This window comes from Streptomyces sp. NPDC015125 (assembly GCF_043080045.1).
Taxonomy (GTDB): domain Bacteria; phylum Actinomycetota; class Actinomycetes; order Streptomycetales; family Streptomycetaceae; genus Streptomyces.
In genome coordinates this window covers 57672-168753 of the sequence record NZ_JBIBVF010000022.1, presented here as the reverse complement: position 1 = coordinate 168753, position 111082 = coordinate 57672, and the positions used below count along the sequence as shown (strand labels likewise).

The following is a 111082-nucleotide window of genomic DNA, read 5'->3' as shown; positions in this document are numbered from 1 at the left end:
TTTCCACCACCCCCAACGGGAGGGGACGGGCCGGAGCGGGTGGGTGTCCGGACGTAAAGCGAAGCAGTCCGGACACCCACCCGCGCAGGCCCGTCACCGCACCCCAACAGCCCCGCGCAGCGGACCCGCCCCGCGCAGCGGCAACACCCGCCGCCAGGCGCAGGCGCGAAAGCCAAGAACGGGCCGAGGCCAAGCGCAGCGGACCGCCCGCCGCCAGGCGAAACGGCGACAAACCCCCACGGCGGGCCAGCCGAAAGCGTGGGCCAGAGGCAAAGCGCAGCGGAACGTTAGACTCGTCTGCCGTGGATACCACCCTTCAGGACCCGCTCGTGGGCCAGCTGCTCGACGGCCGTTATCGCGTCCAGGCGCGCATCGCCGCAGGCGGTATGGCCACGGTCTACCAGGCCATGGACACCCGGCTCGACCGCGTGCTCGCGCTGAAGGTGATGCACCCGGGCCTCGCCACGGACGAGGCGTTCGTCGACCGCTTCATCCGTGAGGCGAAGTCGGTGGCGCGGCTGTCGCATCCGAATGTGGTGGGCGTCTTCGACCAGGGCACGGACGGTACGTACGTGTATCTGGCCATGGAGTATGTGGCCGGCTGCACGCTGCGCGATGTGCTGCGGGAGCGGGGTGCCCTGCAGCCGCGGGCCGCGCTGGACATCCTGGAGCCGATCCTGGCCGCCCTGGGGGCCGCGCACCGCGCCGGGCTGGTGCACCGCGACATGAAGCCGGAGAACGTCCTGATCGGCGACGACGGCCGGGTCAAGGTCGCCGACTTCGGTCTGGTGCGCGCGGTGGACACCAACACCACCGCCTCGACCGGCTCCGTCCTGGGCACCGTCTCCTACCTCGCCCCCGAGCAGCTGGAGCACGGCACCGCGGACGCCCGGGTCGATGTCTACGCCTGCGGTGTGGTGCTCTACGAGATGCTGACCGGCGGCAAGCCGCACACCGGCGGCACCGTGGCGCAGATCCTCTACCAGCATCTGCACGAGGACGTGCTGCCGCCGTCCGGGCTGGTGCCCGCTCTCGCACCGCAGCTGGACGAGCTGGTCGCGCTGGCCTGTGCCCGCGAACCGCAGCTGCGTCCGCAGGACGCGGTGGCGCTGCTGTCCCGGGCGCAGGAGGCCCGGGCACAGCTGACCGACGCCCAGCTGGATGTCGTGCCGCCGGAGGCCAGGGAGGGGACCGCGGGCGCGCCGGGCAGCGCCGTGGGCGACGGCTTCGAGCGTACGGACGTGATACCCCGCACCGATGGCGCAGCGCCGCCGGGGGCCGGCGAGGCGGAGCTGAACCGCACCAGCCGGCTGGAGGTGCCGACGGCCTCGGAGCAGACCACCCGGCTGCGGCCGGTGCCTGCCGAGGAGGCACCCCGTCGGGGGCTGCTCCAGCGGCGGCGGCTCGCCACCGTCATCGCGGCCGTCCTGCTGGTCCTCGGGGTCGGCACGGGCGTCTGGTACATCAGCTCCGGCCAGTTCACCACCGTCCCGCCGGTGCTGGACATGACGCAGGCCAAGGCCGAGAAGACCCTGCGGGACGACGGCCTGGGCGTGAAGGTGGTGCGCGACTTCAGCTCGAACGTGGAGCGCGGCCACGTCATGAAGATCGATCCGGCGAACGGCAAGCGGATCCGCGGCACCGACACGGTCACCCTCACCATCTCCCGCGGACCGGAGATCGTCGACGTCCCGGACCTGTCCGGCACCCCGGTCGCCGACGCCAAGCGCAAGCTGCGCGACCGCGGGCTGGTGCCGGGCGCCGTGACCCGCCAGTTCAGCGACGAGGTGGCCAAGGGCTCGGTGATCCGTACGGACCCGGAAGCCGGGACCAAGCGGCGGCCCGACACGGGGGTGGGGCTGACGGTCAGCCGTGGCACCGCGGTCGAGGTGCCCGGCGTGCTCGGCAGCGACCGTGCGGATGCGGCGAACACGCTGCGCGAGGCCGGTTTCCAGGTGCGTTTCGCCGACGAGCCGGTGTTCTCCACCCAGGACAAGGGCACCGTCGCCCGGCAGACCCCGGCCGAGGGCAAGCAGCTCGGCAAGGGCGACACGGTCACCCTCACGCTCTCCAAGGGGCCGGAGATGATCGCCGTCCCCAACGTCACCGGCAAGAACGTCGATGACGCCAAGAAGCAGCTGACGGATCTGGGCTTCCAGGTCGAGGTGAAGAAGCCGTTGCTGTTCCCGCAGGACACGGTCGACAGCCAGTCCGTCGACCCCGGCAAGAAGGCGCCGAAGGGCGGCACGATCACCATCGAGCTCAAGGGCGCCCTGTAGGGTCCGCCGGCCGTGCCCCGCGGCTGCCGTTCGGCGGGCGTGGGGCACCTGGCACCCTGGGAGGGTGAGTACCTCCCCCGAGGGCGCCGTGCAGCGCGCCCGTGCACGTAACCCGGTCGGCGGCCATGTGCCGGTGGCCGGCGGCCTGGCCAAGACCGGCATCCCCTACGCCCGGGAGATGGGCGACGAGGTCGTCCAGGTCTTCGTGGCCAATCCGCGCGGCTGGGCGACACTGCCCGGCAGCCCCGAACAGGACGAGGCGTTCCGGGCGGCCTGCGCCCAGGAGGGGATTCCGGCGTATGTCCATGCGCCGTATCTGATCAACTTCGGTTCGCACACCGAGGCGACCGTCGACAAGTCCGTGGCCTCGCTGCGCCACTCGCTGCGCCGCGGCCGGGAGATCGGCGCGCTGGGCGTGGTCGTCCACACCGGCTCGGCGACCGGCGGGCGGCCGCGTGCCACGGCGATGGCGCAGGTCAGGGAGCGGATGCGGCCGTTGCTCGACGAGCTGACGCACCCGGACGACCCCTGGCTGCTGCTGGAGCCGACGGCCGGGCAGGGGGCGTCACTGTGCGCACTGGCGGAGGATCTCGGTCCGTACTTCGATGCGCTGGACCGGCACCCCAAGCTGGGGATCTGCCTCGACACCTGTCATGCGTTCGCGGCCGGGCACGACATGGCGGCGCCGGGTGGCACGAAGGCGCTGCTGGACGAGCTGGTGGAGGTCGCGGGCGAGGGCCGGCTGAAGCTGATCCACGCCAATGACTCCAAGGACGTGGCCGGCGCCCACAAGGACAGGCACGAGAACATCGGCGCGGGTCACATCGGTGCGGAGCCGTTCGGCGAGCTGTTCCGCCACCCGGCGACGGCCGGCGTACCGCTGGTCGTCGAGACCCCGGGCGGCAAGGAAGGGCATGCGGCGGACGTGGCCCGGCTCAAGGAGCTGCGCGGTCCCTGAGCCCCGTCCGGGGCGCCGGGATCAGAGCTCGGGGCCGTCCCCGGGCTCCTCCTGGTACGAGTAGCGCTGCTCCTGCCACGGGTCGCCGAGGTTGTGGTAGCCGCGCTCCTCCCAGAAGCCGCGGCGGTCGGCCCGCATGTATTCGATGCCGCGGACCCACTTGGGGCCTTTCCAGGCGTACAGATGCGGGACGATCAGGCGGACCGGGAAGCCGTGCTCCGCGGTGAGGAGCTCACCCGAGCGGTGCGTGGCGAAGAGGCATTTCTCCGCGGCGAAATCCTCGATCGGCACATTCGAACTGAAGCCGTACTCGGCCCACACCATGACATGGGTGACATCGGGGGCCGGGGGTGCGAGTTCGAGGATCGTTCGGGTACGCACTCCGCCCCATTCGGCTCCCAGCATGCTGAATTTCGTTACGCAGTGCATATCGGCAACGACCGTGGTGTACGGCAGCGCCGTGAATTCCTCGTGCGACCAGCAGTGTTTCGCGCCGTCGGCGGTGGCGCCGAAAGCCCGGAACTCCCAGCGTTCGGCGCGGAACTTCGGCACCGGCCCGTAATGCGTCACCGGCCAGCCCCGCTGCAACCGCTGCCCCGGAGGCAGCTGAGGTTGCTCCGCTTCGCGGCTTTCCGGCTGACCCATGCCCTCCATGTTGTCAGACCGGAAGGGGTGCCGATGACCAGGGAGAGAGGGATTCGGGCAACTCGCACTAAGCGTGCACTTACTGGACGCCCCACTCCGGGCGGTGCGAGGATGCGGCACCTGCCCAGTTCTCGCGTGGAAGGAGCCCGCAGCCATGCAGGGAGACCCCGAGGTCATCGAATTCCTCAATGAGCAGCTGACCGCCGAGCTCACCGCGATCAACCAGTACTTCCTGCACGCCAAGATGCAGGAGAACTTCGGCTGGACGAAGCTCGCGAAGTACACCCGCTCAGAGTCCTTCGACGAGATGAAGCATGCAGAGATCCTGACGGACCGGATTCTCTTCCTCGAAGCTCTGCCGAATTACCAGCGGCTGTTCCACGTACGGGTGGGCCAGACCGTCACGGAGATGTTCCAGGCCGACCGGCAGGTCGAGGTCGAGGCCATCGACCGCCTCAAGCGCGGTATCGAGCTCATGCGCAACAAGGGCGACATCACCTCGGCGAATATCTTCGAGGACATCCTCGCGGACGAGGAGCACCATATCGACTATCTCGACACCCAGCTGGAGCTGGTGGAGAAGCTCGGAGAGGCGCTCTACATCGCCCAGGTCATCGAGCAGCCGAGCTGAGCGAGCAGACGTGCTCACCCTGCGCCCGGTCCGGAACGACTGCGGGAGACCCCCGTCGCCCCTGAGGGCTACGCGGCCTCCGAAAGCGCCGCGGGCTCCACTGCGTCCGCCTCCGCGCCCAGCGGTTCGGGCGCACCGCTTTCGATGAGCTCCCGGCGGGGGCAGGCGCCCCGGCCGAGCAGTGACTGGATGCGGCGGACACAGCCGCCGCAGTCGGTGCCGGCCTTGCAGGCGGAGGCGATCTGACGAGGCGTGCAGGCGCCCGTGTCCGCGTGCTCACGGACCTGCTGCTCGGTGATCCCGAAGCAGGAGCAGACGTACACGCGGCTTCACCTTCCGTGGAGTCACCTCATCCATCCGGCTGATCTTGGGTGAGGTAACCCTTACCTTACCTGCCCCGGCGGGGGCTGCACAACGCAGTGGGGCGCGGATCACAGGATCCGCGCCCCACTCTCGTTGTGCCCCTGCCCGTCAGCGCAGGTCAGCGGCCGACCGGCTCACTGGTCGCGGTACATCTCCGCCACCAGGAAAGCCAGGTCGAGCGACTGGCTGCGGTTGAGCCGCGGGTCGCAGGCGGTCTCGTAGCGCTGGTGGAGGTCGTCGACGAAGATCTCGTCGCCGCCGCCCACGCACTCGGTGACATCGTCACCGGTCAGCTCGACGTGGATACCGCCGGGGTGTGTGCCCAGGCTCTTGTGGACCTCGAAGAAGCCCTTGACCTCGTCCAGCACGTCGTCGAAGCGCCGGGTCTTGTGACCGGAGGCCGCCTCGAAGGTGTTGCCGTGCATCGGGTCGCAGATCCAGGCGACCTGCGCACCGGAGGCGGTGACCTTCTCGACCAGCTCGGGGAGCTTGTCGCGGACCTTGTCCGCTCCCATGCGGGTGATGAAGGTCAGCCGGCCCGGCTCCCGCTCCGGGTCGAGCCGCTCGATGAGCGTCAGCGCGTCCTCGGGGGTGGTCGTCGGGCCGAGCTTGACGCCGAGGGGGTTGCGGATGCGCGAGGCGAACTCGATGTGCGCCCCGTCCAGCTGACGGGTGCGCTCGCCGATCCAGACCATGTGGCCGGAGACGTCGTAGAGGTTGCCGGTGCGCGAGTCGACCCGGGTCAGCGACGACTCGTAGTCCAGGACCAGCGCCTCGTGGGAGGCGTAGAACTCGACGGTGCGGAACTCCTCCGGGTCCACCCCGCAGGCGTTCATGAAGTTCATCGCACGGTCGATCTCGCGGGCCAGCGCCTCGTAGCGCTGTCCGGAGGGCGAGGACTTCACGAAGTCCTGGTTCCAGGCGTGCACCTGCCGCAGGTCGGCGTAGCCGCCCGTGGTGAAGGCGCGCACGAGGTTCAGGGTCGCCGCGGAGGCGTGGTACATCCGCTTGAGCCGCTCGGGGTCCGGGATCCGGGCCGCCTCGGTGAACTCGAAGCCGTTGACGGAGTCGCCGCGGTAGGTCGGCAGTGTCACCCCGTCACGGGTCTCGGTGGGCTTGGAGCGCGGCTTGCTGTACTGGCCGGCGATCCGGCCGACCTTGACCACCGGGACGGACCCGGCGTAGGTCAGGACGGCGCCCATCTGGAGGAGCGTCTTGAGCTTGTTGCGGATGTGCTCGGCGGATACGGCGTCGAAGGCCTCCGCGCAGTCGCCGCCCTGAAGCAGGAACGCCTCACCACGGGCGACCGCTCCCAGGCGCTCGCGCAGCTGGTCGCACTCGCCCGCGAAGACGAGCGGCGGATAGGACTCGAGCTCCGCGATCACATCGCGCAGAGCCTTTTGGTCCGGCCAGTCAGGCTGCTGCGCCGCGGGCAGGTCTCGCCAGGTGTGGCCACCGGCGTGGGTTTCAGCGTTCACGGTCACACTGCCCACATTACGGGGTCCCGCGAGGCTGTCCGTCCCGGCATCCGGACTGTGAGACGCACTGCACTCGGACGGTCCGGTAGGGTGCCCCTCATGTGCACGCGACCGGCGATCAACAGCAACTGGTGGTGGACCGCTCATCCGGCGGCCCACTGATTCGCGCGCACACCACACACTTCGCGAAGGCCGCCCGAGGGGCGGCCTTCAGCCTTTTGCGGCGGCCGTTCCTCCTCTTCCTGGAAGGAACCCCGTCATGCACCGCGAGCCCCCCGCCCGCACCGACGCCGCCGCACTCGTCCGGCGGCTGCTCGACCCCGCCTGCCCGCCGTTCGCCCTGCTGCACCGCCGCTCCCCCGGACGGGAGGCGGCCTCCCCCACTCTCGGCTTCGCTCGGGCGGGAGGTGCCCCCCTCGTCGAGGTGCTGATCGGTGAGGTCGACGAGGTCGGGCGGCTGGCCGACATCCCGCTGGGCGAGGGGGTACCGGACGCGCCGGTGACCGATGCGCTCGCGCTGATCCCGTTCCGCCAGATCCGCGAGCGCGGCTTCCGGGCCCACGACGACGGCACGCCGCTGGCCGTGCTGCGCCCCCGCGAGAGCGCGGAACTGCCGCTCGACGAGGTGCTGGCGGCGCTGCCCGCGCAGGAGGTACGGGTGACGGACGGGGCGTTCGATGTGGACGACGACGCCTACGCCGAGATCGTCGGGCGGGTGGTACGGGACGAGATCGGCACCGGCGAGGGCGCGAACTTCGTCGTCCGCAGGACGTTCGAGGGCACGATCGAGGACTTCTCGGCGGCCGGCGCACTGGCGCTGTTCCGGCGGCTGCTGGCCGGTGAGCGCGGCGCGTACTGGACCTATGTGGTGCACCGCCCCGGGGTGCACACCCTGGTCGGCGCCAGCCCCGAGGTGCATGTCCGGATGACCGGCGGGAGGAGCGGGCACGGAGCGTCCGGGCCCGGGGACGGCGGGCGGGCGGCCGGGACGGTCGTGATGAACCCGATCAGCGGCACCTACCGCTACCCGGAGGGCGGCCCCACCGCCGAGAGCCTGCTGGCGTTCCTCGAAGACCGCAAGGAGGTCGAGGAGCTGTCCATGGTGGTGGACGAGGAACTGAAGATGATGTGCACCGTCGGCGACAAGGGCGGGGTGGTGATCGGGCCCCGGCTCAAGGAGATGGCGCACCTCGCGCACACCGAGTACGAACTGCGCGGCCGGTCCACCCTCGATGTGCGCGAGGTGCTCAAGGAGACGATGTTCGCGGCGACGGTCACCGGGTCGCCGGTGCAGAACGCCTGCCGGGTGATCGAACGGTACGAGCCGGCGGGCGCCGACGGGCGGGGCCGCGGCTACTACGCGGGGGCGCTGGCGCTGATCGGCCGGGACGCGGGCGGCGCGCAGACGCTGGACTCGCCGATCCTGATCCGTACCGCCGACATCTCCGCCGACGGCCGGCTGCGGGTGCCGGTCGGCGCCACCCTCGTCCGCGCCTCCGACCCGCGCAGCGAGGTCGCCGAGACGCATGCGAAGGCCGCGGGGGTGCTGAGCGCGCTGGGGGTACGACCGGCGCCCGTGCGGGCGGCGTCCGGGGGGCACGGGCAGCGGCTGGCCGACGACCCCCGGGTGCAGGCCGCGCTGGACGCCCGCCGCACCGGCCTCGCGCCCTTCTGGCTGCGGATGCAGACCACCGCACCGATCGCCGAGCTGAGCGGGCACGCGCTGGTCATCGACGCCGAGGACACCTTCACCGCGATGCTGGCGCATCTGCTGCGCACCTCGGGACTGACCGTCACCGTGCGCCGCTTCGACGAGCCGGGGCTGCGCGAGGCCGCCCGCGCGCACCGGGGCCCGATCGTGCTGGGTCCGGGGCCGGGCAACCCGTCGGACGCCGCCGACCCCAAGATGCGCTTTCTGCGGTCGCTCACCGCCGAGCTGGTCGCCGGGCACCGCGACGGTCTTCTGGGGGTCTGCCTGGGGCACGAACTGCTCGCCGCCGAGCTGGGGTTGGAGATCGTCCGCAAGGAGGTGCCCTACCAGGGCGCACAGGAGCGGATCGACTTCTTCGGCCGTCCGGAGACCGTCGGCTTCTACAACACCTTCACGGCCCGCTGCGACGACACCACGGCGGCCGAACTCGCCATGCACCGGGTGGAGTTGAGCCGGGATGCGGACACCGGTGAGGTGCATGCCCTGCGCGGCCCGGGCTTTGCCGGTGTGCAGTTCCACCCGGAGTCGGTGCTGACCTTGGACGGCGCCTCGGTCACCGCGCAGCTTTTGGCAGCTGTCCTCGTGTGACCAGCATGTTCTCGTTGGTGCGGTGGGCCAGATGGTCCTCGACGTTGGCCACGGTGGCCTCGACGATCTGGCCGACCGCGTCCTCGGTGAAGTACGCCTGGTGCGAGGTGACCAGCACATTTTCGAAGGTCATCAGGCGGGCGAGGGTGTCGTCGTCGACGATGTCCAGGGACTTGTCGAAGAAGAAGAACTTGGCCTCCTCCTCATAGACGTCCAGGCCGACGCCGGTGAGTCGGCCGGCCTGGAGCGTCTCGACGAGGGCCTCGGTGTCGACGAGCCCGCCGCGGCTGGAGTTGACCAGGATCGCGTCGTCCTTCATCGCGGCCAGCGCGGCGGCGTCGACGATCCGCCGGGTCTCGGCCACCAGCGGGAGATGGAGGGTGATCAGATCCGCCTCGGCGAACAGCCGCTCCCGGGGGACGTATTTCATGCCCAGCTCCACGCAGCGCGGGTTCTCGGCGAGGTCCCAGCCCAGCAGGTTCATCCCGAAGCCATGGGCGATCCGGGTGAACGCTTCGCCGATCCTGCCGGTGCCGAGCACCCCCGCCGTCCGCCCGCGCAGATCGCGGCCCATCAGGCCGTCCAGCCGGAAGTCGAAGTTACGGGTGCGGTGGGCGGCCCGGACGATCCGCCGGTTGACGGCCAGCGCCAGTGCCCAGGCGAATTCGGCGACCGCGTAGGGGGAGTAGCAGGAGACCCGGCCGATGCTCATTCCGAGGTCGGCCGCGGCCTCCAGATCGATGTTGTGGAAGCCCGTGGAGCGCTGGGCGATCAGTTTCGTCCCGCCGGCCGCGAGGGTCTGCAGGACGTCCGCGCCCAGGTCGCCGTTGACGCTGGAGCTGACGATCTCGTAGCCGCGGGCGATGGGCGCGGTGTCGCGGTTGAGGAAGACATCCAGGCTGCGGACCTGGTGGCGGCCGGCGAAGGCCTTCTCCAGGTACGGCCGCTCATCGGCCTGGACCCCGAAGGCGACGATCTCCACGAGCTCTCCCGGTTCTCCCGCCGGTGGTGCGCCCCCGCCCAGGGGCGAGGGGCCGGACATAACGCGTATGTCGAATATGGCGGACATGGCGAATATACGACCCCTCGACCGGGGGTGCCGCCCGGAGCCCGGGACGGCAGCGGGAGGCTGGGGGCACGGGTCAGGTCACCGGCCGCGGACCACGGGCTACGGGCTACGGGCTACGGACCACGGACCACGGGCTACGGGTCGCGGGAAGCCCCGACCGCCGCCTCAGCCGAAGAACACACCGACCTCGGCGTAGCGCGCCGGATCGACGGTCTTCAGCTGTGCGGTCGCCTCCGCGATCGGCACCCGGACGATGTCCGTGCCGCGCAGCGCGACCATCTTCCCGAAGTCGCCGTCGCGGACCGCGTCGATGGCGTGCAGCCCGAAGCGGGTGGCCAGCCAGCGGTCGAAGGCGCTGGGTGTCCCGCCGCGCTGGGTGTGCCCGAGGACCGTCGTGCGCGCCTCCTTGCCCGTCCGTGCCTCGATCTCCTTGGCCAGCCACTCCCCCACCCCGGACAGCCGGACATGGCCGAAGGAATCGGTGGAGTCGTCCTTGAGCACCATCTGTCCGTCCTTGGGCATCGCGCCCTCGGCGACGACCACGATCGGGGCGTAGCGGACCTTGAAGCGGGAGTCGATCCACCGGCAGACCTGCTCGATGTCGAAGCGCTGTTCCGGGATGAGGATGACATTCGCCCCGCCGGCGAGACCGGAGTGCAGCGCGATCCAGCCGGCATGCCGGCCCATCACCTCGACGACCAGCACCCGCATATGGGATTCGGCGGTGGTGTGCAGCCGGTCGATGGCTTCGGTGGCGACGCCGACGGCGGTGTCGAAGCCGAAGGTGTAGTCCGTGGCGGACAGATCGTTGTCGATGGTCTTGGGGACGCCGACGCAGGGGATGGCGTGTTCGCCGGAGAGCCGGGCGGCGACGCCGAGGGTGTCCTCGCCGCCGATCGCGATCAGCGCTTCGACCTCCTGCTTGGCGAGCGTCTCCTTGATCCGGCGGACACCGTCCTTCTCCTTGAAGGGGTTGGTCCGCGAGGAGCCGAGGATGGTGCCGCCGCGGGGCAGGATGCCGCGCACCGCCGGGATGTCCAGCGGGACCGTGTCGCCTTCCAACGGCCCGCGCCAGCCGTCCCGGAACCCGACGAACTCGTATCCGTACTCCTGGGTGCCCTTGCGGACGACACCCCTGATCACTGCGTTCAGACCCGGGCAGTCGCCGCCGCCGGTCAGTACTCCGACCCGCATCGCTGCTTCACCTACATCCCGTCAGTGGCCGCGCACGGCCGTGTATGAGCCGACGCCGGTCACGCTAATGGTGATCTGGGTCACTCCGGGATGGGACAAACGGTGATGTCCGTGATTTACCGGGGAGTTGGAACGGGGCGTTCACCCGTACGAGCGGTCCCTCCGGGTGGCGGCCGGGGCGGATGGTGAGCGCGCCGGTCACGCCTCGTCGAGACCGCGCTCTATCGCATAACGCACCAGCTCCACGCGGTTGTGCAACTGGAGCTTGCCGAGGGTGTTCTGGACGTGGTTCTGCACCGTGCGGTGCGAGATCACCAGCCGCTCGGCGATCTGCTTGTACGAGAGTCCCTTGGCGACCAGGCGCAGCACCTCGGTCTCCCGGTCCGTCAACTGCGGTGCGCCCGGCTCGTCCGGCGTCGCCGGGACCGGTTCGGTTGCCAGCCTGCGGTACTCGCCGAGTACCAGACCGGCCAGGCCCGGGGTGAACACCGCATCGCCGGCGGCCGTGCGCCGCACCGCGTCCAGCAGCTCGTCCGTGCTCGCCGACTTCAGCAGATAGCCGGTCGCCCCGGACTTGACCGCCTCCAGGACATCGGCGTGCTCACCGCTCGCGGACAGCACCAGCACCCGCAGCGCCGGATTGGCACCGACCAGTTCCTGGCACACCCGCACGCCGGGCAGCCCCGGCAGATTGAGGTCCAGGACCAGCACATCGGGCCCCGCGGCCTGCGCCCTGCGCACCGCCTGGAGGCCGTCACCGGCCGTCGCGACCACCTCGCACCCGGCCTCCGCCAGATCCCGTGCGACCGCGTCCCGCCACATCGGGTGGTCGTCGACCACCATGACCTTCAACCCCTGCTCGCTCACGCTCCGCCCTTCCCCCGTTTTCCGCCCTCGGGCGCACCGCCCTTGGGGACCGTCAACTCCACTTCCGTGCCCTGGCCGGGGACCGAGATCCACGCCGCGCTGCCGCCCAGGTCCCGCAACCGGCCGCGGATCGACAGGGCCACCCCCAGACGGCCCTCGCGTTCGGCGTCCGCGAGCCGGCCCTCGGGGATGCCGGGGCCGTCGTCGCGGACCGTCACGATCACCGCGTGCGGTTCGTCCTCCACCAGGATCCAGGCGTGGGCCTGCGCCCCCGCATGCACCCGTACATTGTCCAACGCGGCACTGACAGCGGCCGCGAGCTCGGCCGCCGCGGCGGGCGGCAGCGCAACCGGGGCACCGGGTTCGGAGAAGGTGACACCGGCGCCCGCGTACGGCGCGAGCAGTGCCCGGACGTCGCACGGTCCGTCGCCGGGCGCCGCCGATACGGCCACGGCGGACGCCGCGGCCGGCTCCCCCGCACCCTCACCGGCCTGGTGCGGCACCGTCGGCCGGAGCGCGGGCGGCGACACCAGCCCGCCGGCGACCAGGGTCCGCAGCGCCACTTCCTGCTCACCGGCCATCCGCCCGAGGTCGCTCGCCTCTCCGCCGATCTCGGCACCGCGCCGCTGCACCATCGCCAGCACCTGCAGCACGCTGTCGTGGATGTCGCGGGCCAGCCGCTCCCGCTCCCGGGTGGCGGCCTCGATCTGCAGGGCGCGGGCGAGGGTGCGCTCACTGGAGCGGGCCACCTCGACGACATAGCCGAGGCCGACGCTGGCCACCCACACCAGCACCACGTTGTGAATGGTGTCGCGGGCCAGCTCCTGGCGCTCGACGAGATTGGCCACCGCCACGACGGTGGAGGCCACCGCGGCCCAGCGCCAGCCGCCCTTGATCGCGAAGCCCAGGACCGCACCCGCCGTCCAGATGGACGGCAGCGTCGGCCCGCCGTCCATGATGCGGGCGTGGGTGTCGACCACCAGCGTGAGCAGGATGCCGCCGACCGCGAAGCCGAGGTCGGCGACGAGGAAGTGGCGGGTGCAGCGCTCCGCCGAGGTGGTGCGCTGCCAGGTCAGCGCCGTCCAGACGGTCAGCGCGCCCATATAGGCGGCGGCGCCCAGTGGATGGGCGTACTGCCGGTAGGAGAGCGCGACCAGGCACAGGGTGTAGACGAGGGTGAGGATCCGGTAGCCGGTGAGCGCGCGCCACAGCGGGAGCTCGACGGACATCCGCAGCACCTTCGGAGGGCGTTTGCCGTGGCGCCTGGCAGCCATGGCGGCACTCGTCGTGCCGGTGCCCGTATACGCGCCCGTATCCGTCATTGCCGTCCCCCTCGCCGGGCGTGGTCACGCCCGGACTCGGCCCTGCCCGTCTATTCGGCGGCCGCCTTCTTGGCCCGCTCCGCCTCGGCCTTCTTCTGTGCCTCGACCTGTGCCGCCTCGGCCTTCGCCGCATCGGCGATCTGCCGCTTGGCCGCGGTCGCGTAGATGTCGACGTACTCCTGGCCGGACAGCTTCATGATCTCGTACATGACCTCGTCGGTGACCGACCGCAGGATGAAGCGGTCGCCCTCCATCCCCTGATAGCGGGTGAAGTCCAGCGGCTTGCCGATGCGGATGCCCGGCCGGATCATCTTCGGCACGATCTTGCCGGGTGGCTGCACCTTCTCGGTGTCGATCATCGCTACGGGGATGACCGGTGCCCCGGTGGCCAGCGCGACCCGCGCCAGGCCGCCCGGCTTCCCGCGGTAGAGCCGGCCGTCCGGGGAGCGGGTGCCCTCCGGGTAGATGCCGAACAGCTCACCGCGCTCCAGCACCTCGATACCGCTCTTGATCGCCGCCTCGCCCGCGCCCCGGCCGCCCGAGCGGTCCACCGGCAGCTGGCCCACGCCCTTGAAGAACGCGGCGGTCAGCTTGCCCTTGACCCCCGGGGAGGTGAAGTACTCGGACTTCGCGATGAAGGTGACCTTGCGGTCGAGTACCGCGGGCAGGAAGAACGAGTCCGAGAAGGACAGGTGGTTGCTCGCGAGGATCGCCGGGCCCTCGGCGGGGATGTTCTCGATGCCTTCCACCCAGGGCCTGAAGGCAAGCTTCAGCGACCCGCCGATGGAAAACTTCATTGCGCCGTAGATCAACCGACTGCCTCCTGTGTGTGACGCAAAGACCTTAACCTGCCCCGGTGCCCCCCTCGCGCCGCGGCTGCCGCCGGACCTATCCGCCCGCCGCCACTTTGCGTACCCTGAGGTAACTCGCCAGGCCCCCTCATCGATCGGAGTCCCCCGGTGCCGCTCCTTCCCGGAGCCGAGCCGTTCCGCCGTGACGGCGGAGAGGTCGGCGTCCTTGTGTGCCACGGCTTCACCGGCTCCCCCCAGTCCGTACACCCCTGGGCGCAATATCTGGCCGACCAGGGGTTCACGGTCAGTCTGCCGCTGCTGCCCGGTCACGGCACCCGCTGGCAGGACCTGCAGATCACGACCTGGCAGGACTGGTACGCCGAGGTCGACCGCGAGCTGCGGGCGCTGACCGAGCGCTGCACCACGGTCTTCGTCTGCGGCCTGTCGATGGGCGGCGCGCTGGCGCTGCGGCTGGCCGCCAAACACGGCGACGCCATCAGCGGGGTGGCCGTGGTCAACCCCGCCAACAAGGTGCACGACGCGGCCGGGCCGCTGCTGCCGGTGCTGCGCCATCTCGTCCGGACGACCAAGGGGCTGACGAGCGATATCGCCAAGCCCGGCGCCGAGGAGGTCGGCTACGACCGGGTGCCGCTGCACGCCGCGCACTCGGTGCGCCGCTTCTTCCAGCAGGTCGACTCCGAACTCCCCGGCGTCACCCAGCCGTTGCTGGTGATGACCAGCCCGCAGGACCATGTCGTCCCGCCGGGGGACTCCGAGCGCATCCTGAGCCGGGTGTCCTCGACGGACGTCCGGCAGACGCTCCTGGAGCGCAGCTACCACGTCGCCACCCTCGACCACGACGCGGAGCAGATCTTCCGGAACACCGTCGACTTCATCACCCGGCTCGCGCCGCATGCGCGGGCGGACGCGGCTTCGGAGGGGACGGCGGCCAGTGGCGGAGCGTAGCCCCCGCGACCCCCGGGACCCGCTGGACGAAGAGGCCGCCTGGGCCGAGATCGTGGCGGGCTACGGCGCCCAGCCGTCGTTCCCCCCGGGAGACGGCGACGACGGCACGGACGAACCGGCGGGGAACGGCGGCTCGAAGAGCACCGAGGCAGACGCCGGGAAGAGCGCCGCGGTGGACGCCGGGAACGTCGACACGGAGGACGCCGGGAAGGACGGCACGGAGGACAGCGACGAGGGCGCCGGGAAGCACGCGGAGCAGGGCAAGGCCGGGGACGGCATGGCCGACGCCCCCCGTCCGGGCAGCTTCGTCGTCTTTGCGCCGGGCGCCGGTCCGCGCAGCTGGACCCCCGCGGAAGCGTCCGACGACGACTTCGACGAGACCGACGAGGGCCACTTCACCCCGCCCGAGCCGCCCCCGCTGCCGCAGGCCGATGTCACCGCCAAGTTCGCCTGGCTCGCGGTGATCGGCGGTCCGATGCTGCTGGTGGCCATGGTGCTGCTGCAGCAGCCGGTGACGTGGTGGATCACGGTCCTGGGCATCGGCGGCTTCCTCGGCGGGTTCGCCACCCTGGTCGCCCGGATGAAGAACGACGACGAGGACGACAACGATCTGCCGGGCAGCGGCGCGGTGGTGTGAGTCAGCGGTGGTGTGAGTCAGCCCCGGCCGGCACCCGCAGTGCGGCCAGCACCGGCAGATGGTCCGTCGCGGCGGTGAGGTCGCTCTCCCGTACCCCCGGCAGACCGTGCGGCACACCGCAGCCGAGAACCTCCACGCCCGGCGTGGTGAAGATCGCGTCGATCCGCTGATGCGGGTCACGGGGCGTGGAGGTGAGCTCCCCGCCCCACGGCCGTGCCGCCCAGGCATCGGTGAGCGCCCCCGCCAGCCGCCGGAAGCTCCCGCCGTCCGGCCGCTCGTTGAGGTCTCCCCCGGCAACGGCGTACGGCACGCCGAGGGCCGCCAGCCGCTCCAGCAGCAGCCCGGCCTGCTCGTCGCGCTCCCGGGCGGCGAGGCTGAGGTGGCAGCTGAGCACACCGAGGCGGGCACCGCCGATCCGCACCACGGCGGTGGCGAAACCGCGCTGGTGCAGTCCGGGGGTGCGGGGCAGCAGGACGTCCTCCGTGCGCTCCACCTGGGCGCGCAGGGTGGAAAGGATCATCGGGCCCGCGGCGGTGCCGCCACCGGTGACGTACACCAGACCGGCCGCGCGGGCCAGCCGCTCGGCGGCCTTGCGCCAGCGGAAGAACCGCGGCGCCTCCTGGACCAGCACGAGATCGGGAGCACAGGCCCGGATCACCCTGGCCAGTGCCGCCCGGTCGTCGCGCATCGAGCGGATGTTGTAGCTGAGCACCCGGATCACGGCCGTACCGTCGGGCTCGGTACGGGAGTCGGGAAGCGGGAGCACGGCTGCGGGTCCTCTCACCGGGATCGTCACGCGGGCCAAGATAGAGCACCGCCCGCCGCACCCCTGGGGGACGCGACGGGCGGTGCCGTACGGATGAGCAGGCCGACGGCCCGCGGGCCCTCAGCCCTGGCGCGCCAGGTCGGCCGCGCCGACCAGACCGGCCTTGCCGCCGAGCTGGGCGGCGAGCACCTGGGCGTGCGGCCGCCACTGGTTGCCGACCAGCCAGCGGCGGAAGGACTTGCGGATCGGCTCCAGGACCAGTTCGCCCTCGTCCGAGACGCCGCCGCCGACGATGAAGGCGGCCGGGTCGAAGAGCGAGGCGAGGTCGGCGAGGCCGGCGCCGGCCCAGCGGGCCAGCTCACGGAACGAGTCGATGGCGACCGGGTCGCCCTGGCGGGCGGCCTCGCTGACGTGCCGCCCCTGGATGCCCTCGGAGGTGCCGTCGCCGAGCGACAGCAGGATCTCGGCGTTCTCGGGGGTGGCGAAGGCGCGCTGGCGGGCATAGCGCAGCAGGGCGCGGCCGGAGGCGTACTGCTCCCAGCATCCCTGGTTGCCGCAGCCGCAGAGCAGACCGTCGGGCACGACCCGGATGTGCCCGAATTCGGCGGCGACGCCGAAGCGGCCGCGGCGCAGCTTGTTGCCGATGATGATGCCGCCGCCCAGGCCGGTGCCGAGCGTGATGCAGATGACGTCGCTGTGGCCTTGGCCGGCGCCGAACTTGTACTCGCCCCAGGCCGCGGCGTTGGCGTCGTTCTCGACCACCACGGGGAGGCCGACGCGCTGTTCGACCTTGTCCTTGAGCGGTTCGTGACGCCAGTCGATGTTCGGTGCGAACAGGACCGTGGCGCGCTTCTCGTCGACATAGCCGGCGGCACCGATGCCGACGGCCTCGACCTGATGGCCGGCCCCGACGGTCCGCACCGCGTCCGCGATGGCCTCGGTCAGCGCGTCGGTGGCATGCGGAGTCGGAACCTTGCACGTCTCAAGGATCGAGCCCTCTTCGTCGACCACGCCGGCCGCGATCTTCGTGCCGCCGATGTCGACGCCGATGGTGAGTCCCATGTGTCCCTCAGTTTTTCGCTCGAACCCCGCCGGGACCCACCGTACCGGAGGCGGGGGCGCCGACCGTGCCCCTCAAGCGGTGGGCCCGGGCGGCCGCCGGGTGGTGCGAGGCCACAGGGACTCAGTCGAGGTCGATCCGCTCGGTGCCGGTGGGGCCGTCGTCGTCGCGCGGGTCGTCGCCGCGGCGGCCGGCGGGCCCCTCGTCGAGGTCGTCGCGGGTCCAGCGGCGTTCGCCGCTCTCGACGGCGGAACGGTAGGCGGCGAGCAGTTCGGAGCCGGCCGCGGCGAGGTGGTCGAAGAGGTCGGGGTTGCGCTCGATGACCGGCTCGACGGCTGCCTTGGCCTGCTTGAACAGCTGGCTGACGGCACCCTGCGCGGCGATGCCGCCGAGCGCGCCGGGCAGCTGGATGCCGGCAAGCTTGTCGGTCACCGCGTCGGCGAGCTTGCGCAGCTCCTCCGCCGCGCTGCCCGGCTGCGGGCCGTGGGCGGCGCGGTGCCGGACCTTCTCGGCCGCGAGGTCCTCGGCACAGGCCGTCTCCCAGGCGTCGGCATCGGGCTCGGCCCTGCGGTCGGCGGGGCGCTCGGTGGCATCACTCATGAGGAACTCCGTGACTCCTGCGGCGAGGCGGTACGGCGAAGGGGAGCGGGACGGGCACCCCGGGACGGGCACCCCGGGAAGGGGCCCACCCTCGACGGTACCCGAACGGTGGTACCGCGTTCAGTCGCTCTTGGGCCACAGGTCCGGATCGGGGGTGAAGCGGATCTCCAGGGAGCCGTCGCGCAGTCCGGCGCCGGAGACGGTGCAGCGGCGCAGCGCGGAGGGGAGCGTACGGATCCGCCGGAAGCGGCCGACGCTGACCACGATCTCGTCGCCGCGGCGCACCAGGCCGAGGCCCTTGCGTTCGGCGCCGGGCAGCGGCACCCGCCAGACGAGGATGCCGTCGGCGGCCAGCCGGTCCTCGACGGTCCAGGGGTCCGGGCGGGGCCCGTCGTCGGGTCCCGCCGCGCCGATCTCACCGGCCGGCCCGTCGATCAACCCGTCCAGTTCGTCGACGCCCTGCGGGTCGCGGCCCAGGTGCGGCACCTCGTGGACCGGGACGTCGGGGAACTCCTCGCGCAGCGCCTTGAGGGTCGTCTGCTGGCTGCCGGAGAGCGCGGCGAGGAACGGGTCCGCCGAGCCGGTGGGCAGCAGCCGGTTGACGACCAGACCGTCGGTGCGCCGGCCGTGCAGTGCCAGGCCGGCGCGGATGGTGCGCAGGTTGGCGGCGGCGACCGGTCCGGCGTCGGTGACCAGGCGTACGGAGGTGCCGGGGTCGTCGATCGCCCGCTGGACGGCGGCGAGTTCGCTCTCCCAGCGCTGGGCGGCGTCATAGAGCTTCTGGGCCGGCATCGGGACACCGGCGAGCTGGGCGAGCACCGGACGCAGTGCGCGGGCCGCCTGGCGCTCGGGCGGCAGCAGACGGCGCAGATAGCGGCGTACCTGGGCCGGCAGGGCGAGCAGCCGGATCGTTTCGGCGGCCGCGGGCATGTCGACGACGACCGTGTCCCAGTCGCCGGAGGAGTGTTCGGCGCGCAGCGCGTGCAGCAGCGCGAAGTCCTCGGAGCCGGGGAGTTCGGTGAGTTCGTCCTCGTCGAGAGGGCTGGCGCCGAGCAGGTCGAGGGCCGCGCCGGCCCGCTCCTGGAAGGCGAGGAACTCCTGGCGGAAGCGGTCGCCGGGGTCGATGCGCAGGGCGTGCAGGCCCGGCGCTATCGGGGTGGGGGCGTCGGCGCCGAGAGGGGTGCCCAACACCGTCTCCGGGGCGCTGCTCTCGGTGGTGAGCAGGAGAGCCCGCGCGCCCCGGCGGGCGTCGGCCAGGGCGGTCGCGGCGGCGAGCGTGGTGCGGCCCGCGCCGCCGGGGCCCGTGACGAGAACGATGCGCACGCTCAGAGCTTCTTGGCCTCGTCGGCGGACCCGGCCGCATCGGCGGACCCGGCTGTGTCGGCAGGGCCGGCGGCGTGGTCGGCGGGGCCGCTCTCGACGCGCTTCTTCAGCCCGGCCAGCGCACGGTCGATGATGACCTTCTCCGCCTTGCGCTTGATCATCCCGAGCATCGGGATCTTGACGTCGACGGTGAGCTGGTAGGTCACCTCGGTGCGCGCGCCGTTGCCGAGCGCGGCGAGGTGGTAGGAGCCGTCGAGGGCGCGCAGCATCTGCGACTTGACCAGGGACCAGCTGACCTCGTTCTCGCCGGTCCAGGTGTAGGCGAGGGTGTGGTCGTCCTTGATCGCCCCGGCGTCCAGCAGCAGGCGCACCTGCGCGGCGCGGCCGTGGTCGTCCTTGTCGAGGACCTCTGCCTCTTTGACCTCGCCGGTCCATTCCGGATAGCGGTCAAAGTCGGCGATCACTCCCATCACTTCGGCGGGTGCCGCCTCGATCGTGATGCTCGAGCTGGTGTGTTCGGCCATCGCCGTGACTCCTCCATGCCGATTCATGCCGGTCCGCCGACCCTTCCCCGAGCTCTCGGCTCCTCCCCCGCTCTCGCCTTCGCTGGAGCGGGGGCACCCCCATGAGCCGGGGAGACCTCATTGCGCGGTGTCTGTGTGACGTGGTGTCTGTGCTGCTACAGGCTCTGAGGCTACCGCGCGGGAACCTGCGGGCGGACACCAGCAGGCCCGGTACGACGGGGCAGAGCGCCGCCCGGCCGCCCACCCCCGGGTCCGCGCCCCGGGGCCGCCGGTCTCACCACTCCATGACATAGGGCTTCCCGGTCGCATTGAAATGGCCGACATTGACGCATTCCGTGCGCCCGACCCGGACCCGGCGGGCCAGCGGCTGGTGCACATGCCCGAAGAGCGCGTAGCGCGGCCGGGTGGTGCGGAGGGCGTGCAGCAGGGCGGTGCTGCCGCGCTCGAAGCGGCGGGCGACGGTGTCGTAGCAGAGCTCGGGGACGTCCGGCGGGATATGACTGCACAGCACGTCCACCTCGCCGACCGCCTCGACCTTGGCGGCGAACTCCTCGTCGCTGATCTCATATGGGGTGCTCATCGGTGTCGTCAGGCCGCCGCCGACGAAGCCGAAGACCCGGCCGCCGATCTCCACCCGCTGGCCGTCCAGGACGGTGACGCCTTCTCCTGCGTACTCGGGCCACAGGCGCGGGATGTCGACGTTGCCGTAGGTGGCGTACGTGGGGGTGGGGAAGGCCGCGAAGAGTTCGGCGTACTGCTTGCGGACCGCGCCCTCGATGACCGTCTCCCGGCTCGCGCCCGTGGCGTCGAGCTCGCCCCACAGCCGGCGGCCCAGTTCGCGGGCCTCCTCGAAGCGGCGGGCGGTGCGCAGTTCGACCAGCGCGTCGGCGTTTTCGACGCCGAAGAGGTCGGGGAAGATGCCGCGCGAATGGTCGGCGTAATCGAGGAAGAGAACCAGGTCGCCGAGGCAGAGCAGGGCGTCGGCGCCGGTTCCGGCCGCCGCGAGGTCCCGGCTGTTGCCGTGTACGTCACTGACCACATGCACACGCATGGCGTCACCCTAGATCGCGCGGGCGGGCGCGGGGAGGGGGGCCGGCACCTCGGGTTACTTTCGGGTCACCGACCCGCTGGTCTAGTCTGCGCGGGAAAAGTACCCCATGGCGTGTGCTGCAGCGTGTGACGCATCGAACATCTGGCCATCCCCCCTATCCCCAATGCAATACCCATGGGTAACGTCCGGGCAGTCCAATCCCCCTTGCATGATCATGGACCGCCGTCGGTGTACACACAGCGTCGTGGCGCCGGCGCTTTTGAGGAGCAGCAGTCTTGCGCGAGTTCAGCCTTCCGGCCCTGTACGAGGTCCCCGCGGACGGCAATCTGACGGATCTTATCCGCCGAAATGCCGCGCAGCACCCGGATGTTGCCGTCATGGGACGCAAGGTGAACGGCGGGTGGCAGGACGTCACCGCCGCCACCTTCCTCGCCGAGGTCCGCGCCGCCGCCAAAGGTCTGATCGCTTCGGGCGTCCGACCCGGCGACCGGGTCGGCCTGATGTCGCGCACCCGCTACGAGTGGACGCTGCTGGACTTTGCCATCTGGAGCGCGGGCGCCGTCACCGTCCCCGTGTACGAGACCAGTTCGGCCGAACAGATCCAGTGGATCCTCGGTGACTCCGGCGCGGTGGCCTGCCTGGTGGAGTCCCCCACCCACGAGGCGACCGTCGAATCGGTCCGCGACCGGCTGCCGGAGCTGGAGAACATCTGGCAGATCGAGCGGGACGCCATCGCGCGGCTGCGGGCCGCGGGCGCCGGTGTCTCCGATGAAGAGGTGGATGCGCGCAGCGCGCTCGCCGACGCGGACTCGCCGGCCACCATCGTCTACACCTCCGGCACCACCGGCCGCCCCAAGGGCTGTGTGCTCAGCCACCGCAGCTTCTTCGCCGAGTGCGGCAACATCGTCGAACGGCTGCGTCCGCTGTTCCGTACCGGCGACTCCTCGGTGCTGCTCTTCCTCCCCATCGCGCACGTCTTCGGCCGGCTGGTGCAGGTCGCCGCGGTGATGGCACCCATCAAGCTCGGCCACGCCCCCGACATCAAGAACCTCACCGACGACCTCGCCTCCTTCCGTCCGACGCTGGTCCTGGGCGTGCCCCGGGTCTTCGAGAAGGTCTACAACTCGGCGCGGGCCAAGGCGCAGGCCGACGGCAAGGGCAAGGTCTTCGACAAGGCGGCGGACGTCGCGATCGCCTACAGCCGCGCGCTGGACACCCCCGAGGGCCCGGCGCTCGGCCTGAAGCTGAAGTACAAGGTCTTCGACCGGCTGGTCTTCAGCAAGCTGCGCGCCGTCCTCGGCGGCCGCGCCACCCACGCCATCTCCGGCGGCGCCCCGCTCGGTGAGCGCCTCGGCCACTTCTACCGCGGCATCGGCTTCACCGCCCTGGAGGGCTACGGCCTGACGGAGTCCTGTGCGGCCACCGCCTTCAACCCCTGGGACCGGCAGAAGATCGGCACCGTGGGCCAGCCGCTGCCCGGTTCGGTCGTGCGGATCGCCGACGACGGCGAGGTGCTGCTGCACGGCGAGCACCTGTTCACCGAGTACTGGAACAACCCGTCGGCCACCAAGGAGGCGCTGTCCGACGGCTGGTTCCACACCGGCGACATCGGCACCCTCGACGAGGACGGCTACCTCGCCATCACCGGCCGCAAGAAGGAAATACTGGTCACCGCGGGCGGCAAGAACGTCGCCCCCGCCGTGATCGAGGACCGTATCCGGGCGCACGCCCTGATCGCCGAGTGCATGGTCGTCGGCGACGGCCGGCCGTTCATCGGCGCGCTTATCACCCTCGACGAGGAGTTCCTGCCCCGCTGGGCCGAGGAGCACGGCCACCCCGCCGATGTGACACCGGCTCGGATCGCCGAGGACCCGGAGCTGCTGGCCGCCGTCCAGCGCGCCGTCGACGACGGCAACGCGGCCGTCTCCAAGGCCGAGTCGGTGCGCAAGTTCCGTATCCTGCCGACCCAGTTCACCGAGGAGTCGGGCCATGTCACGCCGTCGCTGAAGCTCAAGCGGAACGTGGTGGCCAAGGATTTCGCGGAGGAGATCGAGGCGATTTACCGCGCGTAGGGGGTGTCCCCCGAGCTGTCCGGGCCCGGTCCGGTACCGCGGTGATCCGCCGTCGTGGCTGCGCGCCACGGCGGCGGATTTTCGTTGCCCGGGACGCCGTCCGCCCGCGCCGCACCGGCGGCCGGTCCGGGCGGATGCCTTCGGGTGGCGCCTAGAGCAGTTCCTTCAGCCGTTCCGCCAGCAGGTCCCAGCGCCACTTCTCCTCCACCCAGGCGCGGCCGCGTGCGCCCATGGTGCGGCGCAGGTCCGGGTCCTGGAGCAGGGTGACGATGCGGTCCGCGGTGGGGGCCGGGGAACCGCCGGGGACGACCCAGCCCGTCTCGCCGTCCAGGACCGCGTCGGGGGCGCCGCCCGAATCGCCCGCCACCACGGGGAGTCCGGTGGCGGAGGCCTCCAGGTAGACGATGCCGAGGCCCTCGACGTCCAGCCCGCCGCGGCGGGTGCGGCAGGGCATCGCGAAGACGTCGCCGGCGCCGAAGTGGGCCGGCAGCTCCTCCCAGGGGACCGCGCCGGTGAAGCGCACCGCGTCCCCGACCCCCTTCTCCTGGGCCAGCGCGTGCAGCTCCTTCTCGTACGGGCCGCCGCCGACGATCAGCAGGACGGCATCGGGCACCGCGGAGACGATGGCCGGCATCGCCTCGATCAGGGTGTCCTGGCCCTTGCGCGGGACGAGCCGCGAGACACAGACCACCACCGGCCGGCCGGTGAGCCCGAGCGCGGCCCGCACGGCGTCGCCCCCCGAGCCGGGGTGGAAGGTCTTCTCGTCCACACCGGGCGGGAGTTGGACCATCCGCCGCGCGGCTTGCGGGGTGAGCGCACCGGCGATCCGCGAGCGGGTGTACTCGCCCAGGTAGGTGAGCGTGTCGGTGCCTTCCCCGATCCGGCGCAGCAACTGCCGGGCGGCCGGCAGCTGCGCCCAGCCCGCCTCGTGGCCGTGCGTGGTCGCCACGATGCGGCGGGCACCGGCCGAGCGGAGCGCCGGCGCCATCAGCCCGAGCGGCGCCGCCGCGCCGAACCACACCGAGGAGCAGCCGTGTTCGCGCAGCAGCCCGGTGGCCCGCCGGGTCACCCCCGGGGTCGGCAACAGCATCGTCGTACGGTCGCGTACCACCGGGAACGGCTGCTCGGCGTCGAAGGCGGCGGTGGCCGCGAGACCCTCCGCGCCGCGCTTCCAGGTCGAGGCGTAGACGACGACCTGGGAGGGGTCCAGCCGCAGCGCCATACTGTGCAGGAAGGCCTGGATGCCGCCGGGCCGGGGCGGGAAGTCGTTCGTGACGATCAAGGTCTTGTGCACGATGGTCTCTCGGCGGTCGGTCTCAGCAGTCGGTCTCGGCGGTTCCGGCCCGACAGTACCGGTCGGCGACCGGCCGGGGGCGGCCCGCCCCGCCACGCCCGTCCTCCTCTACGGTGGCGACCGGCCGCGACCGGCCGCTACCGGCATCATGCAGGCAGCGGGCACGAGCGGGCCTCGGTGCGCAGGGCACCGGCCCACGGGGCCGCAGGCGGCGCCGGAGGCGACGGCCGACGGAGCGATGAGGTGACGATGAGCAGCATCGGCGGAGCGCGCGGGGTGTGGCTCCCGGTCGCGGCCTGGGCCGTGACCCGGGCCGTGATCCTGCTGTGCGTACTGAGGGTGCTGGTGCTGCCCGGGCCGGATGTCACCACCGATGTCTCGGTGATCTATCAGAACTGGTCCGAGGTCCTGAAGACCGGCACCTTCCCGCTGGCCGATGTGACCTGGCAGTACCCGCCGGCCGCCGCGCTGGCGATCCTCTCCCCCGGTCTGCTGCCGTTCCTGGACTACGCCCCCGCGTTCTTCACCCTGATCCTGCTCACGGACGCGGCGGCGCTGGCGCTCTTCCTGCGGGCCGGCCGGCGGCCGGGCCATCGCCCGGCGGGGGCCTGGGTGTGGATCGCGGGCGTGGCGCTGCTGGGTCCGACCGCGTACGCCCGCTACGACCTGATGGTCGCCGCCGTGGCCGCCGCCGCGCTGTTCGCGGCCGCCCGCCGGCCCCGGGTGGCGGGCGCGCTGGTCGCCTTCGGTGCGCTGCTGAAGGTCTGGCCCGTCCTGCTGCTGACGGGGGCGGCGGTGCGCGGGCGCCGGGCACGTGCGCTGTGGTGGAGCGCGGCCGGCACCGCGGCTGCGCTGACCCTGTTCTTCGTGGCCGCCGCACCGGGCGCGCTGGCGTTCCTCACCTTCCAGCGCGACCGCGGGACGGAGGTCGAATCGCTCGGCGCGCTGGTCTTCCATATCGCCCGGCACTACGGGTGGGACGGCCAGGTACTGCTGCACTACGGCTCACTGGAGTTCCTCGGACCGGGCGTCCCGCTCGTCAGCACCCTGGCGCTCACCCTGAGCCTCGCCGCCGTGGGCTGGCTGTTCCTGTGGCGGCTGCACGCCCGGGAGCCGGGCCCCACGACGCCGAGCGACGCCGCCTTCACCGCCACTTTGCTGTTCACGACCACCAGCCGCGTCATCAGCCCGCAGTACATGCTCTGGCTGGTGGGGCTCGCCGCGGTGTGTGTGACGGTCCGGGCCGGCCGGCAGACGCTGCCGGCCGTGCTGGTCCTGCCGGCCACCGGGCTCACCCAGCTGGAGTTCCCCGTCTGGTTCGCACACATCGTGGCGAGCGACCTTCCGGCCGTCGTGCTGCTGGCCGTGCGCAACGGCCTGCTGGTCGCCGCGTCGCTGCTCGCCTGCCACCGGCTGTGGGTCTCCACGCGGGGCAGCGGGCCCGGGCGTACGGGGCCGCTCGGCGTGGTACGCGCACGCCGGCCGGTCGGCGAGACCACCGCCGCTCCCCCACGGCTCACCGGCTCCGCCCCGCAGACGCCGGCGGACGGGTCGCCGTCACCGGGACGCTGAGCCCCGGCCCTCACCGCCGCAGCTGTGCCTTCACATAAGCCCGCCACTGCCGGGTGAACTCCGCGAGGCCGAGGCCCAGTTGGGAGCGCAGGGCGCGGTCCGTCCGGTCGGCGTGAGCCGGCGGCCGGTGTCCGGGGCCGGCGGCCGGTGAGGCCGGACGGGAGCCCGCGGCGACCGCCGTGGCCGCCTCCATCGGCGCCCCTGCACTCCCCGACGAGACCCGTAGCGCGCTCTTGCCCGCCGCCCGGTAGAAGGCGATCAGTTTGCCCTCGCCCCACTTGGCGGCGATCATCCGGCACGCCAGCCAGCTGCCCTCGTAGGCCTTGGCCAGCCGGTCGGCGCCGGCCTTGAACCCGAAGTCCGCGTCGGTCGGCAGGTGGCCGGGGACCTTGCCCCGGGCGACCGCGCGGGTGAGTTCGGGGGCGGTGGCGGCGGGCTTGCGGTGGCTGCCCCGGTAGGCGACCCAGTCGGCGAAGCCCTCCGAGAGCCACAGCGGGGTCGCCGCCGTGGTGGCCGTGCGGGTGGCGACATGGGTGGTCTCGTGGGTGAGGACCACTGTGCGGCCCAGGTCGTTGAGCTCCTCGTAGGCTTCGGGGTTGATGATCACGCGGTCCGCGGGCGCGGGCGCGGAGACGCCCGCCTCCCCCGTGGTGACCGCCGCGATCCCCGCGTAGCCGGACGCATCGTCGCTGCCCATCAGCTGCGCCATCCGCTCGACCGAATCCGGCGCCTCCACCACGACCTTCTGCGACCACTTCCCCTTCCAGGCGGCCGACACCGCGGGCACCGCCCGGTCCACCCGGTGCGCCAGATCCTGCAGCCGCGCCAGATGCGCGGCGTCGCCCAGGACCAGGCCGTACCGGCCGCGGACCAGCCGCACCGGTCCCTGGTCCCACAGCTGACGGGTGCCGCTCTTGCCCGCCGCCGCGCCATCGGTGTCGGAGGAGATCAGCCAGCGGCCGTCCCGCCGGGTCAGGGTGAGGTACTGGACGGCGTGCACCGGCGAGGTGTCATAGCCCTTGAAGCGGTAGCGCAGCTGCACCTTCGCGGCCAGGTGCGCGTCGGATTCGCCGGCCGCGAGCGGGAAGGCGCCGGTCGCGTCGAGCTCGTAGTGCCAGTCGGCCAGCGGCACGCCTGCCAGGTGGGCGAACATCGTGCGCTGACGGTCCCGGTAGCCGGTGGCCCGCGGGTCGACGGTGGCCAGGAAGCCCGCCGCGTCCCGCCGCTGGACGGCCCGCGCACGGGTGTCGAGCATCCGCTGGACGTCCGGGTAGCGCGCCGGGGTGGAGTTCGTGGGCGCACAGCCGGTCAGCGGGACGAGCAGCGCGAGGAGCAGGGCGGCACAGCCCGCCGCCCCGGCCCGCGACAGCCGTCGCCCCGCCCACTGGTATGACATGCGGACGATCGTAGATCCGGCCCGGCCGGGGCAAAAACGCTGCGTTCCGCCTCAGGGCCTGGTGATGGACGAGATCGGCATCATCCCGACGGGGTCGTAGCGGACCCGTGCCCCGGGATAGGGCGCATGGACCACTTGGCCGTTGCCGACGTACATCCCGACGTGGCTGCCGTCCGAGCGGTAGATGACCAGGTCACCGGGCTGCGCCTGGCTGAGCGGCACCTGCCGGCCGGCGCCGCGCTGCGCCTGCGAGGTACGCGGGAGGGAGACGCCGGCCCGCCCGTAGGCCCATTGGGTGAGTCCGGAGCAGTCGAAGGACGCGGGGCCGTTGCCTCCCCATGCGTAGGGCCGGCCGACCGCGGCGCGCACCGCGGCGACGGCCGCGGCGGCCCGCCCGGAGGCCGGTACGGCCCCCCGCAGGTCCGGGACCGCCTCATGGCGCCCGTCGCTCCGGGCGGCCCGGGCGTAGGCCTCCCTGGCGTCCCTGGGGAGCGCGTTCAGCAGCCGCCGCGCAGTGGCCAGCTTGCGCTGGACGTCCTTCTTGTGGCGCGCGACGTCCTTGCGGCCGGCCTCCAGCTCCGCCAGCTTCCGTACGGTCTCCCTGCGCTGCTGCTCCAGGGAGCGCTGTGCGGCCCTCAGCCCGCGCAGCTCGCGCGCCTGGCCGGCGCCCAGCCGGTCGAGGGCGGAGGCCTTCTCCAGGTAGGTGTCGGGCCGTTCGGAGAGCATCAGCCGGACCGTGGGGTCCATCCCGCCGGCCCGGTACTGCGCGGCCGCCAGCGCGCCCAGCCTGCCGCGCATCCGGTTGACCCGCTCCTGAGCGCGGGCGGTGCGGTCCTGGAGGGCCGCCACCTGGCCGCGCAGCTTCTTGGTCCGTGCGTCCGCGCCGTTGAACTTCTCGGTGGCCCGCTCCGCCTGTTCGTAGAGGTGGTCGACCCGCGAGGCCGCCGCATCGCGGCCGGCGGCGCGGCCGGCCGGGTCGGCGAAGGCCTGCGGTGCCGACAGCGCGGCGGCCGCGGCCGTCAGGGCGGCCGACACCGCGGTGACCCCGGCGAGGGTGGTCCGGCCTTGCTGCGAGGTACGGCGGTGGGACGCCACGAGAGCCGAACTCCTTCCGATGGGGGTACCCCCTGCTTGAGCGCAGCCGAGAACTCGGGGGAAGCCCCTACCGCCCCGGGAGGACGGTCGGTGAACCGGAAGCTGCGAGGGCAGACAGTACGGCGCCGGTGCGATCCGGCCAAAGCCGTCTTTTCGCCCGCAAAAAGCCGCCCCGCCGGTGACTGTGCAGGTCACCGGCGGGGCGGTAAGTCAGCGGCCGAGGCCGCAATTCGCCCGTTCGGGCGGCAGGTTGAGAGGGTTGTGAGGCTTGTCAGACTCGCACGCCGAACGCGAACGGCATGTTGCCGATCGGCTCGTAGCGCACGGCGGCACCGGGCTTCGGCGCATGCAGCACCTGACCGTTGCCCGCATAGAGACCGATGTGGTGCAGGTCGCTGTAGAAGAGCACCAGATCGCCGGGCTTGAGAGCGCTCTGCGAGCCGATCCGGGTACCGGCGTTGGCCTGTGCCTGCGAGGTACGCGGGATCGACTGGCCGGCCTGCTGGTAGGCCCAGGAGGTCAGCCCCGAGCAGTCGAAGGAGGACGGGCCGGTGGCGCCCCAGACGTACGGCGAACCTATCTTGGACTGGGCGGCGGACAGGGCGGCCGCGCCGCGCTGCGAAGCCGGCACGTCATCGCCGAGGTTGACCCGCGAGTTGCTGCGGTTGGCGCGGTTCTCCTCGGCCTGCATGGCCGCCCGCTCCTTGGCCGTCATCTTGTTGAGCAGCTGCTGCGCCTCGGCCAGCTTGCCCTTGATCTCGTCCTTCTTGTCACCGAGCGCCTTACGGGTCTCGGAAAGGTCCTTGATCTTGGCCGAGGCCTCCGCGCGCTCCTGGGCGAGCCGGCGCTGCTTGTCCGCGACGGTCTTGAGCTGGTCGGCCTGCTTGCCGCTCAACTGGTCGAGGGTGGCGGCCTTTTCGAGGTAGGTGTCCGGGTCGCCGGAGAGGAACAGCTGGACCGAGGGGTCGATGCTGCCGCTGCGGTACTGGCCGGAGGCGACGGCGCCGAGGCCCTTGCGCATCTGGTTGAGGTCACCCTGGCCGCGGGCGACCTTGTCCTGGAGGTCGTCGACCTCCTTCTGGAGCTTGTCCTGCTGCTCCTTGACCCCGTCGTACTTCTCGGTGGCCTGCTCGGCCTCGTTGTACAGCTTGTCGACCTCGGACTTGACGTCCTTCTTCGACTGATGGGGGTCGGCCTGGGCGGCCTGGGACGAAAGGGCGACGGCCGCCGCGGCGGTGGCGGTGAGCACGGTCACGCGAGTACGGCTCGGCTGCTTGGGTCGACGGTGGGACGCCACGGGGGCGAGCTCCTTCTTCCTCCAGCCGCCTACCGGGAAGTGGGGGGGGTGAGACCCCGGCTCCGCGTGAACGCCGCGGACTCGGCGGTACCTCCACGGTTCATCCCGGTTGGATGATCAGATTCATGGAGGTTCGGGCCTGACCTTAGTAACCGAGCTGTGATCGCTTCAAATCCTCAGGCAAAAATTCTGCGCCACCAGCCCCATCCTTTACCAACATCACACAGCCTGTGAGCGTCAATTGACGCTCAGAGACGGTTCGTCGGCGATTTCGGGGTTTCCGGTGGGGCGGCCGCGGGCAGGGCGTCAGGTCCGGGCAAGTCTCTTGAGGAGCAGGGCCGATGCCACCGGCCGCGCCCCGGCCTTCGCCACCCCGTCGGCCACTTCCCGGTCCGTGGAGACCACGACGACCGGTCGGCCGGGCGGTTCGGCCCGAACCAGTTGACGAATCAGTTCATCGGCCGTTACGCCCGGTTTGCTGAACAGGACCCGGACTCCGCGCGGCGGTGCGAGCAGCACCGGCGCCGCCAGCTCCGCGCCGTCGAAGACACAGGTCATCTCCGCACCGGTCTGCGCCGCCAGCACCGCGAGGCCGCCCAGCAGGCGCAGCCGCTGCTTGTCGAGCGGCATGGTCGGATAGCCGGTTTTGGTGACGTTGTAGCCATCCACCACCAAATGCGCCTGCGGCAGCGCCAGAAGCTGGTCGAGCAGCGCCGGGTCCATCTCCGACAGCGCCCGCGTCGCGATGTCCTTGGGCGTCATCCGTCCCGGCGCGACCGCCTCGACGGTGTCCGCCGGATGGACGCTGGCCGGCGGCAGCGCCAGTTCGCGGCGCAGCCCCTGCGCCGCGTCCAGGACCGTGTCGAGCAGCAGCCGCAGCCGCATGTCCTCGACGCTGCGGCCCTCGCGGGCGGAGCGCCGGCTGGTCTCCAACGCCGTCTCCGCCTCGGCGATCCGGGCCTTGAGCCGGCGCACCTCACTGTCCGCGGCGGTCTTCTCCGTGGCCGCCCGGTCCCGAACGTCCGTCATGGCGGCCTCGGCCTTGCGCACCGCGGCCTCACCCCGCTTGACGTCGCTCAGCGCGCTGCGCAGCTTGCGCCGCAGCGACTCGTTCTCCTTGCGGACGGCGTCCAGGTCCACCCGGATCCGGTCGGCTTCCGTGCGGGCCTCGCCGCGCGCCTGCGCCAGCTCCTCGCGCAGCCTGGTCAGTTCGCGTTCGGCCTCCTCGCCGGCCCGCTCGGCGCGCGCCCGCTGCGCCTCCTCACCGGCCGCCGCGACGAGCTTGACCCAGCCTTCGGGGCGCAGCACATAGGCGGCCGCCGCGACATCGAGCGGATCCGCGGCCGCGGGCGGGGTGCCGTGCTCCAGCGCCGCGGCGAGCTCCGACTGCGCCTCGCGCAGCTTGCCCGCGATCCGCTGCCGGAAGACCGCGTCGCTCTCCAGCGCCGCGGCCATCGCATTTCCGGCGAATTTGGCCCGACGAGTCGGGGTGAACCGGGCGTACTGCCGCAGCGGGGGCGGGAGTTCGGCGAGGGTCAGCGCGCCGAACGACTCCGCGGTGAGCGCCACGACCCGGCGCCGCACGCCCTCGGGCAGCGGACGGTCGAGCACATCGTCGGCCGCACTCTCCGGTGCGTCGTCACGCTGGGCCCCCGGCTCCCCCTCTGGACGGTCCACCACGGCTGCATCGCTCCGATCTCAGGCGTTCGCGCCCGGACGGTCGACCAGCTCGATCTGGTCGACCGCGTTGCACCAGCGGCAGCGCACGGACTCGATGCTCTCACTGAGGACCTCGCGCTCCTCCACCGTCGGCGCCCCGGCCAGGTCAAGGTGGACGTACTCCACGACCTTGGACCGGCGGGTCACGTCGAACCGCGTGAGGTTGCCGCACAGCGTGCAGCGCCACCGGGTCCCGTCCGTCGGCAGGGGAACAGCCATCGTGTCGTCCTCTTTCGTGCTCATCGGTGTCGTGCTGCTGCGCGGTTCACGCGGTGCGCCGTCGGATCGCGGAAGTACGCAAAGTACTGCCTGTAACCCTACGGCCTGATGGGGTGGCGGTGCGGGCCCGCCCAGGTGCCGGGACGCGGCGAGGCACTCTGTCCCGATTGCCCGCATTGGGTCATGATCACCTCATGACGGCGCCGGCCCCCTCACCCCGCTCTCCCCGCTCGTCCGGTCTCCTCCCCCGCCCTCCGCACCCCACGCGGTCGCTGGCCGCGGTGTGCTCGCGGATGACGAATGTGCTGATCGGCCTGTGCTGCGCGGTCTTCGTGCTCGGCCCCGCCTCGGGCCTGAACCGGATATACGGCACCGGCGAGGCCCTGCTCAAGGCCCAGACCGCGTATTTCGAGCGGTGGGGCGTGATCCCACTGGAGCTGTGGAGCGGTTCGCTACGGGCGCTGATCACCCCGCTCACCGCCTTGTTCGTGCACGGCAGCTGGCTGCACCTGCTCGGCAATGCGCTGTTCCTCTACGTCTTCGGCGCCATGACCGAAGCACGTATGGGCAGGCTGCCGTTCACCGCCTTCTACCTCATCATCGGCTACCTGGCGCTGCTCGGCTACGCGGCCGCCCACGCCACCTCGGGGCAGACCCTGGTGGGCGCCTCCGGCTCGATCTCCGGCATCCTCGGCGCCTTCCTCTTCCTGTTCCCCACGGCCCGGGTCACCAGCGTCTTCCCGTTCCTCTTCTTCCTGCCGCTGCGCTTTCCCGCCTGGATCGTGCTGCTGTTCTGGTTCGTCCTGCAGTGGCAGGCCGCGCAGGACGACCCCCGCGGTCCCGGCGTCGCCTACCTCGCCCATGTCATCGGCTTCGCACTCGGCTTCCTGTACGCCTGGGCCCGCTACCGGAGGGATAGTGTGGGGGCCACCAGGGGAGATGACCGGGCGACCAAGGGAGAGAGCCAGCCGTGATCACGTCGATCGTGCTCATCAAGACCAACGTGGACCAGATCCCGGAGATCGCCGAGAAGATCGCCGCGCTGGAAGGGGTCAGCGAGGTCTACTCGGTCACCGGGGCCCACGACCTGATCGCCATGGTGCGGGTCGCCGCCCACGACGACCTCGCGGACGTCATCCCCGGCCGCATCAGCAAGGTCCCCGGCGTCGCCTCCACGGAGACGCATATTGCGTTCCGCACGTATTCGCAGCATGACCTTGAGGCTGCGTTTGCGATTGGGCTCGACGCGTAGCGTTTTCTTTTCTTCCCACGTTTTCGGCTTCCCACCGTGGGGGGTCTCGCCGTTTTGCGCCCGCTTCGCGGTGCGCCGGCCGTTGCGCCTGCGGCGGGCGGGTCCGCTGCGCGGGGCCCGTCCGCTGCGCTTTACCTCGGCCCATTTTTGGCTTTCCCTCCGTGGAGGCTGCTCGCCGCTGCGCCTGGCGGCGGGCCGGGTCCGCTGCGCGGGGCCGTTCCGCTGCGCTTTGCCTCGGCCCGTTTTTGGCCTGCTCGCCGTTGCTCCCCCACTGCCTAAGGGGCGTGGGAGGTACCCCCAGCGGCGGGCGGGGTCCGCTGCGCGGGGCGGTGGGTGCGGTGACGGGCCTCCGGGGCAGGGGTGTGGGACTGCTTCGCTTTACGTCCCACACCCCTGCCCCTCCGACCCGTCCCCTCCCGTGGGTGAGTAAGTGAACGTGGGTGGGGGCGGGCGTCGATCACAGCCCACTCCCTCCCCCCATGCCATGGCTCTTTCCCTGTGCCATGGCGATTCCCTGTGCCCACGGCCATTTCCCCACGTCCACGACGCGCATCGGACCAGCCACACTCACCCCCACCGGCCTCCTTCCCACCCCCCCAACGGGAGGGGACGGGCCGGAGCGGGTGGGTGTCCGGACGTAAAGCGAAGCAGTCCGGACACCCACCCGCGCAGGCCCGTCACCGCACCCCAACAGCCCCGCGCAGCGGACCCGCCCCGCGCAGCGGCAACACCCGCCGCCAGGCGCAGGCGCGAAAGCCGAAAACGAGCCGAGGCCAAGCGCAGCGAACCCCGCCCGCCGCCAGGCGAAACGGCGGGAAAGCCAAAAACGTGGGCCAGAGGCAAAGCGCAGCGGACCGGCGAGCAACCCCCACGGCGCCGCAGACAAAAAACGTGGGATTCAAACCGCGCTTCGCGCGGGCACGCAACGGCCGTCCTCCGTGTGGTAGTTCCAACGGGCGCCGTTCGTGACCAGTTCCCTGACCGCGCGGAGGAAGCGGTCGACATGCTCATCAGGCGTTCCCACGCCAAGGCTGACGCGGATGGCGTTCAGGGAGCGCTCGCCGGGGGCCGCCTCCGGGGCGCCGCACTCTCCCGGGTCCTGCGGTTCGCTGCCCAGGAGGGTGCGGACGAGGGGGTGTGCGCAGAACAGGCCGTCGCGGACGCCGATGCCGTACTCCGCCGAGAGCGCCGCGGCGAAGTGCGAGCTGTTCCAGCCCTCGACGACGAAGGAGAAGACGCCCACCCGCGCCGCGTCCTCGCCGAAGAGCGAGAGCACGTTCACCTCGGGCACCTCGGCCAGGCCCTCCCGGACCCGGGTGATCAGCGCCTGCTCGCGGGCGGCCAGGTCCTCGAAACCGGCCTCGGTCAGGGCCTGGCAGGCCGAGGCGATGGCGTAGGCGCCGATGACGTTGGGCGAACCGGCCTCGTGACGGGCGGCGGTGGTGTGCCACTCGACGTCCACCCCGCCGTCCGTGCGCCGGGAGACCTTGCGGCTGGCGCCGCCGCCGGCCAGATACGGGGCGGCGTCCTGCAGCCAGTCCGCGCGGCCGGCCAGCACACCGGCGCCGAACGGGGCGTAGAGCTTGTGGCCGGAGAAGGCGACCCAGTCGACGTCCAGCTCCGTGATGTTCACCGGGTGGTGCGGGACGAGCTGCGCCGCGTCCAGCACGATCCGCGCGCCGTGCGCATGCGCGGCGGCCGCCAGCTCGCGCACCGGCCACAGCTCACCGGTCACGTTCGACGCACCGGTCACACAGACCAGCGCCGGGCCGTACGGGTCGCGCTCGGCCAGCGCCTTCTCCAGGGTGTCCACCGCCTGCTGCGGGGTGCGCGGCGCGTTGAGGTAGGTGACGGTGACGTCCGCGCGCTGCTCCCACGGCAGCAGCGAGGCGTGGTGCTCGGTCTCGAAGACGAACACCCGGGTGTCCTGCGGGAGGACGGAGGCGAGCAGGTTCAGGGAGTCCGTGGTCGAGCGGGTGAAGACCACCTGATCCTCGTCTCCGCACCCCAGGAACTCCGCGATGGTCCGGCGGCTGTTCTCGAAGAGGTCGGTGGAGAGCTGCGAGAGGTACCCGGCGCCGCGGTGCACGCTGCCGTAGTACGGGGCGTAGGCCGCCACGTCGTCCCAGACCCGCTGCAGCGCGGGGGCGCTGGCGGCGTAGTCCAGCGCGGCGTAGTCGACTTCGCCGCCGGTCACCAGCGGGACGCGGACGTCCCGGCCGAGGACGGGCAGCGGGGCACAGACGGAGCGGTCGGCGGCAACGGCGGAAACGGACATGGCGAACTCCCGTAAGAAGTAAGTGAATTCGCTGCGGGGCAGAGCGCGTCAGGTGCGCGCAGGGCGCACGGCGCGGCGCCGCAGCGGAAAGAAAAAGGGGATGCGGGAAAGGGGCCGTCGAGCCCTATCGCATTCGCTGATTCACGGAAGTTCTCCCTCGGGGACCAGGATCCCTGGCGAGGGATCCGCGCTTGCCGCAGACCTCGCTGCCTACGGCCTGGTCATCACCCGGGGCACCCCGCCACGGAAGGAGGGTTGCCGGACAGCGGGCCGGGGCCTGCATCGCTGTCACTCGTGACCTGCGCAGAATCATGCCATACGGGCAACATCACGCAAGCCCCGGTCCGGATGGCGGAACGGGGCTTGCGTCACACTCTGCGTCACCGGGCGCTCAGGTGTTGCTGGCGGTCACCCAGCGCTCCAGCGCCTGCCGGGCCGCCCCGGAGTCGATCGCGGCGGCGGCCCTGTCGATCCCGGCCCGGATCTGCTGCGCCAGTGGGGCGTCGGAGGGCTCCAGCGCGACCAGCGCCGCCGCGGAGTTCAGCAGTACCGCATCGCGCACCGGACCGGTCTCCCCGTCCAGCACCCGACGGGCCACCTCCGCGTTGTACGACGCGTCGGCGCCGCGCAGCGCCTCCACCGGCACCAGGTCGATGCCCACGTCGCGCGGGTCGAAGGCCTCCTCGCGCACCGTGCCGTCCCGGACGATCCAGACCCGGGAGGTCGCGGTGGTGGTCAGCTCGTCCAGGCCGTCGTCGCCCCGGAAGACCAGCGCCGAGGAGCCGCGCTCGGCGAGCACCCCGGCCAGGATCGGCGCCATCCGGGCGTCCGCGACTCCGGTCGCCTGGGCGCGGACCTTCGCGGGGTTGGTCAGCGGGCCCAGCACGTTGAACGTCGTACGGATGCCGAGCTGGCCCCGGGCGTTGGCGACGTGCCGCAGCGCGGGGTGGAACTTCACCGCGAAGCAGAAGGTGATGCCCGCTTCCCGGGCGACCTCGGTGACCCGCTGCGGGGTGAGGTCGAGATTGACGCCGAGCTTCTCCAGCACGTCGGAGGCGCCGCTGGCCGAGGACGCCGCGCGGTTGCCGTGCTTGACGACCCTGGCTCCGGTGCCGGCCACCACGATCGAGGACATCGTGGAGATGTTGACGGTCTTGGCGCCGTCGCCGCCGGTGCCGACGATGTCCACGCTCGGTCCCGGCACCTCGATCAGCCGGGCGTGCTCGTACATGGTCCGGACCAGCCCGGAGATCTCGGCGACGGTCTCGCCCTTGGCCCGCAGCGCCACCGCGAAGCCGGCGATCTGGGCGTCGCCCGCCTCTCCCCGCATGATCTTGTCCATCGCCCAGGCGGTGTCCTCCGCGGCGAGGTCACGGCCGTCGAGCAGGGCGTTGAGGATGCCCGGCCAGGTGTGGGCCGCCACGCTGTCGCCGCCGAGGGGGGTCGCAACGTTCATGGTCCACACTCCTGATTTGTCTCCTGCTTGTGCGTTCACCCTATCGAGCCGCCGGGCACGCCGGAGGGCCCCGTCCGGTGCTGAGACGGGGCCCTCTGGGTGGCGTACTCCTACGGTGCGCTACGAGGCGCCGAGGTGATCAGTGGTGGCCGTGGCCGCTCGTGATCTCCTTGTACTCCTCGACCGTGGGCTTGGCGATGACGTTGTCCTCGCCGTAGTAGCTCTTGGAGAGCTTGGCGCGCAGCTTCTGCGAGCGCGAGAGCTTGCGCTCCACGCCGTTCTCGTCGACCTCCGGGCCCAGTTCGAGCGGCGCGGGCTGCTCGTGCTGGGTGAGCACGTGCAGCTGCTCCTGGTCGAGCGGCTCGTGGACCTCGATGAACTCACCGTGCGGCAGGCGCTTGATGATGCCGGACTCGCGTCCGTGCAGCACCTTGTCCTTGTCACGGCGCTGCAGACCCAGGCAGATCCGCTTGGTGGCGATGAAGCCCAGCACCGGCCCGACGAAGAACGCGATCCGGACGAACCAGGTGATCGAGTTGATCGAGAGGTGGAAGTGGGTGGCCCACAGGTCGTTGCCGCCACCGATCAGCATCACGAAGTACGCGATCAGCCAGGCGACGCCGAAGCCGGTACGGGTCGGGACGTTGCGCGGGCGGTCCAGGATGTGGTGCTCGCGCTTGTCGCCCTTGACCCAGGACTCGACGAACGGGTAAACGGCGATCGCGACCAGGACCAGCGGGAAGATCAGGATCGGGATCAGCACACCGAAGTTGACGGTGTGGCCCCAGAAGTTCCACTCCCAGCCCGGCATGACACGCACCAGACCCTCGGCGAAGCCCATGTACCAGTCGGGCTGGGCGCCGGTGGAGACCTGGTCGGGCCGGTAGGGGCCGATCGCCCACACCGGGTTGATGCTGGCGACCGCGGCGATCGCGGCGATCACACCGAAGACCAGGAAGAAGAAGCCTCCGGCCTTGGCCATGTAGACCGGCAGCAGCGGCATGCCCACGACGTTGTTGTTGGTCTTGCCGGCACCCGGGAACTGGGTGTGCTTGTGGTAGAAGACCAGGATCAGGTGCGCCACCAGCAGGCCGAGCATGATGCCCGGCAGCAGCAGGACGTGCACCGTGAAGAACCGCGGGATGATGTCGTGCCCCGGGAACTCCCCGCCGAAGATGAAGAACTGCAGGTACGAACCGACCAGCGGCATCGCCAGGATGACGCCCTCGATGAACCGCACACCGGTGCCGGAGAGCAGGTCGTCGGGGAGCGAGTAGCCGGTGAAGCCGGTGAACATGCCCAGCACGAACAGCAGGAAGCCGAACAGCCAGTTGACCTCGCGCGGCTTGCGGAAGGCGCCGGTGAAGAACACCCGCATCATGTGGACCATCATCGCGGCCAGGAAGACCAGCGCGGCCCAGTGGTGGATCTGGCGGATGAGCAGGCCGCCGCGCACGTCGAAGCTGATGTCCAGCGTCGACTCGAAGGCCTGGGTCATCCGGATTCCCTGCATGGGCACATAGGAACCGTGATAGGTCACCTCGGCCATGCTCGGGTGGAAGAACAGCGTCAGATAGACACCGGTCAGGATGATGATGATGAAGCTGTAGAGCGCGACCTCACCCAGCATGAAGGACCAGTGGTCCGGGAAGATCTTGCGCATGTTGGACTTGGCCAGGCTGTAGATGCCCAGTCGGCCGTCCGCCCAGTCCGCGATCCGCTCGCCCCGTGGCGCCGGGCCACGGCGTGTGCTGGTCGCGGTTGTCTCGTTACTCATCCGCGCTCCCAGAAACTCGGGCCGACGGGCTCCTCGAAGCCGCTTGCGGCCTCCAGGAAGCCGTCCTTCTCCGTGATGTGCAGCTGCGGCAGGGCGTGTCCGGCCGGACCGAAGATCACCCGACCGCCGTCAGAGAGGTCGAACGTCGACTGGTGGCACGGGCAGAGCACGTGGTGCGTCTGCTGCTCGTACAGGCTGATCGGGCAACCCACGTGGGTGCAGATCTTCGAGTACGCCACGATGCCCTCGTGCGACCAGGACAGCTCGTGCTTGTCCTTGATGTCCTGCGGCTGGATCCGCACGAGCATCAGGGCGTCCTTGGCGATCTTCTCGGCGAACTCCTCGTCGTTCTCCTCCAGGCCCTCGGGCTTGGCGAACGTCAGGGAGCCGACCGCGATGTCCTCGGGACGCAGCGGGAGGTTGGTGGACTGGTTGACGAGCCGGACGCCCCTCTTCCAGTTCGTGGTGCGCAGCTTGTTCCCGGGCAGCGGGCCGAGGTCACGCAGCAGGACGACACCGGAGAGCGGCACCAGCGCCAGCGCACCGAACATCGTGTTGCGGACCAGCTTGCGGCGGCCGATCTGCGACTCCTTCGCACCCTGTGCGAAGTCCGCCATGACCTTGGCCTTGACCTCCGGGGCCGCCTCGATCGGGTGGCGCTCGTCGGCGACCTCCTCGTCGGACATCAGCGTGCGGGCCCAGTGGACCGCGCCGGCGCCGATGCAGAAGAGGGCCGCACCGAGGGTCAGACCCAGCGCGAAGTTCAGCGCGCTGATGTGACCGATCGGCCAGATGTAGACGATCTTGTCGATCGGGATCGCCACGTACGAGGCGATGAAGCCGACCGTGGCGATCATCGACACCACGAAGAGCAGCGCCACGGTGCGCTCGGAGCGCCTGGCGGCCCCCTCGTCGATGTCCTGGGCGCGGTGCTCGTGGGGCGGCAGGCCCGGGTCGGCGAACGGGTTCTCCGCCGTGGCCACCGCTCCTTCGTGAGCCGTCTCCCGCTCACTGGGAAGGGTTTCTTCTGGCACGTCTTCGTGTCGTCCAGTCTCGCTCATGACTTCTTGGCCTTCGTAGTCCGGGCTGCGACCCAGATGGCGACCGCGATCAGCGCGCCCAGGCCGAAGATGTAGCCGAAGAGACCCTCACTGACCGGACCGAGACCGCCGAGGTCGAGGCCGCCGGGGCTCTCGGAATCATCGCCGTTGACGGCGCCGAGGTACGCGATGATGTCCTTCTTGTTCTCCTTCGACAGCGAGCCGTCACCGAAGGAGGGCATGTTCTGCGGGCCGGTCTCCATGGCCTCGTAGATGTGCTTCGGGTCCACGCCTTCGAGCGTCGGTGCGAACTTGCCGTCGGTCAGGGCGCCGCCCTTACCGGTGAAGTTGTGGCACTGCGCGCAGTTGGTGCGGAACAGCTCGCCGCCCTTGCCGATGTCGGCACCGTTGGCGCTGTACTGCTCCTTGGACGGCACGCTCGGGCCGGGGCCCAGCGACGCGACATAGGCCGCGAGCTGGTCGATCTGGGCGTTGGTGTAGATGTTCTTCTTCCGCGGCACCTGGGCGCCGGGCTGCTGGGCCGGCATCCGGCCGGTGCCCACCTGGAAGTCCACGGCTGCGGCGCCGACGCCGACCAGGCTCGGACCGTCGGAGGTGCCCTGACCGCCGGTGCCGTGGCAGCTGGCGCAGCCCACGGCGAAGAGCTTCTTGCCCTCCTTGACGGCAAGAGACTGGGCGGTGTCATCGGCCTGAGCCTTGTCCGCCGGCGCGAACGCGGCGTACAGCCCCCCAGTGACCGCCAGCGCGAAGAGTAGGACGACGAGCGCCGCCAGCGGATGGCGCCGTCGTGCGGAGAGCTTTTTCACGGATTACCCCGGTGTCAGGATCTTCTGCGTCGATGCTTTGGCTATGTCTGTCTGATATGCGGTACCGGTCGGACCGGTTACCGGATCAGGTAGATCGTGGCGAAGAGGCCGATCCAGACGACATCGACGAAGTGCCAGTAGTAGGACACGACGATGGCCGCGGTGGCCTGCGTGTGGGTGAACCTCTTGGCCGCGTACGTCCTGCCCAGGACCAGCAGGAAGGCGATCAGACCGCCCGTCACATGCAGTCCGTGGAAGCCGGTGGTCAGGTAGAACACCGAGCCGTACGGGCCGGACGAGAGCGACAGGCCCTCGTGCTTGACCAGCTCCGTGTACTCGAAGACCTGACCGCCGATGAAGATCGCACCCATGATGAAGGTGACCACGAACCAGGCCCGGAGCTTCTTGACATCGCCACGCTCGGCCGCGAAAACGCCGAGCTGGCAGGTCAGAGAGCTGAGCACCAGGATCGTGGTGTTGGTCGCGGAGAACGGAAGATTCAGCGCACTGGCGGATTCCTTCCAATACTCGGATCCGGTCACCGAACGAAGGGTGAAGTACATCGCGAAGAGGGCCGCGAAGAACATCAGCTCGGAACTCAGCCAGATGATGGTTCCGACGCTGGTGAGGTTCGGCCGATTGACCGACGGGTGCGCGTGCCCGGTTTCTACTGTCGTTGCTGTCGCCACGACCGACATTATGTCGGTCGCTTATCCCGCCCTCACTCCGGGGGGTGCCGTTCGGTGTGTCAAGGACGTATGCCCTGCTCGTACGGCCCAATTTCGAAGGTCGCCCGAAGGGGGGACGTACCGGGTGGCCGACGACCGCCGGCCCCGCCGGAGCCGGTCCTGACGGCCCGTCGGGCAGATCTTGGATCCGCTCAACCCCTCCTGCGGACACCCGCCGCGGGAGTAGCATCCGCCCCACCCGATGCTGTGCCGCTACGAAGCGTGGAGGAACGATGCAGGCGACTGCCACGGTGCTGGTCTACAGCGACAACGCAGGCACCCGCGAGCAGGTCCGGCTGGCGGCCGGCCGACGCCCCGCCGCCGATGTCCCGGAGATCGAGATCCTGGAGTGCGCCACCGCGCCCGCCGTCCTCACGGCCCTGGAGCAGGGCGGCATCGACGTCTGCGTGCTGGACGGCGAGACCGCACCCGCGGGCGGGATGGGCGTCTGCCGGCAGATCAAGGACGAGATCTTCCGGTGCCCGCCGGTGCTGCTGCTGATCGGCCGCCCCCAGGACGCCTGGCTGGCGACCTGGAGCCGGGCGGATGCCGCGGTGACGCATCCGCTGGACCCGGTGGCCTTCGCGGACGCCCTGGCCGGCCTGCTGCGCCGCAGGAACCTCGTACAGGCCTGAGCGGCCGCTGGGCGGCGTCAGAACTTCGGGCGCAGCCGGGCGTCGTCGGCGGGGTTCTGGACGCGCCCGGCGGCTCCTGTGGTCGTGTCGGCCTTGCTCTTGAGCGCGCTGCCCTCGCGCCATTCCTGCCAGGGCATGTTCCAGTCGCCGAAGCCGTTGTCGAAGGGCGTCATGGTGTCGCCGCCGCTGTTGACGACCTTGACGATGTCACCGACCCGCACGGTGTTGAAGAACCACTGGGCGTTGCTGGTGGACATGCCCGTACAGCCGTGGCTGACGTTCGCCGCGCCCTGTGATCCGACGGACCAGGGTGCGGCGTGGACGTACTCACCGCTCCAGGTCACCCGGGTGGCCCAGTGGACCGGCAGGTCGTAGGAGTCCCCGCTCCCGGCGGCGATGCCGACCGTCGAGCTGCGCATCCGTACGAAGCTCTCCTTGCCGAGGACGACCTTGACGCCGTTGCGGGTGGAGAAGCCGGGCTTGCCGGTGGTGACCGGGATGGTGTTGATCGACTCACCGTTGCGCAGCACCGTCATCTGGTGCGTCGCCGCGTCGGTGATGGCCTCCACGCGGTCACCGGTGGTGAGCTTCACCGGCTTGGACGGGCCTCCGTAGAGCCCCTTGGCGACCTTCAGGCCCGCCAGATTGCTGTGCACCGAGATGGTGGCGTGCGCGGGCCAGTACTCCTTGGGGCGGAAGTGCAGCTTCTTGTCGTCCACCCAGTGCCAGGCGCCCTGGACCCGCGGCATGGAGTCGACCTTCAGGGCGCTCTCCACGATGGCCCGGGCCTTCTGGTCCTTGACCGGCTGGCTCAGTTCCGCGGTGACCGGCTGACCGACGCCGTACTCACCCTCCTTCGGGCCGAACGTGGCGGTCAACTGGCCGTCGGCGTCCCGGGTGTTGACCACGAGCGTCTTACGGCCGGGCGAACCGTCCTCCTCCTCGGTGCTCACCCGCACCGTGTAGCGGCTGCCGGCGGCCAGTGGCGCCGTGGTGCGCCAGTGCCTGCCGTCGGCGCTCAGCTCGCCGCGCACGAAGCGTCCGGTGGTATCGGTGGCGGTCACGTCGGTGATCCGCGCGTCGTCCCCCTTGACGGACACCTCCAGCGGCTTGTCGGGGTCCGCTTTCTTGGTGCCGTCCGGGGTGTTGGCCGTGATCTGGCCGGCCGCGTCGTAGGGAGTGCCGGAGAGCGTTTCCGAATCCGAGCCCCCGCACGCGGTGGCGCTCACCGCAAGGGGCACGAGCAGGAGGCCGCAGCTCAGCACCGTCCGGGTTCGAGGTCTGTGACTCATGCCCCAAAAATATGAAGAATCACCTGTCCCAGCGCGCTGGAGGACTGCAAACGGGTCTGCTCCCGGCCTCCAAACGAGGCGGGCCCGGACACCTGTTGAGGTGTCCGGGCCCGCCAGAGCGCCATGCGCCGTGGTTACTGCGTGCGGTTCTCGCCGCGGTAGTACTCGAAGACCCAGCCGAAGAGGCCGACGAGGATCACCGGGAAGGAGAAGTACAGCAGCCACCAGCCGAAGACCACGCCCAGGAAGGCGAGCGCGCCACCGACGGCCAGGGACAGCGGCTGCCAGCTGTGCGGGCTGAAGAAGCCCAGCTCACCGGCGTCGTCCGAGACCTCGGCGTTCTCGTTGTCCTGCGCACCCGCGTCGACCCGCCGGGCCGTGAAGGCCAGGTAGTAGCCGACCATGATGCACAGGCCGAAGGCGAGGAACAGTGCGGTGGTACCCGCGGGCTCCTTCGACCAGACGCCATAGACGATCGCCATGGCGAGGACGAAGACGGAGAGCCAGATGAACATCTTGCCCTGGATCTTCACTTGCCCGCCTCCTTGCCGCCGGCGAGGGCCTTGTCATCCTCGGAGGCGCGGCCGTTGTGCAGCGCGTCGAGGGCTGCGATCTCCGGGTGGTGCAGGTCGAACGCCGGGGATTCGGAGCGAATACGCGGCAGGGTGAGGAAGTTGTGCCGCGGCGGCGGGCAGGACGTCGCCCACTCCAGCGAGCGGCCGTAACCCCACGGGTCGTCGACCTCGACCTTCTCGCCGTACTTCGCCGTCTTCCAGACGTTGTACATGAACGGCAGGATCGACAGGCCCAGCAGGAACGAGCTGATCGTCGAGATGGTGTTCAGCGTCGTGAATCCGTCGGCCGCGAGGTAGTCCGCGTAACGCCGCGGCATGCCCTCGGCGCCCAGCCAGTGCTGGACGAGGAAGGTGCCGTGGAAGCCCACGAACAGCGTCCAGAAGGTGATCTTCCCGAGCCGCTCGTCCAGCATCTTGCCGGTGAACTTCGGCCACCAGAAATGGAAGCCGGCGAACATCGCGAAGACGACCGTGCCGAAGACCACGTAGTGGAAGTGCGCCACCACGAAGTACGAGTCCGAGACATGGAAGTCCATCGGCGGCGAGGCCAGGATGACACCGGTCAGACCACCGAAGGTGAAGGTGATCAGGAAGCCGATCGTCCACAGCATCGGCGTCTCGAAGGACAGCGAGCCCTTCCACATCGTGCCGATCCAGTTGAAGAACTTCACACCGGTGGGCACCGCGATCAGGAACGTCATGAACGAGAAGAACGGCAACAGCACGCCGCCCGTCACATACATGTGGTGCGCCCACACCGTGACCGACAGACCGGCAATCGAAACCGTCGCCGCAATCAGGCCCATGTAACCGAACATCGGCTTCCGGGAGAACACCGGAATGACCTCGGAAATGATGCCGAAGAACGGCAGCGCGATGATGTACACCTCTGGATGGCCGAAGAACCAGAAGAGATGCTGCCAGAGCAATGCCCCGCCATTTGCCGCATCGAAGACATGCGCCCCGAATTTACGGTCCGCCTCCAGCGCGAACAGCGCCGCCGCCAGCACCGGGAAGGCCAGCAGGACCAGCACACCGGTCAGCAGCACGTTCCAGGTGAAGATCGGCATCCGGAACATCGTCATGCCGGGTGCCCGCATGCAGATGATCGTCGTGATGAAGTTGACCGAACCGAGGATCGTGCCGAAGCCCGAGAAGGCCAGACCCATGATCCACATATCCGCGCCGACGCCCGGTGAACGCACCGCGTCCGAGAGCGGCGAGTACGCGAACCAGCCGAAGTCCGCCGCACCCTGCGGGGTGAGGAAGCCGGCCACCGCGATCAGCGAGCCGAAGAGGTACAGCCAGTAGGCGAACATGTTCAGCCGCGGGAACGCCACGTCGGGCGCGCCGATCTGCAGCGGCATGATCCAGTTCGCGAATCCGGCGAACAGCGGCGTCGCGAACATCAGCAGCATGATCGTGCCGTGCATCGTGAACGCCTGGTTGAACTGCTCGTTCGACATGATCTGCGTGCCGGGACGGGCCAGCTCGGCGCGCATCAGCAGCGCCATCAGTCCGCCGACGCAGAAGAACGCGAACGACGTGACCAGGTACATCGTGCCGATGGTCTTGTGGTCAGTGGTCGTCAGCCACTTCACCGCAGCGATGCCGGGTTGCTTCTTGCGTACGGGCGGTGCTGCCGGAGCCGTATCGGCGGCGGCACCCTGAGGTTCGTTGAGGATGCTCACTGGTTCTTGGTCTCCGCATTCCTGGCGTGATCCGTCTGCTTGATGCCCGACGGCAGGTATCCGGTCTGGCCCTTCTTCGCCAGGTCCTTCAGGTGCTCCCGGTACCGCTCGGGGGAGACGACCTTGACGTTGAAGAGCATCCGGGAGTGGTCGACACCGCACAGCTCGGCGCACTTGCCCATGAAGGTGCCCTCCTTGTTGGGAGTCACCTCGAAGACATTGGTGTGGCCCGGGATGACGTCCTGCTTCATCAGGAAGGGCACCACCCAGAACGAGTGGATGACGTCACGCGAGGTCAGTACGAACTGGACGGTCTCGCCCTTCGGCAGCCACAGGGTCGGGCCCGGGTTGCCGGTCTGCGGGTTGCGCTCGCCCGGGGTGCCCACGTCGTAGACGCCGTCGGCACCCGCCGGAGCGCCCTTCTTCCACTTGTCCGGGATCGCGGACAGTGCGCTGGAGTTGATGTTCGAGGTCGACTTCTTGCCGTCCACGTTCTCCAGGTAGTTGAACGCCCAGCTCCACTGGAAGCCGACCACGTTGACGATGTGGTCGGGCTTCTTGGAAGTCTTGAGGATTGCGCTCTCATCGCGCGCGGTGAAGTAGAACAGCACCGCGATGATGATGAACGGGACGATCGTGTACAACGCCTCGATCGGCATGTTGTACCGCGTCTGCGCGGGGACCTCCACCTTGGACCTGCTGCGGCGGTGGAAGATCACGCTCCAGATGATCAGGCCCCAGACCAGCACGCCCGTTGCGAGGGCGGCGGCCCAGGAGCCCTGCCAAAGAGAGAGGATCCGCGGCGCCTCGTCGGTGACGGGCGTTGGCATGCCGAGGCGGGGGAAGTCCTTATATGTGCAACCAGTAGCGGTCGCCAGGACCAGGCCCGCAGCAAGCACCTGCGGCAGCTTCCGCCGCATCGGGCGCCGCGACGAGCGGTCGGAGCCGTTGGGACTCACGTAGCGCCTTCCCGAGAGTCTCGCCCGCGCGGTCGGCTGCGGCCTTACTCGCTGGTCGGTCGCCGCCCTGCGTCGGGCAGGGGTTTGGATGTTTATGCGGGCCAAACCTTACTGGACGCTATTTGGGGTCGCGCGGGGAGGGTGCCCAACGCGCCGCGACGCACCCCTAAGGGGTGGCCAAGGCTTCCGGGAGGCGCCCGCCGAACCCCCGAATACCCGCCGAATACCCGCCGAATACCCGCTTCCACCAGGCATCTGACGCCGTGCCCGGCCGGGCTCCCGCGCCGCTCTTTCGGGGCCCTCCCCGGGGCGCTCCCACCCGCCGACCGCGCCCGGGAACCGCGCGCCACCGCCCGGCGGGGCCGGAGCCGCCCCCGGCCGCGCGCCGGCGGACTAACGTCTCGTACGTGCCCTATTTCGACGCGGCGTCGGCCGCCCCCTTGCATCCGGTCGCCCGCGAGGCCCTGCTCGCCTCGCTCGACGAAGGCTGGGCCGACCCGGCCCGCCTCTACCGGGAGGGGCGGCGCGCCCGGCTGCTGCTGGACGCGGCGCGGGAGGCCGCGGCCGAGGCCGTGGGCTGCCGCCCGGACGAGTTGATTTTCACCCCTTCGGGGACGCAGGCGGTGCATACGGGAGTTTCCGGCGCGCTGGCGGCCCGTCGGCGGGCCGGCCGCCGGCTGCTGTACTCCGCCGTGGAACACTCCTCCGTCCTGCACGCCGCCGAGGTCCACGAGGCGGCCGGCGGCAGCCGCACGGAGCTGGCCGTGGACCGTACGGGCCGGGTGGCGGCCGACGAGGTCGCCGCCGCGCTCGGCCCGGACACCGCGCTGGTCTGTCTCCAGTCCGCCAACCACGAGGTGGGAACCGAACAGCCGGTCGAGGAGGTGGCCGGGCTCTGCCGGGAGGCGGCGGTCCCCCTCCTGGTGGACGCCGCGCAGTCGCTGCCCTGGGGGCCGGTGCCCGGCGCCTGGTCGCTGCTGACGGCGAGCGCCCACAAATGGGGCGGCCCGCCCGGCGTGGGACTGCTCGCCGTCCGCAAGGGGACCCGGTTCGCGCCCCAGGGGCCGCAGGACGAGCGGGAGTCGGGACGCAGCCCGGGGTTCGAGAACATCCCGGCGGTCGTGGCCGCCGCGGCGTCCTTGCGCGCGCTGCGGGCGGGCCCGGAGACCGGGGACGAGGCGGCGCGGCTGCGGCGGCTGGTGGACCGGATCCGGGCGCGGGTGCCGGAGCTGGTGCCGGACGTGGAGGTGGTCGGCGATCCGGTGTGCCGCCTCCCTCATCTCGTCACCTTCTCCTGTCTCTATGTCGACGGAGAGGCCCTGCTGCACGAGCTCGACCGGGCGGGCTTCTCGGTGTCGTCCGGATCGTCGTGCACCTCCAGCACCCTGACGCCGAGCCATGTGCTGCGCGCGATGGGCGTGCTGTCCGAGGGGAATGTGCGGGTGTCGCTGCCGTACGGCACGGCCGAGGCGGACGTGGAGCGCTTCTTGGAGGAGCTGCCGCGGGTCGTACGCGCGGTGCGGAAGCGGCTGGGCGTCCCGGCGGCGGAGGCCGGGGCCGGGGCCGGGGCCGGAGCCGGGGCCGGAGCCGGAGCCGGGGGCGCACCGGCCACGGGCGGCGAGGTGCCGCGGGCCGGACGGGCAGCGGCGGCGGAGGCCGGGGAGCCCGCCGGGCCGGCCGAGCCCGCCGGGCCCGCTGACGCCGCCGAGCCCGCTGAAGCCGCCGGACTGATCGTCGACTCGCTGGGCAAGCGCTGCCCGGTCCCGGTCATCGAGCTGGCGAAGGTGATCGGCGAGGTGCCGGTCGGCGGGACGGTGACGGTGCTCTCCGACGACGAGGCCGCCCGGCAGGACATCCCCGCCTGGTGCACCATGCGGGACCAGGAGTACGTCGGCGAACGGGCGGCCGAGCGCGGCGCCGCGTACGTCGTGCGGCGCCGCGCCTGAGGGGCCGCTCAGGCCAGGTGCTGCTGGACCTCGGCCGCGGCCTCGTGACCGTAGGCCTTGGTGAAGCGGTCCATGAAGTGGCTGCGGTGCAGCTCGTACTCCTGGGTGCCGACGGTCTCGATGACCAGCGTCGCCAGCATGCAGCCGATCTGGGCGGCGCGCTCCAGGCCGGCGCCCCAGGACAGACCGGACAGGAAGCCGGCGCGGAAGGCGTCGCCGACGCCGGTGGGGTCGGCCTTGGCGTTCTCCTCCGGGACGCCGACCTCGATGGCCGGCTCGCCGACCCGCTCGATGCGGACGCCGTTGGCGCCGAGGGTGGTGACGCGGGTGCCGACCTTGGCCAGGATCTCCTCGTCGGTCCAGCCGGTCTTGGACTCGATCAGGCCCTTCTCGTACTCGTTGGAGAAGAGGTAGGCCGCGTCCTCCAGCAGGGTGCGGATGGCGTCGCCGTCCATCCGGGCGATCTGCTGGGAGAAGTCGGCACCGAAGGGGATACCGCGGCTGCGGCACTCCTCGGTGTGCCGGATCATCGCCTCGGGGTCGTCCGCGCCGATCAGGACGAGGTCCAGGCCGCCGACCCGCTCGGCCACGTGCTGCAGCTCGATCAGCCGGGCCTCGCTCATCGCGCCGGTGTAGAAGGAGCCGATCTGGTTGTGGTCGGCGTCGGTGGTGCACACGAAGCGCGCGGTGTGCAGCACCTCGGAGATGCGTACGGAGCGGGTGTCGACGCCGTGGCGGTCGAGCCAGGCGCGGTACTCCTCGAAGTCGTTGCCGGCGGCACCGACCAGGATCGGCTCGGTGCCGAGCTGGCCCATGCCGAAGCAGATGTTGGCGGCGACGCCGCCGCGGCGGACATCGAGCTGGTCGACCAGGAAAGAGAGGGAGACCGTATGCAGTTGGTCGGCGACCAACTGATCGGCGAAACGGCCGGGGAAGGTCATCAGGTGGTCGGTGGCGATGGAGCCGGTGACTGCGATACGCACGACGGGTCTGCTCCTGCGGAAGGCGTAGGGGCGGGCTGACGTGTAGCAACGCTACCCGCCGGGGTCGCGCGCCACCGGGTCATCCCGGACACTTGGAATGGCTGAAACTACCCAATAGTAGGTCTTTCTCCTCGGGATATGGCTGCGTACGGTGCCCCTATGACCAAACCTGTGAAAGCCGTCACACTGCGTGAGGGCGTCTCGCCCGTCACGCAGGACCCCGAATCGCTCGACGAGCTGCGCGGCGACTGTGCACGGATGGCGGGCCGGTGGAAGTCCGGGCGGCGATCCGCGCCCGCGCCGGGGCGCGCCGCCGATCTGCACGGCGTCGAGGTCCCCTCCAGTTCGGCCGCACTCGTGGACGGAATGTCCGAGTACGGCGACTGACCGGCCGCCCGGCCGGAACCGTATCGGCCCCCGCTCCGTCCCATCGGCGTCACCTCACGGAGGATGGCACGTCAGATGTTCAGCGGAGCCGAAGGAGCGATGCGGTGAACACCGAGGACACCACCGACACCCCGAACCCCAAGGAGCGCAGGCGGCGCACCCCCGTGGTGGTCGCCTCGATGGCCGCGGCGGTACTTCTCGCCGGGGGCGGCGCGGCGTACTGGGTCTCGTCCGCGTCCAGCAACGAGGGCGCAGGTTCAGCGGCCAAGGGCGACCCGCCGCCGCTGGCCCTCGACGGCTACACCGGCGGCGGTTCGATCGCGGCCGGCGAGCCCAACCCCCAGGGCGCGAAGTACCGGGCGGTGAAGAAGCTGCCCGGCGGTCCGGCGTCCGCGCCGGTGTACCGCCCCCAGGGCGAGATCAGCCGCGCGTCGGTGGAACGGCTGGCGAAGGCACTGGATGTGTCCGGAAAGGTCCGCTCGGAGGGCCCCTCCTGGAAGGTCGGCGGGCTGACGCGGGACGCCCGCAGCCCCGTCCTGGAGGTGAAGAAGTCCGGTTCGGGCGCCTGGACGTACTCGCAGTACGGCACGCCGGGCGGCACGAACTGTGCGCTGCCCGCCTCGCCGAAGGGCGGCAAGGACCAGGCCGACGGCGCGGCGCCGTCGGGCCGGCCCGGCTGCCCCTCGTACCGCGGTGGCGGGGACATCACGACCGAGGACGACAGCAGCGGCAAGGGCGCGGTGTCGCCGGCGAAGGCCGAGCAGGCCGTGCGGCCGGTACTGAAGGCGCTCGGCCAGGAGAACGCCAGGCTCGATGCGGGCGGGCTGTCCGGCGCGGTGCGGATCGTCAGCGCGAATCCGGTGCTCGGCGGGCTGCCGACGTACGGCTGGCAGAGCGATCTCCAGGTCGGCTCGGACGGTCAGGTGGTCGGCGGCAGCGGCCAGTTGGCGAATCCGGCCAAGGGCGCGGACTATCCGGTGCTGGACGCCGGCAAGACGCTGGACCGGCTGAATTCGGGCGAGGGCCGCAAGCCGGCCGACTGCCCCTCGACGCCCGGTGACAAGGGCGGCAAGGACGGCACGGCCGACAAGGGGGGCAAGGGCGGCGGGATAGCGCCGTGCGAGCCGGCGCCGACGAAGGCGCAGCAGCCGTCGGAGGTGACCGGCGCCGTCTTCGGGCTCTCGGTGCAGTACGTGGACGGCGGGCAGGCACTGGTGCCGTCGTGGCTGTACAAGGTGCGCGAGCCGGGCGCCGGCAGCGGCCCGGACGACACCTCGACGATTGCGCACCCGGCGGTGAACCCGAAGTATCTGGCCCACCGGGGCGGCGGCGCGTCGCCGAGCGCGAAGAAGCCGTCCGGCAAGCCCGGGGCGATGGCGCTGGAGTCGTACGACGTGGGTGACGGCGGCAAGAAGCTGACGGTGCACTTCTGGGGCGGGGTGTGCAGCGTCTACTCGGTGAGCGCCGAGGAATCCGGTTCGACCGTGAAGACCAAGGTCGTCGGCAAGGACAAGAAGCCGGGCCAGGTCTGCGTGAAGATCGCCAAGGAGTTCACCAAGACCGTGACGCTGCAGAAGCCGCTGGACGGCCGGAAGGTGGTCGATGTGTCGACCGGTGAGTCCGTGCCCAAGCGGTGACCGGACGCGGTGCGGGCACCCCGGCGGCACAGCGGCACGGACCGCCGCGGCGAGGCCCCACGGACGCGGGAAAACGAAAGGCGGCGCTCCCCCACGCGGGGGGGCGCCGCCTTTCGTGCGAGCTGCCGTGCTCCCCGGCTGAAGCCGGTGCTCCTCGGCCGGAACCCGTGCTCCTCAGCCGGAGCCCGTGCGCTTTAGCTGAAGGAGTCGCCGCAGGCGCAGGAGCCGGTGGCGTTCGGGTTGTCGATCGTGAAGCCCTGCTTCTCGATGGTGTCGACGAAGTCGATGGAGGCACCGCCCAGGTAGGGGGCGCTCATCCGGTCGGTGACGACCTTGACGCCGTCGAAGTCCTTGACGACATCGCCGTCGAGCGAACGCTCGTCGAAGAAGAGCTGGTAGCGCAGACCGGAGCAGCCGCCGGGCTGAACGGCCACCCGCAGCGCGAGGTCCTCCCGGCCTTCCTGCTCCAGCAGGCTCTTGACCTTCGACGCGGCCGCGTCGGACAGGATGATGCCGTCGCTGACGGTGGTCTCGTCCTGAACGCTCATCTACATCTCTCCCGGGTTGTACGGACCGCTTGTCATCGGATGCAACCAGCTGCAACCGGCGACGTCCCGGATTAATTCCGGCTGGGCGCGAATTGCCGAGAAGCTGCCTTCCGGACACCGTCCGGGCGAGCCTCTCGCCTTGTTCTCTCCTCATGCTCGCACACCGGCCGCCGGGAACACGTGGCCGACCGCACACGGCGGATGCAGCGGATGCTGATGCGTCACATCGACACGATGGCCATCGTCAAAGTGACGTGAAGCAGCTATGATAGATAGCGTCATATAGACGAAAAGGGTCCCGGTGCACGCGCCGGCGCCCACGGATGCGGCTGCGCCGCGCTCATCGAAGAAAAGAGAGGGTGCGTGTTGTGACCACCGCCCAGCCCCTGGACGTCCAGCCGACCCCGCTGGCCCTGCTCCTCCTCGGCCGTGAGGCCGACCCGAAGAGCGAGCGCGGTGTGGAGTGCCCCGGCGATCTGCCGGCCCCGTCGGACCCCGACCTCGTCGAGCGCGCCCGCGCGGCCAAGGCGAAGCTCGGGGACAAGGTCTTCGTCCTCGGGCACCACTACCAGCGCGACGAGGTCATCGAGTTCGCCGATGTGACCGGCGACTCCTTCAAGCTCGCGCGGGACGCCGCCGCCCGGCCGGACGCCGAGTACATCGTCTTCTGCGGTGTGCACTTCATGGCGGAGTCCGCGGACATCCTCACCGGCGACGACCAGCAGGTCATCCTCCCCGACCTCGCCGCCGGGTGCTCGATGGCCGATATGGCCACCGCCGAGCAGGTCGCCGAGTGCTGGGACGTGCTCACCGAGGCCGGTGTCGCCGAGCAGGTCGTCCCCGTCTCGTACATGAACTCCTCGGCCGACATCAAAGCCTTCACCGGCAAGCACGGTGGCACGATCTGTACGTCCTCCAATGCCAAGCGGGCGCTGGACTGGGCGTTCGGACAGGGGGAGCCCGGTTCGACAAAGGTGCTGTTCCTGCCCGACCAGCACCTGGGCCGCAACACCGCCGTCCGCGACATGGGCCTGTCCCTGGACGACTGCGTGGTCTACAACCCGCACAAGCCGAACGGCGGCCTGACCGCCGAGGAGCTGCGGGCCGCAAAGATGATCCTCTGGCGCGGCCACTGCTCGGTACACGGCCGCTTCTCGTTGGAGTCCGTGAACGACGTGCGCGCGCGTATCCCGGGCGTCAATGTCCTCGTCCACCCCGAGTGCAAGCACGAGGTCGTGGCGGCGGCGGACTACGTCGGCTCGACGGAGTACATCATCAAGGCGCTGGAGGCCGCCCCGCGCGGCTCGAAGTGGGCCATCGGCACCGAACTGAACCTGGTCCGCCGGCTGGCCAACCGCTTCGCCGCGGAGGACAAGGAGATCGTCTTCCTCGACAAGACGGTCTGCTTCTGCTCGACGATGAACCGCATCGACCTCCCCCACCTCGTGTGGGCACTGGAGTCCCTCGCCGCCGGCAAGGTCGTCAACCGCATCCAGGTCGACCGCGAGACCGAGAGCTTCGCGAAGCTGGCGCTGGAGCGGATGTTGGCGTTGCCGTAGCGCACGTTTTCGGCTTTCCCGCCGCGGGGGTTTCGCCCCGTTGCTCCCCCACTGCCTAAGGGGCGTGGGAGGTACCCCCAGCGGCGGGCGGGTCCGCTGCGCGGGGCCCGTCCGCTGCGCTTTGCCTCGGCCCGTTTTCGGCTTTCCCGCCGTGGAGGCTGCTCGCCGTTGCTCCCCCACTACCTAAGGGGCGTGGGAGGTACCCCCAGCAGCGGGCGGGTCCGCTGCGCGGGGCCCGTCCGCTGCGCTTTGCCTCGGCCCGTTTTCGGCTTTCCCGCCGTGGAGGCTGCTCGCCGTTGCTCCCCCACTACCTAAGGGGCGTGGGAGGTACCCCCAGCAGCGGGCGGGTCCGCTGCGCGGGGCTTGTGGGTGCGTGACGGGCCTGCGGGGCCTGGTGTGTGGACTGCTTCGCTTTACGCTCCGCTGCGCTCCGCTTTTGCTCTTTCCTGGAGCCTTCGGAAGCAAAGCCCACACACCAGGCCCCTCCGGCCCGTCCCCTCCCGTGGGTGAGTAAGTGAACGAGAGTGGGGACGGGCCATCGGCTCGGCTCGGTGGCCCGGGCGGCTACTCCAGGGTCCAGCGGACCTTGTCGCCGTCCTTGATCGCGGTGTGGCAGGGGCCTTTCTTGATCTTCTCCTCGTTCACGTACGCGTTCCACTTCTTCTTGCCCTCGGCGGCGTCGCCGTGGATCTCGGTGACGACGAAATCCTGGGCCTTGGTGTCCCAGCGCGCCTTTACGCCGCCGAGGCCGTACTGCTCATCGGCGTCGACCAGGGCCGTGACGGGCGTGGGCGCGAGGCCGTCGGCGGCGCAGTAGAAACCGCCCAAGAGGGTGCGCGGTCCCGTGAAGACGAGTCCCACGCTGGCGGTGTAGGGGCCGCCGGTGACGCCGACGCGGACCCGGACGCCTCCCGGGGAGGCGAGGGCGGGCGGCGGCACCGCGAGAGCCAGGCCGAGGCCCAGCCCGAGCGCGATGACGGGGGTGGCCCTGCGGGCCAGCGCGGACGGCACGGTTGCTCACCTTTCGTCGGTCCAGCTCCACCCGCCACGAAACCACCGGCTCCCGCGATCGGCGAGAGATGCACGGCCAAATGCGTGCGCCGCCACCTGCGTGCGCCGCCAAGTGCGTGTGCCGCCCGGTCCGCAGACGGATCGTCACGGACTCCTCTACGGCTCTGCAGCCCTGCGCTCTGCCGCTTTGCCGCTTTGCCGCTTTGCCGCGCTACAGATAGATCTGCTGACGGCAGGCCCGGCAGCAGGTCCGCCCCTCGCACAATCTGGTCTCCCCGTGGTCGCACGGCTCCGGCAGCCGGTCACCCCGGCTGACCGCGATCCGCAACACGTCCCGCAGCGCCCGGTGGAGTGCGGCGGCCGTCGGGCACAGCTCCCGGGGGCCCGTGCCCCGTACGGCGGGCAGGACCCCGGTCTCGTCCAGCAAGGTCTCGGCGGCTTCGATCAGCTCGTCCTCGGCATGGTCGGCCAGCTGGGAAAGGGGGCTGTCCGGGTTGTCCGTGCTCAGATAGCACGGGGCGCCGTCCGACCTGGTCCACGGCAGCAACCGCGGAGGCGAACACCGCGGCGGCGAACTCTCGAACATATGGCTCGCTTCCTTCGAATCGACCCTTCTCATTACCGTGTGTATCGCCATCGCGACCCTGTGGGACATGGCCTCAACGCGGGTGCCCCGTCCGCCTGTTGAGCTGGGACGACCGAGAGCTGACGGCTATGAAGTTCACGCCGAGGGAACTGACCCCGTACCTGTCCGCGCGCCACTTCTTCGGCGCCGAACAGCGCCGCCACCGCGAGCGCGCGAAGCTCTCGCTGGTGCAGCTGGCGGAGATCGTCAACTTCGGCAAGAGCACGCTGGCGCGCGTCGAGGCGGCGGAGCTGATGCCACCCCCGGAACTACCCGCCGCACTCGACGCGGCATTCGGCACGGAGGAGCACTTCCACGGCCTGTACCAACTGGCGAAGAGGGAGGCGCATCCGGATCAGTACCGGCGATTCATGGACTTCGAGGCCCGTGCGGAGGTGATCGAGGTCTTTGAACCGCAGGCGGTGCCCGGACTGCTGCAGACCAAGGAGTACGCCCGCGCCTCTCTGGGCTGCCAGGAGGACTTGACCAAGGAACAGGTCGAAGAGCGTGTCAACGCCCGGATGTCCCGTCAGGAACGTCTGCAATCGGCCGCCCGGCCATACCGATGGGTGATCATCGACGAGGCTGTGCTCCGGCGGCACGCGGGCGGTAGGGAGTGCATGCACAAACAACTGGCTCGACTGCTCGAACAGGTGGATACTCCCGACAGTAAGGTGCAGGTCATGCCCTTCAGCGCGGGCCCGTACCCGCTGATGGGCGGCGCCCTGAATCTGCTGACGCTTCCCGACGGCTCCACCATGGCCTACGAAGAGGGCATCGAGACCGCGCATCTCCACGAGGGTCCGGAAGCCGTGAAGAAGTGGCGGCGCCGGTACGAGGTGCTGCGTGCGAATGCCCTCTCACTGGCGGAGTCAGCGGACCTGATCCGAAAGGCAATGGAGGACTACAAGCCATGCGACACACAACCGAGTTGAGCGCGGCTCGCTGGCGCAAGAGCAGCTACAGCAACACCAACGGCGGAAGCTGCGTCGAGGTCGCCGACGACTTCCCCGGCCTCGTCCCCGTCCGCGACAGCAAGAACCCCCACGGCCCTGCCCTCGTCATCCCGGCCACTGCCTGGACCGCCTTCGTGAACTCCCTCAAGGACCAGGGCTAGGCACACCGCTCAGTCCGTCCCGGCACACCACCGGGACGGTCCGCAGTACGGCAATGCGGACACCCCTCGTGGAATCAGAAATTCCGATTCAGAACGCAAGGAGGACCACACGCCATGCGACACGCCCCCGAGCTGAGCTCAGCCCGCTGGCGCAAGAGCAGCTACAGCAACACCAATGGCGGGAGCTGCGTCGAGGTCGCCGACGACTTCCCCGGCCTCGTCCCCGTACGCGACAGCAAGAACCCCCACGGCCCCGCTCTCCTCGTCCCGGCCGTGGCCTGGACCGAGTTCGTGGACTCCCTCAAGCAGCAAGGCTAGGCGTGCCGTTCGGCCCGTCCCGGTACGCCGTCGGGACGGGCCCGGTCACAACGACACGCGCTGCCCGTCAGCGGTGACGGTGATGCGGTAGCGGTCCCGGGACGGGCTGCCCTGTGCCTGCCAGGCGCGGTAGGCGCACTCGACCTCGTCCCACAGGCGGCGCGGGCCGTGCTGTTCCGTGTCGTACACCGCACGGCCGGGGACGTATTCGACGGTGGCCCAGGAGCTGCGGGCGTCGTCGAAGAGCCAGTACGTGGCCTCGTCGCTGCCGTCGTCGGCGTGGCACAGCAGCGGCCAGGCGTCCCGCACCCGCAGTCCGACGGCGAAGCGGGCGTGCAGATCGTCCTCCAGCACCCGGGGGTCGAGCGTGGTCGTGGAGTGTGCGCCCTCCTCGCCGTGATACCAGTCCCTGATGCGGCCGTAGGAGCGGCGCTGCTGACGGGCCCACATGAAGGCCGGGCGGCCGGAGAAGCCGCCGGTGGCCCGCCCGTCGCGGACCGTCAGGGTGGCGAACGAGTAGGAGTGGAACGACGAGCCCCACGGGGTGAGGATCGTGCCGTCCGGTGCGGTCTGCTCCACCCAGGCGTAGGGGATGTCGCGGACCGTGCAGGTCGCGATGATCCGGTCGAAGCGGGCCCGCCCGGGGACGCCCGCGAGGCCGTCGCCGCACTCCATGTGCGGGTGCAGGCCCGCCCGGGCCAGGTTGTCCCGGGCGATGTCGTGCAGGGCCTTGTCGGTCTCGATCGTGGTCGTACGGTCCCCGCCGAGCCGGTGGGCGAGCCAGGCGGCGTGGTAGCCGGTGCCGGTGCCGATCTCCAGTACCGCGTCGCCGTCCCGGACGGCCGCGGCCATCGCCAGCATGAGGGAGGGCATGGACGTCGAGCAGGTGGGAAAGGCCACCTCGCCCGCCACGCGCCGGCCGTCGTTGTGCTGGGTGATGAGGGGAAGGTCGGCGTAGACCATCCGGCGCCACTCCGCCTCGTCCGCGGAGCGGGAGACCGTGCGGTCGGCCACCTCGAAGGTGTCCGGTACGAAGTGCGCGCGGTCGACGGCGGCGACCGTCGGGGCCCATTCCGGGGCCAACTCGCCCTTGTTGCGCAGGATTTCCACCAGTCGGCCCGGCGAGGACATCGCGCCGCCCCCTACTTCTTCGGCGGATCGGTCACCGGCTTGGTCCACCGGCCGTCGGATTCCTTCGGGCTCTGCTGCTTGTCGCCCTCCTCGCCGCCCTTGCCGTCCCCGTGCTTGCCCATCGTGCTCCCCCTTCGTCGGTGCGGGGGCGTGTCGACCCCCGGGACGGAGATGCCCAGCACGATGCCCCCGCAAGCACCGGCTTGCGGGGGCATCGTTTCTGCGTCACCTCATCGGTGGCGTCACCGTCGGCGTCGCCTCGTCGTCGGCGTCAGACCCTCAACGCCGGCGTCACACGCTCGCCGGCGTCAGACGCTCGCCGGCTCCGGTGTGCGGTCGGTCTCCTCGGGCTGCGAACCGTCCTTGGCGGACCGCTTCGCGGCCTTCTTCTTCGCCCGGCGCTCCTTGCGGAGCTCGATCATCGCGTAGAGCGTCGGGACGAGGAGGAGGGTGAGCAGGGTGGAGGTGATCAGACCGCCGATCACGACCACGGCGAGCGGCTGGGAGATGAAGCCGCCGTCACCGGTGATGGAGAGCGCCATCGGGAGCAGCGCCATGATCGTGGCCAGCGCCGTCATCAGGATCGGGCGCAGCCGGTGGCGGCCGCCCTCGATGACCGCTTCGACGACGCCGTAACCCTGCGACCGGTACTGGTTGATCAGGTCGATCAGCACGATGGCGTTGGTGACCACGATGCCGATCAGCATCAGCATGCCGATCATTGCCGGGACACCCAGCGGGGTGCCGGTGGCGACCAGCAGGCCGATCGCGCCGGTCGCCGCGAAGGGGATCGAGACCAGCAGGATCAGCGGCTGGATCAGCGAGCGGAAGGTGCCGACCAGGAGCATGAAGACGATGGCGATGGCCGCCAGCATCGCCAGGCCCAGCGAGGAGAACGCATCGGTCTGGTCCTGGGAGACACCGCCGATCTCGGCGGTGGCGCCGTCGGGCAGCTTCAGGGCGTTGATCTTGCTCTGCAGTGTGGTGCTGACCGCGCCGGTGTTGTCGCCGGTCGGCTTGGCGGTGATGGTCGCCGAACGGGCCCCGTCGATCCGGGTCATCTGGACCGGGCCGGGGACGGTCTGCACGGTGGCGAGCGTGCCGAGCTTGGCCGGGCCCGCCGGGGTCGGCACGGCCAGGTTCTTCAACTCGGCCACGGTGGTGGCCGGGTGGGCCGACTTGATCACGATGTCGCGCTCGGTGTCGTCCAGGACGGCCTTGCCGCTGGTGGTGCCGCGCACCGCCTGGGCGACCGCACCGCCGAGGGTGGTCTGGTTGTAGCCGGCCGCGGCCGCCTTGTCGTTGGGCTTCACGGAGATCCGCGGCACGCTCTGGGCGAGATCGCTCTGGACGTCGGTGACGCCGTCGAGGCCGGCGACGGTCTTGCGGACCTGCTCACTGGCCTTCTTCAGGACCTCGCCGTCCGCGGCCTTGACGACCACGCTCAGGTCCTGGCTGCCGAAGCCGCCGCCGCCCGCGGTGACGGTGGTGTCGCCGATGGACGGACCGAGCTTGTCGAGACCGGCCCGCAGGTCGTCGGTGACCTTGCCGGAGTCCGCGGCGTCCTTCAGCTTGAGCTGGTAGGAGGCCTGATTGGCGCCGGTGCCGCCGCCGAAGGCCGCCATCAAGCCGGAGGAGCCGACGGTGACCTGGTAGTCGGCGAGGTCGTCGTTGGCCGCGAGCAGCTTCTCGACCTTCTTGGCCTGCTTGTCGGCCGCTTCCAGGCTGGTGCCGGGCTTGAGCTCCTGCTTGACGGTGAGGGTGTCCTGGTCGCCCTGGTCGAAGAGGTTGGTCTTCAGCAGCGGGCCCATGGCGAAGGTGGCGAGGAGGACGACGACGGCGATGACCAGGCTGGTGACCCGGCGGCGGGTCGCGAACCGCAGGACGGGGACGTAGAGGCGCTGCAGCGGGCTCTTGGTCTCCTTCTCCTCGGCCTGGCGGCGCAGGTCGTCCGGGGTGGTGCCCTCGGGGATCTGCGGGGCGCGCAGGAACCAGAACGAGAGGACCGGTACGACCGTCAGGGAGACGATCAAGGAGGACAGCAGGGCGACGGTGACGGTCAGGGAGAAGGAGCCGAAGAGGGCGCCCACCATGCCGCCGACCACACCGATCGGCAGGAACACCGCGACCGTGGTGAGGGTGGAGGAGGTGATCGCTCCGGAGACCTCCTTGACGGCGGAGAGGATGGCCTCGCGGCGCTCCTCGCCGTAGCCCAGGTGCCGCTTGATGTTCTCCAGGACGACGATGGAGTCGTCGACGACGCGGCCGATCGCAATGGTCAGCGCGCCGAGGGTGAGCATGTTCAGGGAGAGGTCCCCGGTCCACAGCACGATCAGGGTGATGACGACCGAGAGCGGGATGGAGACCGCGGTGACCAGCGTCGAGCGCAGGCTGAGCAGGAAGACGAGGATGACGATGACCGCCATGGCGAGGCCGAGCAGGCCCTCGGTGGTCAGCGACTCTATCGACTTGGAGACCGCCGGGCCCTGGTCGGAGGCGACCGTGACCTCGGTGCCCTTGCCCAGGTCCTGACGGATCTTCGGGAGCTTGTCCTTGACCGCGTCGGAGATCGCGACCGCGCTGCCGTCCTGGTCCATCGTCACCCTGAGGGCGAGGCTGGGCCTGCCGTCGGTGCGGGTGATCGAGGTGGGGGTGGCGGCCTGCTCCTTGACGGTGGCGACATCGCCGAGGCGGACCGGACCGGCCGGGCGGCCGGTGCTCGCGCCCGCACTCGCGCCCGCACCGGAGTCACCGGCTGCCGGGGACGGCGCGATCGAGAGGTCCCGGATCTGCTTGACGGTGGTGAACCCCGCCCCGACCTGCACGGTCTTGCTCTGCCCGGCTTCGGCGAACGAACCGGCGGGCACCGACGTACCGCCGGCCTCCAGCGCCTGGCCCAGCGCCTGGGAGTTCAGCCCGGCGGCGGCGAGCTTCTTGTCGTCGGGGGTGACCGCGACGATCCGGTCCTGGACGCCGTCCAGGCTGACCTGGCTGACGCCGTCGATGTTCTTCAGGTCCGGCACGACGCTGCGGTTGAGCTGGTCGGCCAGCGTCTGCTGGTCCTTGGAGCCGGAGGAGACGGCCAGGACCACGGTGGGGATGTCGTCGGTCGAGCCGGACACCACCTGCGGGTCGACGTCGTCGGGCAGCTTGGCGCGGGCGCGGTTCACGGCCTGCTGGACATCGGCGACCAGGCGCTTGGAGTCATTGCCGTAGTCGAACTGCGCCATGATGACGCCCGAGCCCTCGCTGGAGGTCGAGGTGACGCTCTTGATGCCGTCGACCGCCTGGACACCGTCCTCGATCGGCTCGATCACCTGCTTCTCGATGACCTCGGGGGAGGCGCCCTGGTAGGGGGCCATCACGGACACCATCGGGAGTTCGATGGACGGCAGGAGCTGCTGCTTGAGCTGCGGGATCGCGATGGCGCCGAAGGCGATCGCCACGATCGACATCAGCGCTATCAGGCCCCGTTGTACGAGGCTGAGTCGGGACAGCCAGGACATGGGTGGGGTCTCTCTTCTGTTCTGAAACGGTCGGCGGGGCCTTTCCCGGGCCCACATACACCTTCCGCCATGCCCTGGCCGGTTTTCCTCGCTCGCAGGTCGGTTTCCGGCCGGTGCCCGTACCGCGTTGGGAGTACGGGCCGCTCCACCTTCACTGCACCCGTGGGCGTACGAGTCCGGACTCGTACGCGATGACCACCAGCTGGGAACGGTCGCGGGCGCCCAGTTTGGCCATCGCGCGGTTCACATGCGTCTTGACGGTGAGCGGGCTGACCGCGAGCTGCTCGGCGATCTCGTCGTTGGACAGCCCGCCGGCCACCAGGGTCAGCACCTCCCGTTCGCGGCCGGTCAGCGTCGCCAGCCGCTCGGCGCCCCGGCTGCCGGGGCCGCCGTCCCCCGTGCTGCCGCCCTGCGCAAGGAACTTGGCGATCAGGCCCTTGGTCGCGACGGGCGACAGCAGCGCCTCGCCGGCCGCCGCGATCCGGATCGCGCCCAGCATCTCGTCCGGCTCGGCGCCCTTGCCCAGGAAGCCGCTGGCACCGGCCCGCAGCGACTGCACCACGTAGTCGTCGACCTCGAAGGTCGTCAGGATGACCACCCGGACGTTGGTGAGCTCCGGGTCCTCGCTGATCATGCGAGTGGCCGCCAGGCCGTCCACACCGGGCATCCGGATGTCCATCAGGACGACATCGGGACGCTTCGCCCGGGTCAGCTCGTACGCCTGGGCGCCGTCGGAGGCCTCCGCCACCACCTCCATGTCCGGTTCGGAGTCGACCAGCACCCTGAAGGCGCTGCGCAGCAGCGTCTGGTCGTCGGCGAGCAGCACCTTGATCGTCATTTTGACTCCCCCGTACGGACGGTGTGCAGCGGAAGGGTGACCCGCACCTGGAAACCGCCGGCCGCGCGCGGGCCGGTCACGACCGTGCCGCGCAGCGCGAAGACCCGCTCGCGCATCCCGATCAGGCCATGGCCGCCGCCGCTGTCCTCCGGCTCGCCGGGTCCGCCGGGCTCCACGGCCGGCCGGTCGCCGCCCTTCTGCCGCGGGATGCCGGCCCGGCCCGCCCCGTCGTCCAGGACGGTCACGGTCAGCGCGGTCTCGGAGTGGAGGATTCGCACCGTGGCGCGGGCCCCCTCGCCGGCGTGCTTGTGGACGTTGGTGAGCGCTTCCTGGACCACGCGGTAGGCGGTGAGGTCGACGGAGGCGGGCAGCGGGCAGGGCGCGTGCGGGACCTCCAGATCGACGGGGATCCCGGCGCGGACGAACCCGTCGACGAGCTGGTCGAGGACGCCGAGGCCGGGCGCGGGCTCGGTCGGCGCCTTGGGGTCGTCGGACTGCCGCAACAGACCGACCGTGGCGCGGAGTTCCTCCAGCGCCGAGCGGGACGCCTCGCGGACGTGCGCCAGCGCCTGTTTGGCCTGGTCGGGGCGGTTGTCCATGACGTGCGAGGCGACCCCGGCCTGCACATTGACCAGGGCGATGTGGTGGGCGACGACATCGTGCAGCTCACGGGCGATCCGCAGGCGCTCCTCGGCGACCCGGCGCCGGGCCTCCTCCTCGCGGGTGCGCTCGGCGCGTTCGGCGCGCTCACGGATGGCGTCGACGAAGGCGCGGCGGCTGCGGACCGCATCGCCGGCGGCCGCGGCCATGCCCGTCCAGGCGAAGATCGCGATGTTCTCCTGCGCGTACCAGGGACGGGGGCCGTAGAGCATCGCGGCGGCGGTCAGCACGACGACGGTCAGCGCGCCGATCCGCCAGGTGGTGGGCCGGTCGGTGCGCGAGGCCAGGCTGTAGAGGGCGATCACCGCGGAGGCGGCCACGGGGGCGCGCGGGTCACTGGAGCGGGCGAGCAGCTCGGCGATGGTGCAGGCGCCGGTGACGGCCAGGACGGTACGGGGCAGCCGGCGGCGCAGGAGCAGGGCGGCGCAGGCCAGCGCGGCCGCCACCACGGTCGTGGCGGACAGGTGGTGAGCGCCGAACCGCGGGCCGTGCGGACCGTGCGGGTCGGCCACCGCACCGCACAGGACGCACGCGAAGACGGACACCGCCAGGAATGTGTCGAAGGCGAGCGGATGTGCCCGGTGCCACTGGAAGCGGCCGGCGCGGGGCGCGTCCGGGCGGGGGTCGAGGAGGCTCACAAGAGCAAACGGTAGCGCCCCGGCCCACCGAGGGGCCGGGGCGCTGTGCGCTGGAGTGGAGTGACCGGACCGGAACCGGACCGCGGCTCAGCCCGGGACCGGGACCGGACCGCGGCTCAGCCCGGGATGAGGCCGTCGTCGCTGAGCATCTCCCGGACCTCTTCGAGGGAGGCGTCCGCGGACGGCAGGATGAGTTCGGACGGTTCGAGGGCATCGTCGGGAAGCGGTGTGCCGAGTCGGCGCACCGCGTCCAGCAGGGCATCGAGAGTGCGCTGGAAACCTGCTTCGTCGTTGCTCTCCATCTCGGCGAGCAGCTCATCGTCCAGTTTGTTGAGCTCGGCGAAGTGGGCATCGTCCAGCTTCACCTGGCCCTCCCCCATGATCCGTACGATCACGACGGTCTCCCTTGGTCCGGTCCGACGCTCTCCGGCGAGGCTATCCGCCGCCGGCCGTCACTGCTTGTCGAAACGCGGCCGGTCCTGCTGCGGGGCGGACTGTGCCCCGCCGTTCTGACCGCCCTCGATGGCCTGCTGGCCGGACGAGCCTCCCGCGAGCTCGGCCTTCATCCGCTGCAGCTCCAGCTCGACATCGCTGCCGCCGGAGAGCCGGTCCAGCTCGGCCGTGATGTCGTCCTTGGCCATGCCGGTCGGGTCGTCCAGCGCGCCGGACGCCATCAGCTCGTCGAGGGCACCGGCCCTGGCCTGCAGCTGCGCGGTCTTGTCCTCCGCACGCTGGATGGCCATGCCGACGTCGCCCATCTCCTCGGAGATGCCGGAGAAGGCCTCGCCGATCCGGGTCTGGGCCTGGGCGGCCGTATAGGTGGCCTTGATCGTCTCCTTCTTCGTACGGAAGGCGTCGACCTTGGCCTGCAGCCGCTGCGCGGCCAGCGTGAGCTTCTCCTCCTCGCCCTGCAGCGTCTGGTGCTGCGTCTCCAGGTCGGTGACCTGCTGCTGCAGCGCGCTGCGCCGGCTCAGCGCCTCGCGGGCCAGGTCCTCGCGGCCGAGGGCCAGCGCCTTGCGGCCCTGGTCCTCCAGCTTGGACGACTGGCCCTGGAGCTGGTTGAGCTGCAGCTCCAGGCGCTTGCGGGAGGTCGCCACGTCGGCGACGCCGCGGCGTACCTTCTGCAGCAGCTCCAGCTGCTTCTGGTACGAGTAGTCGAGGGTTTCGCGCGGGTCTTCGGCCCGGTCCAGGGCCTTGTTGGCCTTCGCGCGGAAGATCATCCCCATCCGCTTCATGACACCATCGCTCATGGGCCTCGCGCGCCCCCTTCTGACCGAGTCACCTCGGGCTTAGGCTCCAGCACATCTACAGACCCCACAGTACGGGCCCTGGTTCCATTACCGCACTGTTCGCGCCCTGATGCGCTCCTCCTCCAGGACGATCGGGACCCGTTCTTCTCCCGCGCAAGGAGTAGGGAGAGTCCGGACAAGCCGCGCGATGTCCGCTCTGTCCCGGTAGGGCAGGGGTTCCGGCCCGGTGGGACCCGGGCTCCGGACCGGTCGGGCGCGGGTGCCGCGGGCGCCGTTGCCGGATCGTGCCCCGTCGGACCACGGCTCAGCCGCGGCGACCACGTACCCTTGGGCCTTGTGTTCCGAAGCCGTTCGAAGGATGAGCAGGCCGCGACCGCCAAGGTGACCGCGGACCAGCCCCAGCAGCCCCGCGATCCGCAGGCCCCCAAGGGCCGCCCGACGCCCAAACGCAGCGAGTCCCAGTCGCAGCGCCGCTCCCGTGCGCATACGCCCACGAACCGCAAGGACGCGGCGAAGGCCCAGCGCGAGGCCCGCCGAGTCGACATGGCCCGCCAGCGCGAGGCGATGGCCAGCGGCGACGAGCGGTATCTGCCGGTGCGTGACAAGGGACCGGTGCGCCGGTTCGCGCGGGACTACGTCGACTCCCGCTGGGCCGTCGCCGAGTTCTTCCTGCCGATGGCCGTGGTGATCCTGGTGCTCACCATGATCAGGGTGCCCTCGATCCAGAGCATCGCGCTGCTGCTGTGGCTCGTGATCATCGTGCTGATCGTGCTCGACTCGGTCCTGATCTGGTTCCGTCTGGGCAAGCGGCTGGAGGAGCGCTTCCCGAACGAGAACCTCAAGGGCGTGAAGCCGTACGCGGTGATGCGGACGCTGCAGATGCGGCGGCTGCGGCTGCCGAAGCCGCAGGTGAAGCGCGGCCAGCGGCCGTAGTGCGCCGTACCCGGTGGCCGGGCCCGTCCCCTGTTCCGCCGGTCCCTCGCCGTCGTGGCTGCGCACCGTCGCGGCGGGATGGTTTTTGACGCTTGGCCGGGCCCGTTCGGGCCCGGCCAAGCGTCGTTTCGGCGCCGGCCGGCGCGTGCGGGGGCGCCCGGCCCGGCAGTCGTACGCCCGGCCGTCGTACGGGGCCGGCCCCGCCGCGTCGTCGGGTCTCAGCCCTCGGCGGCCGCGTGCAGACTCATCGGGGCGGCGTAGATCTCGGTGCCGTCCTCGAAGAGCCTGACCTGGTCGACACCGCCTTCGAGGAGGGCCTTCCACTCCTCGCCGATCCAGGACTCCGCGTCGCCCTGGGTGGTGAACTCCTCCGGTTGCACGGCCGGCGCCGTCTCCGAACCATCGGCCTTCTCGAACCGCCACGTCCACGCCATGTGCGCCTCCTGGATCCCACCGAGTACGAAGAGTACGAATCTGTGCCACCGGGGCGCTTCCTGACGCACCCCCGGTGCCGTGCTTGCGTGCTGATCGGCAGCCTAACGGCCGTGTCGAGTCCGCCCCCGCCGCGCCCGCCCGGCGCGGACGCGAGAAACTCGGCGGTGTGGATGTGACTCTCCTCGGCACCGGGGCCCCGCAGGGGCTGCCGCGCCCCGGCTGCCCGTGTGCCGCCTGTGCGACCGCCGTCGGCGACGAGGCGCGGGCGGCGACCGCGCTGCTCGTCGACGGCGCGCTGATGATCGACCTGACGCCGGGCCCGGCCTTTGCGGCCGCCCGTGCCGGGCAGTCCCTGGCGGGCGTACGGCAGGTGCTGCTCTCCCATCCGCACGACGGCCCGGTGATGGAGGTGCCGGCCGGGCTGCCGCAGCCGGGCCGGGTCGCGGACGGGCGGGAGCTGGCGCTGCTCGACGGGCACCGGGTGCGCGCCGTCGCGGTGGACATCCCCGGTACCGGCTATGAGATCTCCGGCGCGAGCGGCGAGCGGCTGCTGTATCTGCCGCCGGGCGCGGCGCCGGCCGGACTGGGCAACGGGAACGGCCGGGCGGCGGGCGGCAGTGCCGAGGGCGCCGGCGGCACCGGTCCCTACGACCTGGTGCTGCTCGACGTACTGGAGCGGCCCGATGCGCTGGCCAGGCTACGGGCGAGCGGCGCGGTCGACGCGGCGACGGATGTGGTCGCGGTACACCTCGACCACGGCGTGCCGCCGGGGCCCGAACTGCACCGCAGACTGGCGGCGGTGGGGGCCCGCGCGGTGGCGGACGGCAGCACGCTGGTGGTCGGCGAGTTTCACGCGGTGCCGGATCTGCCGCGGCGGACCCTGGTGCTGGGCGGGGCGCGCAGCGGCAAGTCGGTGGAGGCGGAGCGGCGGCTCGCGGCCTTCCCCGATGTGGTGTACGTGGCCACCGGGGGGACCCGGGACGGCGACCAGGACTGGGCGCAGCGGGTCTCGCTGCACCGCGAGCGGCGCCCCAGCAGCTGGCGCACCGTCGAGACCTGCGATCTGCTGCCGCTGCTGGGGGCCGCGGGGCCGGGCACGGAAGCCGCGGGGCCCGGCCGGGAAGCCGCGGGGCCGGGCACGGAAGGTGCAGGGCCGGGCCAGGAAGCCGGCGAGCCCGGTGCGGGCCCGGCCACCGGCCGCCCGGCCGAGACGTCGCCGCTGCTGATCGACTGTCTGGCGCTGTGGCTGACGCACGTCATGGACGACGTCGGGGCGTGGGACGACGCGGCCTGGGAGGCCGGCGGCCGGCAGGCGCTGCGGAAGCGGACCGATGCGCTGGTGGCGGCGGTGCGCGAGACGCGCAGGACGGTGGTGGCGGTGAGCAACGAGGTCGGTTCCGGGGTCGTCCCGGCGACCCCGGCGGGCCGTCGGTTCCGTGACGAACTGGGGCGGCTGAACGCGGCGTTCGGTGCGGAGTGCGAGCAGGTGCTGCTGGTCGTCGCGGGCCAGGCGCTTGCGCTGCGTGGATGACACCGGCCCGGCGGGGCCCGTGTCCGCTTGCCCGCGGGCGCGGCGCCGGGTGCTCTTGAACCGTGACCGAATCCGAGCGGACCGAATCCGAAGCGCCGGCCGGGCGGAAAGCGGGGCCCGCCCGGGGGCCCCGAGGGCGCGGGCGGCTGTTCGACGCGGCCGTGCGCGCCTATCTGGAACGGCATCCGGAGGCGACGGTGGTCGCGCTCGGCGAGGGGCTCGGCACCGGTTTCTGGCGGCTGGACAACGGGCGGCTGACCTGGCTGACGGTGGTGCCCCCGAACACCGCGGCGGCCCGCCGGATGCTGCTTCCGGACGGCGCCCGGCGGCGGACCGTCGCCCGTACGGTGACCGATCACGCCTGGCTGGACGCGGTGCGGGAGCCGTGGCGCGGGGTCGTCGTCACGGCTCCCGGGGTACTGATGCGGCTGCCGCCGCCCGCGGTGCGCGCGCTGCTGGCGGCGTGCGCCGAGCGGTTTCCCGGCGGTGTGCTGGTCTTTGACGCGCTGCCTCGTCGGGCGACCGCGCTGGCCCGGCGGGCCGCCGCGGCCGGCGGCCGGTGGCCGGCCCCGCGCTGGGGGCTGGACCGTACCCAACTGCCGCGGGTGGCCTGCCTGCACCCGGGCATCGTCGCGGTGCGCGAAATCGGCCCGGAGCCGGCTGCGCCGGGCGGCGCGGCGGCGGGCGGCCTGCTGTCCCGGCTGCTCTGGCGCGGGCGGCGCGTCCCGGTGCTGCGCGAGCTGACGCCGCTGGTGTGCGAGGTCCGGTTCGCCCCGGCCGGTTCGCATCGGCCCGTTCCCCCCGGCGCGCTTCGTCAGCGGTGAGTTGACGGTAATCTGCGCCCAATGAGCGCCTTGAACCTCGACGACTTCGCCCACCTGATCGAGCGCCCCGATGGCGGTGCGCGCCGTGACGCCGAGGAGCGGCGGGCACGGCTGGCCGTGCCGCCGGGCGCGCTCGGCCGCCTCGACGAGCTGGGTGAGTGGCTGGCCGCCGCGCGGCAGCAGGTACCGGTGCGGCCCGTCGAGCGGCCGCGGGTGCTGCTGTTCGCGGGCGATCACGGGGTGGCGGAGCTGGGGGTGTCGGCCCGGCCGGCCGGCGGCACCAGGGATCTCGTACGGGCCGTGCTGGACGGGGCGAGCCCGGCCGCGGTGCTGGCCCGGGGTGCCGGGGCGCAGCTGCGGGTGGTGGATCTGGCGGTGGACTGCGACCCACAGGAGCTGCCCGGGGACGTCACCCGGCACCGGGTGCGGCGCGGTTCGGGACGGATCGACATCGAGGACGCGCTGACGGCCGAGGAGGCCGAGGCGGCGTTCCGGGCCGGGATGGCCGTCGCGGACGAGGAGGCGGACGCGGGCACCGATCTGGTGGTGCTGGGCGATCTGAGCGTCGGCGGGACGACCGCCGCGAGCACGCTGATCGCCGCGCTGTGCGGCACGGACGCCTCGGTGGTCACCGGGCGGGGCGGCGCCCCCATCGACGATCTGGCCTGGATGCGCAAGTGCGCGGCGATCCGCGACGCGCTGCGGCGGGCCCGTCCGGTGCTCGGCGACCAGCTGGAGCTGCTGGCCACGGTCGGCGGCGCGGATCTGACCGCGATGACCGGCTTCCTGCTGCAGAGCGCGGTGCGCCGGACTCCGGTGATCCTGGACGGGGTGGTCTCGGCGGCCTGTGCGCTGGTGGCGCAGCGGGTGGCGTTCCGGGCGCCGGACTGGTGGGTGGCCGGACAGGCGAGCGGGGAACCGGCGCAGGCCAAGGCGCTGGACCGGATCGCACTCAACCCTTTGCTGGACCACGGCGTCACTGCTGGCGAGGGAACCGGGGCGCTGCTGGCCCTGCCATTGGTGCAGGCGGCCGCGGCCCTGGCGGCAGAACTGCCCGTACGCGACTGACCCGGCGCCGGACCACCCCGGCCGGCCGCCGTAGGAAGCGAGCGGACGAGCGCCCGGCCCGGGCGCTCACCACGTCATGCCCGTACCGGACCGCCGGCGGCTCCCCATAAGATCGCGCTTTACACGTTTTATGGGAGACATCGCTTGAGTCCGGACGAAGACCGCCCTCGCGGCACGTGGTCACAGCGCGGTGCCGCATTCGGCATCTGGTATCTGCGCACGGTCACCTTCATCAATCTGCTGAGCGCGGTATGGGTGTCGTTCGGCAATGACATCCGCCGGCACAACATTGCGGAATTCTTCACTCCGTATCTGCTGACGGCGGGGTTCGCCTCCGGCGCCTTCTCGCTCTTCTTGTCGGTGACCCTGCGGCGGCGCAAGCGGGCGGCCTGGATTTTGAATCTGGTGCTTTCCGGGCTGCTGGCACTGCTCTTCGGATTCGGGATGGTGGTGGCCCCGGAGTTCCGCGGGCATGCGCAGAACTGGGTGTCGCTGGTGGTGACCGTGGTGTTCGCCGCGGCGCTGGTGGTGGGGCGCCGTGAGTTCTCCGCGAAGGGCGACCGCGCGAACCCGAAGCTGGCGGCGACGGTCGCGGCGGGCGGTCTGCTGGCCGCCTCGCTGCTGGCGGCGCTGCTGGTGACCGTCACCAACACCGCAGGGGACGGTGCCTCGACGTTTGTGCAGCGCTGGCGCTACGGCCTGATGCGGCTGGTGTCGCTGGCCGCCGACGACCGTGCGTTCCCGGAGATCGCCACCCCGAACTGGGTCAATGTCACGATCAATGTGCTCAGCACGCTGCTGCTGGTCGCGATCCTGTGGGCGGCGTTCCGGTCCGTACGCAGCACCGAGGCGATCACCGAGGACGACGAGGAGCGGCTGCGCGCCCTCCTCGCGCGGCACGGCGACCGTGACTCGCTGGGCTACTTCGCGCTGCGCCGCGACAAGAGCGTGCTGTTCTCCCCCAGCGGCAAGGCGGCGGTCACCTACCGCGTCGTGGGCGGGGTCTCGTTGGCCTCCGGCGATCCGCTGGGGGACCCCGAGGCCTGGCCCGGAGCGATCGAGGTGTGGCTGGCCGAGGCACGGGAGCACGGCTGGGCGCCTGCGGTGATGGGCGCGAGCGAGGAGGGCGGCACGATCTACGCCCGGCACGGTCTGGACGCGCTGGAGCTGGGCGACGAAGCGATCGTGGACACCGCGGAGTTCACCCTCGGCGGCCGCGCGATGCGCACCGTACGGCAGGCCTACCACCGCGTCGAGCGGGCCGGCTACACCGTCCGTATCCGGCGCCACGAGGACATCCCGGCACCGGAGATGGCGCAGTTGCTGCGGCTGGCCGACGACTGGCGCGACGGGGAGACCGAGCGCGGTTTCTCGATGGCGCTGGGCCGGCTCGGCGACCCGGGCGACGGGCGCTGCGTGATGCTCGAATGCCGCGACGGCGGCGCGGGGGAGGAAGCGGGCGAGCTGCGGGCGCTGCTCAGCTTTGTGCCCTGGGGCGAAAAGGGCCTCTCGCTGGATCTGATGCGGCGGGACCGGAACTCCGAGAACGGTCTGATGGAGTTCATGGTGCTGGAGTTGATCCAGCGGGCGAAAGAGGTGGAGGTCACTCAGCTCTCACTGAACTTCGCGATGTTCCGTTCCGTCTTCGAACGTGGATCGCGGCTCGGCGCGGGCCCGGTGCTGCGCCTGTGGCGCTCACTGCTCAGCTTCTTCTCCCGGTGGTGGCAGATCGAATCGCTCTATCGCGCCAATGCGAAGTACCGGCCGATCTGGGAACCGCGGTACATGCTCTTCGAAAAGAGCACCGATTTGCTGCGGATCGGAATCGCCGCCGGCCGTGCGGAAGGCTTTCTGGAAGCACCCGGTCTGCCCAAGTGGCTGAACCGCAAGCACCTGGAGAATGCGGGATGAGCTCTGCTGGGGCGGGGCGGCGGGAGGGGCCGGTGCCGGGGCGGCGGAAGGGGCCGGTGCCCGCGCGGCGGGACGAACCCGCGCCGGGCGTGCGGGAGATGTCCGCCCTGCGCCGCAGCGCGCGCGGCGAGTGGGGCCCGCTCCTGCGGACGGTCCGGTCCTCGCTGGTCACCGCCAAGCTGCGGGCGATTCCGCTGACGCTCACCGCGGTGTGTCTGACCCTGGCCCTCCACTTCGTGCAGAACCAGGCCTGGGGCTATCGGGCGGTCCAGAACATCGGCTCCGTACAGGCCTGGGAACATCTGTGGTTGGCGCTGCTGCGCACCCCCCTGTCGCTGTTCGTCCCCGCGCTGGACCTTCCGGTGTGGGGGGCGCTGGCACAGATCCTGGTGGTCTTCGGGGTCGCGGAGATCTGTGTGGGCCGGCGGCAGACACTGCTGGTCGCCTATGTCGCCACGCTGGCCGGGACGATGTACGCGCGGATCGGCATCTGGATCGGCCCGCTGAGCCCCATAGGGCTGCCCGACTCGGACAAGTACGTCATCGACACCGGGCCCTCGGCGGCCGTGGTGGGGCTGGCGGTGTTCGTGTGCTGGCGCTATCGCGCGTGGTTCACCTGTGCCGCGGTCGTCGTGGCGATGGTCGTCGAGGTGGTGTCCATCAAGAACAACCTGGCGGGCAAGGAGCATGTCGCGGCGGTGCTGGCAGTGCTGATGGTGTGCGCGCTGGGGGAGCTGGGGCGGTCGCGCAAGCGGGGGGACGCCTCGCGGGTCAGCGGCTGGGAGCACCCCCGATGACATGCTCGACCTTGCGGCGCAGCGCCGACCAGCGGCGGTCGTGGCGGTAGGCGCGGACCCGGGCACGGGCCCGCGCCTTCGGGCGGGTGCGGTAGAAGCGCCTGGCCCAGGGCGAGTTGGGGCGGGCCAGCCGGACCGCGCCGAAGAGCGCGACGAACGGCACGAAGACCCCGATGACCGCGATCCGGCCCTTGCCCTTGGTGAGCGCGATGAGCGCGAAGAGGAAGTTGACGGCCACGGTCCGCACGACGGTGAAGCGGTCGGTGCTCTCCTCCGAGCCGATTTCATTGACGCCGAACGGCAGGAAGCCGCTGAGGATCAGGGCCACCAGGGCCACCGTGAGGATGACGATCTCGACGCTCTTCGTCCCCTCCTGGGTCCAGTACACATCGTCGAGGTGGAGGATCAGCGCGAACTCGTCGAGGACGAGGCCCACGCCGATACCGAAGAGCACCGCAGCGACACCGGAACCGAATCCGCGCCGGCCGCCCGCGAGGGCGATGAAACCGCCGAGGACCATCAGGATCACCCCGGGCACGACGTGGTGGATGTGGACGCCGCCCGGGGTGATGTTGCGGAACGGCCCCTTGCCCGCGCGGATGAGCCGGGTGACGGCCCGGGTGACGAGGAAGGTCAGCACGAACGAGGCGAGCGCGAGCAGCAGCGGCAGCTTCCCCGGCTCGACGATATTGCGGTACCACCAGTGGCCCATCCCACACGCTCCCCATTTGTCGGGTAGGGACACTTCACCACCATGCGCCCCGGTTTGACGGGTGACGGTCCGGACCGGCGGTCGAACGTGGCGTACGCCCGGATAGCCTGCCGCGGTGACCGACACCCCCGCTCCCCCGGCCCCCCTCGACGCCCTGCGCTTCGCCTTCGGGACGCTGACCGTGCTGCCGGTGCGCGTCACCCGCTGGGACCGGGAGGCGGCGCGCGGCGGCATGCTCTGTGCGCCGCTGGCCGGCCTGGTGGTCGGGCTGTGCGCGGCCGCGCTCGGCGCGGCGCTGCTGCTGCTCGGCGGCGGTCCGCTGCTCGCCGCGGTCGCCACCGCGGTGGTGCCCGCCGTGCTCACCCGCGGGCTGCATCTGGACGGGCTCGCCGACACCGCCGACGGGCTGGGCAGCGGTAAGCCCGCCGAGGGGGCGCTGCGCATCATGAAGCAGTCCGATATCGGCCCGTTCGGGGTGATCACACTGCTGTTCGCCCTACTGGCCCAGGTGGCCGCGCTGGAGGCGCTGTATGCGGACGGCTGGGCACGCGGCGCCGTCGCGGCGGCCGTTGCGGCGGTCACCGCGCGTGGCGCACTGACCCTCGCCTCCCGTACGGGGGTGGAGGCCGCCCGTCCGGAGGGACTCGGTGCGGCGGTCGCGGGCGCCGTCCCGGTGCGGGCGGCGCTGCTGTGCGCGGGGGCGGTGGTTGCCGGATGCGCGTTCGCCGGCGCCGCGTTCGGTGCGTACGGCGCACTGCACGCCGGGCTCGCGGCGCTGCTCGGCCTCGGGCTGGGCGAGCTGCTGCTGCGGCACTGCCGGCGGCGGTTCGGCGGGGTGACCGGCGATGTGTTCGGGGCGCTCGCGGAGAGCGCGGGGCTCACGGCAGTGGTGGCGCTGACCCTCGGGTAGCTCCCGGCCGACGCCCGGGCGCGCCTCGCGATTCCTTCAACTCGCCTACGGTGAGGGGCAGTTCGGCCCGCATACCGGTAATTCCCGGAGCCCCGTTATGTGCCGGTGTGGTATTGGACGGGCCTTGCGGCGCCGCCGAGCGTAGGCTCGGCCGGAGCAGCGCGCTGCGCGCAGACGGATTCCCCGGACGGAACAGGACCTTCATCACCGTGACTGCACTGACCCTCAGTACTTCTTCCGCCGCAACGGTGCGTGCGGATGCCGTCGTCGTCGGCGTGGCCAAGGGCGCCAAGGGCGTCGTCGTCACCCCCGGCGCGGAGGCCGTGGACAAGGCCTTCGGCGGCAAGCTCGCCGCTGTGCTGGAGACCCTCGGCGCAAGTGGTGCCGAGGGCGAGGTGACCAAGCTGCCCGCCGCCGACGGCCTCAAGGCGCCGGTCGTGCTGGCGGTCGGCCTCGGCGAGGCGCCGGGCAAGGGCGACGGCTACGACACCGAGGCGCTGCGGCGCGCCGCGGGCAGCGCCGCCCGCGCCCTGACCGGCACCAAGAAGGCCGCCTTCGCGCTGCCCGTCGAGGACGCCGAGGCGGCCGCCGCGGTGAGCGAGGGCGCGCTGCTCGGCGCGTACTCCTTCACCGCCTACCGCAGCAACGGCACCGGGCAGAACGCCAAGGGCGGCAAGAAGAACGACGCCAAGTCGGCGCCGCTCGCGGAGGTCGCGCTCCTGGGCGGCAAGCCGCGTGACAAGGAGTTCAAGGCCGCCGCCGAGCGCGCCCAGGCGCTGGCCGCGGAGATCAACCGCGCCCGCGACCTGATCAACATGCCCCCCAACGACCTCGACCCGAAGTCCTTCGCGGCCGAGGCGCAGGCCGCGGCCAAGGAGTTCGGCCTCAAGGTCGAGGTGCTGGACGAGAAGGCCCTCAAGAAGGGCGGCTACGGCGGCCTGCTGGGCGTCGGCCAGGGCGCGGAGGCCCCGCCGCGGCTGGTACGGATCGCGCACACGCACCCCAAGGCGAACAAGACCCTGGCCCTGGTCGGCAAGGGCATCACCTACGACTCGGGCGGTATCTCGCTCAAGCCGGCCGGCCACAACGAGACCATGAAGTGCGACATGAGCGGCGCGGCCGCGGTGTTCGCCGCGGTCGTGGCCGCCGCCAAGCTGGGCCTGGAGGTGAATGTCACCGGCTGGCTGGCGCTCGCCGAGAACATGCCGTCCGGCTCCGCCACCCGTCCCGGTGACGTGCTGACCATGTACAGCGGCAAGACCGTCGAGGTGCTCAACACCGACGCCGAGGGCCGTCTGGTGCTGGCCGACGCCCTGACCCGCGCCTCGGAGGAGACCCCGGACGCGATCGTGGACGTCGCCACCCTGACCGGTGCGATGGTGCTGGCGCTGGGCAGCCGCACCTTCGGGATCATGGCCAACGACGACGCATTCCGTACCTCGATCCACGAGATCGCGGAGGAGGTCGGCGAGCAGTCCTGGCCCATGCCGATGCCGTCCGAACTGCGCAAGGGCATGGACTCCCCGGTTGCCGACATCGCCAACATGGGTGAGCGGATGGGCAGCGGTCTGGTCGCCGGGCTCTTCCTCAAGGAGTTCATCGGCGAGGGCATCACCTGGGCCCACCTGGACATCGCGGGCCCGGCTTTCCACGAAGGCGCGCCGTGGGGCTACACCCCCAAGGGCGGCACGGGATCCGCGGTACGCACCCTGGTGCGCCTGGCGGAGCGTACTGCCGCGGGCGATCTGGGCTGACGGTCACCCCGGGGAGCTTCCTCCCCCTTGCCCGTTATATCCGTACGGCCCCGGGCATACCGCCCGGGGCCGTCGGTGCGTCTGCGTCCCGTGTTCGCCCTCAACGAAATCCGTACGCCAGTACGCGCCAGTAACCCTTACGGGGCGGCCGATCCTCCGCCCTGAGCCCGGCCCGCCGTCCCGGCTTCGTTGAACAAGTGCGAAGATGGGTTCTCGGCAGGACAGGGCCCCCCTTACCCAGGGCCGAAGTAAATGCGGCCGAACCACAGCCGCCGCCCGGTCATCGGAGACCGGCTCCGGCGTACCCATGCATGGAGGACGTGACGTGGCGAACGACGCCAGCACCGTTTTCGACCTAGTGATCCTCGGAGGCGGTAGCGGTGGTTACGCCGCTGCCCTGCGCGGGGCGCAGCTGGGCCTGGACGTCGCCCTGATCGAGAAGGGCAAGGTCGGCGGTACCTGCCTGCACAACGGCTGCATCCCCACCAAGGCTCTGCTGCACGCCGGTGAGATCGCCGACCAGGCTCGCGAGAGCGAGCAGTTCGGTGTCAAGGCCACCTTCGAGGGCATCGACATCGAGGCGGTCCACAAGTACAAGGACGAGGTCATCTCGGGCCTGTACAAGGGCCTGCAGGGCCTGATCGCCTCCCGCAAGGTGACGTACATCGAGGGCGAGGGCCGGCTGTCCTCCCCGACCTCCGTCGATGTGAACGGCCAGCGTGTCCAGGGCCGCCACGTCCTGCTGGCGACCGGCTCCGTGCCGAAGTCGCTGCCGGGCCTGGAGATCGACGGCAACCGCATCATCTCCTCGGACCACGCGCTGACGCTGGACCGCGTGCCGAAGTCCGCGATCGTGCTGGGCGGCGGCGTCATCGGCGTCGAGTTCGCCTCCGCGTGGAAGTCCTTCGGCACCGACGTGACGATCATCGAGGGCCTCAAGCACCTCGTCCCGGTCGAGGACGAGAACAGCTCCAAGCTGCTGGAGCGGGCCTTCCGCAAGCGCGGCATCAAGTTCAACCTCGGCACCTTCTTCGACAAGGCCGAGTACACCGCCGACGGTGTGCAGGTCACCCTCGCCGACGGCAAGACCTTCGAGGCCGAGGTGCTGCTGGTCGCGATCGGCCGCGGGCCGGTCTCGGCGGGCCTGGGCTACGAGGAGCAGGGCGTCGCGACGGACCGCGGCTATGTCCTGGTCGACGAGTACATGCAGACCAACGTGCCGACCATCTCGGCCGTCGGTGACCTCGTTCCCACCCTCCAGCTCGCCCACGTCGGCTTCGCCGAGGGCATGCTGGTGGCGGAGCGGCTGGCCGGTCAGAAGACCGTGCCGATCGACTACGACGGCGTGCCGCGCGTCACGTACTGCCACCCCGAGGTCGCTTCGGTGGGTATCACCGAGGCCAAGGCCAAGGAGCTGTACGGCGCCGACAAGGTCGTCGCTCTCAAGTACAACCTCGCGGGCAACGGCAAGAGCAAGATCCTGAAGACCACGGGCGAGATCAAGCTCGTCCAGGTCAAGGACGGTGCCGTGGTCGGCGTCCACATGGTCGGTGACCGTATGGGCGAGCAGGTCGGTGAGGCCCAGCTGGTCTACAACTGGGAGGCCCTGCCGGCCGAGGTTGCGCAGCTCGTGCACGCGCACCCGACGCAGAACGAGGCCCTCGGCGAGGCCCACCTGGCACTGGCCGGAAAGCCTCTCCACTCCCACGACTGACCCCAGTCCCGGGCGCGACCACATCCGCACTTCCCCAGGCTCTCGACCCCGCTCGAGCTGGGAGACCCACCGTAAGGAGCAACTGAAACCATGGCGGTTTCCGTAACCCTGCCGGCGCTCGGCGAGAGCGTCACCGAGGGCACCGTCACTCGCTGGCTCAAGGCCGAGGGTGAGCGCGTCGAGGCCGACGAGCCGCTGCTCGAGGTGTCGACCGACAAGGTCGACACCGAGATCCCGGCCCCGGCCGCGGGCATCCTCTCCGCCATCAAGGTGGCCGAGGACGAGACCGTGGAGGTCGGCGCCGAGCTGGCCCTCATCGACGACGGCAGCGGTGCGCCCGCGGCCGAGGCGGCTCCGGCCGCCGCCGAGGCGCCCGCGGCCGAGCCGCAGCCCGAGCCCACCCCGGCTCCGGCTGCCGAGGCCCCCGCCCCCGCCGCCGCCCCCGCGGGCGGCGCCGAGGGCACGGACGTCGTCCTCCCCGCGCTCGGCGAGAGCGTCACCGAGGGCACCGTCACCCGCTGGCTGAAGGAGGTCGGCGAGGAGGTCTCGGCCGACGAGCCGCTGCTGGAGGTCTCCACCGACAAGGTCGACACCGAGATCCCGGCGCCGGCTTCCGGCACCCTGCTGGAGATCGTCGTCGGTGAGGACGAGACCGCCGAGGTCGGCGCCAAGCTCGCCGTCATCGGTGCAGCCGGTGCTGCTCCGGCCGCCGCCCCGGCCCCGGCCGCTCCGGCCCCGGCCGCGGCTCCGGAGCCCACCCCGGCACCGGCGCCCGCCCCGGCTCCCGCTCCGGCCGCTGCCGCCCCGGCGCCCGCCCCGGCTCCGGCTCCGGCCGCGCCGGCTCCGGCCCCCAAGCCGGCCGCTGCCCCCGCCCCGGCCCCGGCCGCCGGTGAGGGCGACGGCGCCTACGTCACCCCGCTGGTGCGCAAGCTCGCCGCGGAGAACGGCGTCGACCTGTCCACGGTCAAGGGCACCGGTGTCGGTGGCCGGGTCCGCAAGCAGGACGTCATCGCCGCCGCCGAGGCCGCCAAGGCCGCCGCGCCGGCTCCGGCCGCCGCTCCGGCCGCCGCCTCCAAGGCCCCGGTCATCGAGGCGTCCCCGCTGCGCGGCCAGACCGTCAAGATGCCGCGGATGCGCAAGGTCATCGGCGACAACATGATGAAGGCCCTGCACGGCCAGGCGCAGCTGACCACCGTGGTCGAGGTGGACATCACCAAGATCATGCGGATGCGCAACCAGGCCAAGGGCGCCTTCGCGCAGCGTGAGGGCGTCAAGCTCTCCCCGATGCCGTTCTTCGTCAAGGCCGCGGTCCAGGCACTGAAGGCCCACCCGGTCGTCAACGCCCGGATCAACGAGGACGAGGGCACGATCACCTACTTCGACACCGAGAACGTCGGTATCGCGGTGGACGCGGAGAAGGGCCTGATGACCCCGGTCATCAAGGACGCCGGTGACCTCAACATCGCCGGTATCGCCCGCAAGACGGCGGACCTGGCGGGCAAGGTCCGCGCGAACAAGATCACGCCGGACGAGCTGTCCGGTGCGACCTTCACCATCAGCAACACCGGTTCGCGCGGCGCCCTGTTCGACACCGTCATCGTGCCCCCGAACCAGGTCGGCATCCTGGGCATCGGTGCGACCGTCAAGCGCCCGGTGGTCATCAACCACCCGGACCTCGGCGAGACCATCGCGGTGCGCGACATGACCTACCTGGCGCTCTCCTACGACCACCGTCTGGTGGACGGCGCGGACGCCGCCCGCTACCTGACCACGGTCAAGCAGATCCTGGAGGCCGCCGAGTTCGAGACCGAGATCGGTCTCTGATTCCGGCCGTCACGCCATAGGTGTGCCAGCAGGGGTCGGCCCCGGTTCGTACGAGCCGGGGCCGGCCCCTTTGCGCGTCCTGAGCACTTTCGCCCGGGCCCCTCCGCCCGTCCCGGATAATGGCCCCCTCGTCACCACGCGCTCTGAAGGAGCACCTCATGACCCCGCCCGTCGTCCATTCGCTGCGCGAGCAGATCCGCGAGCACATCCTCGAGGGGATCGTCAGCGGCCGCTGGCAGCCGGGCGAGCGGATCGTGGAGCGGCGGATCGCGGTGGAGCTGGAGGTCAGCCAGACGCCCGTACGGGAGGCGCTGCGTGAGCTGGAGTCGCTGCAGCTGATCGAGTCGGCGCCGAACAAGGGCGTACGGGTACGGAATCTGACCGCGGACGATCTCAAGGAGAGCTATCCGGTGCGGGCCGGGCTGGAGCAGGTGGCCGCCGAACTGGCCGCCGGGCGGCTGGCCGAGGACACCGTGGCGCTGGAGCGCGAGGTGGCGGCGCTGCGCGAGGCGGAACTGGCCGGTGACGGGGAGGCGCAGGTGCGGCACACGGTGGCCTTCCACCGGGAGATCGTGGGGGCCGCCGGGAACGCCGTACTGCTGCACACCTGGGAGTCGCTGGGCATCGAGGTCTGGACGACGCTGTCGATCCGCTGGTTCAGCCCGGAGCCGCGCTCGCACGCCCAGGACCACCAGGAGATCGTGGACGCGTTCCGGCGACGCGACCCGAAGATCGGCGGCTTGCTCAAGTCACACGTGCTGAGCTGCGCACCTCGGGTCTGAGGAGGCATCGGGGCGGGGCCGGCGGCCCTTCTTTCGGCTGGCACGCGGTGCCCAAATATGCGGCACCCCGTGCCGACCTGCGGTTATTCGTCCGGAGACCGTTGATCGATCATCGATCAGAGGCGTATCGTCTCCTGTCGGGGCGCGACAACCCTGCCTGCCGAACTCGTAGGGGGTGTCGTCAAGGCCGCCGTCCACCCTGAGGACGCGGCCGGTCACGACGGCACCCCCGAGCTACCTCCCGTCCGGAAAGGGGCCACCCATGCCCGATCCCGTGCGCCTGCCGTACAGCCAGCTCGACCAGCTCCCGGACCGCGACCCCGAGGAGACCGCCGAGTGGCGCGAGTCGCTTGACGCCGTCACCGAGGCGGCGGGCCCCCAGCGCGCCGCGTACCTGATGCGCCGCGCACTGGAGCACACCGCGCGCACCGAAGGCACCGCCCTGCCGTCCCTCCTGGAGACGGACTACGTCAACACCATCCCGACCTCTGCCGAGCCCGCCTTCCCCGGCGACGAGGCGATGGAGGCCAGGATCACCGCCTGGAACCGCTGGAACGCCGCCGCGATGGTGACCCGCGGCTCCGCCCTGGGCCTCGGCGGCCATATCGCCACCTTCGCCTCCGCCGCCTGGCTCTACGAGACCGGCTTCCAGCACTTCTTCCGCGGCAAGGAGGGGGACGGCAGCGGCGACCAGCTCTACATCCAGGGCCACGCCTCCCCCGGCGTCTACGCCCGCGCCTTCCTCGAAGGCCGCCTCACCGAGGACCACCTCGACCACTTCCGCCAGGAGGCCGGCGGCGAGGGCCTGCCCTCCTACCCGCACCCGCGGCGGCTGCCCTGGCTGTGGGAGTTCCCCACCGTCTCCATGGGCCTGGGCCCGCTCTCCGCCATCTACCAGGCGCGCTTCAACCGCTACCTGGAGCACCGCGGCATCAAGGACACCGCCAACTCCCACGTCTGGGCGTTCCTGGGCGACGGCGAGATGGACGAGCCCGAGTCGACCGCCGCCCTGGCGCTCGCCGGCCGCGAGGGCCTGGACAACCTGACCTTCGTCATCAACTGCAACCTGCAGCGCCTCGACGGCCCGGTCCGCCCCAACTTCAAGATCGTGCAGGAGCTGGAGGCCCAGTTCCGCGCGGCCGGCTGGAACGTCGTCAAATCGCTGTGGGGCCGGGCCTGGGACGAGATCTTCGCGCTCGACACCGATGGCGCCCTGATCCGCCGCCTCGGCGAGACCCCCGACGCACAGTTCCAGACGTACGCCACCCGCGACGCCGCCTACCTGCGCGAACACTTCTTCGGCGCGAACGAGTCCCTGAAGGCCCTCGCCCGCACGCTCTCCGACGCCAAGCTGCTGGAGCTGTTCCAGACCTCCCGGGCCGGCCACGAACCGCGCAAGGTGTACGCCGCCTACCGGGCCGCCGTCGAGCACAAGGGCGCGCCGACCGTCATCCTGGCGCAGACCGTCAAGGGCTACACCCTCGGCGCGGGCTTCGAGTCCCGCAACGCCAACCACCAGATGAAGAAGCTCACCATGGCGGAGTTCCGCACCATGCGTGACGTCCTCGAACTCCCCATCCCGGACAGCGCGCTGGAGGGCGACCGGGTGCCGTACTGGCGCCCCGCCGAGGACTCCCCCGAGATGGTCTACCTGCGCGAGCGGCGCGCCGCCCTCGACGGCCCGGCCCCCGCCCGCAAGGTCGTCGCCAAGCCGCTGCCGATGCCCGCCGACAAGGCCTTCGACGCCCTGAAGAAGGGCTCCGGCAGCCAGGAGATCGCCACCACCATGGCGTTCGTCCGGCTGATCAAGGACCTGATGCGGGACAAGGAGACCGGCAAGCGCTGGGTCCCGATCGTCCCCGACGAGGCCCGCACCTTCGGCATGGAGTCGCTCTTCCCGACCGCCGGCCTCTACTCCCCCAAGGGCGCGACATACGACCCGGTCGACCGTGACCAGCTCCTTTGGTACAAGGAAGCCAAGGACGGCCAGATCCTCAACGAGGGCATCACCGAGGCCGGTTCGCTCGCCGACTTCACCGCCGCCGCGACGTCCTACGCGACGCACGGCGAGCCGATGATCCCCTTCTACATCTTCTACTCGATGTTCGGCTGGCAGCGCACCGCCGACCAGTTCTGGGCGCTGGCCGACCAGTTGGGCCGCGGCTTCGTCATCGGCGCCACCGCGGGCCGTACGACGATGACCGGCGAGGGCCTCCAGCACGCCGACGGCCACTCGCACCTGATCGCCTCCACCAACCCGGCGGCGCTCTCCTACGACCCGGCCTTCGCCTACGAGGTCGCGGTCATCGTCAAGGACGGCCTGCGCCGGATGTACGGCCCGGACGCCGAGGACGTCTTCTACTACCTCACGGTCTACAACGAGACCAAGGTCCAGCCGGCCATGCCGGAGGGCGTCGAGGAGGGCATCCTCAAGGGCCTGTACCGCTTCAACGAGGGCACCAAGCCCCAGGCCGACAGCCCGCAGCTGCAGCTGCTGGCGTCCGGTACCGCCATCCACTGGGCCCTGGAGGCGCAGCAGCTGCTGGCCGACGACTGGGGCGTGGCGGCGGACGTCTGGTCGGCGCCGTCCTGGACGGAGCTGCGCCGCGACGCCCTGGAGTGCGATGCCGCCCGTCTGGAGGGCGAGGACCGTATCCCGTACGTCACCCGTGCCCTGGCCGGCGCCCCCGGCCCGGTCGTCGCGGTGAGCGACTGGATGCGCGCGGTTCCCGACCAGATCGCCCCCTGGGTCGAGCAGGACTGGACCTCCATCGGTACCGACGGCTTCGGCCTGTCCGACACCCGCGAGGCGGCCCGCCGCCACTTCGGCGTCGACCCGCAGTCGGTGGTCGTCCAGGCGCTCGCCGCCCTTGCCCGCCGCGGCCAGGTCAAGCCGGAGGCCGTCAAGGAGGCCAGGGAGCGCTACGGCCTGTGAGCCATGGGCCGCACCGCGGCCCGTGCCTCGTCGGCGGCCCCGGGCCCACACCGGGCGCCGCCCCGCCCCTCCGGGGCACCCTCAACTCCCGTGTGGAGGCCACCTTCCCGCGCCCGGGGCCTCCACACGGGAACCCACCACCGGCCCGGCCGACCACGCCCTGGCTACGGCCGGGCCGGGCTGCCTTTCGGGCTGTGCGGTGTGTTGGACGCGTGATGTGTGGTTGGACGCGTGGTGTGTTGCCGTTGGCTGGGGCGTGGTCGCTTCGCGGTTCGGTTCGGCTCGGTGTGCGTTGTCTGTGGCTGGGGCCGGTGTGCGTTGCCGGTGGCTGGGGCCGGTGCGCCTACGCCCTGTGGGTGGTGGGTCGGAGGGGACGCCCGGTCCCCCGTCCTCGGCGCGGGCGGATCTGGTACGTGCAGAAGGCACCCCGGCGTTCGCTCCGGTCCTGCGGGCGGGGCACCGGACATCCCCTCCGACCTCCGCACGTCGGCGACCGCCCCGCCGTACCCATCACCGTTACGGCCACCACAGCGCTCACCCCTTGGCAGGACACTGGGCAACAACCAGGTTCGAGCCGCACCAGGCCTTGGCAGGACGCTGGTCGGGCCGGGCCGGGCCGGGCGTGCAGGTTGCCGGGCGTGCAGGCTGTCGGCCGCCCCACCGTCATCCGGCCGCCGTCGTCCGCCCGACGCCGCCCCGCCCCGCCCCGCCCCGGATGAGCCTTGGCCGGAGGCGGCGTGCGCTTGTGATCGGTGACGGACGGTGCCACCGGGCGGCAGACGGGAACGAACGAAGGCCGGAGGGGATGCACCGGGACCCGCCCGCAGGACCGGAGCGAACGCCGGGGTAATCAATTCCGTGGACCAGATACGCCCGCGCCGAGGACGGGTTCCGGTGCGTCCCCTCCGGCCCCAGCGGCACTCACGAACCCCGCAAAGGCGCCAGCCCCCCGCCGGACACAGCACATGCCCCCACAAGCCACGCGGCCCCGCCAAAGCCCGGCCCGGCCCGGCCCGGCTCGGCCACGCCCCAAAGGGGCGCGGGGAACTGCGCGACCAGCCACAACGCACCCGCAGACAACCAACGGCAGCCCGCGGCCCCACCCCAGACCCCACCACCCCGGCCATTGTCAGTGGCCCCCCGCATCATGGACCCATGCGTGCTGCCCGGCTGATCAGGATGGTGTTGCTGCTCCAGGCGCGGCCGTCGATGACGGCCGCCGAGCTGGCGCGGGAGCTGGAGGTTTCCGAGCGTACGGTCGCCCGGGACGTGCTCTCCCTCTCCGAGGCCGGGGTGCCCGTCTACGCGGACCGCGGCCGGGCCGGCGGCTACCGCCTCATAGGCGGCTACCGCACACGGCTCACCGGCCTCGGCCGCAGCGAGGCGGAGGCCCTCTTCCTGTCCGGAGTGCCCTCCGCCCTGCGCGAGATGGGCCTTGCCGACGCCGCGTCCGCCGCCCGGCTGAAGGTCTCCGCCGCCCTGCTGCCCGAGCTGCGGGACGCCGCGACGGGCGCCGCCCAGCGCTTTCACCTCGACGCACCGGGCTGGTATCAGGAGCCCGAGACGCCCGTCCTGCTCCCCGAGATCGCCGACGCGGTCTGGGACGACCGCCGGATCACCGCCCGCTACCGTCGCAAGGACACCGAGGTGGAACGGGAGTTGGAGCCGTACGGCCTCGTGCTGAAGGCGGGCGTCTGGTATCTGGCGGCGCGTACACAGGGGGACTACCGCGTCTACCGTGTCGACCGGTTCACCGCCGTGGCGCTCGCCGGGAGCGGCAGCGCCTCCGGCGCCGACGACGCCGGAGGGCGGTTCACCCGTGACTGTTCCTTCGACCTGACGGAGTTCTGGGCACAGCGGGCGGCCCAGTTCGCCCGGTCGATCCTGCACGAGGAGGTGGTGCTGCGGCTGTCCCCGCGCGGCGTCCTCCGGCTGCCGTACGTCACCGAGCGCGCCGCGGCCCGCGAGGCGATCGCCCGGGCGCAGGCCGCGGACGGTCCCGATGAGCACGGCCGGCTGACCGTGACACTCGCCGTGGAGTCCGCCGAGGTCGCCCACGCCCAGTTGCTGTCACTCGGCCCGGAGGGCGAAATACTCGCGCCCCCCGAGCTGCGTGAGCGCTTCGCATCGGCCGCCCGCCGGACGGCCGCGCTGTACACAGAGACGGCCGCGCTGTACACGGAGGAGGACGGGGCACAGGGCGGGCCGGATGGCGGCGGACCCTGACCCGCCGGATGTCCCCGGCACCGTCGGCCCCCGGGCCGGTACCGGTACCGGCCCGTCTCAACGCTAGTCGCCCGCGCTCAGCGGTAGTCGCCCGCGCTCAGCGGTAGTCGTCCGCGCTCCCCTCCTTCCCGCCGAAGACGACCTCCTCGAAGTAACCGAAGCAGTCGGGCCGCGAGCCGTCCGTGTCGGTGAAGTCGTACTCCTTCGCCAGCTGCCCGCTGGAGAGCGACCGGCCGCTCCAGCGCTCCTTGGCCGGGTCGGCGGCCAGCGCCCGTACACCGCGGCCGATCAGGGCCGGCGATTCGGCGATGGCGAAATGCGGCTCCTCGGCCACCGCGTCGCGCCAGCTCTCCTCCGTCACCCCGAAGTGGTCGAGCATCTCCTCGGAGCGGAGAAAGCCGGGGGTGAGCGAGACCGCGGTGCCACCGTGTTCCTTCAGTTCGGCGGCGAGACCGAAGGCGATGCGGTGCGGGGCGTTCTTGGTGAGGTCGAAGCAGAGGTTGTCCCGGTAGGTGCGGTTGAAGGCGGCGGTGCCGTCGGTGACCTCGACCACCAGACCGCCGGGCCGCCTGATCAGCAGGGGCAGGGCGTAATGGCTGGTGATGACGTGGGTGTCGATGCCGAGGCGGAACATCCGCAGCCCGTTCTCCAGGTCGAGGTCCCACAGCTTGGTGTGGAACTCGATCAGCCGGTCACCGCCCCAGACGCTGTTGACCAGCACGTCCAGCCGGCCCTGCTCCCGGTCGATGCGCTCGGTCAGCGCCTTGACCTGCGCCGGGTCCAGATGGTCGGTCGGTACGGCGATTCCGGTGCCGCCCGCCGCGCACACCAGTTCCGCGGTCTGCTCGATCGTCTCCGTGGCCCGGCCGACCTCGCTGACCCGTTCCCGGGTCGTCCGTCCGGTCACATACACCAGGGCCCCGGCCCGCCCCAGCTCGACCGCCATCGCCCGCCCGGCCCCGCGGGTGGCCCCGGCCACCAGCGCCACCCGTCCCGCCAGTTCCCGCTGTCCCGTCATGTACGCCACTCCTCGCTGTCAGGTGCCTCGCATCCGTACACGGCGACCGTGGCAGTGAAACCCGACATCTCCTGTCCGGATTCATCGGCCGCCGTACAGCGATCCGCCCACCGCCTACGGACGGAGCGCGCGCACCGTCCCCCCGCTCCGCAGCCGTCCGACGACCTCGTCCGGGGCGTTCCGCCCGGCGGGCGCGGCGAGCGTGTTCGTGTGGCCGAAGACCCGTACCCCGCCGGTGGCGTCGATACCGCCGACTCCTTGGCTGCCGGCCGCGAGCAGGTACCACTTGCCGGACTGCGCCCGCCAGTGGACGTTCCCGACCACGGGGGCTCCGAAGCGGCTGCAGGCGGCGGTGTCCGTGGCCCGTCCGGCGATCCGGCCGGGCTCGGCCGGGCGGGCGGCGGGCGGCAGGAAGTGCAGTGTCACGCTGCCGGGCCCGCGCCAGGTGTCGGCACGGCTGCACACCCAGGCCGCGCTGCCGCCGGCTTCCGGGAGGCGCTGTCCGGCGAACGTCCAGTTGCTGACGGACCGTACGCCGGCGCCCCGCAATGTCCCCAGGGAGCAGGCCGTACGGGCCCAGCCCTGCAGGGCCGGGGTGCCGGTCGCCTCCCCGGGTCCGGCACCCGGTGCGCCGCCGGGTGGTACGGAGGTGAGGTGGGCGGGGACGAGCTCGTTGAGGTCGGTCACCAGGAAGGGAGGGTTCCCGCCGGTCCCCGCGATCCGGGTCGAGGGCCGGAACTGGGCCGCCGGCCAGTGCCCGCAGCCGGCGCCCCCCTGGGGCGGTGCCGGGATGCGGTCGGTGACCCCGTCCGGGGCGACATGCAGCCCGTGCACCGGGGCGGCCGGTGCCAGCAGGTCGCGGACGCCGGCATCGGAGACCCACGGCGCCAGCAGATAGCGCATCCAGCCGTTGCCGCGGCCGATCACCAGCGCGGCACCGGTCGTCAGATCCGCGTCGTCCACCCGTGCGAAGTGCAGTGTGGGCGTGGCACCTTCGGGCTCGGCGTAGCGCACCAGCCGCTCGCCGTCATGGAAGACCACGACCATCACGGCGTCGATCAGGCCCGCGTACAGCAGCTGCGGCGGATGGTCGGGCGGCCGGGTGGAGGTGCCCGCTGACGTCATGATCCGGGCGTCGGGGGGCGGCGCCGCCCAGACCCGCAGCGCCCGCCCCAGCAGCTCCTGGTCGCCGGCCTGCCGGCCGCGGACGGGCCAGGCGGTGAAGTCCACCCGGGAGGTGTCGGCCCACTGTTCGTTGGGGGTGCGCAGCAGCCGGCCCGGGTCCAGCGCCTGCTCCGCCGTGGTCGGTGTGCGCCCCGCCCGGTCCCCGTCACCGCGCGCCAGCCCGGCCGCCGCCGCGCCGACCGCCAGTACGGCCGCCAGCGCGATCGCCGCCCGAACCCGCTGCCGGCGGCGCAGCAGGTCCGTCGGCCGGGTCTGCACCGTGCACGGGTCGAACTCCGCCGAGTTCAGCAGTGCCGCGGCGCCCGTCCCGGTCTCCCGGTCCAGTTGCGCCGCCGCCCGCTGGGCCGCATCGGGGTCCTCGACCCCGGCCAGTGCCAGCACGCTGCGGGCGGCGTCCTCGTCCAGCCCTTCCAGATGCCACAGCCCGAGGGCGGCCCGTACCGGCGCCGGCACGGCGGACAGTGCCTGGTCCAGGGCGAGTTCCTCGGCGCCGCCGACCCGCGGGAAGAGCCGCAGGCCCCAGACCCTGGGCAGGGCCACCGGCCCCCGGACCGGCCGGCCCTCGTGCGCCAGCGCCAGCCGCAGGGCCCGCAGCCGCACCACGTCGTAGCCCGGTTCGGCCGCCGGGCCGCGCTGCGCCGGCAGTCCGCCGTCCGGCCGGCGCAGCCGCGCCCGCGGCAGCGCCCGCTGGACCAGGCCGTGTGCGGTCAGGACCCGGCGGTGGCGGCCCGTCGACGGGGGCAGGACGAGGTAGGTGAGGCGGACGAGCCGTGGATAGTGCTCGACGATGGCCGCCTCGGCCCGTTCGACATCGGCCCGGGTGCGTTCGTCCATGGGCATGGCCTGGAACAGCCCTTCGCGAAATGGTGGATATGCCGTCGTTCGGTCGTTGCACGCCGTCCAACGAGTGATTCTTGGGACGGTCACACGGCGGAGCCCCGGCCCGGGTGAGCGAACCCGATCCGAACACCCCGTCACCGGTGCGCCCGCCGCGTCACCGATCCGGATAACGCCCCGTCGCATCCGGGGTACTCCGCATGCGACGGGCGCCGGCAGGGCAGATGCTGGAGCGGTGATGGACGAGACGGAGTTCTGGGAACTGATCGACGGTTCCCGCGAGGCCGCCGAGGGCGACCCCGAGGAGCAGGCCGACGCGCTGGTCGAGCGGCTCCTCGGGCTCGACCCGGATGCCGTCGTGGACTTCGCCCGCCACTTCGAGGCCCGCTACAACCGGGCGTACTCCTGGGAGCTGTGGGCCGCGGCCTCCGTGCTGCTGGGCGGCGCGGGGGACGACGCCTTCGACTACTTCCGCTGCTGGCTGATCGGCCAGGGCCGGGAGGTCTTCGAGGGCGCGCTGCACGACCCCGACCAGCTCGCCGAGCTGCTGGACGACTTCGACGAGGCGGTGGACGGCGACGCCGAGGAGCTGGGCTATGCGGCCGACGAGGCGTACGAGCAGCTGACCGGCGGGGTGATGCCGGACCTGGGACTTCCCCCGCCGCCCCGGGAACCGCTCGGCAGTTACCTGGACTTCGACGACGACCGGGGCATGGCGGAGCGCTTTCCCACCCTCTGGGACCGTTTCAAGCCGTAGCCGCGGCGCCGGTGCGCACCGGGGGCGCGGCGGCCCCGGGCCCCCGGATGCCACCGCCGGCCCGTCGCTGCGGGCAGTATGGCCCCATGCGGATCGCGATCACCGGCTCGACCGGACTCATCGGCACGGCGCTCGTACGCTCCCTGCGCTCGGAAGGCCATGACGTCGTCCGGCTCGTACGGCGTGCGCCCACGGCCGCCGACGAGGTGCGCTGGGACCCCGGGCGCCAGGAGGTCGACACGGCGGGGCTGGCCGGCTGCGGGGCCGTCGTCCACCTGGCCGGCGCCGGGGTCGGCGACCACCGCTGGACCGCCGCCTACAAGCAGGAGATCCGCGACAGCCGGGTCCTGGGCACCCGGGCCCTCGCCTCGGCCCTGGCCGCCATGGACGCCCCGCCGGGAGTCTTGGTGTGCGGCAGCGCCATCGGCTACTACGGCGACACCGGCGACCGGCGGACGGACGAGAGCGCGCCGGCCGGCCACGGGTTCCTGCCGGAGGTCTGTGTGGCCTGGGAGGACGCCGCGAAGCCGGCCGAGGACGCGGGCATCCGTACCGTCTTCGCCCGCACCGGTCTGGTCGTGGCACGCTCCGGCGGCGCCTGGGGCCAGCTCTTCCCCCTCTTCCGGCTCGGCCTGGGCGGCCGGCTCGGCGACGGCAGCCAGTACTGGAGCTTCATCTCCCTGGAGGACCACATCAGGGCGCTCCGCCACCTCGTCGACACCGAGGGCCTGGCCGGTCCGGTCAACCTCACGGCTCCGGAGCCGGTCACCAACCGCGAGGTCACCGCCGTGATGGGCCATGTCCTGGGCCGCCCCACGCTGTTCACCGTGCCGGCACCGGTCCTGCGGGCCGCCCTGGGCGAGTTCGCCGACGATGTGCTGGGCAGTCAGCGGATCATTCCGCAGCGGCTGCTGGACTCCGGGTTCGCGTTCGCCCATCCGCGCATCATCGAGGCGGTCCGGGCCGCGTAGCCGTCCGCGCCGGGGGTCGTCCGTGTCACACGGGTCGTCCGCACCGCGGAGTCGTCCGCGTCACACCGTCGTCCGGGCGGCATAGCCGCGGGGCCACACGGGAAGCTTTGGCCAAGGGGCGCGTCGACGCGCCCCTGGACGCCCCCTCTCGAACGGACCGCCGCCTCCTGCCGACCCCGCACGCCTCACCTCGGTATCCCCCATGGCGGCACCGGGCACGACTGGGGTGCGCCGCCGTTGGGACCGACCTCGGGAGGGGCATGTGCTGCGTACCGCATCGGCCGTGGACGTCGTCATCGTGGGGGCCGGCCCGGCCGGACTCGCCGCCGCCCGCCATCTGACCGGGGCGGGGGTGTCCGTCACGGTCCTGGAATCCGCACCACGGATCGGCGGCCGGTCCGCCACCGACCGCCTCGACGGCTTCCGGCTGGACCACTGCGGCCGGCCGCTGGCCGTCTCCGCCGCCGAGCTGTCCCGTACCCCGGGCCTCGGCGATCTGACGCTCCGTCCGTTCGCGCCCGGCCTGAGCGTCCACAACGGCCAGCGGACGCAGCGCATCAGCGCGCCCCGGAGCGCGAAGGGTGCCCTGTCCGCGGCCCGTGCCCTCTCACGCGCCGACCGTCGTACGGAACGCCGGACGGAGCGTCAGACCGTCCGCCTCACCGACCGGCGGACCGCGCCGCCCCCGGACCGCCGCACGGTCCGCCGTATCGACCGCCGTACGGACCGCCGCACCGACACCGCCGCCGCTCCCCCGGCCTTCGCCCCCCACGCCCCGCCCGCCGACCGTCCGATCCACGATGCCCTGGCGAGCCGCCCCGCCTTCCCGCACCGCGGCCATGACGCGTTCCTGCGGCCCCTGCTGGCCGCGTTGCTGTGTGATCCCAAGCTACGCGGCTCCAGCCGGGGCGCGGCGGCGGCGCTGCGCGCCTACGCCCAGGGCCGGTTGTGGCTGCCGGCCGGCGGCGCCGCGGCCGTCCCCGAGCTGCTCGCCGCCACCCTGCCGCCCGACACGGTCCGTACGTCCGTGCAGGTCACCGCCGTCTCCACCACCGGCGTCAGCACCGCGGAGCACGGTCATATCCCCTGTCGGGCGGTACTGGTGGCCACCGGCGCGCGCGATGCGGCCGAGCTGTTGCCGGGACTGCGGGTACCGGCCTTCCACCCGGTCGCCGTCCTGCACCACACCGCGGCGGCGGACGGGGGCCGCGGCGCACCGTCCCGCGACACGACCCTGATCCTCCCGACGGACGGCCCCGTCGCCTACAGCTACGCCGCCGGCGCCATCGACCCGTCCCGTACGCCGCCGGGCCGGTCCTTGATCACCACGACCGTGCTCGGCGCCGCCGCGATGCTGCCGCTGTCCGTGCTCGACAAGACGGTCCGCCCCCAGCTCGAACGGATCTACGGTGCGCACACCGACGACTGGGAGCTGCTGACCGCCCATCACGACCCGTATGCGGTACCCGCGATGCCGGCGCCGCACGACCCGGAGCGCCCGGTGCGGGTGCTCTCCGGCCTCTATGTGTGCGGCGACCACCGCGACATCAGCTCGCTCCAGGGCGCGCTGAACTCGGGCCGCCGCGCCGCCCGTGCGCTCCTCCAGGACTTCGGGCTGCCGGCTTTCACCACGGAACCGGACGCCCTGCCCACGGCGGCCTGAACCGGGCGGCCTGCCTCGCCTTCACCCCGACGGCCGGGCGGCCTGCCCCGCCCTCACCCCGACGGGCGGGCGGCCGGGCCCGCCCTCACCCCAGCGCCGCCACCCGTTCGCGATAGCCCCGTACCGCCGCCGCGTCCCGGTAGGGCTCCAGACGGCGCTCGAACTCCCTGACGTACTCGTGTGCCCGTACGGACCGCATCTCGGAGGCCTGGAGCGCCGCCTCGGCGCCCAGCGTGCAGGCCTGCTCCAGTTCGCCCAGGCCCAGCCGCGCGGTCGCCAGCACCACCCGGCAGAAGAGCCTGCTGCGGGCGAAGCCGGCCGCGCGCAGCTGGAGCGAGCGCTCGGCGTGCTGGGAGGCGGCGCGGTACTGCTGGAGATCGCGGTGGCAGTGCGCCAGTTCGTCGGCGAGCTGCGCCTCGTCGAAGAAGCGCGCCCAGTACGGGGTGTCATCACCGGGCCGGACGGTCTCCAGCGCCCGTTCGGCACGGGCCAGCGCCGTCGTGCAGGCCCGGACCTCGCCCAGGACGCCGTGACCGCGTGCCTCCGCGGCGTGCAGCAGTGCCTGCACGGCGGGCGGCGCGCTGCTGCCGATGCCCTGCTGGGCGACCCGCGCCAGCTGCACGGCTTCCCTGCCGTGCCCCAGGTAGACGGCCTGCCGGCTCATCGTCACCAGGACGTAGGACCCGTACGCGCGGTCGCCGGCGGCCTGGGCCAGTCGCAGGGCCTGGACGAAGTACCGCTGGGCCAGCCCGTGGGCCGCGATGTCGTACGAGGTCCAGCCCGCCAGCCGGGTCAGATCGGCGGCGGCCGCGAAGAGCCGGCGGCCGGTGGCCTCGCCGTAGCTGCCGCGGAGCATCGGCTCGGCCTCGTGTTCCAGATAGCGCACCAGGGCCTGGCGGGCGTGGCCGCCGCCGTAGGCGTGGTCCAGCGCCCGGAACAGCTCGCCGACCGAGCGCAGCGCCGCGATGTCGCCGGAGGTGACCTTGGAGCCCTGGGTGCGGTCGACCCGGTCGGTGCGGCGCTGCCGGGGCACCGTGACCCGGCCCTGTGCGGGGACCCGGCCCGCCCCGTCGCCGTTGGTCTCGCCACGGGCGACCCGTTCGTCGGCGCGCCCGATCAGCCAGTCGCGGCTGGGCACCACGAGCCCGGCCGGGGTGAAGGCGATCTTGCGGAGCTCGGCGTGGCTGCCGGAGTCCTTGCGCCACAGGCCGCTGACGATGTCCACCGCCTCGCTGGGGCTCGCGGCGAATTCCAGTCCGGCGTACACCGGCGCACAGGCGTCCAGGCCCAGGTCCTGGGCGGACAGCCGGCGCCCCAGCCGGCGGGTGAACACCTCCGCGATCAGGGCGGGGGTGGTGCCTCTGGGCTGCTGGCCGCGCAGCCAGCGGGTCACCGACGTCTTGTCGTACCGCAGATCCAGGCCGTGCTCGATGCCGAGCTGATCCACCCGTCTGGCCAGCCCGGCATTGGAGAATCCCGCCTCGGCGATGAGCGCGGCGAGCTGGCGGTTGGGGGTGTGGTGCGGGGGTCGTTCCGTCATCAGCTTTACCGGTCTCCTGCCTTCCGGGCCGCTGCCGGGTTCGGCGGACCCTGTCCGGCATGCTCATTCGCCCTTGTGGAACGGCGTGAATGTAACGGCCTTCGGCGCCCCGATCACCGCCTCCTCCCCGCGTTCATCCGATCGTGTGAGCAGGGGCGGGAGGGCCGGACACCGGCCGCCTGCGGGGACCGCGAGGGGCGGCCGTACAGTGGCCTGGGCGCGAAGTGGCATCAATGTTGCAGCGCAATGCAACAAAGGTTCGAAGAGGAGCTGCCGTGACTGCGATCTCTCGGGGGGAGACCCCCGTACCCGAGGGGCTGCGCTTTGTGCAGCTGGGCTTCGGCGCCGACGCCGTGGAGTACACCTCGGCATGGCAGGAGCAGCGCCGGGTGCACGCCGCCCGGTTCGCCGACGAGCTGCCCGACACCTGTCTGCTGCTGGAGCACCGGGCCGTCTACACCGCGGGACGCCGTACGTCCGACGAGGAGCGCCCGCTGGACGGGACCCCGGTCGTCGACGTGGACCGCGGCGGCAAGATCACCTGGCACGGGCCCGGCCAGCTGGTGGGCTACCCCATCCAGAAGCTGCCGCGCCCGGTGGACGTCGTGGCCCATGTCCGCCGGCTCGAAGAGGCGCTGATCCGGGTCTGCGCCGAGTTCGGCGTGGAGGGCACCCGGGTCGAGGGCCGCAGCGGCGTGTGGGTGCTGGGCGACCCGGTGGAGCAGCGGACGGCCCTGGGCGGGCTGAACCTCGACTTCGACCCGCGGGTGGCGGACGAGCTGTTCGACCCGCGGCTGAACGGCCCGGAGTACGCACCGTCCAACGCCGGCCAGCGCCGCGAGGACCGCAAGCTCGCCGCGATCGGCATCCGTGTCGCCAAGGGCGTCACGATGCACGGCTTCGCGCTGAACGTGAACCCGGACAACACCTCGTTCGACAAGATCGTGCCGTGCGGCATCCGGGACGCCGGCGTCGCCTCGCTCGCGGGCGAGCTGGGCCGCGAGATCACCATCGCCGAGGTGCTGCCCGTCGCCGAGAAGCATCTGCGGGACGTCCTGGAGGGCGCCGAACTGCTCCCCCGCGCGGTCTGACCGGGCGGTCGCCGCCCGGGACCCGGGCCGGGCGGCCGTCCGGCCCGGGTCCTCCCCGGGACCGCCGGGAATGCAACCCCGCCATACGGAGTTGCACCGCACGTAAAGACGTGCGAATCAACGGGCGTACCCTGGTGTACGCCGAAGAAACGAAGTCGTAGGGAGCCGGTCGTGTCCGCAGTCGCACCCGACGGACGCAAGATGTTGCGCCTGGAGGTCCGGAACAGCCAGACCCCCATCGAGCGCAAGCCCGAGTGGATCAAGACCCGGGCGAAGATGGGTCCCGAGTACAACCACCTCCAGGGCCTGGTCAAGAGCGAGGGCCTGCACACGGTCTGCCAGGAGGCGGGCTGTCCCAACATCTTCGAATGCTGGGAGGACCGCGAGGCGACCTTCCTCATCGGCGGTGACCAGTGCACCCGCCGCTGCGACTTCTGCCAGATCGACACCGGCAAGCCGCAGGAGCTGGACCGCGACGAGCCCCGCCGGGTCGCCGAGTCCGTGCAGACCATGGGCCTGAAGTACGCCACGATCACCGGCGTCGCCCGCGACGACCTGGAGGACGGCGGCGCCTGGCTCTATGCCGAGACCGTCCGGCAGATCCACGCCGCGATGCCCGACACCGGCGTCGAACTGCTCATCCCCGACTTCAACGCGGTCCCCGAGCAGCTCGCCGAGGTCTTCTCCTCCCGCCCGCAGGTGCTGGCCCACAACGTCGAGACGGTCCCGCGCATCTTCAAGCGCATCCGCCCCGGCTTCCGCTACGAGCGCTCGCTGGAGGTCATCTCCAAGTCCCGCGAGGCCGGTCTGGTCACCAAGTCCAACCTCATCCTGGGCATGGGCGAGGAGCGCGAGGAGATCAGCCAGGCGCTGCAGGACCTGTACGACGCGGGCTGCGAGCTGATCACGATCACCCAGTACCTGCGCCCCTCCGTGCGCCACCACCCCATCGAGCGCTGGGTCAAGCCCGCCGAGTTCGTGGAGCTCCAGGAGGAGGCCGAGGAGATCGGCTACGCCGGCGTGATGTCCGGCCCGCTGGTCCGCTCCTCCTACCGCGCCGGCCGCCTTTACCAGCAGGCCATCGAGCGGCGCGAGGTCGAGGCGTCCAGTCAGGCGGTTTGATTTCCCCGGCGCGCCGTCTTGTGAAACGTGGCACATGCTTAGGGACGCGGCCCGCACTCCCCCTGACGGGGGGCGTGGGGGCCGCGTCAACGTTTCATCGGTGTTTGACCGGCAGGTCATCCGTTGGTAACACCTTTCCGTGACGATGGATGCACGTACCGCTCCCGCACCTACCCCTGCTTCTCCGAACAGATCAGAGGGAGTCACCCACCATGCAGGCCGCGCCGCTCCGCGCCAATCCCGCCCTCCCCATCCCTTCGGTCACCGGTGCACTGCGCGCCGTCGAGGCCGTACTGATGCGCGGCGGACAGCGCACCGCCCGCCGTAACGCCTGGACATCGGTCCTGGAGGACCGCCGCCGCGCCAAGGACCGCCACGAGGCCGAGTACGTACTGGAGGCCGCGGCGACCCGGCGCCCGCACGCCACGTAAACTTCGCTGTATGGCGAGGAAGGCAAACTCAGACGGCGCTGCCGGCGCTGAGAACACCGGGCGGCTGAAGCAGATCGCCCTGACCTACAAGATGACCCGTCGGGTCGACTCCAAGGTCGGTCTAGTCGTCGCTGGTGTAGGCATCGTCGTATTCGGCGTTCTCCTTGCCATCGGCTTCGCGATCGGCCACGAAATCTACGCGGGGATCCTGGGCTTCGTGCTGGCCTTCCTCGCCATGGCGATCGTCTTCGGACGGCGCGCCGAGCGGGCTGCCTTCGGGCAGATGGAAGGCCAGCCCGGTGCGGCGGCCGCCGTGCTGGACAACGTCGGCCGTGGCTGGACGGTGACCCCCGCGGTGGCCATGAACCGCAGCCAGGACGTGGTCCACCGCGCCGTCGGCAAGGCCGGGATCGTGCTGGTCGGCGAGGGCAACCCGAACCGTCTCCGCGGCCTGCTGGCCGCCGAGAAGAAGCGGATGGCGCGCACCGTCGCCGACGCCCCGGTCCACGACATCATCGTGGGCGACGGCGAGGGCCAGGTGCCGCTGAAGAAGCTCCGTACGACGCTGCTGAAGCTGCCGCGCGTGCTCCCCGGCGCCCAGGTCACCGCCGTCAACGACCGGCTCAAGGCGCTGGGCGACCTGATGAGCAATATGCCGGTTCCCAAGGGCCCCATGCCGAAGGGCATGCGCATGCCCAAGGGCGGCGGCAAGACCCGCTGACCGTGGCGGCCGGCCGCACCCGCGCCCGGCCGACGGACCCGACACCCTCCTGACCGAACGACGACGCCCCGGGGCCTGTGGCTCCGGGGCGTTTCGTCATGCGGCGCCGTATGCGGGCCGGGCTTACGGGCACGTCGTATGCGGGACGCGGGTACGGACGCCTCGTATGCCGGATGGGGCATCCGTACGCCTCGTATGCAGGTCGGGCGGGACGGACGGGGCGTGCGGGACGGGGAGCCCGGTGCGCCGGACGGGGCGCTCGGATGCAGCCCGGCAGCGCGGCGGACGGGTTCAGCTCTCGCCCGGGGCTCGGCCGGTGTACGGGGGCCATCCGCCCGGAGGCGGCCCGGCGTACGGGCTCAGATGCGGACCTGTACGGCGCGCGAGAGGCGATCGTGCAGCCCCCGCCCGTCCCGATCCCACACCACGGCCGGGATGACCACGACAAGCAGCACCGTGCGGAGCACGACCCGCGGCAGCGAAATCCGGCCGCCGCCCTCGGCGACCACCCGCAGGCCCAGCAGCCGCTTGCCCGGTGTGAAGCCGACCGTCCCCACCGTCAGCACGCTGAGCACCGCGAAGACCACCAGTGCCCAGTTGCTCGCCGACTGCGCCTTACCGCCGCTGAGCAGTCCGTAGGCGATCAGCATGCACAGCGCCCAGTCGAGGAAGAGCGCGGCGAAGCGCCGCCCGGGGCGCGCGATCGAGCCCGGCCCCGTCTCCGGGAGCCCGAGCTGCTGCCCGCGGTATCCGAACTCGACGCCCATGTCCTCGGCTGCCGCGCGGGGCCCGGAGATCCACGATCCGATTGCTTGCCTGTTGTCCACCCGACCACGGTACTGCGACCGCATACATTCGCTGCGCGGAGGTCCGGTGCAAGGCGGCTCGGGTCCCGCTTCCGGGCCGGGCCCGGGGGGCGTGCCGCCAGGGGCGGAACGACTCGGCGCGGCGCCGTAGCGAACGGCCGCCACCCCGGGCCAGAATGCCCCTTTATGGGTCACACTGGTAAATAAAGGCAGGCGTGCGCCGGTTAACCTCAGCGAAACAAATGGGTCATGCTTGGGAAATCCCGCCTGCCTATGGTCGGGCAACGCGCCACCGCACATGGTCGCGTTCCGAGTAGCAATCCCGCGTCCGCCGACCGGTGACCGGGCTAGGAGGAGTTGGATGTTCCAGAACGCCGACGAGGCCAAGAAGTTCATCGCGGACGAGGACGTGAAGTTCGTCGACGTCCGGTTCTGCGACCTGCCCGGTGTGATGCAGCACTTCACGATCCCGGCGAAGGCTTTCGACCCGGCCGAGGAACTCGCCTTCGACGGTTCCTCGATCCGCGGCTTCCAGGCCATCCACGAGTCGGACATGGCGCTGCGCGCGGACCTGTCGACGGCTCGTGTGGACCCGTTCCGCCGCGACAAGACCGTCAACATCAACTTCTTCATCCACGACCCGATCACCGGCGAGCAGTACAGCCGTGACCCGCGGAACATCGCCAAGAAGGCCGAGGCCTACCTCGCCTCGACCGGCATCGCGGACACCGCGTTCTTCGGCCCCGAGGCCGAGTTCTACGTGTTCGACAGCGTGCGCTTCGAGACCGGCGCGAACCAGTCCTTCTACCACATCGACTCCGAGGCGGGCGCCTGGAACACCGGGTCGGAGGAGAACAACCGCGGCTACAAGGTCCGCTACAAGGGCGGCTACTTCCCGGCCCCGCCGGTCGACCACTTCGCCGACCTGCGCGCCGAGATCTCCCTGGAACTGGACGCGGCCGGCCTGCAGGTCGAGCGCCAGCACCACGAGGTCGGCACGGCCGGCCAGGCGGAGATCAACTACAAGTTCAACACGCTGCTCGCCGCGGCCGACGACCTGATGCTCTTCAAGTACATCGTGAAGAACGTCGCCTGGCGCAACGGCAAGACCGCGACCTTCATGCCCAAGCCGATCTTCGGTGACAACGGCTCCGGCATGCACGTCCACCAGTCGCTGTGGCAGGGCGGCAACCCGCTCTTCTACGACGAGCAGGGCTACGCGGGCCTCTCCGACACCGCCCGTTACTACATCGGCGGCATCCTCAAGCACGCCCCGTCGCTGCTGGCCTTCACCAACCCGACGGTGAACTCCTACCACCGCCTGGTGCCCGGCTTCGAGGCCCCGGTCAACCTGGTCTACTCGCAGCGCAACCGCTCCGCGGCCATGCGTATCCCGATCACGGGCTCGAACCCCAAGGCCAAGCGCGTCGAGTTCCGCGCGCCGGACCCGTCCTCGAACCCGTACCTCGCCTTCTCCGCCCTCCTCCTCGCGGGCCTGGACGGCGTCAAGAACAAGATCGAGCCGGCCGAGCCGATCGACAAGGACCTCTACGAGCTCGCCCCCGAGGAGCACGCGGGCGTCCCCCAGGTCCCGACCTCGCTCCCGGCCGTCCTCGACGCCCTCGAAGCCGACAACGAGTACCTCCAGCAGGGCGGCGTCTTCACCTCCGACCTGATCGAGACCTGGATCGACTACAAGCGCACCAACGAGATCGCCCCGATCCAGCTGCGCCCGCACCCGCACGAGTTCGAGCTGTACTTCGACATCTAAAGAGCATGGTCGGCCGACCTGGGCGGAAGCCCCGGAAAACAGGCCCGGCCAGTTCTCTGACTTGATGTCAGAATCGCCACGAGGGCCGCTACCCCCTGTCCGGGGTAGCGGCCCTCGCCGGTTGGCCGGCCCCCTGCGGCAAGCCATGGCGACGTGGGTGCCGCCGCAGGGCTCCCGGAAGAAGTCGCCGATGCCGGCAATAGGGCCGTACTACCCACCGCCCGGCTCTGGTTCGGGCGACACCCGTCGGTGGTTCTACGCGCAGGCCAGAACCTCCCGTACGCCGTCGGTGACGCCCGGCAGGTCGCCGGGGGCGGCCCACTGGTGCAGGTCGTGTTCGGTCAGGATGACCGGCCCGGTCTCGGAGACGGTGACGGCGACGTTGAACTGGCGGGTGGTGGTGCCGCGGCTGTTCTCGTAGTCGAAATGGCCGAGATAGCGGTCCACGGAGGTGACGGTCAGGCCGGTCTCCTCCAGCGTCTCGCGGCGGGCCGCGTCCAGGATGCTCTCTCCGGCGTCCACATGACCGGAGGGGATCTCCCACAGGCCGCCCATGAAGTCGTCCGGCTTGCGGCGGACCAGGAGGATGCGGTCGGCGTCGGTGACAACGGCCGCGGCCACGAAGGTGGTGATGCCTTCGGCTTCGGCCTCCTCTGCCAGGGTTCGGGCGAGGTCGGAAGTCACGGTCACAGGAGCTCCTCGTGGTGTTCGCCGGCCTTCCTGGCCGCGCTGACGTACTGCTCGGCCAGTTTCGGATCCTGTTCACGGTGCCAGACCGGCAGCTTGATCGTGTGCGCGTGCGCGGCCGGGCTGGTCGAATGCGACGAGGGCCTCACCCGGACCGCAGGCATCCGAACAGCGCTCGGCGAACCCATCCGTGTCCTCCACTCCCCCGGAGTCGCCGTCCGATTCGGACACCCCACGCAGGCCGGCGGCATCCCCACACCCTTCACAACAAGTCCGACCTGACGCCCCGCTTCAAGCTGATCTTTTCTACGGTGGCTGCGCTGACGGCCCTGGCACTGATCTTGAATGTGCTACCGGCCGCGTTCGGCGGCGACTCCGAGCAGGTGAAAGCCGCCACTGAGGCATGTTCCACGGCCTACTTGAGGGGATTCGGGGCGATCATGGGGCTCATCGGTGGCAAGGTGGCGGCCCCGTCTGTACAGCGATCACCAACCGCCCTGCCCGGCTGCGCCGTCCCCCCTTGAACGGGACTGCCGCGCAGCAGCGCCACCATGCTGCGCGGCATGGCCGAGAGCGCCGCCGTCACGAGTTCCGCGGCACCTGGGACGAGATCGAGGACCACCGTCAACGGCAGCATCAGCGCCGCCAAAGCGCGTCCTGCGGGCCAACCGCCACCGCTGCAAGAGCGAGGGCAGGCGGCCCGCTGACCTCGCTGAGCAGGACTACGCAGTCACCCGCTGCCCTTCGCCCGCAGCGGCCCGGAGCAGCACCCCGGCGAGCTCGTCCGGGACGGAGAGCATCGGCCAGTGCCCGGAGTCGAGTTCGAAGAAGGACACGTGGGGCTCGGTGAGGGCACGGAAGCGCGGATCCCCCGACCGCACCAGGGACTCGACCATGGCGATGCTCATCCCCGTGCCGGTACAGAAGACGCCGCTCGACGGTAGTTCTGCGGCGGCGCCCGACAGCCGGAGCGGCTGGGTGAGCGTTCCCAGCGGCTGCGGCGCGGCCAGGCGGACGAGCCGGGCCAGCGCCTCTGCGGGGACGCCCGCGACGCTGCTCCGGGCCTGCGCGCCGTCGAGTGACGGCGGGGGGATCCGCCAGCCGTCCTCGGCCTGTTCGGCCCTTTTCCACCACCTGTCGCGGACCGCCGGATCGGGCTCGAATTCGCGTATCAGGCCGTGCACCGAGTAGCCGTCCATCGGCAGGGGCGCCGACACGTACACGATCCGGGACACCCGTTCCGGGCGCCGGTCGGCGGCGCCCAGCGCCGGAAAGCTGCCGTGGCAGTGGGCGACGAGCACCACCTCCGGCGCGTCCAAGTGGTCGATGAGCTGCACCAGATCCTCGATATGGGTCTCCAAGTTCGTTTCCGGTACCGCCAGATGGCGGCGGTCGCCCATGCCCGTGAGCGTGGCCGCGCAGGCCTCGGCTCCCCGCTCCCGCAGCCGGTCCACCACGTCCTGCCACAGCCAGCCGCCCATATGACCGCCCGCCACCAGCACATACGCCGTCATCAACGCCTCCTCGCATAGCTTGGCTGCGCGGCCGGCCCCCGTTGACCCGGCCGCGCGTGCCGTTACGGTAGGAACTCCCCCTGAGGGAGGTTCAAGGCATGACCGTGTCCGCGTCCCCTGACGGCATGTGGAGCATCGGCGAACTCGCCGAGCAGGCAGGCGTCACCGTCAAGACCGTCCGCTTCTACTCGGACCGCGGCCTGCTGCCCGAGGCCGCCCGCAGCGCCGGGGGCCACCGTCGGTACGGCCCCGAGGCCCTGGACCGGCTCCGCCTGATCCGTTCGCTGCGCACCCTCGACCTGCCGCTGCCGCAGGTCGACCGGATCCTCGCCCAGGAGGACGCGCCGGGCGCAACGGACGCCCTGGAGGGCGCCGTCGCGGGGCAGCTCCGCGCACTCGGCACGCAACTGTCCGCCCTGCGCTGGCGGGAGGCCGCCCTTCGCCTTCTCCACGACTGCACCCCCGAGGAACGCGCCGACCGCCTGCGCCTGATCGGTGCCGTGACCATCCCGCCCACCACGGACGCCCTGGCCCGCTTCTGGCGTCATGTACTCCCCGCGCGGCTCCCGGCCCGCCTGCTCTCCACGCTGCTCGAAGCGGCGGTGCCGCAGCCCCCCGCCGACCCGACGCCGTCCCAGGTCCTGACCTTCGTCCGGCTTCACGCCGTCGCCACCGACCCCCGCGTCCGCGACATCGACATCCGCCGCCTCGCGGCCCGGACCTCCGACGGCGCCTGCCGCCCGGCCGTCCTCTACGAAGGACTCGTCGAGGCGTGCACGCTCGCCTCGGCGGACGTACGGGCCCAACGGCCCCCGCACGCGGGCGAAGCCCTCGACTGTTTCGTCACCGCCCACGCCGGCTTGCACAACACGCGGGACACCCCCGCCTTCCGCCGCCAACTCAGCACCCAGCTGGCCCGGCTGGCGCATCCCCTCATCGACCGCTACTGGCAACTCGCCGGCGAACTCCCCTCCGCCTCCTCGCAACCGACCATCGGCGCCATGGACGACTGGCTCCGCGCCGCGCTGGACGCGCAGGTCGCCTAGGAGTTGTCCGGTCGACCATGTGACTGCTCCATGTCCGGGCCATTGATGTGGACATGGGGCGGGGAGATCTGGGTGATGCCGAGTGGGAACGGCTACGCCGGTTCCTGTCGGAAAGCAACGGGCGTTGTGGCCGGTGGCGGGATCAGCGTCAGGTGATCGACGGATTCTGGACATCCGTTCTTCGACATCTAAGCCGCGGATTCCGTGTGAAGGCCGCTGCCCCGCTCCGGGGTGGCGGCCTTCACCGTTGGGGGCACCGGGCGACAGGTCGAGGCGGTGATGTGGGGTGAGGTCAGGTCGGGCGGTTCCCTGGTGTCGCGAGGCCGGATTGCCAGGACCAGGCGGCGATGCCGACGCGGTTGCGGACGTGCAATTTCGCTTGGGCGTTGGCGAGATGGGTCTTGACCGTGCCGGGGGTGATGACCAGGTAGGCGGCGATTTCTGCGTTGGTCAGGCCGTGGGCTACCAGGCGGGCGATTTCGCGTTCGCGGGGTGTCTCTGCCGATCGGCGCAGGCGGCCGCTTTCTGCGCCCGGAGATCTGCCGGTCGGCCGATGGTCGCGGACCTGCCCCGCCTCGGAAGCTGATCGCGTCACCGGGGTGATGCGGCCCCAACAGATCCTGGAAGGCGGGTTGTTCGGTATGCAAGAGGTGAGGACGACGGTGGGTGGCGCATCAGGGAGTGCCGCTGCCGAATCAGCCGGCAGGTTCGGCGCATCCGGTTCATCCGGTGCGGCGGCCGCGAAGTCCATGGCGTCCACCGCCGCAACCGAGCCGCCGCGCCGGGTGGTCCGGCTCGCGCGCCTCGCCGCGGTCACCCCGCTGCCGAGCGGCCTGTGGCGGATCGCGGCGGCCCTGGGGATACCGGTCGGCTTCACCGGTGACGAGGCGATGGCCACGGTGACCTTCGGCAGCGGGTTCTCGCTCTACATGATCGCTCTGACCCTGTTCGCCGAGGGCCTCGGGTTGCTGACGCTCGGCCTGGTCCAGCGCTGGGGCGAGGCCTTTCCCCGCTGGATCCCGCTCCTGGGCGGCCGGCGGCTACCCACGGCGGTGGCCGTGCTCCCGGCCGGGTTGGGGGCTACCGCCCTCACCGCCTTCGGCGGGCTGGGCGCGCTCGGCTGGAACGCGCCGGAGGCCATGGGCCACCCGGACGCACCGGACGGCGTCGCGTACTGGATCATGACCGGCTGCTATCTGCCGCTGCTGGCCTGGGGCCCGCTGCTCGCGGTGGTGACCGGGCATTACTGGCTGCGACGTCATCGGGCTCATCGGGCTCATCGGGTTCGCCGGGTTCGCCGGTCACGGTGACGGTCAGGGACGCCGCCGCAGTCCCCGTCGTGGTCACGCTCGCGGCACCGAACCTCCAGCGGCCGCGAACGGTGTCCACCGCACTTCCGAGGCACACTGACGTCATGCCTGAATTGCCGGAGGTCGAGTCGCTCACCCGGTTCCTGGGCGAGCATGTCGTCGGGCGGGTCGTCGAGCGCGTGTACCCGGTCGCGGTCCATGCGCTCAAGACCTACGACCCGCCGTTCACCGCGCTCGAAGGGCACTCGTTCGACGAGGTGGGACGGCACGGGAAGTTCCTCGATCTTCGGGCCGGGGAGCTGCATCTGGTCATGCACCTGGCCAGGGCGGGGTGGGTGCGGTGGAGTGACCGGCTGCCGGAGGCGCCCCCGCGGCCCGGGAAGGGGCCGTTGGCCTTGCGGGTGCGGCTCGGTGATCCCGACGAGGGCGCGGGGTTCGACGTGACCGAGGCCGGGAGCCAGAAGCACCTGGCGGTGTATGTCGTACGGGATCCGCTGGAGGTGCCGGGGATCGCGCGGCTCGGGCCGGATCCGCTGTCGGAGGGATTCACGCCGGAGGCCTTCGCCGGGCTGCTGGCGGGGGAAAGCCGGCAGATCAAGGGGGTGCTGCGGGACCAGGGCGTGATCGCCGGGATCGGGAACGCCTACTCGGACGAGATTCTGCACGCGGCGCGGATGTCGCCGTTCAAGTTGGCCGCCAGGCTCTCCGAGGAGGAGGTGGGGCGGCTCTACGAGGCGATGGGCACGACGCTCGGTGAGGCGGTCGAGCGGTCGCACGGGCTGGCGCTCAAGGACCTCAAGGCGGAGAAGAAGAGCGGGCTGCGGGTGCACGGGCGGAAGGGTGAGCCCTGCCCGGTGTGCGGGGACACCATCCGCGAGGTGTCCTTCAGTGATGCGTCGATGCAGTACTGCCCGACCTGCCAGACCGGGGGCAAGATTCTCGCCGATCGGCGGATGTCCCGATTGCTGAAGTAAGTCGCTGAAGTAAGTGGGGGAGCGAGGAGCCGGGCAGGCCGGGCGGCGACGGGCCGGTCGGGGGCCGGAGTCCCCGACCGGCCCGTCGCCATCCGGTGGCGCGAGCCGTCAGGCCCCGGACTCCCCCGGTGCCAGCAGTTCCCGCAGTTCCGCCACCGCCTCCCGGAGCCGGTCGGCGAACGTCAGCATCTGGTCGGCCACGGCCCGCGGCGTGCTCAGGTAGAGGTGGAAGCGGTCGGGCAGCAGGACGTAGGCGACGCCGATGCAGCGGCTGCTGGTGGAGCCGAAGCCGAAGTACTGGATGTTGGCGGACGGGGCCGAGCTGGTGCTCAGGTAGTCGTCGCGCATCGTCAGCCAGCCGGGCGTCCGGTAGAGGGCGGGCTGCTCGGTCACGCCGAGTTCCGTCCCTCGGCGGCGCTGGATCAGCTCCAGCTCCCACAGGTGCTGCTCGGGTGCGTCGCCGGCCTGGCACTCCTTGGCGCGGGCGACGTGCTTCGCGGCCGCGGCCCGGAAGGCGGCCCGGCGGGTGTCCGCGTCGGCCGCCGGGTCCTCCATCGTGGCGACGAACTCCTGGATCTCGGGGGTGACCACGCGCATCGCCTCGGTCCGGCCGTACCGCCACTGGCGGGTGGCGATCGACTCGTAGGTGGCGCCCAGGTGCCCCTTGGCGCGCTGGTGGGCCAGTTGGTAGGCGAGCTGGACGAACGCGTCCGGGGAGGAGCCCAGGGCCTTGGCGGTGGTGCTGCCGAAGTCGTCGAAGGAGACGGTGCGGGTCGCGGTGTCCGCCCCGTACTCCGCGAACGCCTCGGCGGCGGAGCGCACCTGGGACCGGAGGGTGCCGTCCAGCTCGAAGACGACCGGTGCCACGGACGGGAGGCCCTGGGGGCGGGCTCCGGAGCGGCGGGAGTGTTCCTCGGCGGGGGTGCTGAGCAGGGCGTCGGTGAAGCTGAGGATGGTGGTGCCGTCCAGCTCGCAGTGCTCGACGTTGATGCCCGCCCGGCCGTCCGCGAAGACGATCAGGGAGACGGCCTTGTCGAACCAGCGGTTGCCGCGGTCGCCGTGGAGCAGTTCGTCGCAGGCCTGCTGGATGCCCGCGGGGGCGAAGTCCTCCAGGCAGACGCAGAACAGGGCGGTCTCGATGTCGTCCAGGGCGTCCGCGTTGCGGGGGTGGCAGGCGAGCAGGGACTCCCGGGCGGCGGCCCACTCCGCGCGGGCCATGGTGGTGAGGTGGCCCACCGAGGTGTCCGCGGGGGCCGGTTCGGCGCCGGCCTTCTGTACGGCGCGCAGTCCCGCTTCGAGGTCGTCGAGGCTGTGCGGGACGCCGTCCGGGCCGAGCACGTCCATCCGGAACATGCTGCCGCGGAAGAACACCACGATGTGCCGTGCGCGGGACGGGCCCGGCCAGGCGTCGGTGTAGGGGCTGCGGACGGTGTCCTGTGCCGCCCCGGGGATGCGGGTGGCGGAGAACAGGAACTTGTTCTGCACCATCGACTGGGGCGCGCCGCGCTGCACCACCGGCGCGATGAGCTCCTGGTCGAGCTGCCGCTTGTAGTCGACGGCTCCGGCGATGAGCCCGGCGGCCCGCTCCACCTGCGACTGGCGCGGGGCGTCCTGGAACAGGAAGAAGAAGTTGGCGTTGAGGGCGATCCGGTCGCGGCGGCCCAGGTAGCGGTAGGGCCAGAAGGTGTCGAGCCAGCTGTGGACGCCGTCGGTGGCGTCGTACTCCTCCAGCGCCGTGTGCAGCGTCCGGCCGGGGCCGCCGGGCCGGAGGAAGGCGGTCACCTCCGCCTCGGTCGCCGCCAGCTCGTCGGCGGTCAGCAGCGGCGCGCACCAGGCGAGGAACCGCTCGCAGCTGGCCTCCAGCGTGGGCAGGGGCACCCGCGGCAGGCTGTCCTCGTGGGCGAAGGTCGTCATGGCTGCTGCCTCTTCCTGACGGGTATTCAATTCTGCTCTCTCGCTTCCGGTCGTGGGGGCCTGCGTGGTCACTCGTTCATGGTCGCGCCGTCACCCATCGTGTCCGATCCGGCGTGGAGGGCGGATCGGGCACGGTCCGTGGCGGCGGCGCGTCGTCGCCTGCGGCCAGGGGATGTCTTCCCCTAGTCCAGCAGCCGGTCGCCCCGTACGGCCCGGCCCTCGGCCGCCAGATGCTCGGGCAGCACCCGGCCGAAGAGCTGCCGGGTCCGGGCCACGCTCCCGATGACACCGGGGCGCTCGCTGTAGGCGAAGATCGCGGAGTGGCGCGCGAGCTCGCCGCGCACCGGGCTCACCCGGTGCAGCGAGTAGCGGCCCTTGAACAACTGCAGGTCACCGGGGTGCAGGGGGAGGCGCCGGGTCAGCCGCTCGCCCCGGCCGTCCAGGACGTCGCGGACGTCGTCGAAGTGCTCGTCCTCGGCGGACCTGATGTTCGGGCAGTACTCGAAGACGCCGCCGTTCTGTGCCTGGCGGGTGAGCAGGCTGACCGTGAACTCGTTGGTGTCGAAGTGCCAGGGATGCTCCATGCCCGGCGCGACGACGTTGAGGACCAGCCCGGAGAGTGGGTCCGCCAGCTCGTGCAGTTGCGGCAGCCCGAAGCAGCGGGCGATGAAGCCCTGGAACGCCGTGTGGGAGTAGAGGCGGCCGATGAGGGAGTTCGCGGGGACGCGGTCGCGGGGGACGAACGCATTGCCCCGCTGGAAGGTCCGGCGGCCGGGGTGGTCCTCGGGCAGCGCCCGGTCCACCGCGATGTTGTAGACGTTGACGGTCTCGACGTCGTAGTGCGCCTGGGGGGCGAGGGCTGCGCACTCCTGTTCCAGCACCTCGCGGAGCGAGGGACGGATGAAGTCCGGCAGCACGGTGCAGCCGGACGCCGAGAGTTCGCGCCGGGCACGGGACATCACGGCCCGCCCCTCGGCACTGTCGAGCTGCGACAGGGGATACCGGGCGGTGTCGACCACCTGGTCGAGCGTGATGGCTTGCACAGTGCTCATGCGACCCTCTCCACGTACGGGCAGACCGACCCGAGCCGGAGGCCCGACGCCGGTCCGCGATCGCGCTCCGGCCGCCCCCACCAGGCGATCCGTGCGGTTCGCGCGCCGTCCGGCCCGCGCCTTCGGCTCTTCGGCAACTCCATTGAGGAGTAGCACAGTTGAAGTTCCCACAGGGCCCCCGTGTTGTCTGTGATACGTCACACTGCGCCGACAGGTGGGTGCGCGCGGTGAGGGTGCGCGCGGCGAGGGGCGCGGCACGGATGGGTGCGGCACGGAGGGGCGCCCGGGGGCGGGCGCCGGGGGCGCGCCGGGCGCGTCGGCGTCGTCTGCGTCACGTTTTATGCAACTTGTTGCATAAGGCTGGGCGGCTGGTCTACAACTGCTGTCGACGACCACCGCGCCAGGGAGGCCCCATGACCCAGTACCCGCACCTGATGAGCCCGCTCGACCTCGGGTTCACGACCCTTCCCAACCGGGTGCTGATGGGGTCGATGCACATCGGCCTGGAGGAGGCCGAGAACGGCTTCGACCGGATGGCCGCCTTCTACGCCGCCCGTGCGCGGGGCGGCGTCGGCCTGATGGTGACCGGCGGGATCGCGCCGAACGAGGCGGGCCGGCCGTACGACGGCGGGGCCAAGCTCACCACCGAGGAGGAGGCGGCGCAGCACCGGACCGTGACCGATGCGGTGCACGCCGCGGGCGGCCGGATCGCGATGCAGATCCTGCACTTCGGGCGGTATGCGTACCACGCCGAGCTGGTCGCGCCGAGTGCGATCCAGGCGCCCATCAGCCCCTTTCCGCCGCATGCGCTCACCGATGACGAGGTCGAGCAGACCATCGAGGACTATGTGCGGGCGGCGGAGCTGGCCAAGTCCGCCGGCTACGACGGTGTCGAGATCATGGGCTCCGAGGGCTATCTGATCAATGAGTTCATCGTGGGCGCGACCAATCAGCGCACGGACCGGTGGGGCGGCTCGTACGAGAACCGGGTGCGCTTCCCGCTGGAGATCGTCCGCCGTACCCGCGAACGCGTCGGCACGGATTTCATCCTGATCTACCGGCTCTCGATGCTGGACCTCGTTCCGGGCGGCTCGACCCTGGAGGAGGTGGTGGCGCTCGCCAAGGAGATCGAGGCGGCCGGCGCCACGATCATCAACACCGGTATCGGGTGGCACGAGGCCCGTATCCCCACCATCGTGACCTCGGTGCCGCGCGGCGCCTACACCTGGGTGACCAAGCGGCTGATGGGCTCGGTCACCATCCCCCTGGTGACCAGCAACCGCATCAACACTCCCGAGGTGGCAGAGGAGTTGCTCGCCGACGGGCGCGCCGACATGGTGTCGCTGGCCCGGCCCTTCCTCGCCGACCCGGACTTCGTCGCCAAGGCGCAGGACGGCCGGGCCGAGGAGATCAACACCTGCATCGGCTGCAACCAGGCCTGCCTCGACCACACCTTCAGCGGGAAGATCACGTCCTGTCTGGTCAACCCGCGGGCGTGCCACGAGACCGAGCTGGTCCTGAGCCCCACCCGGCGGCGCAAGCGGCTCGCGGTGGTCGGCGCCGGGCCCGCCGGGCTCGCCTGTGCCGTGTCCGCCGCCGAGCGCGGCCATGAGGTCACGCTGTTCGACGCCGCGGACGAGGTCGGCGGGCAGCTGAACCTCGCCAAGCGGGTGCCGGGCAAGGAGGAGTTCGAGGAGACCCTGCGCTACTTCCGTACGCAGCTGGTGCGGCAGGGGGTGGAGGTCCGGCTGAACACCCCCGTGACGGCCGGGGACCTCGGTGCGTACGACGAGGTCGTGGTCGCCACCGGGGTCACCCCGCGCACCCCGGAGATCGAGGGCGTCGACCACCCGAGCGTCGTCAGCTACCTCGATGTACTGCGCGACGGCGCGCAGGTCGGCGAGCGGGTGGCGATCCTCGGGGCCGGGGGCATCGGCTTCGATGTGGCGGAGTTCCTGACCGATGCCGGCGACGCGGCGAGCCAGGACCCGGAGACCTACTTCCGCGCCTGGGGCGTCGACACGGAGTACGGCGAGCGCGGCGGACTGCGGGCGCCCGAGCGCCCCAAGGCCCCGCGCCAGGTGCATCTGCTGCAGCGCAAGACGTCGAAGGTCGGCGCCGGCCTCGGCAAGACGACCGGCTGGATCCACCGTGCGGAGCTGCGGCACCGGGGCGTGACGACGGTCGCCGGGGCGACGTACGACCGGATCGACGACGAGGGCCTGCATGTCACCGTCGACGGCACGGCCGGCACGCTCCCCGTGGACACCGTCGTGCTGTGCACCGGGCAGGAGCCGCGCCGGGACCTGTACGAGGAGCTGCGGGCCGAGGGGCGTGCCGTGCACCTGATCGGCGGTGCGGACGTCGCCGCGGAGCTGGACGCCAAGCGCGCCATTGCACAGGGGACGGAGCTGGCGGCAGCCCTGTGACCTGCCGCCGGCCTGCCTAGGATGGCGGCATGTCACTCCCGCACGCCATCCTCACCGCCCTGCTGGAGAAGCCCTCGTCGGGGCTGGCGCTGACCCGCAGGTTCGACCGGTCGATCGGCTACTTCTGGTCGGCCACGCACCAGCAGATCTACCGGGAGCTGGGGAAGCTGGAGCAGGCCGGGTTCATCCGGGCGCTGCCGAGCGCGCAGCCCTCCCGCGGGCAGAAGAAGGAGTTCGAGGTGCTGCCCGCGGGACGGACCGAGCTGACCCGGTGGGCCGGTGGCGAGCAGGACCCCAAGCCCATCCGGGACGCGCTGCTGCTGCGGCTGCGGGCGTCGGCGGTGGTGGGGCGGGCCGGGCTCGACGAGGAGCTGCGGCGGCATCTGACGCTGCACCGGCGGCAGTTGGCGGAGTACCAGGAGATCGAGGGCCGCGATTTCGGGGCCGCGGCGGTTCCGGAGGACCGGTTGCGGCGGCTGGTGCTGCGGGCCGGTATCGGCCTGGAGACCTTCTGGGTGGAGTGGCTGGAGGAGGCGTTGGCGGAGGTGGTGGAGCTGGATGCCGCCTCGGAGGGCCGGCGGGAGGGAACGGCGGACGGTGGTGCAGCCGACGACGGCTCGGCGGGCGGCGGCTCGGCGGGCGGCGGCTCGGCGGGCGGCGGCTCGGGCGGATGAGCTCGGGCGGGTGAGTCCGCGCGGGCACGGCAGGGGGCGGCCGGCCCCGGGGGAAGTCCCGGGCCGGCCGCCCTGTGGTGTGCCGGGGAGCGGTCAGCAGTGGTCGTAGAGGAGGGCGCGCACCAGGCGGCAGGTCGTCTCGGACGGGGTGTGCACCCCGATTTCGGCCGCGGTGCTGCGGATCTTGCGGTTGTGGGCCTGCTCGGGGCGGTAGACGCCGGTGTCGAGCAGGGCTATGGCCAGCCGCATGGCCTTCAGGCGGCGGTTGTGCGATTCGTACCGTTCGCGCGGCCATCCGGCGGGCAGCGGCTTCTTGGGCAGTGGGTGGGCCGGGAGAGGCTTCGTGGTGAGTGTGGCAGCGGCCATCGGCGACCTCCTGGAGCGTGGATGAACCCTCACTGACTGGTTCCCATTCTACTGCCCACCACTGACAAAAGCCCCTGGCCAGGGGGGACTTGGAGCCCGGAGAAGGGCCTTGTCGGCGGCTGTCCGTCAGCCCGTCGCGGCCGTGGCGCGCAGCAGCGCTTTGTCCGGCTTGCCCACGGGGGTGAGGGGGATGGTGTCGAGGACGCGGACGGCGGCCGGGGCGTACAGGGCGCCCTTGTGCTCGGCGACGAAAGCGCGGAGGCCGGCGGCGTCCACCCGGTGGCCCGGAGCGGGGACGACCGCGGCATGCACCTCCTCGGCCTCGTCCGCCCCACGCACCCCGTAAACGGCGCAGTGGGCGACCGCGGGATGGGTGTGCAGCAGGTCTTCGACCTCCGCCGGGTGGACGTGTCCGCCCACGACGATGATCAGGTCCTTGACCCGGTCGACGAGGTAGAGCCGGCCCTCGTCGTCCAGCACACCGACATCGCCGGTGCGCAGCCAGCCGTCGTCCTGCAGGACCTGCGCGGTCGCCTCGGGCTGCTGCCAGTAGCCGTTCATCACCCCGGCGGAGCGCACATGGACCTCACCCCGCTCCCCCGCCGGCAGGTCCCGCCCGTCCGCGTCGCGCACGGCGAGCGTCACACCGGGCAGGGCGCGGCCGACGGTGATCCGTCCGCCGGGGCCGGTGCACAG

The 111082-nt window shown here is 71.4% G+C and carries 97 protein-coding genes, 2 pseudogenes and 1 riboswitch (1 of these 100 running past the window's edge); of the genes and pseudogenes, 44 read left to right on the top strand and 55 right to left on the bottom strand.

Features of this window, described 5'->3' with window-relative positions; genetic code table 11:
* The first annotated feature begins 302 nt into the window (after positions 1-302).
* Together pknB and ACF088_RS33205 are read left to right on the top strand one after the other, a co-directional pair.
* On the top strand, positions 303-2279 hold the full coding sequence (gene pknB / locus ACF088_RS33210) for a Stk1 family PASTA domain-containing Ser/Thr kinase (RefSeq protein ID WP_392379587.1): 1977 nt from the start codon (positions 303-305) through the stop codon (positions 2277-2279).
* 64 nt (positions 2280-2343) lie between these two features.
* The gene (locus ACF088_RS33205; protein ID WP_392379586.1) at positions 2344-3237 is read left to right on the top strand and encodes a deoxyribonuclease IV; all 894 of its coding nucleotides are present in this window, start codon (positions 2344-2346) and stop codon (positions 3235-3237) included.
* Positions 3238-3258: 21 nt separating this feature from the next.
* Here the strand turns inward: ACF088_RS33205 and ACF088_RS33200 are convergent, their stop codons facing one another.
* The gene (locus ACF088_RS33200; protein ID WP_392379585.1) at positions 3259-3891 is read right to left on the bottom strand and encodes a sulfite oxidase-like oxidoreductase; all 633 of its coding nucleotides are present in this window, start codon (positions 3889-3891) and stop codon (positions 3259-3261) included.
* 145 nt (positions 3892-4036) lie between these two features.
* Between ACF088_RS33200 and bfr the strand changes: the two genes are divergently transcribed.
* The gene (bfr, locus tag ACF088_RS33195) at positions 4037-4513 is read left to right on the top strand and encodes a bacterioferritin (protein WP_381857221.1); all 477 of its coding nucleotides are present in this window, start codon (positions 4037-4039) and stop codon (positions 4511-4513) included.
* Positions 4514-4581: 68 nt separating this feature from the next.
* On the opposite strand, the gene ACF088_RS33190 is transcribed toward bfr, so the two are convergent.
* Positions 4582-4836: a bacterioferritin-associated ferredoxin gene (locus ACF088_RS33190; protein WP_392379584.1), complete on the bottom strand. Its 255-nt coding sequence runs from the start codon at positions 4834-4836 to the stop codon at positions 4582-4584.
* A 174-nt stretch (positions 4837-5010) separates the two neighbouring features.
* Positions 5011-6360, bottom strand: a complete 1350-nt coding sequence (locus tag ACF088_RS33185; protein ID WP_088797269.1) for a class II 3-deoxy-7-phosphoheptulonate synthase — start codon at positions 6358-6360, stop codon at positions 5011-5013.
* Between the two features lie 253 nt (positions 6361-6613).
* Between ACF088_RS33185 and ACF088_RS33180 the strand changes: the two genes are divergently transcribed.
* Positions 6614-8653 carry an anthranilate synthase family protein gene (locus ACF088_RS33180; protein WP_392379583.1) on the top strand — a complete coding sequence of 680 codons (2040 nt, stop codon included), beginning with the start codon at positions 6614-6616 and terminating at the stop codon, positions 8651-8653.
* Here the strand turns inward: ACF088_RS33180 and ACF088_RS33175 are convergent.
* The 5 genes from ACF088_RS33175 to ACF088_RS33155 all read right to left on the bottom strand — a co-directional run bounded on the left by ACF088_RS33175 (position 8619) and on the right by ACF088_RS33155 (position 13902).
* Positions 8619-9635, bottom strand: coding sequence for a 2-hydroxyacid dehydrogenase (locus ACF088_RS33175; protein ID WP_392379593.1), 1017 nt, complete (start codon positions 9633-9635; stop codon positions 8619-8621). The two genes, ACF088_RS33180 and ACF088_RS33175, sit on opposite strands and share 35 nt — an antisense overlap.
* Before the next feature lie 252 nt (positions 9636-9887).
* On the bottom strand, positions 9888-10916 hold the full coding sequence (locus tag ACF088_RS33170; RefSeq protein WP_392379582.1) for a 6-phosphofructokinase: 1029 nt from the start codon (positions 10914-10916) through the stop codon (positions 9888-9890).
* Positions 10917-11114: 198 nt separating this feature from the next.
* Positions 11115-11759, bottom strand: a complete 645-nt coding sequence (locus ACF088_RS33165) for a response regulator (RefSeq protein WP_392379592.1) — start codon at positions 11757-11759, stop codon at positions 11115-11117.
* Between the two features lie 20 nt (positions 11760-11779).
* On the bottom strand, positions 11780-13057 hold the full coding sequence (gene macS / locus ACF088_RS33160) for a MacS family sensor histidine kinase (protein ID WP_392379581.1): 1278 nt from the start codon (positions 13055-13057) through the stop codon (positions 11780-11782).
* 98 nt (positions 13058-13155) lie between these two features.
* Entirely contained in the window at positions 13156-13902 is a 747-nt protein-coding gene (locus ACF088_RS33155; protein ID WP_392379580.1) for a lysophospholipid acyltransferase family protein, read from the bottom strand.
* Positions 13903-14064: 162 nt separating this feature from the next.
* Between ACF088_RS33155 and ACF088_RS33150 the strand changes: the two genes are divergently transcribed.
* Both ACF088_RS33150 and ACF088_RS33145 read left to right on the top strand, forming a co-directional pair.
* On the top strand, positions 14065-14862 hold the full coding sequence (locus tag ACF088_RS33150; protein WP_392379579.1) for an alpha/beta hydrolase: 798 nt from the start codon (positions 14065-14067) through the stop codon (positions 14860-14862).
* The gene (locus tag ACF088_RS33145; protein WP_392379578.1) at positions 14849-15499 is read left to right on the top strand and encodes a hypothetical protein; all 651 of its coding nucleotides are present in this window, start codon (positions 14849-14851) and stop codon (positions 15497-15499) included. The genes ACF088_RS33150 and ACF088_RS33145 overlap by 14 nt, the downstream gene beginning before the upstream one ends.
* A gap of 1 nt (position 15500) precedes the next feature.
* Here the strand turns inward: ACF088_RS33145 and ACF088_RS33140 are convergent, their stop codons facing one another.
* The 6 genes from ACF088_RS33140 to ACF088_RS33115 form a co-directional block, all read right to left on the bottom strand.
* Complete coding sequence (locus ACF088_RS33140) at positions 15501-16265, bottom strand: endonuclease/exonuclease/phosphatase family protein (protein WP_392379591.1); 765 nt, start codon at positions 16263-16265, stop codon at positions 15501-15503.
* Between the two features lie 120 nt (positions 16266-16385).
* Entirely contained in the window at positions 16386-17327 is a 942-nt protein-coding gene (locus ACF088_RS33135) for an ROK family glucokinase (protein WP_392379577.1), read from the bottom strand.
* 121 nt (positions 17328-17448) lie between these two features.
* Positions 17449-17925 carry a DUF5304 domain-containing protein gene (locus tag ACF088_RS33130; protein WP_392379576.1) on the bottom strand — a complete coding sequence of 159 codons (477 nt, stop codon included), beginning with the start codon at positions 17923-17925 and terminating at the stop codon, positions 17449-17451.
* Between the two features lie 120 nt (positions 17926-18045).
* Positions 18046-19248, bottom strand: a complete 1203-nt coding sequence (locus ACF088_RS33125; RefSeq protein WP_392379575.1) for an ArsA family ATPase — start codon at positions 19246-19248, stop codon at positions 18046-18048.
* Positions 19249-19250: 2 nt separating this feature from the next.
* Positions 19251-19772, bottom strand: a complete 522-nt coding sequence (locus ACF088_RS33120) for an SRPBCC family protein (RefSeq protein WP_392379574.1) — start codon at positions 19770-19772, stop codon at positions 19251-19253.
* 274 nt (positions 19773-20046) lie between these two features.
* Positions 20047-20823, bottom strand: coding sequence for a metallophosphoesterase (locus ACF088_RS33115; RefSeq protein ID WP_392379573.1), 777 nt, complete (start codon positions 20821-20823; stop codon positions 20047-20049).
* A gap of 275 nt (positions 20824-21098) precedes the next feature.
* Between ACF088_RS33115 and ACF088_RS33110 the strand changes: the two genes are divergently transcribed.
* Positions 21099-22895 (top strand): AMP-dependent synthetase/ligase, encoded by a 1797-nt coding sequence (locus tag ACF088_RS33110; protein WP_392379572.1) that lies wholly within the window; start codon positions 21099-21101, stop codon positions 22893-22895.
* A 151-nt stretch (positions 22896-23046) separates the two neighbouring features.
* Here ACF088_RS33110 and ACF088_RS33105 read toward each other — a convergent pair whose 3' ends face one another.
* Positions 23047-24189: a glycosyltransferase family 4 protein gene (locus ACF088_RS33105; protein ID WP_392379571.1), complete on the bottom strand. Its 1143-nt coding sequence runs from the start codon at positions 24187-24189 to the stop codon at positions 23047-23049.
* A 249-nt stretch (positions 24190-24438) separates the two neighbouring features.
* On the opposite strand from ACF088_RS33105, the gene ACF088_RS33100 reads away from it, so the two are divergent.
* Positions 24439-25761, top strand: coding sequence for a glycosyltransferase 87 family protein (locus ACF088_RS33100; RefSeq protein WP_392379570.1), 1323 nt, complete (start codon positions 24439-24441; stop codon positions 25759-25761).
* A gap of 10 nt (positions 25762-25771) precedes the next feature.
* Here ACF088_RS33100 and ACF088_RS33095 read toward each other — a convergent pair whose 3' ends face one another.
* The 5 genes from ACF088_RS33095 to ACF088_RS33075 all read right to left on the bottom strand — a co-directional run bounded on the left by ACF088_RS33095 (position 25772) and on the right by ACF088_RS33075 (position 31487).
* Positions 25772-27157 (bottom strand): hypothetical protein, encoded by a 1386-nt coding sequence (locus tag ACF088_RS33095; protein ID WP_392379569.1) that lies wholly within the window; start codon positions 27155-27157, stop codon positions 25772-25774.
* Between the two features lie 51 nt (positions 27158-27208).
* Entirely contained in the window at positions 27209-28252 is a 1044-nt protein-coding gene (locus ACF088_RS33090) for an NlpC/P60 family protein (RefSeq protein WP_392379568.1), read from the bottom strand.
* Positions 28253-28523: 271 nt separating this feature from the next.
* Positions 28524-29549, bottom strand: a complete 1026-nt coding sequence (locus ACF088_RS33085; RefSeq protein ID WP_392379567.1) for an NlpC/P60 family protein — start codon at positions 29547-29549, stop codon at positions 28524-28526.
* 306 nt (positions 29550-29855) lie between these two features.
* Positions 29856-31229 (bottom strand): NYN domain-containing protein, encoded by a 1374-nt coding sequence (locus ACF088_RS33080; protein ID WP_392379566.1) that lies wholly within the window; start codon positions 31227-31229, stop codon positions 29856-29858.
* A gap of 18 nt (positions 31230-31247) precedes the next feature.
* Positions 31248-31487, bottom strand: a complete 240-nt coding sequence (locus ACF088_RS33075) for a hypothetical protein (protein ID WP_030086623.1) — start codon at positions 31485-31487, stop codon at positions 31248-31250.
* 293 nt (positions 31488-31780) lie between these two features.
* Between ACF088_RS33075 and ACF088_RS33070 the strand changes: the two genes are divergently transcribed.
* Both ACF088_RS33070 and ACF088_RS33065 read left to right on the top strand, forming a co-directional pair.
* Positions 31781-32461: a rhomboid family intramembrane serine protease gene (locus ACF088_RS33070; protein ID WP_392379565.1), complete on the top strand. Its 681-nt coding sequence runs from the start codon at positions 31781-31783 to the stop codon at positions 32459-32461.
* Complete coding sequence (locus ACF088_RS33065; RefSeq protein WP_086716532.1) at positions 32458-32739, top strand: Lrp/AsnC family transcriptional regulator; 282 nt, start codon at positions 32458-32460, stop codon at positions 32737-32739. Before ACF088_RS33070 ends, ACF088_RS33065 begins: the two co-directional genes overlap by 4 nt.
* A gap of 898 nt (positions 32740-33637) precedes the next feature.
* Here ACF088_RS33065 and ACF088_RS33060 read toward each other — a convergent pair.
* The 6 genes from ACF088_RS33060 to ACF088_RS33035 all read right to left on the bottom strand — a co-directional run bounded on the left by ACF088_RS33060 (position 33638) and on the right by ACF088_RS33035 (position 40815).
* On the bottom strand, positions 33638-35017 hold the full coding sequence (locus ACF088_RS33060; protein WP_392379564.1) for an aminotransferase class V-fold PLP-dependent enzyme: 1380 nt from the start codon (positions 35015-35017) through the stop codon (positions 33638-33640).
* 182 nt (positions 35018-35199) lie between these two features.
* Positions 35200-35317, bottom strand: a riboswitch (SAM riboswitch).
* 91 nt (positions 35318-35408) lie between these two features.
* On the bottom strand, positions 35409-36473 hold the full coding sequence (gene trpD, locus ACF088_RS33055; RefSeq protein WP_392379563.1) for an anthranilate phosphoribosyltransferase: 1065 nt from the start codon (positions 36471-36473) through the stop codon (positions 35409-35411).
* A 139-nt stretch (positions 36474-36612) separates the two neighbouring features.
* Positions 36613-38250: a cytochrome bc complex cytochrome b subunit gene (locus ACF088_RS33050; protein ID WP_392379562.1), complete on the bottom strand. Its 1638-nt coding sequence runs from the start codon at positions 38248-38250 to the stop codon at positions 36613-36615.
* Complete coding sequence (locus ACF088_RS33045; RefSeq protein ID WP_392379561.1) at positions 38247-39311, bottom strand: Rieske 2Fe-2S domain-containing protein; 1065 nt, start codon at positions 39309-39311, stop codon at positions 38247-38249. Before ACF088_RS33045 ends, ACF088_RS33050 begins: the two co-directional genes overlap by 4 nt.
* The gene (locus ACF088_RS33040) at positions 39308-40117 is read right to left on the bottom strand and encodes a c-type cytochrome (RefSeq protein WP_392379560.1); all 810 of its coding nucleotides are present in this window, start codon (positions 40115-40117) and stop codon (positions 39308-39310) included. Before ACF088_RS33040 ends, ACF088_RS33045 begins: the two co-directional genes overlap by 4 nt.
* 77 nt (positions 40118-40194) lie before the next feature.
* A complete protein-coding gene (locus ACF088_RS33035; protein ID WP_086717031.1) occupies positions 40195-40815 on the bottom strand; it encodes a heme-copper oxidase subunit III in 621 nt (206 codons plus the stop codon).
* Between the two features lie 263 nt (positions 40816-41078).
* On the opposite strand from ACF088_RS33035, the gene ACF088_RS33030 reads away from it, so the two are divergent.
* Positions 41079-41480 (top strand): hypothetical protein, encoded by a 402-nt coding sequence (locus ACF088_RS33030; RefSeq protein ID WP_392379559.1) that lies wholly within the window; start codon positions 41079-41081, stop codon positions 41478-41480.
* A gap of 17 nt (positions 41481-41497) precedes the next feature.
* Here ACF088_RS33030 and ACF088_RS33025 read toward each other — a convergent pair whose 3' ends face one another.
* From ACF088_RS33025 to coxB, 4 genes are all read right to left on the bottom strand, one after another.
* Complete coding sequence (locus tag ACF088_RS33025; protein ID WP_392379558.1) at positions 41498-42772, bottom strand: Ig-like domain-containing protein; 1275 nt, start codon at positions 42770-42772, stop codon at positions 41498-41500.
* 134 nt (positions 42773-42906) lie between these two features.
* Positions 42907-43305 (bottom strand): cytochrome c oxidase subunit 4, encoded by a 399-nt coding sequence (locus ACF088_RS33020; RefSeq protein WP_392379557.1) that lies wholly within the window; start codon positions 43303-43305, stop codon positions 42907-42909.
* Complete coding sequence (gene ctaD, locus ACF088_RS33015) at positions 43302-45038, bottom strand: cytochrome c oxidase subunit I (protein WP_392379556.1); 1737 nt, start codon at positions 45036-45038, stop codon at positions 43302-43304. The genes ACF088_RS33020 and ctaD overlap by 4 nt, the downstream gene beginning before the upstream one ends.
* Entirely contained in the window at positions 45035-45997 is a 963-nt protein-coding gene (gene coxB, locus ACF088_RS33010; protein ID WP_392379555.1) for a cytochrome c oxidase subunit II, read from the bottom strand. Before coxB ends, ctaD begins: the two co-directional genes overlap by 4 nt.
* A gap of 407 nt (positions 45998-46404) precedes the next feature.
* Between coxB and ACF088_RS33005 the strand changes: the two genes are divergently transcribed.
* Entirely contained in the window at positions 46405-47943 is a 1539-nt protein-coding gene (locus ACF088_RS33005; protein ID WP_392379554.1) for a cysteine desulfurase/sulfurtransferase TusA family protein, read from the top strand.
* Positions 47944-47951: 8 nt separating this feature from the next.
* On the opposite strand, the gene ACF088_RS33000 is transcribed toward ACF088_RS33005, so the two are convergent.
* On the bottom strand, positions 47952-48926 hold the full coding sequence (locus tag ACF088_RS33000; RefSeq protein WP_392379553.1) for a carbohydrate kinase family protein: 975 nt from the start codon (positions 48924-48926) through the stop codon (positions 47952-47954).
* 159 nt (positions 48927-49085) lie between these two features.
* On the opposite strand from ACF088_RS33000, the gene ACF088_RS32995 reads away from it, so the two are divergent.
* Positions 49086-49313 carry a hypothetical protein gene (locus ACF088_RS32995; protein WP_392379552.1) on the top strand — a complete coding sequence of 76 codons (228 nt, stop codon included), beginning with the start codon at positions 49086-49088 and terminating at the stop codon, positions 49311-49313.
* Positions 49314-49417: 104 nt separating this feature from the next.
* The gene (locus tag ACF088_RS32990) at positions 49418-50950 is read left to right on the top strand and encodes a hypothetical protein (protein ID WP_392379551.1); all 1533 of its coding nucleotides are present in this window, start codon (positions 49418-49420) and stop codon (positions 50948-50950) included.
* Positions 50951-51144: 194 nt separating this feature from the next.
* Here ACF088_RS32990 and erpA read toward each other — a convergent pair whose 3' ends face one another.
* Entirely contained in the window at positions 51145-51498 is a 354-nt protein-coding gene (erpA, locus tag ACF088_RS32985; protein ID WP_030256738.1) for an iron-sulfur cluster insertion protein ErpA, read from the bottom strand.
* 359 nt (positions 51499-51857) lie between these two features.
* On the opposite strand from erpA, the gene nadA reads away from it, so the two are divergent.
* Positions 51858-53057 (top strand): quinolinate synthase NadA, encoded by a 1200-nt coding sequence (gene nadA / locus ACF088_RS32980; protein WP_392379550.1) that lies wholly within the window; start codon positions 51858-51860, stop codon positions 53055-53057.
* 564 nt (positions 53058-53621) lie between these two features.
* Here the strand turns inward: nadA and ACF088_RS32975 are convergent.
* Together ACF088_RS32975 and ACF088_RS32970 are read right to left on the bottom strand one after the other, a co-directional pair.
* Positions 53622-54068, bottom strand: coding sequence for a DUF4430 domain-containing protein (locus ACF088_RS32975; protein WP_392379549.1), 447 nt, complete (start codon positions 54066-54068; stop codon positions 53622-53624).
* Between the two features lie 211 nt (positions 54069-54279).
* The gene (locus ACF088_RS32970) at positions 54280-54654 is read right to left on the bottom strand and encodes a hypothetical protein (protein WP_392379548.1); all 375 of its coding nucleotides are present in this window, start codon (positions 54652-54654) and stop codon (positions 54280-54282) included.
* A gap of 128 nt (positions 54655-54782) precedes the next feature.
* Between ACF088_RS32970 and ACF088_RS32965 the strand changes: the two genes are divergently transcribed.
* The 3 genes from ACF088_RS32965 (at position 54783) to ACF088_RS32955 (ending at position 56128) form a co-directional block, all read left to right on the top strand.
* A complete protein-coding gene (locus ACF088_RS32965) occupies positions 54783-55628 on the top strand; it encodes a helix-turn-helix domain-containing protein (protein ID WP_392379547.1) in 846 nt (281 codons plus the stop codon).
* Positions 55607-55810, top strand: coding sequence for a DUF397 domain-containing protein (locus ACF088_RS32960; protein WP_392379546.1), 204 nt, complete (start codon positions 55607-55609; stop codon positions 55808-55810). The genes ACF088_RS32965 and ACF088_RS32960 overlap by 22 nt, the downstream gene beginning before the upstream one ends.
* A gap of 114 nt (positions 55811-55924) precedes the next feature.
* Positions 55925-56128: a DUF397 domain-containing protein gene (locus ACF088_RS32955; protein WP_392379545.1), complete on the top strand. Its 204-nt coding sequence runs from the start codon at positions 55925-55927 to the stop codon at positions 56126-56128.
* Positions 56129-56173: 45 nt separating this feature from the next.
* Here the strand turns inward: ACF088_RS32955 and ACF088_RS32950 are convergent, their stop codons facing one another.
* The 6 genes from ACF088_RS32950 to ACF088_RS32925 all read right to left on the bottom strand — a co-directional run bounded on the left by ACF088_RS32950 (position 56174) and on the right by ACF088_RS32925 (position 64151).
* Entirely contained in the window at positions 56174-57259 is a 1086-nt protein-coding gene (locus ACF088_RS32950; protein ID WP_392379544.1) for a methyltransferase domain-containing protein, read from the bottom strand.
* Between the two features lie 308 nt (positions 57260-57567).
* The gene (locus tag ACF088_RS32945; RefSeq protein ID WP_392379543.1) at positions 57568-60765 is read right to left on the bottom strand and encodes an efflux RND transporter permease subunit; all 3198 of its coding nucleotides are present in this window, start codon (positions 60763-60765) and stop codon (positions 57568-57570) included.
* 151 nt (positions 60766-60916) lie between these two features.
* Positions 60917-61603 carry a response regulator gene (locus ACF088_RS32940; protein ID WP_392379542.1) on the bottom strand — a complete coding sequence of 229 codons (687 nt, stop codon included), beginning with the start codon at positions 61601-61603 and terminating at the stop codon, positions 60917-60919.
* Entirely contained in the window at positions 61600-62901 is a 1302-nt protein-coding gene (locus tag ACF088_RS32935) for a sensor histidine kinase (protein WP_392379541.1), read from the bottom strand. Before ACF088_RS32935 ends, ACF088_RS32940 begins: the two co-directional genes overlap by 4 nt.
* 116 nt (positions 62902-63017) lie before the next feature.
* Entirely contained in the window at positions 63018-63296 is a 279-nt protein-coding gene (locus ACF088_RS32930) for a hypothetical protein (RefSeq protein WP_392379540.1), read from the bottom strand.
* 57 nt (positions 63297-63353) lie between these two features.
* A complete protein-coding gene (locus tag ACF088_RS32925; RefSeq protein WP_359459407.1) occupies positions 63354-64151 on the bottom strand; it encodes a PspA/IM30 family protein in 798 nt (265 codons plus the stop codon).
* A gap of 336 nt (positions 64152-64487) precedes the next feature.
* Here ACF088_RS32925 and ACF088_RS32920 point away from each other — a divergent pair, with 336 nt between their 5' ends.
* Positions 64488-65084 (top strand): DUF3043 domain-containing protein, encoded by a 597-nt coding sequence (locus ACF088_RS32920; RefSeq protein ID WP_392379539.1) that lies wholly within the window; start codon positions 64488-64490, stop codon positions 65082-65084.
* Positions 65085-65302: 218 nt separating this feature from the next.
* Here the strand turns inward: ACF088_RS32920 and ACF088_RS32915 are convergent, their stop codons facing one another.
* Positions 65303-65518: a hypothetical protein gene (locus tag ACF088_RS32915; RefSeq protein ID WP_392379538.1), complete on the bottom strand. Its 216-nt coding sequence runs from the start codon at positions 65516-65518 to the stop codon at positions 65303-65305.
* 167 nt (positions 65519-65685) lie between these two features.
* On the opposite strand from ACF088_RS32915, the gene ACF088_RS32910 reads away from it, so the two are divergent.
* From ACF088_RS32910 to ACF088_RS32890, 5 genes are all read left to right on the top strand, one after another.
* On the top strand, positions 65686-67050 hold the full coding sequence (locus ACF088_RS32910; protein ID WP_392379537.1) for a bifunctional adenosylcobinamide kinase/adenosylcobinamide-phosphate guanylyltransferase: 1365 nt from the start codon (positions 65686-65688) through the stop codon (positions 67048-67050).
* A gap of 62 nt (positions 67051-67112) precedes the next feature.
* Complete coding sequence (locus ACF088_RS32905; protein WP_392379536.1) at positions 67113-67874, top strand: class I SAM-dependent methyltransferase; 762 nt, start codon at positions 67113-67115, stop codon at positions 67872-67874.
* Between the two features lie 21 nt (positions 67875-67895).
* Complete coding sequence (gene cobT, locus ACF088_RS32900) at positions 67896-68942, top strand: nicotinate-nucleotide--dimethylbenzimidazole phosphoribosyltransferase (protein WP_392379535.1); 1047 nt, start codon at positions 67896-67898, stop codon at positions 68940-68942.
* Positions 68943-69086: 144 nt separating this feature from the next.
* On the top strand, positions 69087-70853 hold the full coding sequence (locus ACF088_RS32895) for a phosphatidylglycerol lysyltransferase domain-containing protein (RefSeq protein ID WP_392379534.1): 1767 nt from the start codon (positions 69087-69089) through the stop codon (positions 70851-70853).
* Positions 70850-71650, top strand: a complete 801-nt coding sequence (locus ACF088_RS32890) for a hypothetical protein (protein WP_392379533.1) — start codon at positions 70850-70852, stop codon at positions 71648-71650. The genes ACF088_RS32895 and ACF088_RS32890 overlap by 4 nt, the downstream gene beginning before the upstream one ends.
* On the opposite strand, the gene ACF088_RS32885 is transcribed toward ACF088_RS32890, so the two are convergent.
* Positions 71625-72362, bottom strand: a complete 738-nt coding sequence (locus ACF088_RS32885; RefSeq protein WP_392379532.1) for a hypothetical protein — start codon at positions 72360-72362, stop codon at positions 71625-71627. The two genes, ACF088_RS32890 and ACF088_RS32885, sit on opposite strands and share 26 nt — an antisense overlap.
* Positions 72363-72477: 115 nt before the next feature.
* Between ACF088_RS32885 and ACF088_RS32880 the strand changes: the two genes are divergently transcribed.
* The 7 genes from ACF088_RS32880 to ACF088_RS32850 all read left to right on the top strand — a co-directional run bounded on the left by ACF088_RS32880 (position 72478) and on the right by ACF088_RS32850 (position 84507).
* Positions 72478-73272 (top strand): adenosylcobinamide-GDP ribazoletransferase, encoded by a 795-nt coding sequence (locus ACF088_RS32880; RefSeq protein WP_392379531.1) that lies wholly within the window; start codon positions 72478-72480, stop codon positions 73270-73272.
* A gap of 209 nt (positions 73273-73481) precedes the next feature.
* Positions 73482-75026, top strand: a complete 1545-nt coding sequence (locus tag ACF088_RS32875; RefSeq protein WP_392379530.1) for a leucyl aminopeptidase — start codon at positions 73482-73484, stop codon at positions 75024-75026.
* A 325-nt stretch (positions 75027-75351) separates the two neighbouring features.
* Entirely contained in the window at positions 75352-76740 is a 1389-nt protein-coding gene (lpdA, locus tag ACF088_RS32870; protein WP_328387301.1) for a dihydrolipoyl dehydrogenase, read from the top strand.
* A 90-nt stretch (positions 76741-76830) separates the two neighbouring features.
* Complete coding sequence (sucB, locus tag ACF088_RS32865) at positions 76831-78564, top strand: 2-oxoglutarate dehydrogenase, E2 component, dihydrolipoamide succinyltransferase (RefSeq protein WP_392379529.1); 1734 nt, start codon at positions 76831-76833, stop codon at positions 78562-78564.
* Positions 78565-78722: 158 nt separating this feature from the next.
* Positions 78723-79346, top strand: coding sequence for a GntR family transcriptional regulator (locus ACF088_RS32860; RefSeq protein WP_392379528.1), 624 nt, complete (start codon positions 78723-78725; stop codon positions 79344-79346).
* Positions 79347-79608: 262 nt separating this feature from the next.
* Positions 79609-82281: a pyruvate dehydrogenase (acetyl-transferring), homodimeric type gene (gene aceE / locus ACF088_RS32855; protein ID WP_392379527.1), complete on the top strand. Its 2673-nt coding sequence runs from the start codon at positions 79609-79611 to the stop codon at positions 82279-82281.
* 1155 nt (positions 82282-83436) lie between these two features.
* Positions 83437-84507 (top strand): helix-turn-helix transcriptional regulator, encoded by a 1071-nt coding sequence (locus ACF088_RS32850; protein WP_392379526.1) that lies wholly within the window; start codon positions 83437-83439, stop codon positions 84505-84507.
* Between the two features lie 97 nt (positions 84508-84604).
* Here the strand turns inward: ACF088_RS32850 and ACF088_RS32845 are convergent, their stop codons facing one another.
* Entirely contained in the window at positions 84605-85525 is a 921-nt protein-coding gene (locus ACF088_RS32845) for an SDR family oxidoreductase (protein WP_392379525.1), read from the bottom strand.
* Between the two features lie 114 nt (positions 85526-85639).
* Positions 85640-87544 (bottom strand): hypothetical protein, encoded by a 1905-nt coding sequence (locus ACF088_RS32840; protein WP_392379524.1) that lies wholly within the window; start codon positions 87542-87544, stop codon positions 85640-85642.
* Positions 87545-87785: 241 nt separating this feature from the next.
* On the opposite strand from ACF088_RS32840, the gene ACF088_RS32835 reads away from it, so the two are divergent.
* The 3 genes from ACF088_RS32835 to ACF088_RS32825 all read left to right on the top strand — a co-directional run bounded on the left by ACF088_RS32835 (position 87786) and on the right by ACF088_RS32825 (position 90938).
* A complete protein-coding gene (locus tag ACF088_RS32835; protein ID WP_392379523.1) occupies positions 87786-88304 on the top strand; it encodes a DUF4240 domain-containing protein in 519 nt (172 codons plus the stop codon).
* A gap of 86 nt (positions 88305-88390) precedes the next feature.
* Positions 88391-89275 (top strand): TIGR01777 family oxidoreductase, encoded by an 885-nt coding sequence (locus ACF088_RS32830; RefSeq protein ID WP_392379522.1) that lies wholly within the window; start codon positions 88391-88393, stop codon positions 89273-89275.
* A gap of 262 nt (positions 89276-89537) precedes the next feature.
* The gene (locus ACF088_RS32825; RefSeq protein ID WP_392379521.1) at positions 89538-90938 is read left to right on the top strand and encodes an FAD-dependent oxidoreductase; all 1401 of its coding nucleotides are present in this window, start codon (positions 89538-89540) and stop codon (positions 90936-90938) included.
* Positions 90939-91023: 85 nt separating this feature from the next.
* Here the strand turns inward: ACF088_RS32825 and ACF088_RS32820 are convergent, their stop codons facing one another.
* Complete coding sequence (locus tag ACF088_RS32820) at positions 91024-92478, bottom strand: regulator (RefSeq protein WP_392379520.1); 1455 nt, start codon at positions 92476-92478, stop codon at positions 91024-91026.
* A gap of 326 nt (positions 92479-92804) precedes the next feature.
* On the opposite strand from ACF088_RS32820, the gene lipB reads away from it, so the two are divergent.
* The 4 genes from lipB (at position 92805) to ACF088_RS32800 (ending at position 95843) form a co-directional block, all read left to right on the top strand.
* Positions 92805-93569: a lipoyl(octanoyl) transferase LipB gene (gene lipB, locus ACF088_RS32815; protein ID WP_392379590.1), complete on the top strand. Its 765-nt coding sequence runs from the start codon at positions 92805-92807 to the stop codon at positions 93567-93569.
* A 171-nt stretch (positions 93570-93740) separates the two neighbouring features.
* Complete coding sequence (gene lipA / locus ACF088_RS32810; RefSeq protein ID WP_392379519.1) at positions 93741-94691, top strand: lipoyl synthase; 951 nt, start codon at positions 93741-93743, stop codon at positions 94689-94691.
* Positions 94692-94903: 212 nt separating this feature from the next.
* A complete protein-coding gene (locus ACF088_RS32805; protein ID WP_250051926.1) occupies positions 94904-95122 on the top strand; it encodes a hypothetical protein in 219 nt (72 codons plus the stop codon).
* A 10-nt stretch (positions 95123-95132) separates the two neighbouring features.
* On the top strand, positions 95133-95843 hold the full coding sequence (locus ACF088_RS32800) for a DUF4191 domain-containing protein (protein WP_392379518.1): 711 nt from the start codon (positions 95133-95135) through the stop codon (positions 95841-95843).
* A 359-nt stretch (positions 95844-96202) separates the two neighbouring features.
* Here ACF088_RS32800 and ACF088_RS32795 read toward each other — a convergent pair whose 3' ends face one another.
* The gene (locus ACF088_RS32795; RefSeq protein ID WP_380936541.1) at positions 96203-96670 is read right to left on the bottom strand and encodes an RDD family protein; all 468 of its coding nucleotides are present in this window, start codon (positions 96668-96670) and stop codon (positions 96203-96205) included.
* A 340-nt stretch (positions 96671-97010) separates the two neighbouring features.
* Between ACF088_RS32795 and glnA the strand changes: the two genes are divergently transcribed.
* Complete coding sequence (gene glnA / locus ACF088_RS32790) at positions 97011-98420, top strand: type I glutamate--ammonia ligase (protein ID WP_159480512.1); 1410 nt, start codon at positions 97011-97013, stop codon at positions 98418-98420.
* Positions 98421-98675: 255 nt separating this feature from the next.
* On the opposite strand, the gene ACF088_RS32785 is transcribed toward glnA, so the two are convergent.
* From ACF088_RS32785 to ACF088_RS32770, 4 genes are all read right to left on the bottom strand, one after another.
* Complete coding sequence (locus ACF088_RS32785) at positions 98676-99110, bottom strand: NUDIX hydrolase (protein ID WP_392379517.1); 435 nt, start codon at positions 99108-99110, stop codon at positions 98676-98678.
* Positions 99107-99295, bottom strand: coding sequence for a hypothetical protein (locus ACF088_RS32780; protein WP_392379516.1), 189 nt, complete (start codon positions 99293-99295; stop codon positions 99107-99109). The genes ACF088_RS32785 and ACF088_RS32780 overlap by 4 nt, the downstream gene beginning before the upstream one ends.
* A gap of 227 nt (positions 99296-99522) precedes the next feature.
* Entirely contained in the window at positions 99523-99756 is a 234-nt protein-coding gene (locus tag ACF088_RS32775; protein WP_392379515.1) for a hypothetical protein, read from the bottom strand.
* 73 nt (positions 99757-99829) lie between these two features.
* The gene (locus ACF088_RS32770) at positions 99830-100621 is read right to left on the bottom strand and encodes an alpha/beta fold hydrolase (RefSeq protein ID WP_392379514.1); all 792 of its coding nucleotides are present in this window, start codon (positions 100619-100621) and stop codon (positions 99830-99832) included.
* Positions 100622-100719: 98 nt separating this feature from the next.
* Between ACF088_RS32770 and ACF088_RS32765 the strand changes: the two genes are divergently transcribed.
* Complete coding sequence (locus ACF088_RS32765; protein WP_392379513.1) at positions 100720-101667, top strand: MerR family transcriptional regulator; 948 nt, start codon at positions 100720-100722, stop codon at positions 101665-101667.
* Positions 101668-101959: 292 nt separating this feature from the next.
* Here the strand turns inward: ACF088_RS32765 and ACF088_RS32760 are convergent.
* Positions 101960-102163 (bottom strand): annotated as a pseudogene (locus tag ACF088_RS32760) (response regulator transcription factor); the annotation flags it as partial.
* A 253-nt stretch (positions 102164-102416) separates the two neighbouring features.
* Here ACF088_RS32760 and ACF088_RS32755 point away from each other — a divergent pair.
* A complete protein-coding gene (locus ACF088_RS32755; protein WP_392379512.1) occupies positions 102417-102977 on the top strand; it encodes a hypothetical protein in 561 nt (186 codons plus the stop codon).
* A 104-nt stretch (positions 102978-103081) separates the two neighbouring features.
* Positions 103082-103951, top strand: coding sequence for an Fpg/Nei family DNA glycosylase (locus ACF088_RS32750; RefSeq protein WP_392379511.1), 870 nt, complete (start codon positions 103082-103084; stop codon positions 103949-103951).
* A 108-nt stretch (positions 103952-104059) separates the two neighbouring features.
* Here ACF088_RS32750 and ACF088_RS32745 read toward each other — a convergent pair whose 3' ends face one another.
* Together ACF088_RS32745 and ACF088_RS32740 are read right to left on the bottom strand one after the other, a co-directional pair.
* Entirely contained in the window at positions 104060-105865 is a 1806-nt protein-coding gene (locus ACF088_RS32745) for a choline/carnitine O-acyltransferase (protein ID WP_392379510.1), read from the bottom strand.
* 182 nt (positions 105866-106047) lie between these two features.
* The gene (locus ACF088_RS32740; RefSeq protein WP_392379509.1) at positions 106048-106917 is read right to left on the bottom strand and encodes an arpA protein; all 870 of its coding nucleotides are present in this window, start codon (positions 106915-106917) and stop codon (positions 106048-106050) included.
* A 413-nt stretch (positions 106918-107330) separates the two neighbouring features.
* Here ACF088_RS32740 and ACF088_RS32735 point away from each other — a divergent pair, with 413 nt between their 5' ends.
* Positions 107331-109346 (top strand): FAD-dependent oxidoreductase, encoded by a 2016-nt coding sequence (locus ACF088_RS32735; protein ID WP_392379508.1) that lies wholly within the window; start codon positions 107331-107333, stop codon positions 109344-109346.
* 29 nt (positions 109347-109375) lie between these two features.
* Positions 109376-109909: pseudogene (locus ACF088_RS32730) on the top strand (PadR family transcriptional regulator); the annotation flags it as partial.
* Positions 109910-110113: 204 nt separating this feature from the next.
* On the opposite strand, the gene ACF088_RS32725 reads toward ACF088_RS32730, so the two are convergent.
* Positions 110114-110386, bottom strand: coding sequence for a hypothetical protein (locus ACF088_RS32725; protein ID WP_392379507.1), 273 nt, complete (start codon positions 110384-110386; stop codon positions 110114-110116).
* A 126-nt stretch (positions 110387-110512) separates the two neighbouring features.
* Positions 110513-111082: the 3' portion of an AMP-binding protein gene (locus tag ACF088_RS32720; RefSeq protein ID WP_392379506.1), read on the bottom strand. It continues 987 nt past the right edge of the window; 570 of the gene's 1557 nt are visible here — the last part of the coding sequence; its start codon lies beyond the right edge, outside the window; its stop codon occupies positions 110513-110515.

Excerpts from the sequence above, each read along its gene's own strand:
- ACF088_RS33200 (WP_392379585.1), bottom strand. The coding sequence starts at position 3,891 with ATGGAGGGCATGGGTCAGCCGGAAAGCCGCGAAGCGGAGCAACCTCAG.
- bfr (WP_381857221.1), top strand. The coding sequence starts at position 4,037 with ATGCAGGGAGACCCCGAGGTCATCGAATTCCTCAATGAGCAGCTGACC.
- ACF088_RS33180 (WP_392379583.1), top strand. The coding sequence starts at position 6,614 with ATGCACCGCGAGCCCCCCGCCCGCACCGACGCCGCCGCACTCGTCCGG.
- ACF088_RS33170 (WP_392379582.1), bottom strand. The coding sequence starts at position 10,916 with ATGCGGGTCGGAGTACTGACCGGCGGCGGCGACTGCCCGGGTCTGAAC.
- ACF088_RS33165 (WP_392379592.1), bottom strand. The coding sequence starts at position 11,759 with ATGGTGGTCGACGACCACCCGATGTGGCGGGACGCGGTCGCACGGGAT.
- macS (WP_392379581.1), bottom strand. The coding sequence starts at position 13,057 with ATGGCTGCCAGGCGCCACGGCAAACGCCCTCCGAAGGTGCTGCGGATG.
- ACF088_RS33155 (WP_392379580.1), bottom strand. The coding sequence starts at position 13,902 with ATGAAGTTTTCCATCGGCGGGTCGCTGAAGCTTGCCTTCAGGCCCTGG.
- ACF088_RS33135 (WP_392379577.1), bottom strand. The coding sequence starts at position 17,327 with ATGGGACTCACCATCGGCGTCGACATCGGCGGCACGAAGATCGCGGCC.
- ACF088_RS33130 (WP_392379576.1), bottom strand. The coding sequence starts at position 17,925 with ATGAGTGATGCCACCGAGCGCCCCGCCGACCGCAGGGCCGAGCCCGAT.
- ACF088_RS33120 (WP_392379574.1), bottom strand. The coding sequence starts at position 19,772 with ATGGCCGAACACACCAGCTCGAGCATCACGATCGAGGCGGCACCCGCC.
- ACF088_RS33115 (WP_392379573.1), bottom strand. The coding sequence starts at position 20,823 with ATGCGTGTGCATGTGGTCAGTGACGTACACGGCAACAGCCGGGACCTC.
- ACF088_RS33100 (WP_392379570.1), top strand. The coding sequence starts at position 24,439 with ATGAGCAGCATCGGCGGAGCGCGCGGGGTGTGGCTCCCGGTCGCGGCC.
- ACF088_RS33095 (WP_392379569.1), bottom strand. The coding sequence starts at position 27,157 with ATGTCATACCAGTGGGCGGGGCGACGGCTGTCGCGGGCCGGGGCGGCG.
- ACF088_RS33075 (WP_030086623.1), bottom strand. The coding sequence starts at position 31,487 with ATGGCTGTTCCCCTGCCGACGGACGGGACCCGGTGGCGCTGCACGCTG.
- ACF088_RS33070 (WP_392379565.1), top strand. The coding sequence starts at position 31,781 with ATGACGAATGTGCTGATCGGCCTGTGCTGCGCGGTCTTCGTGCTCGGC.
- ACF088_RS33060 (WP_392379564.1), bottom strand. The coding sequence starts at position 35,017 with ATGTCCGTTTCCGCCGTTGCCGCCGACCGCTCCGTCTGTGCCCCGCTG.
- trpD (WP_392379563.1), bottom strand. The coding sequence starts at position 36,473 with ATGAACGTTGCGACCCCCCTCGGCGGCGACAGCGTGGCGGCCCACACC.
- ACF088_RS33050 (WP_392379562.1), bottom strand. The coding sequence starts at position 38,250 with ATGAGTAACGAGACAACCGCGACCAGCACACGCCGTGGCCCGGCGCCA.
- ACF088_RS33045 (WP_392379561.1), bottom strand. The coding sequence starts at position 39,311 with ATGAGCGAGACTGGACGACACGAAGACGTGCCAGAAGAAACCCTTCCC.
- ACF088_RS33035 (WP_086717031.1), bottom strand. The coding sequence starts at position 40,815 with ATGTCGGTCGTGGCGACAGCAACGACAGTAGAAACCGGGCACGCGCAC.
- ACF088_RS33030 (WP_392379559.1), top strand. The coding sequence starts at position 41,079 with ATGCAGGCGACTGCCACGGTGCTGGTCTACAGCGACAACGCAGGCACC.
- ACF088_RS33025 (WP_392379558.1), bottom strand. The coding sequence starts at position 42,772 with ATGAGTCACAGACCTCGAACCCGGACGGTGCTGAGCTGCGGCCTCCTG.
- ACF088_RS32995 (WP_392379552.1), top strand. The coding sequence starts at position 49,086 with ATGACCAAACCTGTGAAAGCCGTCACACTGCGTGAGGGCGTCTCGCCC.
- erpA (WP_030256738.1), bottom strand. The coding sequence starts at position 51,498 with ATGAGCGTTCAGGACGAGACCACCGTCAGCGACGGCATCATCCTGTCC.
- ACF088_RS32970 (WP_392379548.1), bottom strand. The coding sequence starts at position 54,654 with ATGTTCGAGAGTTCGCCGCCGCGGTGTTCGCCTCCGCGGTTGCTGCCG.
- ACF088_RS32965 (WP_392379547.1), top strand. The coding sequence starts at position 54,783 with ATGAAGTTCACGCCGAGGGAACTGACCCCGTACCTGTCCGCGCGCCAC.
- ACF088_RS32960 (WP_392379546.1), top strand. The coding sequence starts at position 55,607 with ATGCGACACACAACCGAGTTGAGCGCGGCTCGCTGGCGCAAGAGCAGC.
- ACF088_RS32955 (WP_392379545.1), top strand. The coding sequence starts at position 55,925 with ATGCGACACGCCCCCGAGCTGAGCTCAGCCCGCTGGCGCAAGAGCAGC.
- ACF088_RS32950 (WP_392379544.1), bottom strand. The coding sequence starts at position 57,259 with ATGTCCTCGCCGGGCCGACTGGTGGAAATCCTGCGCAACAAGGGCGAG.
- ACF088_RS32945 (WP_392379543.1), bottom strand. The coding sequence starts at position 60,765 with ATGTCCTGGCTGTCCCGACTCAGCCTCGTACAACGGGGCCTGATAGCG.
- ACF088_RS32940 (WP_392379542.1), bottom strand. The coding sequence starts at position 61,603 with ATGACGATCAAGGTGCTGCTCGCCGACGACCAGACGCTGCTGCGCAGC.
- ACF088_RS32925 (WP_359459407.1), bottom strand. The coding sequence starts at position 64,151 with ATGAGCGATGGTGTCATGAAGCGGATGGGGATGATCTTCCGCGCGAAG.
- ACF088_RS32915 (WP_392379538.1), bottom strand. The coding sequence starts at position 65,518 with ATGGCGTGGACGTGGCGGTTCGAGAAGGCCGATGGTTCGGAGACGGCG.
- cobT (WP_392379535.1), top strand. The coding sequence starts at position 67,896 with ATGAGCGCCTTGAACCTCGACGACTTCGCCCACCTGATCGAGCGCCCC.
- ACF088_RS32890 (WP_392379533.1), top strand. The coding sequence starts at position 70,850 with ATGAGCTCTGCTGGGGCGGGGCGGCGGGAGGGGCCGGTGCCGGGGCGG.
- ACF088_RS32885 (WP_392379532.1), bottom strand. The coding sequence starts at position 72,362 with ATGGGCCACTGGTGGTACCGCAATATCGTCGAGCCGGGGAAGCTGCCG.
- sucB (WP_392379529.1), top strand. The coding sequence starts at position 76,831 with ATGGCGGTTTCCGTAACCCTGCCGGCGCTCGGCGAGAGCGTCACCGAG.
- ACF088_RS32860 (WP_392379528.1), top strand. The coding sequence starts at position 78,723 with ATGACCCCGCCCGTCGTCCATTCGCTGCGCGAGCAGATCCGCGAGCAC.
- aceE (WP_392379527.1), top strand. The coding sequence starts at position 79,609 with ATGCCCGATCCCGTGCGCCTGCCGTACAGCCAGCTCGACCAGCTCCCG.
- ACF088_RS32850 (WP_392379526.1), top strand. The coding sequence starts at position 83,437 with ATGCGTGCTGCCCGGCTGATCAGGATGGTGTTGCTGCTCCAGGCGCGG.
- ACF088_RS32845 (WP_392379525.1), bottom strand. The coding sequence starts at position 85,525 with ATGACGGGACAGCGGGAACTGGCGGGACGGGTGGCGCTGGTGGCCGGG.
- ACF088_RS32840 (WP_392379524.1), bottom strand. The coding sequence starts at position 87,544 with ATGGACGAACGCACCCGGGCCGATGTCGAACGGGCCGAGGCGGCCATC.
- ACF088_RS32835 (WP_392379523.1), top strand. The coding sequence starts at position 87,786 with ATGGACGAGACGGAGTTCTGGGAACTGATCGACGGTTCCCGCGAGGCC.
- ACF088_RS32830 (WP_392379522.1), top strand. The coding sequence starts at position 88,391 with ATGCGGATCGCGATCACCGGCTCGACCGGACTCATCGGCACGGCGCTC.
- ACF088_RS32820 (WP_392379520.1), bottom strand. The coding sequence starts at position 92,478 with ATGACGGAACGACCCCCGCACCACACCCCCAACCGCCAGCTCGCCGCG.
- ACF088_RS32805 (WP_250051926.1), top strand. The coding sequence starts at position 94,904 with ATGCAGGCCGCGCCGCTCCGCGCCAATCCCGCCCTCCCCATCCCTTCG.
- ACF088_RS32800 (WP_392379518.1), top strand. The coding sequence starts at position 95,133 with ATGGCGAGGAAGGCAAACTCAGACGGCGCTGCCGGCGCTGAGAACACC.
- glnA (WP_159480512.1), top strand. The coding sequence starts at position 97,011 with ATGTTCCAGAACGCCGACGAGGCCAAGAAGTTCATCGCGGACGAGGAC.
- ACF088_RS32780 (WP_392379516.1), bottom strand. The coding sequence starts at position 99,295 with ATGGGTTCGCCGAGCGCTGTTCGGATGCCTGCGGTCCGGGTGAGGCCC.
- ACF088_RS32770 (WP_392379514.1), bottom strand. The coding sequence starts at position 100,621 with ATGACGGCGTATGTGCTGGTGGCGGGCGGTCATATGGGCGGCTGGCTG.
- ACF088_RS32765 (WP_392379513.1), top strand. The coding sequence starts at position 100,720 with ATGACCGTGTCCGCGTCCCCTGACGGCATGTGGAGCATCGGCGAACTC.
- ACF088_RS32755 (WP_392379512.1), top strand. The coding sequence starts at position 102,417 with ATGGCGTCCACCGCCGCAACCGAGCCGCCGCGCCGGGTGGTCCGGCTC.
- ACF088_RS32750 (WP_392379511.1), top strand. The coding sequence starts at position 103,082 with ATGCCTGAATTGCCGGAGGTCGAGTCGCTCACCCGGTTCCTGGGCGAG.
- ACF088_RS32745 (WP_392379510.1), bottom strand. The coding sequence starts at position 105,865 with ATGACGACCTTCGCCCACGAGGACAGCCTGCCGCGGGTGCCCCTGCCC.
- ACF088_RS32740 (WP_392379509.1), bottom strand. The coding sequence starts at position 106,917 with ATGAGCACTGTGCAAGCCATCACGCTCGACCAGGTGGTCGACACCGCC.
- ACF088_RS32735 (WP_392379508.1), top strand. The coding sequence starts at position 107,331 with ATGACCCAGTACCCGCACCTGATGAGCCCGCTCGACCTCGGGTTCACG.
- ACF088_RS32725 (WP_392379507.1), bottom strand. The coding sequence starts at position 110,386 with ATGGCCGCTGCCACACTCACCACGAAGCCTCTCCCGGCCCACCCACTG.